Origin of the sequence: Thiocystis minor (assembly GCF_016653465.1) — a bacterium.
GTDB classification, from domain to species: Bacteria; Pseudomonadota; Gammaproteobacteria; order Chromatiales; family Chromatiaceae; genus Chromatium; species Chromatium minus.
In genome coordinates, this window is sequence record NZ_NHSQ01000084.1 from 1 (window position 1) to 115343 (window position 115343).

Genomic DNA, 115343 nt, shown 5'->3' on the forward strand with positions numbered 1-115343 from the left:
AGCATGAACCTGTTCGAACAGGAGGGGTCGGCGATCAGCTTGGCCAAGAAGCGCCGCAAGGCCGCGTGGAACGATGACTATCGCGCCAAGGTGGTGTTCGGCTGAGGATTTAAGCGCGCTCGCCCTGTGATCAGGGCCTGCTCCAGCTTGGGTGCGGGGATCTGTCTGGCATCATGCTCGATGCGCCGCCCCAGGTTCTCGGTCTCCTTGAAGTAGAAGGCATCCCCTTCATGATGCAGATACCAGGCTTTGTGGGCGCCCTTGCGCAACTCTTCCAGGGCGACCAGAAATTCATCGGCCTTGCGATAAGGGGCGGTGAGGTATTCGATGATCTCGGCCTGGGTCAGACCGGTGTGGGCGCCCACGGCGCGGGACAGCGACGCGGAAAGCAGGAGTCTGGCCACCTGAGTGGCGGCATCGTGACCCAGGGTGTCGTCGATCTTCTCGGCGCGGGCTCTGCCATCGTCGGCGATGTCGTTGACCACCGCCGGGTGTAGCGCGGGGTTCACGCGCTGGATCTCGTCGCGCACCGCCGGGTCGTTGAGGTCCAGATGCTGGGTGCCGATCAGGAAGACATCATTGGTCTCGCGGTTCCACACGCTGCGCAGCAAGCGGGCCGTGAACTGCATGAGGCCGCGCGTCTGACGAAAGCCCTCGTTCTCCTTGAACAGGGCCACCAGGTTCTTGAATGACGGGTGAAAGGGATAGGTCGTCCGGACTTCCTCGGCGACCTGCTCCATGGTCCTGGCGGTGATGTAACCACCGTCCTCGGCCGCCTTGACCTGCTCGGCGAAGGCTTCCGCCACGGAGTCGATCAGCGCGTCTCCGGGTAACTCGACGAACAGGCGTTTTTTCAGGATCTCGTAGATCTCGTTGCCGGCAAGCTGGACCGGGGTGATGGTCTGCGCCTGGCGTCGGGATTCCTGCTGAAGGTTGGACATGACCCGCGCCAGATCCCTGGTCTGGGCCTCGTAGCTCCCCGACAGGTTGGCGATGACCACGCAGCAACGGGGCAGCTTCATCGCCGCCGTGAGGAGGTTGCCGATGCTGTAGGTCACCAGGTCCGCCAGCGTCCCGTTGCCGATGGGGCGGGCGTTGGCATTGAGCAGATAGGGCGGTAACTCGTCGAGCAGGATGAGCGTCGGCTCGTCGCCGATGATCTCCACCCATTTTTTCTCGTCGATGGGTTTGGGGCCGTCGATCCAGTGGGGCCGCACCAGGTCGGCCTTGCCCAACTGTTCGCCGATCTCGCCCCAGAGATAGTGCTCTGGATCGTTGTGGCCGTTGAAGGCGGCGATGCGGGCGGGGCCGAAGTCCAGACGCTCGGCCAAGTCAGCGGGCAGCACGCTGGAACGCAGGTGCGGATGTTTCGCGAGCAGACCAAGGGCCACCATCAGATGGGTTTTCCCACCGCCCATGGCCTGGGCCAGCTCAAAGGCGGCCTGGTCGGAAAACCCCGCCAGTCGTAGCAAACCCTCGCGAAACAGGGCGTCCATGCCCTGCGTGATGTAGTTGCGGGCGAAAAAGTCCCGGCCATCGCCTTCGCCGTTGATCAGGTCCGAGAGATTCTCGATCGCCTCTGTCATCCGGTAGTCGTGGACCATCGGATGAATCCTGCAAGCGTCACGAACGGTTCCGAGCACGTTAACCTCCTTGAATTCCAGTCATACCAGGTCTCAATGCGGTGAGGCCACTCCGTCGGGATCTCCGATCGTTCGGATGATACTGATTGATAATGTCTCGCAGCAGATCCTGATGATCGTTCCAGTCGATCGCTTTCATCGCGTGCGCTGGATGAACTGACGCAGTACGGCTTTGATCACGGGCAGGATGCGGAAGATGACGCTTGCGGTCTTGACGGCAGCCATTCGATTCTGACTCCCTGTTGGCAAGACGGCGTCGGTGTTGCGACTATAACGCGCACATAAGACAGGCGCGAGCGGGGAAGCTTTGCCGAGCGGACCCAGCGGCGGCTCCCCCGCACCTGTGGATCAGAAGGGTTCCGGCCTGCCTGCGGGTCGATGAGAGTGTGTTGAACTACGCCCATCAAGACCGGATTCCTCGTGCTGAGGACGGGCGATCAACTCATGGAGGTCATGAATCCACCTGGATTCGTACCGAAGCGGTGGTGAGCTTTCAGCGGTCGGCGGATGGCCGATATCCGAGCCGTGCGGAGAGCGTTCGTCCCGCCTCGATCAGATCCGCGACCCAGTCGAGTCGCCGCCGTTCGATTGGCGCCGAGACCGACAGACCCGCGCTGACGTTGCCGGTGCTGTCATGGATCAGCACGCCGATGCAGCCGACATCGATTTCGGCCTCCTCGTTGTCCAGCGCGTAACCCCGCGCCAGCGATTCCGCGCATTCCGTCAGCAGGCGGGGCAGCGTGGTGAGGGTGTTGCGGGTGTAGGCGGGCAGATTGGTGCGCTGCACATAGGCGCGCATGGCGTCCTCCCCGGCCGCGCCCAGCATGAGCTTGCCGACGGCGGTGACATGCAGCGGCGCGCGCGAGCCGACCAGTTGCTGCACATGAATCATGCGGTTGGGCGTGGCCTTCTCGATATAGACCACTGAATCGCCCTCGCGGATGGTGAGATTGATGGTCTCGCCGAGCCGGTCGCGCAGTTCCTCCATAATCGGCCGGGCGATGGCGCGCACGTCCACATTGCCGTGCAGACGCACCCCGAGTTGGAGCAGCCGCAGTCCCAGCCGGTAATGGCCGGCACCGTCGCGCTCGACGAACTGATTCTGGATCAGCGAGGCGAGGATGCGATGCGCGGTCGAGGCGTGCAGTCCGGTTTCGGCGCCCAGGATCTTGAGACTGACCGGGTCCGAGTAGCGGGCGATGGCGTCGAGCAGGGCCGCCGCCCGGTCGATGACCTGGATGCGGGATGCGGTGGGGGTGTTTTCCTGGGTCATATTGCGAGGATCGGAAATGGATTTCAGGATATGAAATCATGGTCCGGGTGATTTTGTCTTCTGATTCTTTTTGATTTGAGCCCGCTAGGATCTGGCTGTTTGAAACGGTTGCTCGCGGATCGGGGGCATCCTGACCCGTTGGTTCCGAGGTGACGAAGCGCCGGGCGAATGCCCGACCGGCTGAGGGGGTTGTCCGTGGCTTGGGGCTCCGTTGCATGGCGCAAGGGACTGCCGGCCAATCTATCTGCAATCTGGCAGCCCCTTGCCAGGATTCAGAATCCCGGCGGGATCGAAGTCGCGTTTGATCTCGGACATCAGCCGCAGCGCGACCGGATCGATTTCACGGCCGACGTAATCGCGTTTTTCCAGCCCGACACCATGTTCGCCCGAGAGGGTTCCGCCCAGACGCAGCACCAGCGAAAACATGGCATCCAGACAACCACGGGCGCGCTCGACTTCCCCGGCATCGTCCGGGTCGATCAGCAGGTTGACATGGATATTGCCATTGCCGGCATGACCGAAGTTGACGATGCGAATGCCGGTCTCGTTTGACAGTCGTTCCAGTCCCTCGATGAATTCGCCCATGCGCGAGACCGGGACGACCACGTCCTCGTTGATCTTTTTGGGGGCGATGTGACGCAGGGTCGGCGAGAGCGATTTGCGGGCCTTCCAGAGCGCGGCGACCTCGGCGGCGGAGTCGGCGCGTCGCAGTTCGAGCAATCCCGCGACCTCGGCGGCGGCGGTCACGGCGTTCAGCGCCGCGTCGATGCAGGCGCGCGGGCCGTCGACTTCGATCATCAGCAGCGCCCCCACGTCCTCGGGCAGATCGATCTCGGTGAAGCGGCGCACGGTGGCGATGGCGGCGGCATCCATGAATTCGAGCGCGCAGGGGGTGACCGGCTGGGCCATGATGGCCGAGACGGCGGCGGCGGCGGCGTGGATGTCGGTATAGGCGGCGCGCAGCGTGCGCTTCGCTTCGGGCAGCGGGGTCAGATTCAGGGTGGCCTCGGTGATCAGCGCGAGGGTGCCCTCCGAGCCGATGAGGAGCCGCGTCAGATCGTAGCCGACCACGCCCTTGGTGGTCAGAACGCCGGTGCGAAAGGGCTCGCCGCGTCCATCGACGGCCCGCAGACCCAGGGTATTGTCACGCGGGGTGCCGTATTTGACCGCGCGCGGACCAGCGGAGTTGTAGGCGAGATTGCCGCCGATGGTGCAGGTCGCCGCGCTGGTGGGGTCCGGTGGCCAGAAGAAGCCGAGCGGCTCCAGTGCCTGTTGCAGGGTTGCGTTGAGCACGCCCGGCTGCACGACCGCCAGTCGGTCGGCGGGGACGAGACGAAGGATGCGGTCCATGCGTTCGAAGGAGAGGACGATGCCGCCCCGGTCCGGCACCGTGGCGCCGGTGGTGCCGGTGCCGCGCCCGCGCGCGATCAGCGGAACGCCAACCTCGGCGCAGAGTCCGACCAGCGCCGCGATCCGGGCCTCGTCGGTCGCGAACACGACCGCCTGCGGCAGCGCGTGGCGACGGCTGTTATCGTAACCGTAGGGCCAGCAGTCGGCCGGGTCGGTGAGCAGGTAGCCAACGCCCGCAATCCGGGCAAGCGAGCGTTGGAAACTAGCGGAAAACGCGACCCCGCGTGTGATCCTGTTCAATGAGTGAGCCCTTATTGTTCATTATGTAAACCGCGTCGTGCCAATCGTCGCAGGTCATTGAGAGGCAGGAGTCGCCTGCGACAAGGCATGCCGTTCTGGACGCGGTTTACTGATACTCGAAGAGTTTGACCACACGCTTGACGCCGGGGACATAGCGCACACTCTCAGTTGCCGCATCCGCTTCCGCCGGACTGACCAGTCCCAGGAGATAGACCACGCCGTTTTCGGTGACGACCTTGATCCGGGTCGCGTTGAAATCCGGGAGATCGACCTCGGTCATCGCCAGTTTGGCGCGCGAGGTGATATAGACGTCCTCGGATTGACGCATCAGATCGGTATTGGGGCCGATGGTCAATTCATCGATGACGCGCTGAACCTTGGGGAGATGGCTCACATGATCGACCGCTTGGCGAACCACGTCCGCCGATTCCGCCTGGCCGGTCAGCAGGACCGTGCGATTGTAGCTGGTCACCGCGATTCTGGAGTGTCCCTGAATCGCGGGATCCTGGAGCAATTGATGGATGGCGGAGAGTTCGATCTGCTGATCTTCGACCACGACTTGTGCTGGACGGCGGTCATAGATGGCGGAAGCGCCGACCACGGCTCCCCCCACGACGAGGGGGGCGCAACCGGACAGCGGGAACGTCAGCGCCAGACATCCTGTGAGGAATTTCAAATATCTATGAGGAATCGGCGGTAAAAGCATGTTTAATCCACTGAATCTGATTCTGACCGCTGATGGCGACGACATCGAAGCGGCAGGGTAAGGCACTGGGATGCAACTGAAGATAGTGATTGGCGGTCGCGATCAGGCGTCGCTGCTTACGGGCGTCGACCGTTTCCGCCGGGTTGCCGAAGCGTGTCGAGCGGCGAAAGCGAACCTCCACGAACACCAGCATCGCGGCCTCGCGCAGGATGAGATCGATTTCGCCGTACCGGCAGCGGTGGTTACGCGCGATGCACCGCAGACCCTGGCGTGTTAGAAATGACTCGGCGAGACGTTCCATCTCCTCGCCGACCGATCCGGTGCTGGGCTTTGCTTCCTGACTAACCATGGTCATCTCCATCCCGGATCGTTGAAGACTATCCGTTCATTGCGCTTGCCTTATTTGGATCTCGCGCCCTGTAAATAATTCCTTGTCCCTTGCCCCTCAGCGCACCTCCGGTTTGCCCTTGTCCGCAGCGACATCGGCAAGGCCCGGGCCGGTTTCGGTAAAGCGTCCAAGCTCAAGTTGGCGCTGGATCCGTCCCAAACGATCGAGCGAGAGTCCGCCGGTCTGTCCTGGATAGTAGGCGCCAGGGTTCTTGGCAAGGTCCGCGAGGCGTGGCGCGAGTCGGTAGGCGTCGATGCCCATGGCATGCAGCCGGGCGAGCGGATCCGTGCTTTTGCTCAGGGCGCGGCGCGAGAGCGGTCCCGCGCCGCCGACATCGAGCATCCAGGGAATATCGACGAAATAGAGTCCGACCAGTCCCGCGTCGCGTTTAGGGTCGAAGTCGCCCGCATAGACATGGGAGGTGGAGATGACGACGATGGGTTTGGTCGACGCGGCTTGCAGACTCGGGTGGAGTTTGCGCGCCATGTCCGCGGTCGCGACCAGGAACACCAGATCCGCGTCGGCCCCGCCGAGTAGCTTGGCCGCCACCCGGTCGGCCCCGGTCGGCTGGTAGCTTGACTGCCGCGTCAGAGTGCCTCCCTGATGACTCCACTGGCGCCGAAAGGCGCCTGCCAGTCGCTCGCCCCAGGCGCCCGCCGGGTAAAGCAGCAGCGCGCGTCTCAGACCCATGGCGTAGGCTTTGCTGGCAGCCTCGGCGGCTTCGTTCTCGGGCGAGAGCGAGAATTGAAAGAGGTTTTCGGCGCGTTTGTCGGTTCGGGTCGCCTCGTTGAGCGCCAGGGTCGGAACGCTGAGTAGCCGTTCGGCCGCCAGGGCGTCAACGGCTTCCTTCTGTAAGGGGCCGATCACATAATCGGCGCCGTCCTGGATTGCCTTGGCATGCAGGCCCCGGGAGCGGTCGGCATTGGAGATATCCGTGAAATGCAGGGTTGGCCGTTGGCCCGCCCGATCCGCGCGGCCGGCGGCCTCAATGCCGTCCTGCACGGCCTTGGCGGCGGCGGCGAAGCGACCGCTGCGCGGGAGCAGAATGCTGACCTGATCGCCGTTCGCATAACCGCCGGCAAGTGTTCCTATGTAGGCACTGGCCAGTTCGGGGAGCGCCGGGTGCCCTGAATGCCGTTGCTGCCATTGGCGGTAACGGGCCTCCAGCGGTTGCGGATCGGCGCCGGTGTTGCGCGTCAGCAGGGCGACTTCGGCCCAACCTTTCATCGTGCCGCTTCCTGTGCTCGTGAGATCCTGCAATCCCGTGTTGCCGATCAGGCTTAATGTCGAGATCAGCGAGACCTGATTCAGCAGGCGTTCGTCCTGTTGGTCGAGCAGTCGATCAAGATCGTTGAGGGTTTGAGCGGCGGCGAGGGGCGAGTTGGCAAGGCGTTGGGCGGAGGCAAGGGTTCCCAGCCGCTTGGCCTTCAGTTCCTTGGGTAAGGTCTGGATCTGCATGCGCTCCAGCAATCCGATGGCGTCCTTGGGATGGTTCGTCAGCAGTGCCAGATCGGCCTCGGTCAGCAGCAGCAGATCCCGTTGCGAGGGTGTCATGTCAGGACGGGAAATCGCGTCGACGGTTTTTTTCGCGGGCGCGGTTTGACCCGAGGCGAGATAGGCGCGGGCCGCTTTGATCTGGAGTTGAGCGCGCGCGGGCGGTTGTGCCTTGGCCGCGAGGTCGAGATAGCGTTCGGCGGCCTCCGATGCCTTGCCCTGGGCTTCCAGGGAGGTCGCGCGATTCAGTTCCGCGGCGGGGATGGGGGCGAGTACCCTGGCTTCCTCTTGGATTGGGTTGACCGCGCAGCCGGACAGGATGGCCGCCAGCAGCAGGGGGGGCAGCCGCCATGCGCGGGCCTGGCGTCTGGTGGACAAAAGGATGCGGTCAACGCGATTCTTGAGCATGTTCAGTTCCGTTTCAGAGTCTGTCGAGGACACAAGATGCAGCAGCAACGAGGAATACTATACGTGGTCGCAACGCCGATCGGCAATCTTGCCGACATGACCGAGCGCGCGCGTAAGATCCTGTCCGAGGTCGCTTTGATCGCCGCGGAGGATACCCGCGAGACGCTGCATCTCCTCAATCATTTCGGGATTGCGGCGACGCTGGTCGCCTATCACGACCACAATGAGTCGCGGGTCGCGCCGCGCTTGCTGGCGGACCTGGAGGCGGGGCGCGACGTGGCGCTGGTCTCGGATGCGGGCACGCCCTTGATCAACGATCCAGGCTATAGCCTGGTCGCGGCGGCGCGCGAACGGGGTCTGACGGTGGTGCCCGTGCCGGGCGCCAACGCAGCGATCTGCGCGCTCTCGGCGGCCGGTTTGCCGAGCGATCGGTTCCTGTTTCTCGGGTTTCCGCCACGCACCCGCAGTCAGCGTCGGACCTGGCTTGGAGAGGTTGCCGACGAGCCTGGCACCCTGATTCTGTACGAGAGCGCGAAACGGGCGCTGGCGACGCTCGAAGACCTGGGCGCGGTGCTGGGCGAGCAGCGTCGCGTGGTGCTGGCGCGCGAACTCACCAAGCGCTTCGAGACCTTTCTGTCCGGTCAGCCTCGGGACTTGATCGCTCGGTTGGAGGCGGACCCAGAACAGCAGCTCGGCGAACTCGTCATCCTGGTCGAAGGTCGGAGCCTGAATCCGGACGAGGGCGAGCGCATCGAGCAGGAGCGGGTGCTGCGGATCCTGGGCGAAGCGCTGCCGCTGCGTCAAGCGGTCGACCTGGCGGCCCGACTGACTGGCGCTCGGAAAAATACGCTCTATCGATTGGGTCTCGATCTGGGCCTGGGGGTGGCTGGCGATTGAGGTTCGCGAATTCCAGCCACGGCATGACCGCTTTTTCGGTATACTCACCGGCTGGGAGTTGGCCAGGCAGTCGCTCGTTTCGTTCGCGACACGGGAGGAAAGTCCGGGCTCCAACGGGCAGGGTGCCAGGTAACGCCTGGGGGGCGCGAGCCCACGGAAAGTGCCGCAGAAAAGATACCGCCGATCCCGCGCCCGTCGCGGAAGGTAAGGGTGAAATGGTGCGGTAAGAGCGCACCGCGCCGGTGGCAACATCGGTGGCAGGGTAAACCCCACCCGGAGCAAGACCAAATAGGGGGACATGCGGTTTCGACCGCGACGCGCGGCCCGCGCGTGTTCCCGGGTAGGTCGCTTGAGGCGCATGGCGACATGCGTCCCAGATGAATGACTGTCCTCGACAGAACCCGGCTTATCGGCCAACTCCCTCCTCATGATCCCGCCTCCGCTCATCCGATAAGCATCCGCGACTTGCACGCTTTTATTTAAGTCGTTTCTAGATTAGTTGTCTCACCCGCCTGAAATCAAGCATCTTTTATGAGTTCGCGCCTATGCTGAACTATGGCGTGTAAGTCGCTGACTGCCAACACTAATAAGCAAGCGATTTCTTGACGATGTCTCTAGTGATCACTAAGATGACGCTTAAGTGGGTGAGAGTGGGGAATTAGGGGGCACGACGCGATCGGTGGATCGCCAGGGGGACGTTGGTGTTTCGGGGGGTGGCCATCGTCAATCTGGATGCGAAAGGTCGTCTTGCGATTCCGTCCAGGTATCGTGATCGCTTGCAGGCATCCTGCGAGTCCCATCTGGTGATGACGGTAGACCGGGATCGCTGTCTCCTGCTGTATCCAGAACCCGAATGGGAAGTGATCGAGCGTCAATTCGCCGCTCTCCCCGCCCTCGAATCCGCGGCGCGCTCTCTCTATCGGCTCTATGTCGGCAATGCACAGGAAGTGGATATCGACGCCCAGGGCCGAATCCTTGTTCCTCAATATCTGCGCGATTTCGCCGCTTTGGATAAGCGGGTGGCGTTCGTGGGTCAGGGGATTAAATTCGAGCTGTGGGATGAGGCGGCCTGGAATGCACGCAACGAGGCGGCCCTGAACGATTCGGCGATCGGCGAACTGGCCTTGTCCGCGGGCTTGGGTTCCTTGACGCTTTAAGTCGCGCAGATATACATTTTTGAACTAACAACATGTAAAACAGATGCTTAATGCATAAACCTGTCTTGCTGGAGGAAAGCGTGGCGGCACTGGCGGTGGATCCGGGCGGTCTCTATATCGACGCCACGTTCGGGCGTGGCGGGCACAGTCGCGCCATCCTGGAGCGCCTTGGCTCCGCGGGACGGCTGATTGCGCTTGACCGCGATCCGGATGCCGTCGCCGCCGCACGTTCCCTGGCTGCCGCGGATTCGCGCTTCTCCATTCTCCAGGGACGCTTTGGCGCGCTCGCCGAAGTCATGGCCCAAGCCGGTATCGGCGGTCAGGCGAAGGGGATTCTGCTCGATCTAGGCGTTTCTTCTCCCCAACTGGATACGCCGCGGCGCGGGTTCAGCTTTTCCGCGGACGGACCGCTCGATATGCGGATGGATCCGCACACCGGCGCATCGGCGGCACAGTGGCTTGCCCATGCCGATCAAGGCGAGATCGTCACTGTGCTGCGCGATCTCGGGGAAGAGCGCTTCGCCAAGCGGATTGCCCATGCCATCATCGAGACCCGTTCCAGCGGCGAACTCGTGACCACCTCCCAGCTTGCCAACCTTGTGGCCCGCGCGGTGCCGACCCGGGAGCCGGGCAAGCATCCGGCAACCCGGACCTTTCAGGCGCTGCGGATCCACGTCAATGACGAGTTGAACGAGATCCAGCGCTGTCTTGGCCAAGTCACTGATCTGCTGGCGACTGCCGGGCGACTGGTCGTCATCAGTTTTCACTCTTTGGAGGACCGAATCGTCAAGCGCTTCATCCGCCAGGAGTCACAAGGCCCCGTCTTTCCCAAGGGCGTTCCGGTCCGGGCGACCGCGACACATGGCCGTCTGCGTGCGATCGGCAAGCCGGTGCGTCCTTCGTCCGAGGAGTTGGCGGCGAATCCGCGGGCGCGCAGCGCGATCATGCGGATCGCCGAGCGGCTTGCCCCGAACGCGGTCGAGGTGCCTTCATGATCCGACGCGGCGTTTGGGTTCTTGCCGTCCTGGCGCTAGCCGTGATCCTGTCGGCGGTGGGGGTCGTGCATGCCAAATATCTGACACGGTTGCATTTCGGATATCTGCAGGATTTGCGTGCCCAGCGCGACGCGATCGATGTGGATTGGAACCGTCTGCGACTCGAGGAGGCCGCCCTTTCTACCTACGTACGGGTTGAACGCAAGGCACGTTATGAACTCGGTATGTTCGCCCCTCGGATGGGCGACGTACTCCTGATCGAGGAGACTGGTCATGGCCAGCCGTAATGATCGTGCTCGGCGGGTGACCTCCCGGCGCGCCGAGGCGCCGCGCGCGAAGCCCAATTTGAAGTTGCGTCGTCGATTGCTGGTTGGGTTGCTCTCGGGCGCCTTCGTGCTGCTGTCCGGGGCGGTCTTTTATCGTCAGGTGATTGAAACCGACTTTCTGCGCAACGAGGGCGAGCGACGCTATTTGCGTATCGGCGAGATCGCGGCGCGGCGCGGCATGGTCACCGATCGGAACGGCGAACCCCTGGCCGTGAGCACGCCGGTCGAAACGGTGTGGGCGGATCCGCGCAAACTGGTTCAAAGTCCAAATGCTCTGCCGCCGCTAGCCGCCGCGCTGGGGATCGAGCCTGCCGCGCTGCGCGAAAAAATCGAGTCCAACCGCGAGCGTGGATTCCTCTATCTGAAGCGCCGGGTGAGTTTCGAGGAAGCGCGCGAGGTCAGGCTGGCGATTGACAAACACGACATCGAAGGCGTCGATTTCGAGACCGAATACCGGCGTTTTTATCCTGGCGCGGAGGTTTTCGGCCATGTCATGGGGTTCACGGACATCGAGGACCGCGGCCAGGAAGGGGTCGAGCTCGCCTATGATCACCATCTGAAATCGGAGCCTGGCTTACGTCGCGTGATCCTGGACGGTCGTCGTCGCATCGTTCAGGAGGTCGAGCAGATCCGCCCGCCGCGTCAGGGTAAGGATCTGGTCCTGAGTCTCGACCGTCGGTTGCAATTTCTCGCCTATCGCGAACTCATGAAGGCGGTCAAGGAGCACAAGGCCAAGGGCGGCACCGTCGTGGTGCTGGACGTGAACACGGGCGAAGTCCTGGCGATGGTCAATCAGCCCGGTTACAACCCGAATGCCGACCGCGATAGCGGCAGCGATCGGCGTCGCAATCGCGCCCTGACCGATGTCATGGAGCCGGGCTCCACGCTCAAACCCTTTGTCGTCGCGGCCGCCCTGGAGCGGGGCTTGGTGACGCCAACGACGCGAATCGCAACGGGGCCGGGAACGCTCAAGGTCGGCAGCAACGTGGTGAAAGATGTCCATAACTACGGCACGCTGGATGTGACCGGAATCATTACCAAGTCGAGTAACGTCGGCTCGGTCAAGATCGCGCAGAAGATGGATTATGCCAGCCTCTGGGGGCTCTACGATCAGCTTGGATTCGGCCATGCGACCGGCGTCGGCTTTCCCGGCGAGAGCGCCGGACGTTTGCGCCATTATTCGCGCTGGCGGCCCTTCGAGCATGCCACCATGGCTTTCGGTTACAGCCTCTCCGTCACCTCGCTCCAGCTTGCCCAGGCTTACGGCGTGTTGGCGGCGGATGGGATCAAGCGTCCGGTCACCCTGATCAAGCGCGATCCCTCGTCTGCCCTCGCTTCGGCTGCTTTCGACTCCGCTCAGAAAAGACAGCTTCGCACGAGCGCGGCGACTCCCTTGGACTCGCCGCCCAACGAGATTCGGATCATGAGCGTCGATACCGCCCGTAAGGTACGGGCGATGATGGAAACCGTAGTCTCCGATCAAGGGACGGCCAAGCGGGCGCAGATTGCCGGCTATCGCGTCGGCGGCAAGACCGGTACCGCCAAGAAAGCGGGCCCCGGCGGTTATGGCGGCGGCCGCTATCAGTCGGTCTTCGCCGGCTTCGTTCCGGCCGGCAAGCCGCGTCTGGCGATGGTGGTCATGATTGACGAACCGGGCGGGAGTTCCTACTACGGCGGTCTGGTGGCGGCGCCGGTCTTCCAGAAAGTGATGGAGGGCGCGCTGCGGCTCTTCAATGTGCCGCCGGACGATCCAGTCCCCTCGATGCTGCTTGCGCATCGGGAGCCGAAGCCATGATGTGGACGCTGGCTCAAGCCGCTGCGCATGCGGGCGGATCCCTGCACGGTCAGGACCGGGCTTTCGCTGCTGTCGGCACCGACTCACGCGCGGATTGCGCCGGGCAACTCTTCATCGCCCTGCGCGGCGAGAATTTCGATGGCCATGATTATGTTGCCGCCGCCCAGGCGGCTGGCGCTGTCGCGGCCCTGGTGGATCGTCCGCTGTCGTTGGATCTGCCGCAATGGGTCGTCGACGACACCCGTCTCGGTCTCGGGCGTCTGGCGGCGGCCTGGCGCGAGCGCTTCCCCGGTCGGGTGATCGCCATTACGGGCAGTAACGGCAAGACCACCGTCAAGGAAATGCTCGCGGCCATCCTGGCGCGGGCTGGGCGGGTGCGGGCCACGCAGGGCAATCTCAACAACGACATCGGCATGCCGCTGACCCTCCTGGGGGCGCGCGACGAGGATTTCCTGGTGCTTGAAATGGGCGCCAATCACTCGGGCGAGATCGGCTACATGACCGAGATTGCCCGCCCGGATCTGGCACTCATCACCAATGCCGGACGTGCCCATCTGGAAGGGTTCGGCAGTCTCGATGGGGTGGCCCGCGCCAAGGGCGAAATCGCGCGAGGACTCTCCCCGGAGGGGCTGTTTCTGGTCGCTGGCGATTCGCCGCATCTGGGTCTGTGGCGCGAGTTGTCCGCTGGCCGACGCCTACTGACCTTCTCTCTCGACGACGGCGCGGCGGAAGGCGCTGACGTGACTGCCCGCTCCGATGACATTCGGGTCGCCTGGGACGATGACGGTTTTCGCACCGAGTTTTCGGCGCGCGTCGACGCGCGCGAGATTCCGCTCAGTCTGCGTCTGGCGGGTCGTCACAACGTCCGCAACGCCCTGGCGGCAACCGCCGCCGCCTTGGCGCTCGGCATCGACGAATGCCTCATCCGCGATGGTCTGGCGGGGCTGCAACCGGTCAAGGGCCGTTTGTGCCCGCGCCGCTGCGGTGACGTGGGCGTCATTGACGACACCTACAACGCCAACCCGGATTCCATCGCTGCGGCGATCGACGTGCTGGCCGGACTGTCCGGGCGGCGCTGGTTGGTGCTCGGCGATCTCGGCGAACTGGGTCCGGATGCGCCACGACTGCACGCGGAGGTTGGCGCGGTCGCGCGCGCGGCTGGGATCGATCGCCTGATCACGGCCGGCACGCTGAGCGAGTCGGCCAGCCGCGCCTTCGGCGAGGGCGGGCGGCATTTCGCGGATCGGCAGACGCTGGCCGACTGGCTACCCGCCGAACTGGCCGCGGGTGATCGGGTGTTGGTGAAGGGTTCGCGTCTGGCGCGGATGGAATTGATCGTGAATGCGCTGTGCGCTGAGTCGGGACTTTAGAATGCTTCTCTATCTCACTGAATGGCTTGCTGAATTTTATAGCGGCTTCAATGTCTTCCGCTATCTGACTCTGCGCGCGATCCTCGGCGTCATGACCGCTCTCGGGATCGCCCTGCTGGTTGGCCGCCCCATGATCCAGCGCTTGCGGGCCTTCAAAATCGGTCAGACGATCCGCGACGACGGCCCGCAGAGTCACCTGTCCAAGTCCGGCACGCCCACCATGGGTGGCGCGCTCATTCTGGTGGCCGTCGGCATCAGTACCCTGCTGTGGGCCGACCTGGGGAACCGCTATGTCTGGATCGTGCTGCTCACGACCCTAGCCTTCGGCGCGATCGGGCTGGTGGACGATTACAAGAAGCTGGTGATGCGTGATCCGCGCGGACTTGCCGCGCGCTGGAAGTATTTCTGGCAGACCCTCGCCGGATTCGCTGCCGCCATCGCGCTTTATGCGTCCGCCGTTTCGCCGGCCGAGACCGCGCTGCTGATCCCCTATTCCAAGAATGTCGCGATCCAGCTTGGCCCCTGGTTCATTCTGTTGACCTACTTCGTCATCGTCGGGGCCAGCAACGCGGTCAATCTGACCGATGGGCTCGACGGCCTGGCGATCATGCCGACCGTGCTGGTGGCCGGCGCCCTGGCGATCTTCGTCTATGCGGCGGGTCATGCGCAGATCGCCAATTACCTCCTGATTCCCTTTCTCCCCGAGGTTGGCGAGCTGGTTATTTTCTGCGCCGCTTTAGTGGGCGCCGGCCTGGGCTTTCTCTGGTTCAACGCCTACCCGGCCCAGGTCTTCATGGGCGACGTGGGCGCGCTCGCCCTGGGGGCGGCCCTGGGCGTGGTCGCGGTCGCGGCCCGTCAGGAACTGGTGCTCTTCATCATGGGCGGCGTCTTCGTGGTGGAGACGATCTCGGTGATGATGCAGGTGATCTCTTTCAAGCTCACCGGAAAACGGATTTTCCGGATGGCGCCGCTGCATCATCATTTTGAGCTCAAGGGCTGGCCGGAACCGCGCGTCATCGTGCGCTTCTGGATCGTGACCGTGGTGCTGGTCCTGGTCGGGCTGGCGAGCCTGAAGATCCGGTGAGCGCCATGGCCCATTCACCGCCACTCAATTCCTGTGGGCTTGCCCTTACTTCGACTCCCTTCGACGCCGCTCAGGGCGAGTCGCTCAGCACGAGGAGCAAAATCGAAGGGGCAAACTGTGCGGATGCAAAAACGCTGATCGTCGGTCTCGGTAAGACCGGCCTGTCCTGCGCGCGCTATCTGCGTGCCCAGGGCGTGTGGGTGGCCGTCACCGATTCGCGCGCCCAGCCGCCCGGCCTCGATGCCCTGCGGGAAGAACTGCCCGAGGTCGCGGTCTTTGTCGGCGGCTTCGAGCCCGAGGTCTTTGCGCTCGCGACGCAGTTGGTGGTGAGTCCGGGGGTGCCGATGGCCGAGCCCCTGATCCAGGCGGCACTGGACCGGGGCGTGCCCGTGATCGGCGATGTGGAACTCTTCGCGCGCGCGGCGCGCGCGCCGATCTGCGCCATCACCGGCTCCAACGGTAAGAGCACGGTGACGACCCTGGTTGGCCTGATGGCCCGGCAGGCGGGACGGCGGGTGGCGGTCGGCGGCAATCTCGGCGAGCCGGTCCTGGATTTGCTCGCCGACGACATTGATCTTTACGTGGTCGAATTGTCGAGTTTCCAATTGGAGACGACACCTGGATTGCGGGCCGCCGCGGCGGTGGTGCTCAATATCGCAGCCGATCATCTGGACCGCTATCCGGATCTCGCGGCCTATGCCGAAACCAAGGCGGGCATCTATCGGAATGCACGGGTGGCGGTGGTCAATCGCGACGATCCGCGGGTGGTTGCCATGCCGCGCGCGGGGGCGGTTGAGATCGGTTTTACGTTGGGCGAGCCGGACGCGGGCGATTTCGGGTTGCGGTTTTGCAATGGCGCGCTGTGGATTTGTCGTGGGGACGAGACTTTGATTCCGGCGTCCGAGGTGGCGATTCCGGGGCGGCATAATCTGGCGAATGCCTTGGCGGCGCTGGCGTTGTGCGCGGCATGCGGGCTGGGGGACGATGGGTTTCGCTGCGCTCTACCCATCCTACGGACTTTTCCCGGTCTGCCGCATCGTAGCGAATTGGTGGCCGAGCGGGATGGGGTGCGCTGGTACGACGATTCCAAGGGCACCAATCCGGGGGCGACGGTGGCGGCGCTGGAGGGGCTGGTGCCCGACGGTTCGGAGGGGCGGGCCGTGCTGATCGCCGGGGGTGACGGCAAGGGCGCCGATTTCGCGCCGCTGCTGCCTGCCGTGACGCGCGCGGCGCGCGCGGTGGTGCTGATCGGGCGCGATGCGCCCCTGATCGAACGCGAACTGGCAGGATGCGTGCCCCTGGTCCATGCCTCGGACATGCCGGATGCGGTTCGTCAGGCCGCCGGTCTGGCGCGACCGGGGGATTGCGTTCTGTTGTCTCCTGCCTGCGCCAGCTTCGATATGTTCGACAACTATGAGCATCGCGGCCGGGTCTTTGCCGAGGCCGCGCGGAGGCTTGCGTCATGACCGCGGCCGTTCGCTCGACTCATCCTGGCCAGCGTCGGCGCGAACGCGTTCCGGCGCTGGATTATCCGTTGCTGGTCTGTGCCCTGGGGCTGCTGGCGTTCGGTTTGATCATGGTCTCCTCGGCATCCATGTCGATCGCCGAAAAATGCTGCAACGATCCCTTCTATTACACTATCCGGCATGTGATCGCGCTGGGTCTTGCGCTGACCGCGGGTCTGCTCGCGTTTAACGTGTCGGTGGACCGCTGGGAGCGTTCGGGAACCTGGCTGTTCCTGCTGGGCGTTCTGGTGCTGATCCTCGTTTTGACGCCGGGGATCGGACGCACGGTCAATGGCGCGACGCGCTGGATCCCGCTTGGCCCGCTGAATCTTCAGCCCTCCGAATTCGTCAAACTGTTCGCGATCGTCTATGTCGCCGGCTATCTGGTGCGCCACGCGGATGCCGTCGCCAATCGGTTGTCTGGCTTCATCCGACCCATGATCCTGATCGGGATCGCGGCGGCGCTGATCCTGATGCAGCCGGACTTCGGGACCACGGCGGTCATGCTGGCGACCGTGATGGGTCTGCTGTTCCTGGGCGGAGTGAGTCTCCTCCCGTTCGCGTTTCTGCTTGGAGTGGTCGGGGTGGGATTGGTGGCGCTGGTCTTCCTGTCGCCCTATCGGATGCAGCGCGTCATCTCCTTCCTGGATCCCTGGCAGGATCCCTTCAACACGGGTTATCAGCTCAGTCAGGCGCTCATCGCCTTCGGGCGTGGCGAATGGCTGGGGGTCGGACTCGGCAACGGGATCCAGAAACAGTTCTTTCTGCCGGAGGCCCACACCGATTTTCTGGCCTCGGTGATCGGCGAGGAATTCGGTCTGGTCGGCATCCTGGCGCTGATCGCGGCCTTCGCCTTTCTCTGCTGGCGTGCCTTCTCGATCGGCGCCCGCGCCGAGGCGGCGGAGCAGCCGTTCGCGGCCTACGTGGCCCAGGGCATCGCGCTGTGGCTCGGTCTGCAAGCGTTCGTCAATCTCGGCGTCAACGTTGGTTTTCTGCCCACCAAGGGGCTGACTCTGCCTTTCCTGAGTTATGGGAGCAACAGTCTGATCGTTGGCTGCATGGCGGTCGCCATCTTGCTGCGCATCGATCTCACCACTCGTCAACTGGAGTCCGACGCCGGACCCAGGCGGCGGCCAACCACGACGACTTCGCGGGGCGCGAAGAGTGGCGTCGAAGGGGGATCGCCATGGGCACGTGCATAGGCGTCATGGCCGGCGGTACCGGCGGTCATGTGTTTCCGGCGCTCGCGGTCGCTGAGAGGCTGCGGGCGAGCGGGGCGGAGGTCTTCTGGATCGGCACGCGGCAGGGGATGGAGTCGCGACTGGTCCCTGAGCATGGCTTCGAGATCGAATGGATCCGCATCGAGGGCTTGCGCGGCAAGGGGCTCGCTCAACGGCTACGCGCGCCATTCAAACTGGCGGGCGCGCTCTGGCAGGCGCGCGCCATCCTGCGGCGGCGGCGGCCTTCGCTGGTGCTCGGCATGGGCGGATTCGCCTCGGGTCCGGGCGGTCTGGCGGCGCGCGCGATGGGGTTGCCGTTGGTGATCCATGAACAGAATTTTGTCCCCGGCATGACCAATCAATGGCTGGCGCGGGTCGCCACGGCGGTCTTCGAGGCCTTTCCGGGGAGTTTCCCGGACGGGCGCGGCGCGGTGGCGACGGGGAATCCGGTGCGTCAAAGCATCCTCGACCTGCCGCCGCCGCGCGAGCGATTGAGCAGTCGGTCCGGCGCACCGCGTCTGCTGGTGCTGGGCGGTTCGCTGGGGGCACAAATTCTGAACGAAATGCTACCCGCCGCGCTCGCGGCGATGCCAGCGGGCGCGCGCCCCGAGGTGCGCCATCAGGCGGGCGAGCGCACCCTGGAGACCGCCCGCAATGCCTATCGTCTGGCCGGTGTCGCGACCGAGGTCACGCCCTTCATCGGCGACATGGCGGAGGCGTATGCCTGGGCCGATCTGGTCGTGTGTCGGGCCGGCGCCTTGACGGTGTCCGAACTGGCCGCCGCCGGGGTGGCGTCGGTGCTGGTGCCCTATCCCTTCGCGGTCGATGACCATCAGGTTGGCAACGCCCGCTATCTGTCTGATGCGGGTGCCGCACGTCTGGCCATCCAGCGCGATCTGGACCAGGTCGGTTTGACGGCGCTGTTGACCGAACTGCTGGGCGATCGCGCAAGCCTGCTGGCCATGGCCGAGCGCGCGCGCGGTCTGGCGCAACCCGATGCCGCGGCGCGGATCGCGGCCTCCTGCCTGGAGCTTGCGCTGGGCGAAACCCTGGGAGTCGTGACGCAATGAACGCCCATCTTCAGCATACGGCGGCCCGCATGGGGCGGGTGCGTCGACTCCATTTCATCGGTATCGGCGGTTCCGGCATGAGCGGAATCGCGGAACTCATGGCGAATCTGGGCTACGAGGTGGCCGGATCGGACCTGCGCGAGAGCGAGACGACGCGTCGGTTGCGGGGGCTTGGCATCGAGGTCTTCATCGGCCATCGGGCGGAACAGGTCACGGACGCCGACGCCGTGGTGGTCTCCACCGCCATCGACGAAGCCAATCCCGAGATTCAAGCCGCCCGCGCCGCGCGCATTCCGATCGTGCGTCGCGCCGAGATGCTGGCCGAACTCATGCGCTTCTACTATGGCGTCGCGGTGGCCGGCACCCACGGCAAAACCACCACGACCAGTCTGGTGGCGAGCATCCTCGCCGAGGGCGGTCTCGATCCCACCTTCGTCATCGGCGGGCGGCTCACCAGTGCTGGGGCCAATGCCAAGCTGGGCACGACCAAATATCTGGTGGCCGAGGCCGACGAGAGCGATGCCTCCTTTCTCTATCTCCAGCCCATGATCTCGATCGTCACCAATATCGACGCCGACCACATGCGCACCTACGGCAACGATTTCAATCGGTTACGTAGTACCTTCATGGAGTTCCTGCATCATCTGCCGTTCTATGGATTGGCGGTGCTTTGTCTCGATGACGACGAGGTCCGCTCGCTGATTCCCATGGTGCCGCGCTCGGTGCGGACCTATGGCACCCGGCCCGAGGCTGATGTGCGGGCGACCGATCTGCATCAGGAGGGCATGTACACCTCCTTTCTAGTCCATAGTGCCGACTTTCGGCGTCCCTTGCGGGTCACCCTCAACCTACCGGGCCGGCACAATGTGCTGAACGCGCTGGCCGCGATCTGCGTGGCGCTGGAACTTGGGGTCGATGAAGAGGCGATCGGCCGGGCGCTGTCCAAATTCGAGGGGGTCGGACGGCGATTCGTGGTCAATGAAGTCACCGACGCACAGGGGCGCAACCTGTTGCTGGTGGACGATTACGGCCATCATCCGCGCGAACTGGCCGCCACTCTGGAGGCGGCGCGGGCCGGTTGGCCGGGCCGGCGTCTGGTGCTGGTTTTTCAGCCTCATCGGTACAGCCGGACCCAGGAGCAGTTCGAGGACTTCGTGGCGGTACTCTCCAGCGCCGATGCGCTGGTGTTGTGCGATGTCTATCCGGCGGGCGAGGCGCCCATCCCCGGTGCCGACGGACGCGCGCTCAGCCGTGCGATTCGGATGCGCGGCGATCTCGATCCGATCTTCGCGCAGACGGTCGACGAGGTGCCCGATCTCCTGCCGAACCTGCTCGTGGATGGCGATATCGTGCTGGTCTCGGGCGCCGGCGACATCGGCGCCCTAGCGGCGCGGCTGCCGCAACTGCTCGCGCGGGGGCTCTGAATGTCCAGCGCCGATTTGACATCCCCGCGCGGCGAGATGCGACTCAACGAGCCGCTTGCGCGACACACGAGCTGGCGGGTCGGCGGTCCGGCGCGGCGGTTCTATCGACCGGTGGACGCCGAGGATCTATCGGTCTTTCTGGGACGGCTGGATCCGGACGAGCCGCTTCTGTGGCTGGGGCTTGGCAGCAATCTGCTGATCGCCGACCAGGGCTTCGCCGGTACCGTGATCCAGACTCAGGGTTGCCTGACGGGTCTTGAACGACGTGGCGAGACTGGCATCTGGGCCGAGTCGGGTACCGCGTGCGCCAAGCTCGCGCGTTTTGCCGCTCGGCTCGATCTGGTCGGTGTCGAATTTCTGGCCGGTATTCCCGGCACCATGGGTGGCGCGCTGGCCATGAACGCGGGCGCCTGGGGCGGCGAGACCTGGCCCCATGTGCGCCGCGTGCGGACCATCGACCGGAGCGGGACGATCCGGGAGCGTGGCGCTGGAGATTTCACGCCGGGCTACCGCGAGGTCAAGGGGCCGGAGGACGAGTGGTTTCTGGATGTCGAGCTGGAGCTGACGCCGGGAGACGGCGCGGCGGGTCTGGCGCGTATGCGCGAACTGCTCGACCGGCGCGCCGCGACCCAGCCCATCGGTCTGCCGAGCTGCGGTTCGGTCTTCCGCAATCCGCCGGGCGATCACGCGGCACGTCTGATCGAATCGCTGGGGCTTAAAGGTTATCGGATGGGAGGCGCTCAGGTGTCTGAAAAACACGCCAATTTTATTATCAATACCGGCACGGCGACGGCGACGGAGATTGCCGGCCTGATCGATTACGTGAGGAACGTCGTCGAGCAGCGCACGGGGATCAGCTTGATTCCCGAGGTGCGTCGCGTCGCGGGAGGGCGCCCATGACCATCGAGACGACCCTATCCGTGACTGCGACAACCGACCGGATTCGCGCCTTCGGCAAGGTTGCGGTGCTCCTCGGCGGGCGTGCGGCGGAGCGCGAGATTTCGCTCAAGAGCGGTCGCGCGGTCCTCGCGGCGTTGCAGCGGCAGGGGGTTGACGCCCATCCGCTGGATCCGGACGCAACCGTGCTGGCGCAATTGCGCGCGGGCGGTTACGACCGCGCCTTCATCGTGCTGCACGGGCGCGGCGGCGAGGACGGTCAGATCCAGGGCGCGCTAGAAACCATGGGTCTTCCCTATACGGGCTCCGGCGTGCTCGGTTCGGCGCTGGGGATGGACAAATACCGCTGTAAGCTGGCCTGGGCGGGTTGCGGGCTGCCAACGGCGGAGTCCGTCCTGCTGCGCGGCGAGGCGGACCTGCCCGCGGCGGCGGCGCTCGGATTTCCGCTCATGATCAAACCGGTTCACGAAGGGTCGAGCATCGGCATGGCGCGCGTGAAGACGGTCGAGGCACTCGAACAGGCCTGGCGGAGCGCCTCCGAATACGATGATCTGGTACTCGCCGAGCGCTGGATCCAGGGCGCCGAATACACCTGCGCCATTCTGGGCCGGGAGGCATTGCCCCTGATCCGGCTGGAGACGCCGAATGCCTTTTACGATTTCGAGGCGAAATATCAGGCCAACAGCACCCTCTACCATTGTCCGTGCGGTCTCGACGCGACGGCGGAGTCCAGACTGCGGCAGTTGTCCCTGGATGCCTTCGAGGCTGTCGGGGCCAGCGGCTGGGGCCGGGTCGATCTGATGCTGGACGGGGCTGGCCGATCCTTTTTGCTGGAGATCAATACCGTTCCGGGCATGACCGACCATAGCCTGGTGCCCATGGCCGCGCGTGCCGCCGGGATCGATTTTGACGAGCTGGCGCTGCGCATTCTGGACACGAGTCTACGTCGTGGCTGAGTCCAAACCTGACATTGAGCAATCGTCGAGCGAGTCGCCGTCGCTGCGGTCGCGTTTGCGCACATCGATCGGTTTGGCATTGTTGCTATCCACGGTTGCGGCGGCCTGGCTATTCAGTTACTGGGAGCCGCGTCTGTGGCCGATCCGCGTGATCGAGGTGGAGGGCGAACTCCATCATCATTCGTCACGCTTGCTTGAGAAAACCATCGGCGAGCGTCTGCGTGGCGGAATTCTGACCGCCGATCTCGTCGATCTCAAGGCCGCGGCCGAGGAGCTTTCCTGGGTCGGTCGCGCGAGTCTGCAACGGATCTGGCCGGATCGGTTACAGGTGCGGGTCGAGGAACATCGACCGATCGCTCGCTGGAACGCCGACAGTCTGGTGACCGCGGAGGGCGTCGTGTTCCATCCGGGGAGCGGGACGATCCCCGCCGGTTTGCCTGTGCTCGAAGGCGACGACAAACGGGCGCCCGAGTTGGTCAAGCAGTATCTGAAGTGGCGCGACGACCTGATGCTGGTGGGGCATTTGATTCAGGTTCTTTCGGTCGATCCACGCGGCGATTGGCGTCTTGAGTTGGTTATGGGCACCGAACTGCGACTGGGCACCGGCGCCATCGAGGAACGTCTCGCGCGCTTCATCGCTAGTGCGCCGCAACTTGAGGCGGCGGGTCAGCCGTTGGAGGTGGACCTGCGTTACAGCAACGGCTTCGCCGTGAAATGGGCGCCGAGCGCGGAGTCGCCGGTCCCCGCGAACACGGGTCGCTCCAAGCGATCCGGCAATCGAGGATAACTGGATGTCGCGACGTAACGACAAAAATCTGTTGGTTGGACTGGATATCGGCACCTCGAAGATCGCCTGCCTAGTGGGCGAGCTCAAGGACGACGATCAAATCGAGATCATCGGTATCGGTATCCATCCGTCGCGGGGTTTGAAGAAGGGCGTGGTCGTGGATATCGAATCCACCGTCCAGTCGATCCAGCGGGCGGTCGAGGAAGCGGAGTTGATGGCCGGTTGCGAGATCAACTCGGTCCATGCCGGCATCGCCGGAAGTCATGTGCGCAGCCTCAATTCGCATGGGATCACCGCGATCAAGGAGATCGAGGTCTCGCAGGCCGACGTCGATCGCGTCATCGACGCGGCGCGGGCGGTGGCGATTCCGGCGGATCAGAAGATCCTGCACATCCTGCCGCAGGAATTCATCATCGACAATCAGGAGGGCATCCGCGAACCTATCGGGATGTGCGGGGTCCGTCTGGAGGCGCGGGTGCACATGGTGACGGGGGCGGTCAGCGCGGCCCAGAACATCATCAAATGCATACGACGCTGCGGGTTGGAAGTCGACGATCTGGTGCTCGCCCAGTTGAGTTCCAGTTACGCGGTGCTCAGCGAGGATGAAAAAGAGCTTGGTGTCTGCGTCGTGGACATCGGTGGCGGTACCACCGATCTGGCGGTCTTCACCGATGGCGCCATCCGGCACACGGCGGTCATTCCGATCGCGGGAGACCAGGTCACCAACGACATCGCGGTGGCGCTGCGCACGCCAACGCAACATGCCGAATTGATCAAGATCCAGCACGCCTGCGCTCTGACTCAGCTCGCCGGAAATAGCGAGACCATCGAGGTGCCGAGTATTGGCGATCGCCCGCCACGGCAACTGTCGCGGCAGACTCTGGCCGAGGTGGTTGAGCCACGCTACGAGGAACTTCTGACGCTGCTGCACAACGAATTGCGCCGCAGCGGCTTTGAGGATCTGGTCGCGGGCGGTGTGGTGTTGACTGGCGGGAGCGCGAAGATGCAGGGCCTGATCGAGTTGGCCGAGGAAGTCTTTCATATGCCAGTGCGCTTGGGCCTGCCGCAACATGTGATTGGGATGGATGAAGTCGTGAACAACCCGATCCACTCCACCGGTGTGGGGTTGTTGATGTACGCGCGACAGCATCGCTTCTCGCGGAGCGCTGAACTATCCGAAAACCTTGGCCTTAAAGGGGCTTGGTCACGTATGCGTAGTTGGTTCCAAGGCAATTTTTAACAGATGGGGGTTATATTTCTGCCCCTAATGGTCAATGGACCGCGGCCTGCGGTCTCGGGTCAGTGCACTTCGAGTGTGCGCTGGCCATGTCGGGGGGTGGTCGCGCGCCTGGCGCGCGGCTGAACGAGGTTTCAGGTATTGCTAAGCGTTCAATATAGGGGATAAATCAATGTTCGAGCTCATGGATACCCATAGTCAGAATGCCGTCATCAAAGTCATCGGTGTCGGCGGCGGTGGGAACAACGCTGTCAACCATATGGTGGCGTCGACCATCGAAGGCGTGGATTTTATCTGTGCCAATACCGATGCCCAAGCACTGAAAAACACCAATGCCAAGACCATCCTGCAACTGGGCGCTGGCATTACCAAGGGCCTCGGAGCCGGCGCGGACCCGGATGTGGGCCGGCATTCGGCAATCGAGGATCGCGATCGCATCCAGGAAGCGCTGGAAGGCGCCGATATGGTTTTCATCACCGCTGGCATGGGCGGCGGGACCGGAACGGGCGCGGCGCCGGTGGTGGCGCAAGTGGCGAAGGAACTCGGGATCCTGACCGTGGCGGTGGTGACCAAGCCGTTTCCGTTTGAGGGCGCTAAGCGGCGGCGGATTGCCGAGGAAGGGATTGCCGAACTCGCTAAATCGGTTGACTCGCTGATCACCATCCCCAACGAAAAACTGCTGGCCGTGCTTGGCAAGGACATGAGCCTGCTCGACGCCTTCAAGGCGGCGAACGATGTCCTGCTCAACGCGACTCAGGGCATCGCCGAACTCATCACTTGCCGCGGACTGATCAACGTTGACTTTGCCGACGTCAAAACGGTCATGTCCAACATGGGTGTCGCCATGATGGGGACTGGCTCCGCGCGGGGTGCGAATCGCGCGCGCGAGGCCGCCGAGGCTGCGATCAAGAGCCCCCTGCTGGAAGATATCGATCTTGCCGGGGCGAAGGGCATTCTGGTCAATATCACGGCGGGTCCGAGTCTGACCATCGGCGAGTTCGACGAGGTCGGTAACACCGTGCGCGACTTTGCCGACGACGAGGCGACGGTCGTGGTGGGCACGGTCGTCGATATGGAACTGGAGGACGAACTGCGCGTCACCGTCGTGGCGACTGGACTGGGCGAACGCCGTCTCGTCATGAATAAGCGCGCGGGTGGCGAGTCTTCCATTCGGTTGGTCACCGGAGGCGAGTTCAACGACGGTCAGCCGGACTATCGGGAAATGGAGCGTCGACCGGCGATCTATCGGAAAGCGGGTGGGGCGGCCGTGGCTGAAGCGGTCGACGAAAAGGATATGGACTATCTGGATATCCCGGCGTTTCTGCGGCGTCAGGCCGACTGATCAGGGGTTTCCCTTCGACAGAATGTCGATAAAAAACAAAGGCATTTTATCGTATCCAACATTGAACTTGAAATAAGTTCGGGAAAACCCTAAGCTAACGGTAGAGCGCTCCAGTGTGGAGCGCGTAACGCGATGGCGAGCAGGCATGAGCGGCTGAACCGACAGGAATCGTTGGTTCAAACGCTTCTGTCCATGAGTAAGAAGCCGTCAGCCGCCGTGGACCGCGATGGGAGACCCGACCGATGCTCAGGCAACGTACCTTGAAGAATGTGATCCGTGCGACTGGGATTGGTTTGCACACGGGCGAAAAAATCGAGTTGACGCTACGGCCCGCGGCACCCGACTCAGGGATCGTGTTTCGGCGGATGGATCTCGATCCGTCAGTGGAGATCAAGGCGACGCCGTTCAACGTGACCGATACGCGTCTGTCCACGACGCTGGCGAGCGGCGACGTCAAAGTCTCGACGGTCGAGCATCTGCTTTCCGCTTTTGCGGGGTTGGGGATCGATAATGCCTGCGTGGATGTTGGCGCCGCCGAGGTACCCATCATGGATGGCAGCGCCGCGCCGTTCGTTTTCCTGCTTCAGTCGGCGGGCGTTCTGGAACAGAATCGTCCCAAGCGATTCATCCGGATCAAACGCCCGGTTGAGGTTCGCGATGGCGATAAGGTCGCGTGTTTCACGCCCTACAATGGATTTAAAGTCGATTTTTCGATCGACTTCGATCACCCCGCGTTCAATGCGCGCGCGAACCGTGCCACGGTGGATTTTTCCACTTCGTCATTCGTGCGAGAGGTGAGCCGCGCACGCACATTCGGTTTTTTGCGTGAGATTGAAGCCTTGCGTCAGAACAATCTGGCCTTGGGCGGTAGCCTGGATAATGCGGTCGTCGTCGACGAATATCGCGTCCTGAATGAAGAGGGCTTGCGCTTCGAGGACGAATTCGTCAAACACAAGATCCTCGACGCCATCGGCGATCTTTATCTGCTTGGGCACACCCTGATTGGCGCCTTCAACGCGCATAAATCCGGGCATGCGTTGAACAACGCCTTGTTGCGCGCGCTGGTCGCGAATGAGGCCGCTTGGGAGGAGGTGGTCTTCGAGGACTCGGCGGAGGCGCCAATCTGCTATGCGCAGCCGGTTGCGGCTGTCTAGCCTTTCTCCGTTGGGGGGAGAAGATGGCGGCTGGCGAAGCGCTTAAGTACGTCCCTTAATTCTGGGTCACGCAGATTGTCCGCTGCTTCAAGCAGATGTTTCGCCGTGTCGACCGTCAATCTTCGCCTGGAAACCTGTGTTTGGGACGGGCAGGCGATGTCGTCGCAATTCACTCTGACTTGAATGCGGATGTCGGTGATTTGCTGCTTGCCCAGCGATGTGACGATGTCTTCAGTCAAAAAGCGCGCCCGAGTCGTCCAAGCTGGAGAATCGAAATAGAGCGTGAGCTGATGACCGGCGACGGCGGCATCCAGGCAATGCGCTCTCATCGATTCAGGCAGTAGGGAGTGCGTATGCCGAAGCAGTGCGAGTTCCCGCTGACGCTGTTCGAGAAGATTCCGGGCGGATTTGTTGACCCGCAGCAGATCGCGGATGTGAGAAAGCCTGGCGTTCATCTGAGTTCGTTCCTGTGATCTGATCTCATCTCATTCCGGATTTATGGGCTGGTCAGTGCTTCCGTCATTGACGAACGCTTTTCATAAAGACCTCAAGCAGAGATAAACGATGTACCACCACGATCGAATCAAACACGTTCGCGGACAGGCCGTTGTAGTGCTTTTGGCCGTGCTGTCCTTTACCTTCGCGGGCGCGGGGCTGGGATTCTGGATTGCGCAATACGCAACTCCCGATGTCGTGGCCGATGCCTCGTATCCAGTGCCGGATTTCACCCAAACAAGGCCGCGAACAAACACGGAAGAGGTTTCGCCGCCGGTTGCTCAAGAGGACGTGAATGCCATTGCTGCGCATCTGGGCGAGATGCAGGCGGAACTCATGAGGCTCAATGCGCTGGGAGAACGACTGGTCGGGATGTCCGGTCTCGATCCTGAAGAATTCGATTTTGACAACCCGCCCCCCCAAGGTGGTCCGGAACTGGGACCAGTCAACGATTATACGATTAAGGAGATCGCCAGCGAGCTTGGAGGGGTGGCGGAGATGATTCAGGATCGTCAACGCAAACTCGACGTGATCGGAGATGTCATCGTCAACAAGGATCTGACCGCGCGGGAAACCCCCTCGAGTTGGCCAGTGCGCTCGGGTTATATTACCTCCCGCTTCGGTTTCCGGATTCATCCAACCAAAAAAGTGCGTATCTTCCACGAAGGTGTCGATATCGCGAGTCCACGAGGTACCCCGATCCTTTCGGCGGCGGATGGTGTCGTGACCTTTAGCGGTCGTCGGAATGGCTACGGACAGGTGATCGATATCCGTCACAGGGATGGTCTCGTGACCCGTTACGCCCACAATCACAAAAACTTGGTCCAGGGAGGTCAGAGGGTCCGCCAGGGTCAGAAGATCGCGACCGTCGGATCAACCGGTGTCGCAACAGGGCCGCATCTTCATTTCGAGGTTCTAAAGGGTGGCAAGGCGGTCAACCCAATGTCTTATCTCGGCGATACGCCAGCACGCACGCTGGCAGACAAGACCGATCGGTCGGCAGGCTGATTTCTATCCGTCTAGGCAAGTCATCCGATGATCCACACCTTCGTTCATCGAATTCCGGTATTATTCGCCGATTTATCCGACAGGTCTTAAATTTACCCGATGGTTACTCGTCTGTTCAAAAAGATCTTCGGGAGCCGCAATGATCGGCTCGTCAAGACATTGATGAAATCCGTGGCGCGAATCAACGCGCTGGAACCCGAAATCGCGCAATTGTCGGATCAGGCGCTCGCTGCGAAAACCGCCGAATTTCGTCAGCGGCTCGCCGCCGGCGCCGATCTCGACAGCCTGCTTCCCGAGGCATTCGCCGTGGTCCGCGAGGCCGGCAAGCGCGTGCTCCAGATGCGTCATTTCGACGTGCAGATGGTCGGCGGCATGGTCTTGCATGACGGCAAAATCGCGGAGATGCGCACCGGCGAGGGCAAGACCCTGGTCGCCACCCTGGCCGCCTATCTCAACGCATTGCCCGCCAAGGGCGTCCATGTCGTGACCGTCAACGATTATCTGGCGCGCCGCGATGCCTCCTGGATGGGGCGCATCTATCACTTTCTGGGCCTGACCGTCGGCGTCATCAATTCCTCCGGCGGCCTGGGGCCCGATATGGCTTCGTATCGGTTCGATCCGGATTACGAGCCGAGCGCCGGTCAGGGATATCGTCATCTGCGACCCGCGACCCGTCGCGAGACCTACGCCGCCGATATCACCTACGGCACCAACAACGAATTCGGCTTCGATTATCTGCGCGACAACATGGCCTTCACCGCCGAGCAGCGGACCCAGCGCAATCCCTTTTACGCCATCGTCGACGAGGTCGATTCCATCCTGATCGACGAGGCGCGCACCCCGCTCATCATTTCCGGTCCCTCCGAGGGCAGCACCGACCTCTACAAGAAGATCGACGGACTCATCCCCCGGCTGACCCGTCAGCCTCCCATCACGAACGAGGAAGGCAAGCCCGATTTCGGCCCAGGCGATTACTCGGTCGACGAGAAGCTGCGCCAGGTCTACCTCAGCGAGGAAGGTCACGAGCATGTCGAACAGATGCTGGTCGAGATCGGCCTGCTCGACGAGGGCGACGGGCTCTATGATCCGGGCAACATCGTGCTCATGCACCATGTCTATGCCGCGCTGCGCGCCCATGTGCTCTTTCTGAAGAACGTCGAATACATCGTGCGCGACGGTCAGGTGATCATCGTCGACGAATTCACCGGCCGCACCATGCCCGGCCGGCGCTGGTCCGAGGGTCTGCATCAGGCGGTGGAGGCCAAGGAAGGGGTCGCCATCCAGTCCGAAAACCAGACCATGGCTTCGATCACCTTCCAGAATCTGTTCCGGCTCTATCCCAAGCTCTCGGGCATGACCGGCACCGCCGATACCGAAGCCTACGAATTCCAGCAGATCTATGGCCTGGAGGTCGTCGTGATCCCGACCAACCAGCCGATGATCCGCGAGGATCGTGGCGATCTGGTCTATCTGACCCAGGACGAAAAATATCAGGCGATCATCGCCGACATCCAGGATTGCGTGAGGCGCGGCCAGCCGGCGCTGGTCGGTACTGCCTCGATCGAGACCTCCGAACTCATCGACCGGCTGCTGATCGAGGAAAAGATCCCCCATGAGGTGCTGAACGCCAAGCAGCACGAACGCGAGGCCGGCATCATCGCCCAGGCCGGGCGACCGGGCGCGATCACCATCGCGACCAACATGGCGGGTCGCGGCACCGACATCGTGCTCGGCGGCAATCTGGAAGCGGAACTCGAAGAAGCCGGCCCGGACGCCGACCACGACGCCATCCGTGCCGCCTGGAAGCTGCGTCATGCCGAGGTCGTCGCCGCCGGCGGTCTGCACGTCGTCGGCACCGAACGACACGAATCGCGCCGCATCGACAACCAGTTGCGCGGACGCTCCGGGCGCCAGGGCGACCCTGGTTCCTCGCGCTTCTATCTGTCGCTCGAAGACAACCTGATGCGCATCTTCGCCTCCGAGCGGGTCGGCAAGATGATGCAGCGGCTCGGCATGCAGAAAGGCGAGGCGATCGAGCACCCCTGGGTGACCAAGGCGATCGAGAACGCCCAGCGCAAGGTGGAAGGGCGCAACTTCGATATCCGCAAACAACTGCTCGAATACGACGACGTGGCCAACGATCAGCGCAAGGTGATCTACGGTCAGCGGCGCGATCTGATGGATAGCGTCGATATCTCCGACACCGTCACCGCCATGCGCGAGGATACGCTCAAGGCACTGATCGATGGGCACATTCCGCCCGAAAGCCTGGAAGAACAATGGGATGTCGCCGGACTTGGCGAGGTGCTGATTCAGCACTTCGGTGGCGACTGGCCGCTCCAGCAGTGGCTGGATCAGGACCAGCATCTACACGAAGAGAGCCTGCGCCGGCGCATCCATGACACCCTGGTCAAGCGTTACGAGGACCGGGAAGCGCTCATCGGGTCGCCGAACATGCGTCAGATCGAAAAGGCCGTGATGCTGCAAACCCTGGACAGTCAGTGGAAGGATCATCTCGCCGCCATGGACTATCTGCGCCAGGGCATTCATCTGCGCGGCTACGCCCAGAAGAACCCCAAGCAGGAATACAAGCGCGAGGCGTTCGAGATGTTCTCGGCGATGCTCGACGGCATCAAACAGGATGTCGTGATCACACTCGCCAAGCTTCAGATTCAGGCACCCGATGGCGTGTCCGGTCCGCCGCCCGAGGCGTTTGCCCCAAGTCCGGCGCCAGCAAAGGCTTTCGAGTTCAAGCATGAGGTGTTCGAAGGATTCGGCGGCGGCGATGCCGATGACGCGGAAGCGCATCCCGGATCTGACGAACCGGAACATCAGCCCTTTGTGCGCGAGGGCCGCAAAGTGGGCCGCAACGAGCCCTGTCCCTGCGGATCGGGTAAAAAATTCAAGCAGTGCCACGGGAAAGCGAGCTAACGCGATGACGCCATCGGAGCTCTTCTTTCACCCCGTCGCCGGTCTGCGGCTGGCGGCGGGCGCGGCCGGCATCCGCTATCCAGGGCGCGATGACCTGGCGCTGTTCGCGTTGCCGCCGAGCAGTACCTGCGCGGCGGTCTTCACCCGTAACGCCTTCCGGGCGGCGCCGGTCACCCTGGCACGGCGTCATCTGGACAGCGTCGCGCCGCGTTATCTTCTCATCAACTCCGGGAATGCCAATGCCGGAACCGGACGGCGCGGACTGGAGGATGCGCGCGCCTCCTGCGCGGCACTGGCCGAGCGGACCGGCTGCCAGCCCGAGGAGGTTCTGCCTTTTTCGACCGGCGTGATCGGTGAGCACCTGCCCGTGGAACGTCTCGCGGCGGCCCTGCCCGATCTCCTGGCGCGGCTCGATCCGGCGGGCTGGCCGTCCGTCGCGCGCGCCATCATGACCACCGATACGGTGCCCAAGCTGGTGTCATGCCAGTTCGCGCTGAACGGCCAGACCGCCACCGTGACCGGGATCGCCAAGGGCGCCGGCATGATTCGCCCGGACATGGCGACCATGCTCGCCTTCATCGCCACCGATGCCGCCGTTGCGCCCGCCATGCTTCAGGTCTGTCTCCAGCAGGCCGTGGCGCCGTCGTTCAACGCCATCACCATCGATGGCGACACCTCGACCAACGATTCCTGCGTGCTGATCGCTACTGGCGGGCTGGGGAATCCGCGGATCGAGGCGGCCGACACGCCGGACTTTGCGGCGCTGCAGGCTGCCGTCAGCGCGGTCTGTCTGGACCTGGCCACGGCCATCGTCCGCGATGGCGAGGGCGCCACTAAACTGGTCACCGTCCAGGTCGAGCACGCCGCTGATACGGACGAGGCGCGTCGAGTCGCCGATACCATCGCCCATTCGCCGCTGGTCAAGACCGCGCTCTTCGCCTCCGACCCGAACTGGGGCCGGATTTTGGCCGCGGTCGGACGCGCCGGTCTCCAGGATCTGGACATCGAACGGGTGCGGATCTCTTTGGGCGAGGTACTGATCGTCGCGGACGGCGGACGCGCGCCGGATTACACCGAGGACGCGGGGGCCGCCGTCATGGCCGAACCCGAGATCCTGATCCGCGTGGCGCTGGGCCGGGGCGACGCCCAGGCACGGGTGCTGACCTGCGATTTCTCCTATGACTATGTCCGCATCAATGCCGAGTATCGGAGTTAAGCCGAATTGCGCCACCGGCGTTCTGCCCACCGTTACCCCTTCACGCACACCACCTGCTTCAAGGTATGCACCACCTCGACCAGATCCGACTGGTTGGCCATCACCCGGTCGATGTCCTTGTAGGCGCCCGGAATCTCGTCGAGCACGCCCTTATCCTTGCGGCAGATGACCCCCTCGGTCTGAGCCGCCAGATCCGCGGCGGTAAACTGCTTCTCGGCGGCGGTGCGGCTCATGCGCCGCCCGGCGCCGTGGGCGCTGGAACAGAAACTCTCCGGGTTGCCGCGCCCGCGCACGATGTAGCTGCGCGCGCCCATGCTGCCGGGGATGATGCCCCAATCGCCCTCGCGCGCCCGGATCGCCCCCTTGCGGGTGACCCAGACATCGGCGCGGTAGTGATGCTCGCGCTCCACATAGTTGTGATGACAGTTGACCACCTCCGTGGTCACCGTGAAGGCCGGCAGATGACGGGCGAGGGCGGCCAGCACTAGCGCCATCATCTGATCGCGGTTCTCGCGGGCATAAGTCTGCGCCCAGGAGACAGCGGCGACATAGTCGTCGAAGTGCTCCGTCCCCTCCGGAAAGTAAGCCAGGTCGCGGTTGGGAAGTTGGATCATCCAACGCTCCATGTCGCGCCGCGCCAGTTCGATGAAGTAATTCCCGATGGCGTTGCCGATCCCGCGGCTGCCCGAGTGCAGCATGACCCAGACCTGACCGGATTCGTCGAGACAGACCTCAATAAAGTGGTTGCCTCCGCCCAGGGTGCCCATCTGATTGACCCAGTTGGAGAAGCGCCCGAACGCCTTGAGCAGTTGCGGGTGCTTGTCGGTCATGCTCGCGAGCGGGGCGGCGAAGGGTTTGGCGGCCTCCGCCAGTGCGCGGTCGTCACGATGCTGGGCGCGCCCGACCGGCACATCCCGGCTGATCTGGTCGAAGACCTTTTTCAAGCTGCGCTCGTCGATCTGCCCGGCGGTCAGCGAGGTGCGCGCGGCGGCCATGCCGCAACCGATGTCCACCCCCACCGCGGCGGGAATGATGGCCTGGTGGGTGGCGATGACCGTGCCGATGGTGGCGCCGATGCCGGCATGCACATCGGGCATGGCGGCGACATGATGATGGATGAAGGGCAGTTTGGAGAGATCGACCAGCTGCTCGCGCGAGCGTGGATCGAGCTCGTCGGTCCAGATCTTGACCGGCCGTTCGCCCTCGGTGATCACCTGTTGAATGGGCATGATTCCTCCCGGCGCACACTGGCGCGTTGTGGCGTGACCGACAGCGGTGCGGAGCTGGAGATAGGGCGAGTTTAGCTTGACGCTGCCGCGACTGTTGTCATAATTGCCAACACGCCCGCCGAACTCATCACCTGTTTCAAGGACGTGACGCCCGAGGGCGGACTGATCGAGTTCGTGGTTTGGCGGTTACCCGCGCCGGTCCCGCCCTGCGGGCATCCCTTCAAATACCGATTGGTCTTCGTCGTGGACGGACAGCGTGCGCTTGGCTTCGACAACGAGCGCGGCAAGGGCGACCACTGGCATCGGGACGGCGTTGAGAGGCTCTATGCCTTTGTCGATGTCGATCGCTTGATCGAGGATTTTATTGCAGAGGCGGAGCGATGGCGAGCAGAACACTGACGATCACGCTAACACCCGATTGGCGCGGAGCCTTGCGTGCGGCGGGGCAGGCCGCGCAAGCGGATCGCTATCAAGGCGAGACGCTGAACTTCGAGACGCCGGCGGCCTTCTTCGGGCGGTTGACGGAACGGCGCTGGATGCTGGTGCAAACCCTGCTTGGGTCCGGCGAACTCAGTGTGCGCGAACTGGCGCGGCGGGTCGGACGCGACGTGAAACGGGTGCATGAGGACACGAGCGTCCTCGCCGAATTGGGCTTGGTCGAACGCTCGGAGCGCGGCGGGGTGTGGTGTCCGTTCGAGGACATCCATGTCGATCTGCGGTTGCGGCGAGCAGCTTAGACGATGAAACGCGGAAATCCACGACGGACAGAACCAAGTCGAGACAGGGTCCATGTGATGGTGGGCGTCATCGCGGACGATGCTGGTCGCATCCTGGTGTCCAGGCGTCCCGATCACGTCCATCAAGGCGGACTCTGGGAATTCCCGGGCGGGAAGCTGGAGTCTGGCGAGTCGCCCGAGCAGGGTCTGGCCCGTGAGTTGAGCGAAGAATTGGGCATCCAGGTGCAATCCAGCCGTCCGCTGATTCGGGTACACCATCATTATGCCGCCACTTCGACGCCGCTCCTCGTGCCGAGCGAAGCCGAAGAAAGTGCAAGCCCTGGCCCGACGCCGCTCGATTCTGGTCGCCATGTCCTGCTCGATGTGCGCCGGGTGGAGGTTTACTCAGGAATCCCCGAGGGTCGCGAGGGGCAGCCGATCGACTGGCTGGAACCGGAGGCCATGGATCCCAGCGTCTTTCCGGCGGCTGACCGACCCATCATCAATACGCTGCGACTGCCGTCCCTGTTCATGATTACCGGGGACGATCCCCGGCGGACGGAAGAATTCCTGGAACGTGTCGAACATGCACTCGATCAGGGCATCCGGCTGGTCCAACTGCGCGCTCATGACTTGGACGATCATGCCTATCATCGCCTTGCCAGCGCGGTTTATGCGGTCTGCGACACGCGCCGGGCACGTCTGCTGCTCAATCGGGAACCGCGACAGGTCGCCGATGTCCCCCGTCACGGACTGCATCTGACGGCCCGGATGCTTGTGAATCTGAGCGCGCGACCCGGTCGGCCGCATGAGCTGATCGGCGCCTCCTGCCACGATGCCGCGCAACTGGAACAGGCCGCGCGACTTGGCCTCGATTATGCCTTACTCTCTCCAGTGAAGCCGACCCTGACCCATCCGGACGCCCTTCCGCTCGGCTGGCGGGGCTTCGCCGACCGCGTGGAACCGATCCCCTTGCCAGTCTATGCGCTGGGCGGTTTGGGGCCGATAGATCTCCGGGATGCCATCGCGCACGGCGCGCAGGGGATCGCCGCGATCCGGGGGCTGTGGCCGGACGTTTGATGCCGTTTCGCATCAAGTTCGTCGTTCAACACCAGGAGTTGAGCAATGCAGATTCGCTTCGGCTACGAGTTGGTCTATGCGTGCCCGCAACGCACGCCCATGATCCTGACCCTGAACGTACACTACAGCCGGGTCTCGGATCTGCTCGTTCCCGATCATCTCGTCACCCAGCCGGCGGTGCCGATCACCGCCTATCGCGATGGCTTCGGCAACTGGTGCAGCCGTCTGGTCGCCCCGCCGGGCGAGATCCGCCTCTCCACCGACGCGGTGATCAATGACTCGGGTCAACCCGATGCGACGGATCCCGACGCCGCGCAGTTCGCGGTGGAGGCGCTGCCCAGCGAGACCCTGGTGTACCTGCAAGGAAGCCGCTACTGCGAGACCGACCGTCTCTCCGAGATTGCCTGGTCGTTGTTCGAGAAAACGCCTCCGGGCTGGCGCCGGGTGCAGGCGATCAGCGACTTTGTGCATGGTCATCTCACCTTCGGTTATCAGTACGCCCGCGCCACCAAGACCGCGCTCGAAGCCTTCAACGAGAAGCAGGGAGTCTGTCGCGACTACACGCATCTCGCCATCGCCTTCTGTCGCTGCATGAACATTCCCGCACGCTACTGTACCGGCTACCTGGGCGATATTGGCGTGCCGCCGTCCGCGGCGCCCATGGACTTCTCCGCCTGGTTCGAGGCCTATCTGGGCGGGCGCTGGCATATCTTCGATCCACGCAACCGGGTGCCCCGTATCGGACGGGTGCTGATTGCCCAGGGGCGCGATGCCGCCGACGTGCCGCTCAGCAATGTCTTCGGTCCCACGACCTTGAAGCAATTCAAGGTCTGGACCGACGAGGCGCCAGCGTCGGCCCCGAGCGCCGGGGACGGAGTGCCGCGATGAACGAGACCGGAATCCGTCAACCCGCCAGCGCATTGACTGGTCTGGCGATCTATCTTGGGTTCGTGCAGTTTTTCCTGCTGGCGACCTGGACCCTCTATGCCATTTTTCTGCCGGGATTGCTGGAGTCCGTCGGTGTCGAGAAACGCTGGGCGGGCTGGGTGCTGCTGGCCGATCAGGTGCTCTTTGCCTGTTTCGATATCGCGGCGGGTTTCGCGGCGGATCGCGCCTTCCGGCTCTATGCGCGGATCGGTTATGTCGTCATGGCGGTCAGCGCGCTCTCCTGCCTTGCCTTTCTGTTGCTGCCCTGGCTGCCGGGGCTCGGTGCCGGGCCGGGGGTCTTCCTGAGCATCACCGCGCTGTGGGTGGTGACTTCGTCCGCACTGCGCTCGCCGCTCTTCGGGCTGCTCGCCCGCCATGCCGCCAAACCGGCGGCACCGCGACTGGCCGGACTCGCCCTGGTCGGCCTGGGCCTCGCGGCGGCGGTCTCGCCCTATCTCGGCACCCTGATGACCGGCATCGATCCGCGTCTGCCCTTTGCAGTATCGAGCCTAACGCTCCTGTTGGTCGCCGCCGCCCTGGTGCTCGCCGAGCGGAGGGTGGGACCGATCCCCGCCGTCCCACGCGAGACCGTGCCGCCGACGGTTTCCGCCTGGGGATTTCTGCCTCTGCTTCTGCTGGCCGCCAGCGCCTTTCAGATCGCGGTGTTTCTCAATGCCGGTCCGCGTTTTCTCCGGGAAATCGATGCGGCGTGGCTGCCCTGGCTGTTGCCCGTGTTCTGGATCGGCTTCAGTCTCGCGGTCTTTAACGCGGGTGCGATCAGCCAGCGCTGGGGCGTGGCGCGGGTCTTCGCGATCGGCTGTCTGGTCGGCGGAGTCGGGCTGGGCGTGAGCGGTCTGCCGGGGATCGAGGTGGCCATCGCCGGTTATGCGATCGCCGGATTGGGTTGGGGCGCGGTCCTCGCGAGCGCCTTCGGTCTGGCCGCGGACTGCGGACGGCCGGGCCGGGTAGCGACCTACACCGGCATCCTCTTTGCAACGCTAGCCGCCGCGGCCTTCCTGCGCATTGGCGTCAATCTGGCAGGCTGGCCCAAGCAAGTGGAGTTTGTTCCGATCCTGACCTGGGCGCCCATCACCGGCTGGCTGCTGGTCGGCCTATTGATGTTGCGACTGGCCAAGCGAAGTCCAAAATTAAACTGACAACTGACAACTGACAACTGACAACTGACAACTGACAACTGACAACTGACAACTGACAACTGACAACTGACAACTGACAACTGACAACTGGAACGACTCTCACGAACAGCGGTAATCCATCACCACCGCCGTGACATTATCGCGCCCGCCCGCCTCGCAGGCCGCTTGGACCAGAGACTGGGCCGCTTCCCGAGGATCGGGTTGTTCAAGTATCCGTGCGATCCTGTCTTCTGTCAGTTCCTTGAGCAGCCCGTCGCTGCAAAGCAGATAGCGGTCGCCGTTCAGCAGCGCTTCGATGCGCCGGTCGACCTCCAGTTCGACATCGCCGCCGACCGCGCGGACCAGGACATTGGAGAGCGGGTGAAGATCCGCCTGCGCGCGTGTCAGCAAGCCCTGTTCGACCATTTCCTGGACCTGAGTGTGGTCGAGCGTGAGTTGGAGGAGTTCACCTTTGCGCAGCCGATAGGCACGGCTGTCGCCGGCCCAGAGGATGGCGCAGTGATCGCCGACCGCAAGCACGGCGACGATGGTGCTGCCGATGATCTCGTCGCCTTGCCTGGCCGCTTCATCGACCAGGTGGCGGTTGGCGTCCTCGATGATCTTGCAGACGGTCTCGACGGTGGTGCCAAGCAGTTGCGGATAAGCGAGCCGGCCGAGCCGCTCGACGAGCAGACGGCTTGCCAGAGCGCCGTCGCGGTGACCGCCCATGCCGTCGGCGACGGCCCACAGCCCCAGATCCGGTCGCTCCAGATAGGCATCCTGGTTGACCTTGCGGATTCTACCGGTATCGGTCGCTCCGCCCGAGGCCCAGTGGCATTTGGGTACTCGCAACTTCATGGCGCCTCCTGATCGAGAGGGTTGGACGGAACCTCGCGCTTTTGGCGTTGTTCGTCGTGCCGAGTGGGACCGACGTCGGAACGCGCAAACTCCCACCAGCCCCCATTGCTCCAGTCGCCCCCGAGCAGTGCGCCGAAGCCATCCGGTGGCGGCAAACCCTGGCAGGTCAGAAAGGACGGCGCGACTCGATCCGAGCCACTCGACCACCAGAGGCTGTAAGCGCAGAACATCTGATCGAGTGCCCGCGCAAGCAGGTTCGGGCAGGCAAGACGCACTTCCGCGGGCGAGGCTGCGGGCAGTCGCCAGGCGTTGGAGCGGGACGCGGCGACCGACGTTTGCCCGCCGCTGGCGAGGACAATGCCGTCCGGCGCGCCTAGCGCCATGGCCTCGGCATCGAAGGTTTCGACGGTGCAGTTGCCTTCGAGCCCGGTCAGCGCGAGCATCTCCGCGCGCTCGAACCAGGATGGTTCGCAGAGGAGGCCGAGAAGGTTGGTACCGGCGCTCAGCGGGCAGGCGAGGGTGAGCGGAAAATAGCGCCCGACGCGATCGACGCTCGGCATCAGCACGCCGGCCCAGGCATTCTGCCCGACGATTCCAGGGGTGAGGACGAAACGCCACAACGGACTGGTCAGGTAGATATCCAGCCAGTCATCGCCGAGTTGGGCCTGACTGTTCGCCAGGGATTCGCGCAGCCAAAGATCCCAGGGTTGGACGAATTCGGCCGGCAGACGACGGGTCAGGAAATCGCCGTGCTCCGGCAGCTTGCCGTAAAAACCTGGAGTGCCTTGAGCCTTGTCGTTCACAACCGCTCCGGACAGCGAAACGCGCGCAATTCGCCGAGTTTGAAAGGATTGCGGACGCTGACCGCGCGCAGTTCAAAACGCGCGGATAGCCCGGCCAGCGAGAAGGTGACCTGGAATTTCTCCGGTTGACTGGTCGACTTCAGCGAGGACCGATCCAGCACCCGGAACCAGGCCCATGGACCTTCCTCGGTCAGGCTGGGGCCGCTTCCGGTCTCGTCGGCGAAGACCAGACGGACCCGCGCCGGACCGTCCGGAGCTGGCCATTGCAAGCGCTGACTGCGCGGCGGACCCTGGCGGTAATCGAGGATCTGCCCGCCGAGATCCAGAATAAACTGAGTCACGCGTGCATCCATGCTTTGGGGCTGGAGCTCGAATTCGACCGCCGGTGTCTTGCCGCCACCCATGAAGAAGGCTTCGCGGATCACGGCCGCGCGCTGGAACTGCGCCAGCACCTCGTCCGGGATCCCGAGGTTGGCGTCGACCCAGCGCCATTTCGAGCGCGAGGTATTGGCGATCGGGGCCAGATTCTTCTTGAAAAAGGCATCGATCATGCCATCCGGGCCAAATAGACGACCAAAATCGAAGAGTGTCGTCTCGCGCGTGCTGCCCGGCGCGAAGGGATAGCGGTCGTTGATCGCCTCGCGGCAGAAGGGCAGAACCTCGGCGGTCCAGAGGCTGTTGAGTTGCGCGCGTAGGCCGCCGGCCGCGAGATTGGCGCTATCCTGCGCCAGGGTGCCGACCCATCCGCTGAGCGGCGCGGGAAGCTTGCTGGCGAGCGCCTTGGTTTCCTGGATCTCGGACATTTCTCCGGCGACCAGCAGATCCCGCCCCGACACCACGGCGGCGGTCACGGAGGTCAGATGGAGTTCGAGCTTGCTCAGTGACGCCAGCACCTGGTCGATGGGCGCCTGGCCTTGTTCATTGGTCCGCACCAGATCATGCAGCCAGGTAAAGCGCCGCGTGACATAGGCCTCCGGTGCCTCTTCGACGGGAGCCTCTTGGGGCGTGTCGCCAAAATAACGCTCGATACGCTGACGAAAGCCGTCCTGCCGCGTTTCCGTTTGACCGGCTGCCGCGTCATCCGGCGCCGGTTTGCGATCGAGTTCGGTTTGCCGAGCGGCATCGATCAGCAGACGGCGTAGCGGTGACTTGGCCGGATCGGCCAGCGTATTCGCCAGCAGGGCGGCCTGCTGCAGGTCGCGTGCCGCAACCAGTTCGATATCCTCAAGCAGACCCTGCCACTCGCTCACATAGTCGCGCAGATAGCGCTCGCGTACCTCTTCGAACAACTGGCGGGCTTCCGCGGATCCGGGCTGCAATCGGGCCGCCGGCCCAAGGATCCAGCTCTCCGCGGCGGCGGCCTCGATCAGACGGTTGCTCGTGCCCGCAAAGCCGCGATGATAGCCGTCGAACGTATAAAGCGCCGGGATGCCCTGGTTGAGCGGACGGCCGCTGCGACGGACGAAGACCAGCTTCGCGTATTCCCCGCCGGCGGCGCTGATGGTGAACTCAGCGCTGGCATCACCCACGCCTTCGCGCTTGAGACGTTCATAGACGCGTGCGGCCAGTGGCGCGCGATTCAGAATCTCACGGGCATCCTGAATCAAAGCGCTATCGAGTTCGAGCGGCAGCGGAACCGGGCGCCGGTCGAGCAGCGACGCTAGATGTTCGCGCAGCGCTTCCTGTTGCTCGGTCGTGGTTTCGCGCGGCAGTCGGCTTTGCCAATCGCGCTCGACCCAGAGCTGAACCGCGGCCGGATCATAGCGTTCGTCGCTCCCCAGCATCAGATAGACGCGCAGTGCGTCATAGAGATAATCCGGCTCGCCGACGGCTTGGCGGATCTGTTCCTCAAGCCGCAGGATGACGCGCGGCAGCAGTGCTTTATTGAGGATGCGGCGATAGGCGCGCGCGGCCTGGGAGCCCAGCTTTTCGCCCTGATAAAGTCCGAATCCCAGGCTGAGCGGGACAGGATCGGAGCGTTCGGCGAAGCCGCGCGGAAGCGTCCGGGCGGCATCGAGCAGCGGCAGCACGCCGAGCGGATTGCGCTCCTCGGGCGCGAGCGCATCGATGCGGGTTTCGAGGTCGGCCACGCGCTCGGCCACCGCGTCGAGATAGGCGCGGTTGCCCGAATAGCTGGTGGCCCAGGCGGCTGCTGCCAGCAGAAAGACCGCCGCCGCGCCGGCATAGGCGCCGCGTCGCCGCCAGAGGCGGCGACGTTCCAGTCGGGGGTTGAGCCCGGCAAGCCCGGCCTCGCGAAAGATCACCTCGCGCAGCAGGCGGGTGATGAAAAAACTCTTGCCCGTCCCCTTAAAGGGCAACGGACCCTGCCGGCCGAGACCGAAGTTGGCCGCGAAAGCGCTCAGAATGCGGTCGATCGGGGTTCCGGTCTGGGTTCCGCTCGTCAAATAGACGCCGCGCACCAGCGGTCGGATCTCGAAACGGGAGGGTGCGAAGGCATCGTTCAGGAAGCCTTCGAGCACCTCTCCGAGCGCCCCGAACTGGCGTGGAAAGCTGAACAGGAGCGTGCGTTTGCGCGGTTCGCGTTCCTGCTCCATCCGCGCCAGCAAGCGTTGATCGAGTCGTTCGGACAAACGCTTCATCTCGTCCGTAAAAGCCGCGATCGGGGTCGGCCCGTCCTCGCTCGGCGCGAATTCGAAGGTCATCCCCCAGACCTGCTCGCGTCCCTCCTGGCCAAGATCGGCAAAAAACTCGCTGAATCCGGCCACCAGATCCGCCTTCATGAACAGGACGTAGACGGGCACGGCGATCTGGAATGACTGGCACAGCTCCTGGACGCGCTGACGGATCGCTTGAGCATGGGCGCCGCGCTCCGACGGCGTTTGCTGCATCAGATCGGACAGGCTCACGGCCACCAGCACGCCATTGATGGGGCGGCGCGGACGATGCTTTTTCAGCAGATCGAGAAAATTCCGCCAGGCGGCCTTATCCACCTGCTCATAGCTGTCCTGAGTGGTGTAGCGCCCGGCGGTATCGATCAGCACCGCCTCGTCGGTGAACCACCAGTCGCAGTTGCGGGTACCGCCAATCCCCTGGATCGCGTTCTGACCCAGGCGTTCGGCGAGCGGGAAGCGGAGTCCCGAATGGATCAGCGCGGTCGTCTTGCCGCAACCGGGCGGCCCGATGATGAGATACCAGGGAAGCTGGTAGACCCAGCGCCCGCCCAGTTTGTTCTTGCCCTCGGATTGCTTGAGCGCGGCCAGGGCCTGATCGAAGCGTTCGCGGAGCGCGAGCAATTCTTCCTCGGAGGCCGCTTTGGCGGGATCGGGCGCTGGCTCGGGACCGGCGGCAAGCTGCTCCATCAGTTGGCGGTTGCGGATGCGCGCCCGCACCGCCGAGCCAATCTGGACCAGACCCCAGAGGCCGAACAGCGTTCCGATGACCATCCAGCGACGGAATGCGGGGGCCAGCGGTTCGACGCCGGCAATGCCGATGAGGGGGCCGACGAACCAGATTAGCAGCGCCAGCGCGACGATTCCGATCAGGGTCAGGAAGCGGCGTGAAATGAAAAATCTCAGAAAGGATTTCATCGGCCAATCCCCGCGATCGCGCCGACTTCGCCCTGACGGTGCGCCGGTGTCATCAGCATGACCTCCACCCGGCGGTTGCGGGCGTCCCTGGGGTTTTCCGGAACCAGCGGCTCGGTATCGGCGTGCCCCTCGGCCGTGAACCGTGCCGGGTTGCCCGTCACCTCAGCCAGCAGGTCGCGGACATGGAGCGCGCGTTCCTGCGAAAGGTGCCAGTTCGAGGGAAAACGCAACGTCTTGATGGGAACGCTGTCGGTGTGCCCGGTCACCAGCACCGCGCCCGGCAGTTGCGCCAGGGATTCGGCGATGCGCCGCAGCAGGGGAACGTAATCGGTTCTGATCAGACTGCTCCCGGAGGCGAACAGATCATCGCCACGGACGATGACGGTCTGCCCCTGGGGCCGGTCGAGAACCTCCAGACGGCGCGCCGCGATGTCGTCGGCGAGCAGGATGCGCAGTGTCAGTGGCGTAGTCGCCTGGGGCCGATCCGGCGGTGTCGGCGCCTCGGCCAGGGGAATGCGGGGCCGGTCGGTCACCGCGGCCAGACCCGTGTCGAGGCTGCTCAGAGAGCGATAGACGGGATCCGAGTCGCGGTTGAGCGCGAAGGTAAAATAGGTGAAGAGCCCCAGCAGAAGCAGCGCGCACACGGCTGAAAACACCCAGAGCGGGAGCCGATGGACCAGCGGATCGCGCGATTCGGCGACACCTTTCCAGTGGGGCGAGAGTTCCGGCTCCGGATCTCCGCGCTGTACGCGGATGGTCTGAAAGAGTTGTTCGCGTACCCGATCGAGCTGGCTCCGGCCGTCCTCGCGCACCCGGTAGCGCCCCTCGAAGCCCAGCGCGAGACAAAGATACATGAGTTCCAGAAGATCAAGATTGCCGCTGGGATACGCCAGCAGACGGTCCAGCGCGGTGAAGAATTTTTCCCCGCCCCAGGCCTCGTTGTGGAAGCTGATCAACAGCCCGCGATTGCTCCAGACGCTCTGACTGCCCCAGGGGGTGTCCAGCACGGATTCATCGATCAATGAACACAGGACATAACGCGCGGGCAGTACCACGGCATCCGCCAGACCTTTCGCGCGCGCGCAGGATTCGAACTCGCGCACCTGGCGGATTAGCCCATCGCGCAGACCCTCGGGATCCGGATGGGAGGGGGCGCCGCGCACTTGGGCCGCGACGGTCAGGAGTCCGGTCGCGCATCCCGCGAGGGGGTTGTTCATGCACACCGGCAGCGCGTCGAGGCGCCCGTTCGCTGGGATGCTGGACAATGCCGGAGAGACCGGAGGCGGCGGCGCTTGACCAGGACCGCGACGGCCGCCGGGGATGGGGCGGATGACCGTGGGTCCGGCGTCGCCGGGTATCAGAAAAGGATCCTCGTCGGTCATGACTTACTCGCGAATCGCCCAGAGTTCCAATTCGAGCGCGGGGAACTCTCCGCCGATGTGCAGGCCGAAACCGCCACCCGTCACCAGTTGTTTCCAATACTCGCTGTTGCGGTCCAGTTCGAAATAATCGCAACCCGCATGAAAGGGAATCTCCAGCGGGGCGGTCGGCATCGGACGCAGCGCGATTCCGGGCAGGGCCAGTTTGACCAGCTCCTGGATCTTTTCCACCGGTCCGACCTTGGTCTGCGTGGGGAGGCGATTGCGCAGCGTCTGCGAGTCCAGATTGGCCCGGGCGGCGAGCACGAATCGAGAACCGGCGAGCAGCGATCGATCATCCACCAGCGCGATGCGGAAGCCGAATTGACGCTCCTGGATCGGGATGGCGATGGCGCGCTCGACATATTCGCGATTGAGGTATTCGCGCAGTCGCCCGATCAGCGGCGTGTAACTGGCATCCAAATCCTCATGCCGATAGGGCGGAAACTCCGGGGGCCGCTTGGTCTCGCTGGCAAAGGTCGCGAGTTCGCCGGCCAAACCGAGCAGGGTGCGATAGACGGCCTCCGGATGCAGACCGCTGACCTGGGTCAAATGCAGGACAACGGGTTCGGCCCGATTCATTAATTGGAGCAGTAGAAAATCGGACCAGTCGGCCACCCCGCCATGACCGACGCCACGCACCCGCCCGGCGCGCGCTTCGGCCTGACGATGGAGCAGGCCGGCCAGTTCCTCGATAAAATCGGCCAGCCGTCGCGACACCTGGAGATCGACACACGGCGGAATATAGGATGCGTCGAGTGTCACCTGCCGATCCGCCCGGCATTCGAGCACCCGGCCGACGCCGCAACAGGCATAGCCTTCGCGGGACTGACGCTCCAGCAGGAGGCGCAGATCGAGCCGCCCGATCGCGAGCGGGGTTTCGGTGTCCGAGCCTAGCGTATTGTCGCGCACCGTCAATTCGCCGGAGCGATAGCGCAGGATGGTCTCGGTCTCGCCGGGACCGCCGCTCTCGGCGGCCCCAGGGCGGCGCAGCGGCAGGGCGAGATAGATGGTTTGGGGGGCGATGTTCTCGTCGAAATCCAGCGGCTGGGGCAGCGGGTCGCTCGCCGGGGCGTCGAAGGGCGTGCCGTCGGGTAACGTGCCCGCGACCTCGCTGAGCGCGAACTTCCCGAAGGCGAGCAGTTCCCCGTCGATGCGCAGACGCCGCAAACCCCAGGCGAAAGGGACGCCGAGACCCGATTTGGCCCCGACCAGACGCTCGATGTAACGGTCGTGCTGCTGGAAATGTTGTGGCTGAAGGAAGAGACCCTCGGACCACAGCACCTTGTTGTCCCAAGCCACGGCGCGCTCCTTATTGGTGACGGATCGAGATGGCGCGGGCGCCGACCTCGACCAGAAGTGTGTTGTCCACCGCGGGATTCAGACGCATCAGATCGCGCCAACGCGCGCGGTCAAGATCGCGGAAGGCCGCGATGACGCCGATATAGGTGGCTTCTGGATTGAGCGGGCGAGCGATCGGCAGAAACTGACCGGGGGCCAGGGTGACCTCGTCGCGGGCAATCAGATCGCCTCCCAGCACTTCTTGGTCGCGATCGTAGAGACTGAAAAAATCCGCCTTGGAAAAGACGCCGTGGCTTTTGAGTTCGTAGAGGCGCACCACCACGGCCAATGCCCTGCCGCCCGGACCTCGATTGGCATCGGCTGACGCGACGATCTGGAGACTCAGTTGCGGCGGCGGTTTCGCGTCCTTCGGCTCCGGCGCTTGAGGTTTGCTCCCGCAGCCCGGAAGGGCGGCGAGGGCGAAGACAAGAATCGACAGGACGAGAGGCGCACTCATGATCGACCCAAGTCTGTCGCTGAAACGGTTGTCCAATGCAAAATCCTCTCGTGTCCGGACCCGTGGCTGAGTATGGCCCAAAATCGTCCGCCAGTAGCGGCCAAAGCGCGCCCAGAGCGATAAACGTCGTTTCGTGGCTCTTCAACTCCCTTTTCGTCATGACAGACGTTTGGCGGGGGGCGGTTTAAGGATTCAAAAAATAAATGATTTAAACCGCGTCGACGCCGATGTTGCAAAGGGATGCCAAACTGGCTGACAACTGAAAACGATGCATGCCGTGACAGACGCGGTTTAATCCTGATGGGAGGCGCGCAGCTCGGCGAGGTGCCGGATCTGCTCCCGGTAGGCGCGCGCGAAGGCGTCGTCGAAAAGCTGCATGAAGTCCTCGGAGGCATCGGCGGCAACCTGTTCGTAGGTCTCGGTGAAGAGATCCCAGTATCTGGCCTTGCGCGCCATCGGCAGCACCTGATCGAGCCCCGAGCGACGGCTGAGACGGCGTTCGAGCTGGTCCGGCTCGAAGCGGGCAAAGAGTGCGCGCAGGGCGGCCTGCAAACCCGCCGTCATCGCCATTTCGTGCGCCTGGATATCGTCGAATGCCTCTCTCGCCGCTGTGAGCGCCGGCAGATAACCCGGACTTGGGCGAAGCAGGAGACGTTCCAGCAGATCGGTCGTATCGACGGAAAATTTGAACGGGTTGTTTTCCGCGGCACGAATCGTCGTGACGCCCAGGCGCAATTCGCTCTTGAATTGGGCGCGCGTCATCATGGTCTGAGTGAGCCCGGTGGCGAGGACGCGCAGCAATTCGCCGGCCTGACGGAGCAACCCCTCCGGGTCTTCGACATCGGCGGATTTGCCCACGCCGAGGCCGGCCAGAAAGGCATCCAATTCTCCAGTCGCCGGCGCCTGTTGGTGGAGCATGGGCTTGGGGCGCGGGGGCGCGGGCCGTCGTGGCGGAGCGGCATCGAATGGCGTGTCCTCGGGAGCGGGCGAGGGCCGCTCCTGGGCGTCGAGGACCGCTGGGCGCGGCGGCTCGGGACTCGCTGGAGCGGCTTCGGGGTGTGCCGGCTCCGCCGTGTCGCCCGGACTGCCCCAGGCATCGTTCAGCAGATCGTAATCGTCAGGCACGGGTAGGCGATCGGCCGGACGATAAAACACATGCTCGACGGGCGTCTGTCGATGCGGCACCTCCGGAGCCGACGCCTCCGGCGCGGGACCGGACAGCGCGTCATCGAGCGGCGAGGCATCGGCGAACAGGTCATCGGCCAGATGGCGTTCGACCGGTCGCCGCGGCTCTTTCGGCGCTGATCCGGCTGGGTTGTCGCCGGAGCGTCCGTCGGGAGCGAGCAGGTCCAGGATATCGGTCGTAGCGCCGACCTGGTCCAGTCCCGGCAGGTCTTCCGAGTCCAGGCTTGCGAAAGGATCGGCGTCGAGCCTCGCGGGCGGCGCGGCGCTTGAGCCGATCGTGACGATGATTTCGAAGGGGCCGATGGTTAGTCGGTCGCCGTCATACAGCGCCATGGATTGATGCGATGGCAATGGCTCGACAGCATGGTTCAGATAGGTCCCGTTGCGGCTGGTATCGGTGATCCAGACACCGCCATCGCGCGCGTCGATGCGCGCGTGCTGACCCGAGATCACCCGCTCCGGGTCTTCGAGGCACAGATCGTTGGTGGGGCTGCGTCCGATGGTGACGCCGCCCTCGGCCAGATTCCGATGAACGTCCCACTCGGGCGGCTGGGCCTGGCGGTTGACGAGATGAAGGTCGATCTCCATGCATTGGCTCCCCGAACCAAAACCGCTCTGATCGAGCGCATCATACGAGAGATCCGCGACTGGATGCGACCGTGCTTGAAGGCGGCATTATGGGAAAGTATAACCGAGCCGGCCTCCAACCCAAGAATCGCGGTTGCTCCCCAGTGACGGCGTGGCTAGGATGCAGCGGGTCAGCCCCGACCTTTCATGCCTTTATCCCGCGGACATCAGCGACTCAGTGAAGATCCCCGGCTATACGATTATTCGCGAGCTTGGCAGCGGCGGGATGGCGACGGTCTATCTGGCGCGTCAGGATCGGCTGTCGCGCGATGTTGCCTTAAAGGTGATGAAACCGCTGGCCATCGCGGGCGACGATTTCACCTCCCGCTTCATCAAGGAAGGGCAGATCATTGCCCAACTCCAGCACCCCCAGATCGTCACCATCTTCGATTTCGACTCGACCGACGGCTACCATTATTTCTCCATGGAATATCTTCCGGGGGGGACGCTGGCGGACGAGATCGGCAAAGGGCTGTCGACCGCGCGCGCGATCGCGATTACGAAAAAAATCGCCGAGGCGCTCGCGGTCGCCCATGCGCGGGGCGTCATCCATCGGGATGTCAAACCGCAGAATATCCTGTTCCGCGCCGATGGCACCCCGGTTCTGACCGATTTCGGCATCGCGAGGGCAGTGAAAAGCAACGCCGATTCGATGCAGTTGACCAGTTATGGGATGGTCATCGGCAGTCCCCGCTACATGAGTCCGGAGCAGAGTACCGGCCAACCGCTCGATGCGCGCTCGGATCTGTACAGTCTGGGCGTGGTGTTCTACGAGATGCTGACGAATCAACTGCCGTATCAGGCGGACGATGTCGTGAGTCTCGCCATGAAGCATTGCTCCGATCCGATTCCCCGCCTGCCCGATCACCTGGCAGTCTACCAGCCCATCCTCGACAAACTGATCGCTAAGAAACCGCAGGACCGCTTCGCCAGTGCCGGTCAGCTCATTCGCGCGCTGGAGGTTTCCGAGAGCGAAACCCGCGCCACTGGCGCGAATGACGAGGCCACCCGACTGGTCGTCCGGGGCGCCGAGGAGCGGACAAAGACCGCGAGCCAGGGCCGAAGTCATGCCGATCGGACGGGTTTGCGACTCCTGGGAGCTGTCCTGGTGCTGATGTCGCTCGCGGGAGTCGGCCTCTATCTCGTGCTGCGGACGCAGGACGATCTGCCCGCCGAGCCCAGCATCGCCGAGCGGCTGCCCGCGGCCCGCGCGGACCGCGCGGAGACCGCCACTCAATATGAAAAACTCGCCATCGAACATGTCCAGAAGGCGCAATACGAACAAGGCATGGAACTCGTCAGGCTGGGACTCTCGATGACGCCGGACGATACCCGGCTGGGCGCCTTGAAATCACTGATTCAGGATCGGATCGAGGTCGAGAAACAGCTCGGCGCGGCGCGGGAATTGTTGCGTGAAAACCTGCTCGACGAGAGCCTGGCGCTGGTCGAATCCGGTTTGCAGCGCGTTCCTGACCATCCTGATCTGATCGCGCTGCGCACCGAGCTTCAGGAGCGTCTCGCTCGGCGTACGCGCAGTCAGGCCGACGCCCTGCTCGCGCGCGCCCGCTCCAGCGTCGAGACCGGACAGTTCGACGACGCTCTAGCTCGGGTGCGCGAAGGACTCGGGCTGGTGCCGGACCACCCTGGACTCCTACAACTGCAAACGCTGGCGCAGCGCGCCATGGAACGGCGCGAGGCCATCCAGGAATCGATTCGTCAGGCGACCAGTCTGCTGGCATCGGAAACCCTGGCCGAGAGCATTGCGTTCATCGACCGCGCGCTGGAAGCGGCGCCCCATGAGACGCAGTTGCTGGATCTGCGCGCGACGGCGGAAAAACAGTTGCAAAGACAACGCGAGAAGACGGTGGCCGAGCTGTTCGAACAGGCGCGGGGATTGATGTCGGAGGGGGATTTTCAGCGCTCGCGCTCGCTCATCGAGGAAGGCTTGCGGATCGACCCCGACCATCTCCAATTGAAGACCCTGCGCGATGAGGTCGGCGCCGCGCAGGCGCGGCGGCTTCAGCGGCAGGCGGACGAACTCTTGGGCAAGGCGCAACGCCTGTTTGAGAAGCAAGAGTATGACGCCGCGCTCGATCTCATTGGCGAAGGCCTGAGTCTCGCGCCGGAGCATGCGGGTCTGGCTGGACTGCGCGCTCGGATCGCCGCGGTGCATCAGGCCGAGAACCGCATCGCTCAAGTCTTGCAAGACTGCGAGCGGCAATTCCCGCTCACCGAACGCTCGGCGGAGACCGGCGCGCTCGCCGCGAAGTGTTACCTTCAGATCCTGACACTCGATCCAACCAATGCGCAGGCTCTGGAGCATCTCCAGAAGATCGCGGATCTGATCGCGGAGCAAGTCGAATCCTTATTGCAGTCCCATCGGCTCGACGATGCAGAGCGCGCCCTGGAACAATTGCAATCGCTCGCTCCAGCGCACCCGACACTGACCGCACTGCGGGATGATTTGAAGAAGCGCCGAGAATTATCTCCGACGATGATCGACATCGCGGGCGGTTGTTTCGAGATGGGCAGTCCTCCCACGGAAGCGGGACGCGAGGACGACGAGCGTCAGCATCAGGTCTGCGTCAAGGCTTTTCGGCTCGGTCAATTCGAGCTCTCGGTCGCCGAATTCAAACGGTTTACCAAGGCGAGCGGCTATCAGACCGACGCGGAGCAGGACGTTGGCGGTTGGGATGGCTGCTGGGCGCTGGATCAGGAGCAGACCACGGCCTGGGGCTATCAGCCCTGGGCCAGTTGGCTGAAGCCGAACAAATATCAAACGGTGCGGGATCAGGATCCAATCAGTTGCGTCAGTTGGAACGATGCTCAAGCCTATCTGCGATGGCTGAATCAGGAGACCGGCGGCGCCTTTCGTTTGCCGACCGAGGCGGAATGGGAGTACGCGGCGCGCGCGGGTTCGACGACATCGCGTTTTTGGGGCGACGCAATCGACGCGAGCGCCTGCCGCTATGCGAATACCGCCGACGCCGGGCATGGCTGGGCGGACGGCTTTCCCTGCAACGATCAGCAGGAATGGGTCGCCCCGATCGGGAGTTTTGAACCCAATGCCTGGGGCTTGAACGATCTGCTCGGCAATCTCTGGGAGTGGACCTGCTCGGAGTATGACGCCGCCTACAACGGGACCGAACGGGTCTGTGCGCCCAGCGCCTCGGATGCCGCCCGCATTCTGCGCGGCGGCGCCTGGAACAGCGGGCCGGGTCCGGTGCGCTCCGCCTACCGCAACCGGAACTTTCCCGAGTCGCGCTATAACTTCGTTGGCTTCCGGCTTGCCCATGACGCCCCCGCCGCGCCCGAGGCGCGCTGAGGGCGTCGCTGCTCCGCTACTGGGCCTGGGTCAGTTGGCGCGAGGTATCCAGCAAGGCGCGGTATTGCTCGTTCCTTGTCAGTTCCAGCTTGCCCAGTTGCGCGGTCTTGCCCGGGTCGCTGGATTTCCCCCCGGCGGACTCGCTCTGCTTGAGCTGTTGTATCGCATGCACTTCCCGGCGCACCCGGTCGGCCTCGCTCGCGGCATCGCGACGCTGACTCTCGGCCTGGCGTTGCAGGGCGGCCTGATCCGGGCCGGGGGCGGCCGGGGCGGTTGCGGGGCGGCTCGGCTGGCTGGCCGAGGCTTTTCGTAATTGCTGACGCAGCGACGCGGCGACCTGATTCCGCAGCGCGAGCTCACGCTTGAATGCCGCCTGCTGGGCCTTGAGCGTCGATTCGAAAATGAGCCGATCAGACGTCAAACCCGCCGCCCGTCGATACCAATCCAGCGACTGCGTCTTGTCCTGCGGCACGCCCAGCCCGCGCTCATACAGCGATCCCAGATTCGTCTGCGCCGGCGCGTGGTTCTGCTCGGCCGCCTTGCGATACCAATTGGCGGCGCTTGCATAATCGGGAACGGCCAGCCCCAGACCTTTTTCGTAAATCTCGCCCACGTAGGTCTGCGCGACCGGATCTCCGCCCTGGGCCTTGGGGAGCAGGGTCTGAAGCGCACTGCTGTAATCGGAGCGATCGAACAGCACGAATTCGCCGCCGCGGATCGCGCAATCGGACTTGGTCGACTTGACCGACCGACGCGGCGCCAGATAGGTCATCCGCGTTCCAAGTTGGCGGATCTGACCGGGCAGGAGACAATCGACGAGGACGAAATCATCGATTCCCTTGCCGGGCGCGATGGGAGTGATGGCAGCTTGTCCGGTTTCCAGGTCGCCACTCCCGGGCGCGCTGGCGCACCCCAGCAGGCTCAGGAGGAGCGGGATCGTGATGACGGTCAGAACCGATCGCATTGACTTGTCTTGTGTCATGACAAACGCCCTTGAAGATTCCCAAGGTAGAGTCTAAACCACGTACTGAGCGAAGCGCGTCGTTTTTGCGTCGTGCCTGTTCGTCGGCGATCGCCAACGATTGGTGGGTCGAACGCTAAAAAGTCTCTTCGAATGACCGTGCGGAATCCCGCTCGAACAGGGGTTGACAATGTCCGCCCGCCTGTGGAATTGTCCTGAAAAGGCGACGTGCCATCCATGCCTCATCCGCTCCGGCGTCGCGCATGAAGATTTTCGAAAGCAGAGACATTTCAATTTTCGCGATCGTTTGATCCGGAAGATTTCTCTCCACGCAACGTGGGGGCATTGTGTGCCATGGTGCTGAAAAAACACATTCCAATTGGGGTCATGGCATTGGGTCTGACTTACCTGGGGGCTCACATGATTGCAGTCGCAAAGGGTGGCGAAATCGACACCCGCCTTCCCGCTCGAAGATGGCTGTTTTCCGTTTTCATCCTTGTCGCCGGTCTGTTCATGGCGTCCGCGCAGGCCGCCCCGACGTTCGATCCGAACGCGCCCGAGGTTGAATTGGCGCCCGGCGCCAGCCTGCCGATTCGCATTGCTCCGGGATCCTCGTCGCCCACGACGGGGTTCACCGAGAGCCTCGTCGGTGCGGAGTGGACCGAGGGCGGCGGAACCGTCGAGCGTTCCAAGGAACTGATCGCAACTGGCGATACCGTCGACTATCAAGTTCCCGCCGACATCCCGCATTGCACCAGGTTTTCCGACGTGCTCGCGGTGGATTGGCAGACTTGCGGCGACGGTTGCTTCGATGGGAACCCGGTCAGAACCGACATCAGTGTCACGGTGATCGACCCTCTCATGGCGAATCCGGCCAGTGGAACCCTCAGGGGCGCGCCTGGAAGTGTCCATACCTTAAGCCTCGCGCTCTCTGGCGGACGCACGCCCTATCAGGCGCCAACCAGCGCGAGCAATGCGGATGTCAGCTTCTCGAATGGAACCTTGACGTACAGGATTCCCGCGGATGCCACGGGAGACTATACCGATACCGTCACCATCAATGGCGCCAGCGCGGGCGACGAGTGCGGCGCCAATTCCGTCAGCGTGACTATCTCTATTTCTGTCCCCTCGGAAACCCTGCTCATCAGCCCGTCGTCGTCGAATCGCGGCGAGGTTCAACCCGGTGCCATGGTCGAAGCCCGGTTCGCGGTCTCCGGCGGGATCCCGGCCTATACCGCCGAGGTCGTTTCCGGTCCAGCGGGCGCCAGGTTGAGCGGCCCATCCGTGAGCGACGGAGCGCTGACCTTCAGCTACAGCGTCCCCTTGGATGCGCCGTCAGGAGCCAATACCTTTACGATCAGGGTACTCGACAGCGGGGCAGGCGCGGCCCAGCAGAGTGCCACCGCTACGGTCAGCTTCACGGTCGCCGCGGCGGCGGGGTCGACGCTGAGCGCGAATCCGACAGACATCTCGCTCAGCGCGATTTCGCTGGTCGATCTCGACAATGAGGTCGGCGAAACGTTCGAGGTGAGCGGCGGCGTGCCGCCCTACCTGCTCAGTGTCGCGGGGATCAGCGGCGGCATCGTCGGACGGGTCGAGCCATCCCAACTCGCGGCCCCCGGCCGTGTTGCCTATGCCGTGGACATCCCCGCCAACGCCCAATCCGATCTGGCGTTCGAAAATCGGATTCAGATCACCGACTCCACCGGCGCATCGGTCAGTGTGTCGGTGCAAGCGAACGTGAACGCGTCCAATACGCTGTCGAGCCAGTCTGGCCTCACTCCGAATCAACGCAATGTCGCTCAGGCGATCGAAACCGTCTGTCCGAAGCTGGCGACCCTGTCTCAGCGTTCCGCCGAGCAGGAAGACCTCTTCAACCAATGTTCCAACATGCTGGCCAATCCGCGTGCGGAAGGCATCCCGAATACCCTGGATCAGATCACCAGCGAGAAGGCCAACGCGGCGAAGAGCGCGGGCATCGAAACCGGAACCCAGCAATTGGCGAATATCGGCTCCCGTCTCGCCGCCCTGCGATCCGGATCCAAGGGGATCGATATCGGCGCACTCGCGGTGAATCTTGGTGGTGAAAGCCTGTCGGGCAATCAACTTGCCACCCTGGCCGCCATGGGACTGTCGGGAGGCGGCGCCAGCGCGGATAGCACCTTCGGCAACTGGGGTTTCTTCCTGAACGGCGCCGTCAATCTCGGCGATCGCGACACGACCGAAAATGAAACCGGTTTCGATTACAACATGATCGGCATCACGGTTGGTGCCGACTACCGCTTTAGCGATCGCTTCGTCGCGGGCGGTGCGTTCGGATACGCGAAGAACGATGTCGACTTCGATTCGAATGACGGTGGTCTGGATACCGAAACCTGGCATCTCGCGGCCTACGCCACCCATTCATTGACCGATCGTCTTTATCTCGACGCCATCGTCGAATACGGTTGGAACGACTACGAATCCAAACGCAACCTCAGCTACCAAATCACGCCAGGGCTCGACCCCGTCAGCCGCCAAGCCAGTGCCGATTATGATGGCAATCAACTCGGCGCCAGCCTGGGTGCCGGGTACGATCTGAACGAGGGGCCATTCGCCTATGGCGTCTATGGCCGGGTCGCTTACCTTCAGGTGGAGGTCGACGATTTTCTCGAACAGGGCGCGGGCGGACTCAATCTTGCCATGGACGGTTTCGATGCCACCTCGTTGACGAGCGTGCTGGGCGCGCGTCTCTCGCGGGTATTCAATACTTCCACGGCGGTCCTGGTGCCCCAGGCGCGCTTCGAATGGGAGCATGAATACGACAATGACGGGGACATCCTGACGGCTCGTTTTGCCGCCGACCCGACGGGTACCAGCTTCCGCATCCTGACCGACGAGCCTGACCGGGACTACTTCCGGCTCGGTCTCGGGCTCTCGGCGGTCTTCCCGCATGGTCTCTCGACCTTTGTGAACTATGACACTCTGCTCGACAAGCGGGACTGGAGCGATCACATGATCGATGCGGGAGTGCGTTGGGAGTTTTACTGAGGCAGCGTCTGGCGCATCCGAAGACGAGTTCTTGACCGCTCGCGGCGCTGGCTCCGATTGCCTGATGTGGGAGTCGCCCGAGCTTTCCGGAAGCCCGGGATGCGAATGGCCTTGGCGCAAGGGGCGGGTTGCAACCCCGCCCCTTGTCCGTTTATCGCGTGCAATGGCGCTAGGTGATGTGAAGCCTTGGGCTTGGGTATGAAGTTTCCCGGAAATCGCCTTAAACCGCATCGTCCTTTTTCTTGCGTTCGCCGCCGAACTCGAAGCGGGCCGCGCGCAGGAAATCCTTTTGGAGGTCGGCCCAGATCTCGACATTTTTCTGGGTCATGCGGCTCATGGCCTCGAAGGGGTTTTCGGTCCAGGATTGGGTCATCTCCTGCTGCTGTTTGGCGAAGAGATCGAGCGAGGTTTCCAGGTAGCGGGCGAACATGCCCTGGAGAGTGCCGCCATAGAAGCGGATGATTTGGGCGAGCATGGTGGCGCTGAAGAGCGGTTCGCCGCCGGTTTCTTCTTCAAGCATGATCTGGAGCAGGATGGAGCGGGTGATGTCGCTGTCGTTGGCCGTATCGACGACCTTGATGCTGGTGCAGTTCATCACGAGTGCGCGGACATCGGAAAGGGTGATGTAGCGACTGACCTCGGTGTCATAGAGACGGCGGTTCGGGTACTTCTTGATGAGACGCTCGCTGTTCATGGTCACTTAAACCGCGTTCGGCATGGTCTGCAAAATGTTGTGCATGGCTTATTGACTCGTCCGCGCCAACTTGCGTCGGCGCTAACGCGGTTTAAATTTTCATCATTTAAACCGCAATCACCAGGGGAAACTCGCGACAGCGGATTCCCCCGGACTTCGCGTCAGAGACGCTCGACCGCCAGGGCGACACCCTGTCCGCCGCCGATGCACAGCGTCGCCAAACCCTTCTTGGCATCGCGCTTCTGCATCTCATAGAGCAGGGTGACCAGAATGCGCGCGCCGGAGGCGCCGATCGGATGGCCGATGGAGATGGCGCCGCCGTTGACATTGACCTTGGACAGATCCCAGCCCATGTCCTGATTGACCGACATCGCCTGGGCGGCGAAGGCTTCGTTGGCCTCGATCAGATCCAGATCGGCGGGAGTCCAGCCCGCCTTCTCCAGACACTTGGTGGAGGCTGGAATCGGGCCGGTGCCCATGATGGCGGGATCCACGCCGGCGCTGGCGAAGGCGACCAGACGAGCCATCGGGGTCAGCCCCAGTTCCTTGGCCTTGGACTCCTTCATCACCACGACCATGGCGGCGCCGTCATTGATGCCCGAGGCATTGCCGGCGGTCACGGTGCCGGCCTTGTCGAAGGCGGGACGCAGCTTGCCCAGGGTCTCGGCGGTGGTGCCTGGACGCGGAAATTCGTCGGTGGCGCAGACCAGCGGGTCGCCCTTGCGCTGGGGGATGCTCACCGGAATGATTTCGTCGACGAAGCGCCCGGACTTGATGGCGGCCTCGGCCTTCTGCTGCGAGGCGGCGGCGAAGGCGTCCTGTGCCTCGCGGGTGAAGGCGTATTGCTTGGCGATGTTCTCGGCGGTGACGCCCATGTGGTACTGGTTGAAGGCATCCCAGAGACCGTCGACGATCATGGTGTCTTTCAACTGCCAGTCGCCCATGCGCTGACCTTCGCGCGAACGCGGCAGGACGTGCGAGGACTGGCTCATGCTCTCCTGACCGCCGGCGATCACGATGTCCGCGTCGCCACAGGCCACCGCCTGCATCGCCAGATGGACCGCCTTTAGCCCGCTGCCGCAGACCTTGTTGATGGTCATGGCCGGAACCTGCTGGGGCAGACCCGCGTTCAGGGTGGTCTGACGCGCCGGGTTCTGGCCGACGCCGGCGGTCAGCACCTGACCCAGGATGACCTCGTCGATCTGCTCCGGGGCAATCCCGGTGCGCTCCATCAGTGCCTTGAGCACGACGGCGCCAAGTTCGGTGGCGGGAAGGGCGGAAAGACCGCCGCCAAAGGTGCCGACCGCGGTCCGACCCGCGGCAACGATCACGATATTCTCGCTCATGGTGTGGATGTCCTCTTGGATTTTAGTGGCGAACGTGAACTCTAAACCGAGTCCGCGATGACATGCCTTCTGTCGGGCGAGTTGGCGAACTCGCACAAACCGACCGCCGTCGCGGAAAAATCGGTCAAGTCATTAAAATTTTTAATCATTTAAAGCGCGTCGACGCCGACGTTCGGAGGGTCTGCAAACCCCGCTGATCGCTCGAAACGCCCCCGGTCACTCCATGACGCGCTTTAATTCTACGCACCTTTGTTGCAGTGCACAAATCCGCGTGTTAAGTTTCGCCCCATACGAAACCGGGAGGACAGGAACATGTCGAACGAAACCTTTTTCAACAACGATTGGTTTGCGCTGCAGCGCAAGTATTGGGATAACTGGACAGAGATGAGCAGCAAGGCGATGGGCATGGAAGGCGCCAAGCTGACCACGCCCTGGGAAGGCGCGCTCGATCATTGGTGGCAGGCCATGTCCCCCGCCGCGCCGGATGCCTCCAAGGCATTCATGGAAAAGATGATGGAGCAGGGCAAGGCGTTCTTCCGCCTGGCGGAGACCTTCGGCGCACGCACGGGCGATGACAACGCCACCAATGGCCTGGCCTTTTGGACCAAGGCGATCGAGGATATGCAGAAGCGCTTCACCGGTTCGGTGGACGACGGCGGCAACGCGGCGCAGCGCATGATGTCGTTCTGGGAACTACCGCTCGACAACTGGCAGCGCATGATGTCCTCGATGTCGCCCATGCCCGGCGACTTTTTGCGCAACATGCCGCACGATCAATTCAAGGGCAATCTGGACCGCGTGCTCTCCGCGCCCGGGCTGGGCTATACCCGCGAGGAGCAGGGCCAGTATCAGGAATTGATGCGCCGCGCCGCGGACTATCAAACCGCGCTGCAGGAATACACCAGCTTCTACAACCGGCTCGGGATGAAGTCGGTGGAACGCATGGGCGGCTACCTTCAGGAAGTCATCGACAGCGGCAAGAGCATCGATTCGGCCCGCGCGCTCTATGACAACTGGGTGAACTGCTGCGAGACCGTCTATGCCGCCGAGGTCGCCACGCCGGAATACGCCCAGATCCACGGTCGCCTGATCAATGCGCAGATGGCCCTGAAAAAACGCATGTCGATCATGGTCGACGAACAGCTCGGCGCGATGAACATGCCAAGCCGCAGCGAAATGCGCACGGTGCAGGATCGTCTGCAGGAGAGCCGCCGCGAGAACAAGCAGTTGCGCAATCGACTGCATGCGCTGGAGAAGCAGGTCGCGGCACTGGCTGGCGAAACTCCGTCCAGTCCGCCGACCGCCTTGAAGGCCGCCGCACCCGTCGTCGCCACACCTGCCGCCAAGGCGCCAGTGCGCCGCAAGCCCGTCGCCAAGCCAGAGTAAACCGGCCGGCATCTCCATGGCGCTGCGTCACCAACGAACACCGCGAGGCAAAACATCATGATCCCGATCGACATCCGACCAGACAAACTCGCCCAGGAAATGCTCGACTACAGCCGCAAGCTGGGTCAGGGCATGGAAAACCTGCTCAACGCCGAGGCCATCGACACCGGCGTCAGCCCGAAACAACCGGTCTACAAGGAAGACAAGCTGGTGCTCTATCGTTACGACACCCCCGAGGGCGTCACCCCGAGCGCCGTGCCGCTGCTGATCGTCTATGCGCTGGTCAACCGGCCCTACATGACCGACATCCAGGAGGATCGCTCGACCATCAAGGGTCTGCTCGCCACCGGACAGGATGTCTATCTGATCGACTGGGGCTATCCGGATCAAGCCGATCGCGCCATCAATCTGGACGACTACATCAACGGCTACATCGATAGTTGCGTGGACCATCTGCGCGAACAGCTTGGCGTCGACAAGGTCAACCTGCTCGGCATCTGCCAGGGCGGCGTCTTCAGTCTCATGTATGCCTCGATGCATCCGGATAAGGTCAACAACCTGGTGACCATGGTCACGCCGGTTGACTTCAAGACTCCGGACAATCTGCTGTCCGCCTGGATCCAGAACGTCGATGTCGATCTGGCCGTCGACACCATCGGCAACATTCCCGGCGAGCTGCTGAACTGGACCTTCCTCACCCTCAAGCCCTACAGCCTGATGGGACAGAAATACATCAACATGGTCGACATGCTCGACGATCCGGCCAAGGTCAAGAATTTCCTGCGCATGGAAAAGTGGATCTTCGACAGCCCGGACCAGGCCGGCGAGACCTTCCGCCAATTCACCAAGGACTTCTACCAGCGCAACGGCTTCATCAATGGCGGCGTCATGCTGGGCGAGCGCGAGGTGGACTTGAAGAATGTCACCTGCCCGGTGTTGAACATCTACGCCCTGCAGGACCATCTGGTTCCGCCGGATGCGTCACGCCCGATGAAGGGTCTGGTGGGCAGCGAGGATTACACCGAACTCGCCTTCCCTGGCGGGCATATCGGCATCTATGTCAGCGGCAAGGCGCAGAAGGAAGTCACGCCCGCCATCGGCAAGTGGTTGAACGAACGGTCGTAAGCGGGATTTCCGGAGCGGGGGGCTTGCGGGGTGACCCGCAAGCCGTGCGGAACCAGGACGTCATTGTCATTTAAGCGAAGCCGTTCATGGTTTCGACAAGTTCACCACGAACGGCTTCGCTTAGGCGATTTCCGGGGAAGCTTTTACCGGAATCAACGCTTCAAATCAGCGCGCGACTTCAGGAACCGCCGCGCAGTGCGTAGGGGATCAGCGGGACAAGGCAAATCGCAACCATTAACCAGAAGGCTTTGCGCTCGTTTTTACGCGTCACTTCTTGAGTCATGACATTCACCTGTGTGCATGTTGTCGATTGAGAGACTGGGCAGGCTGCCCACGCAATCGAGAATAGCTATAACAAAGTAAAAGACAAGGAATACCACGTACAGGCCGTGGAGATTTCCTGGTTGGCAGCTCGGTTAAATGGATCGTGCGCGTTCGCCAGCGGACGCTTTTCCGCTCATGCTGACGACACGGCGGGGCGTATGATCGCCACTCTAACCCGCCCGCCAATCTGTCCAGGATGCGTCCGTTTTGCCCGCCATCGTCTCCGTCACCTCGCCCATCTTCCTTCTGATCGCACTTGGATTCGCGGCGGTGCGGGCGGGCTGGATCCCGCGCGAAGGCGCGCTCGCCATGGGCCGCTACGCGCTCTCCTTCGCCCTGCCTGCACTGCTCTTCAATACGCTTGCCCAGCGCCCCCTGGACCAGCTCATCGTTCCCGCGTTTCTGCTCGCCTATGTCGGCGGTTCGCTGATCGCCTACGCGATCGGGCTGACGGTAGCCGCCGTCGCGCGGCGCACGCATCCGCTGGACAATGGCTTTTTCGGCATGGGTGTCTCGATGTCGAACAGCGGCTATCTGGGCTATGCGCTGGTCTCGCAAATTTTGGGTGCCGAGGCACTGATCGCGGTCGCTATGACGATCCTGACCGAGGTTCTGCTGATTCTGCCGCTGACCCTGATCCTGGCGGAGTTGCATGACAGCCGGGGCCGCCATGGTCTGGCGCGGACTCTGGGCAAGGTGGTGCTCCAGGTCGCCCGCAATCCGATCGTGCTGGCGATCGCCGCCGGGTTGCTGTTCGCCGCACTTGGCTGGCGGCTGCCCGCCCTGCTCGGGCGCACGGTCGACATGCTGGCCGGCTCCGCAGCGGCGGTGGCGCTGTTCGCGATCGGCGGAACTCTGGCCGGACAACGGCTCCAGCATGGGCTGGGCCCGGCCCTGGCCATCGCCGCCGGCAAGCTCCTGATCCACCCCGCCGCAGTGCTTCTGATGCTGTTTCTGGTTCCGGCCTTCGATCCCACGCTCACCCAGGCAGCGCTGATCCTGTCCGGGCTGCCGATGGTCACCATCTTCCCCTTGCTCGCCCAGCGCTATGGGCTGGGCGAGCTGGGCGCCTCCGCCCTGCTGATCACGACTCTGCTGTCTTTCTTCACCCTGAACCTGGGGCTCTGGATCTTCGGTCTGTAACGGCAGCAAAAGATGGCCAAAGTGTCCTCATCACCGGCATGCGCGAGGTGCTGACCATCCTGAATGCGATGCTGCGCGATCAGGTGCATTGGGTTGAACCTCATGGCAAAACCGCTTGACCTGAAACACAGTTGCCACCCCGGGCGGCGGTTCCCGCCCACTGCGGCTAAATACCTTTCAAAATAAATACCATCCTTTAGATTGAGACGGGTACGCCTCCGCCGCCAGCGCCTTTCTCGTCTTTTTCATTCGTTCCGTTTGCGCGTGGATGCGGCGGGGCTGAAGCAGGTGCTGGTCTCGCCGGCGGTGGCCAGTGTGGCGCTGCCCAGCCTGCCCGAGAGGCAGCGGATCGCGGCTGGAAACGTTCACAGCCTGGCGATCAAGACCGACGGTCGTCTCTGGGCCTGGGGGCGAACGGGACTGGCCAGCTCGGCGACGGCACCACCACGGATCGCTGGAGCCCGGTCCGGGTTTTGGGGTTTGGTTCCATCGCGCCCCCGCCCGCCGCGCCCTCGAACCTCACCGCCAAGACCCTCGCCGCGACGCGGGTCAGGTTGACCTGGCGGGATAACAGCGCCAACGAGACGGGCTTCCGGATCGAACGCAAGACTTTGGGATCCAAGAATCTATGCAGACTGTGACACAATACGCTGGCTTTGACGTGGACGCCCAGCAACCGTTTCAACGCCAGTGCCGATACCCCTTCCTCGCTTGTGTCAGATGATAGGTCGCCTGAAACAGACCCACGCGGTCATTCCGCTCGAACTCTCGATGAATCAGGGGGAGTCGGTGGAAGAGCTGTTATCGGTGGCCATGGGTAGCTCCATGGATCAGGCGATCAAGCAACATTCTGGGCAAGTGGGCATCTCGCCTCGGCACCGGGATTCGGCCCTGGCGTCAGCACTGATACGGCCGCCAGCGGAATCGATGCGAAATCCCATGACAAAGTACATGCGTTGTGCTCATTCTCCAGCCCCCGCGGGCAAAGACTCTGCCAGTTTGGTTTCTTGATCCTGTGCAGTTCCTGTATTTCGATCATCGGTCGAAATACGCCGACTCCGCCAGAGCATCCATATTCAGGACGGCATCGACATGCGTGATTTCCTGCTTTTCATGCATAACTTGAAAAAAATATCGTATTTCGTCAGATATATTTTTGGTTTTCTGGTTTTGATCCTGATCCTGATGCTGTTGGCGCTCACGCTGGCCTGGGTGGAAGATCTGACCTTGGGAGATGCCATCTATTTCACTTTCATTACGGGGTTGACCGTGGGCTATGGAGACATTACGCCCGTGACTCGTCTCGGCAAGATTGTCAGCGTCGCGATGGCCTTCGTCGGTGTCGTCACGACCGGTATCTATGTCGCGGTCGCAAGCAAGGCGGTTCAAGCATCGATCCATGGTATACGTCTCAGTCGCGGCGAATTTCTGCCTGGACAACCCGATCGTGAATAGAGCCGCGTCGCACCGATGGAGCGGTCGTCAGCCGTCTAATGATGACGCCACTCATCTTCGCCATCCCGTTCGTTCGCGCTCCCGAAGAGCAGGGGGCAGATCAGGAGTGAATTCGCATGAGTGACATCCCAATGCGCGACTGGCTTGGCGGCTACCAGAAGGGCTGGCTGCGTCTGGATCTCATCGCCGGCCTGACCACGGCGGCGGTGGTCATCCCCAAGGCCATGGCCTATGCCACCATTGCCGGGCTGCCGGTGGAGGTGGGGCTCTACACCGCCTTCGTCCCCCTGGTGATCTATGCGCTCCTCGGCACCTCGCGCCCGCTCAGCGTCACCACCACCACGACCCTGGCGATCCTCACCGGCACCCAGCTCGCGCTGGTGGTGCCGAGCGGCGATCCGGCGGCGCTGCTGACGGCCTCGGCGACGCTCGCGGTCCTGGTCGGGGTGATGCTGATCCTGGCCGCGGTCCTGCGGCTCGGGGTCGTCGCCAGCTTCATCTCGGAGCCGGTGCTGACCGGATTCAAGGCGGGCATCGGGCTGGTCATCATCCTGGATCAGGTGCCCAAGCTGCTCGGGATCCACTTCGAGAAGAGCGGTTTTCTGCGCGACATCCTCGCCATTTTTGCGCACCTGCCCGAGACCTCGCTCGCGACCCTGGCGGTCGGCGTCGCCATGCTGGCCATCCTGCTCGGGATCGAGCGCCTGGCCCCGCGCGCCCCGGCGCCGCTGGTCGCGGTCGCGCTCGGCATCGCCGTCTCCGGGCTGCTCGCGCTGCAGGACCAGGGCGTGGCGATCGTCGGTCATATCCCTCAGGGCCTGCCGGCGCTGAGCCTGCCCAATCTGGATCTGGTGGCGCAGCTCTGGCCCGGCGCGCTCGGCATTGCGCTGATGAGCTTCACCGAGTCCATCGCCGCCGCGCGGGCCTTCGCTGGACGGGGCGAGCCGCGCCCGGTGCCCAACCAGGAGCTGGTGGCGACCGGACTCGGCAACCTCGTCGGCGGCCTGTTCGGCGCCATGCCGGGCGGCGGCGGCACCTCGCAGACGGCGGTGAACCGGAGCGCCGGCGCCCGCACCCAGGTCGCCGGTCTGGTGACGGCCGCCGCCGCCGTCGCGACCCTGCTCCTGCTCGCGCCCCTGATGGGCCTGATGCCGCAGGCGACCCTGGCGGCCGTGGTCATCGTCTATTCGATCGGACTGATTCAGCCGGCCGAGCTGCTCGCCATCCTGAAGATCCGGCGCATGGAGTTTCTTTGGGCGCTGGCCGCCTTTGCGGGCGTCGTCCTGCTCGGGACGCTCAAGGGGATCCTGGTGGCCATCATCGTCTCACTGGTGTCGCTGGCCTATCAGACCGCGCATCCGCGGCTCTATGTCCTCGGGCGCAAGCCGGGCACCGATGTCTTTCGCCCGAGAACGGACGAGCACCCGGAGGACGAGACCGTCCCCGGACTGCTGATGGTGCGGCCGGAGGGGCGCCTCTTCTTCGCCAATGCCCAGCGCATCGGCGAGCAGGTGTGGCCGCTGATCGACGCCGCCAACCCCCGTGTGCTGGTGATGGACTTCAGCGCTGTGACCGACATCGAGTACTCGGCGCTCAAGATGCTCGTCGAGGGCGAAGAGCGGCTGCGCGCGCGCGGCGCGGAGCTTTTGCTGGTGGCGCTCAACCCCGAGGTGCTCGGTATGATCCAGCGCTCGTCGCTTGGAGAGACGCTTGGGCGCGAGCGGCTGATCTTCAATCTTCCCCTGGCGGTCGAGCGGTTTCGCGCTCGGGCCGCCGTGCCTGAGGGCATGGATTCGATGGCGAGCGAGCCACAGACAACGACGTCCACCCCCACTTGAGGACGTCGCAATGACAGGTGCGCCGCTTAACCTGGAATCCTTACCGGCGTGATCCACGATGACTCAATACGCCATTCTCACGCAACCTTGAGGAGCTTTTCGATGACCACGATGCCACGCCCAATCCACCTTGTCTGCGCCCTGAGCTTGACGTTCGCGGGCGCGCTGCCCATGGCGCAGGCCGACACCACGCCGGTCTTGAGCACCGCCCTCTCGACCGCGATCACCGGTACGGTCGCCGTCGTCAATCAGGAGACACGCATAGAGATCCGCAGCGAGGTGACGTCCCGGTAGCGAGCGCTTGGCGCGCCGCGCGATGGGGCGATTCCACGTCGGCCATGCGCGGCGCGGGCGCTCGAAGGCGATGGACAAGGCGAAGTCACCGTCTCGTTGGTTTCCCGGCCCCTTGGCATTGGCCAGCGGGTGCGCGTTGTTCTTGGCCGCTGGTTCCGTGCCGTGCCAGGACATCGAGCCGCGCGCCTATTCCAACGCACCGGTCGGGGTGAACTTTCTGATCGCGGGCTATGCTTTTACCCGCGGAGGCATCGCGTTCGATTCGGCGCTGCCGGTGACGGATCCGCGGCTTGACCTGTCCAGCACGCTCCTCGGCTACGCGCGCGTACTCGATTTCTGGGGCCGGTCCGGCAAGCTCGACGTTATCCTTCCCTACAGTTGGCTGTCGGGCTCGGCGGACGATCAGAGCCTTCCGGTGGAGCGCGTCGTCGATGGATTCGCCGACCCCAGGCTGCGGCTCTCGATCAATCTCTATGGGGCACCCGCGCTCAACCTGAAAGAATTCAAAGCGTATCGGCAGGATCTGATCGTCGGTGCGAGCCTGCAGGTCTCCGCGCCCTGGGGGCAGTACGATGGCAGCCGCCTGATCAACCTCGGCACCCATCGCTGGAGTATCAAGCCGGAGATTGGCGTGTCCAAGGCCGTCGGACCCTGGACGCTCGAACTGAGCGCGGCGGCGACCCTGTTCGCGGACAATACGGATTTCTTCGGCGGCAGGCGGCGCGCGCAGGATCCAATCTATTCCGCGCAAGCGCATCTGATCCATGGCTTTCGCTCAGGTGTCTGGGCCTCGCTCGATGCGACCTATTTCACCGGCGGACAAACGACTCTGGACGGGATCGCGCGCGACGACCGTCAAAGCAACTGGCGACTGGGCGGAACCCTGGCGCTGCCCATTGACGCCCGTCACTCGCTCAAGCTATACGCAAGCAGCGGCGTGTCCGCGCGCACTGGAAACGGCTTCGATCTGGCCGGAGTCGCCTGGCAATATCGCTGGGGCGGCGGGCTCTGAGCCGCGTCGACGCGATGCGCGGGACGACACTGACCCCAACAACCTGTTTAGGAGATTCGCAGATGGCGAACCCGCTACACCCGGCCGCAATCCATCACTTGCCCCCCTTCGTCACAGCCCCAGGGGAGACCGACGTGCTGTTCATCGTGATGGCCGTTTTTGTGCTACTCGCCGTGATCGGCATCGGCATCTTCTACTTCAAGCTCCATGCACTCCCGGAGCAGATGGCGCATCGCGGCCAGAAGATCCAGTTCGAACTGGTCGCGGTGCTGGCGCTGCTGGCGCTTTTCACCCACAACCACGCCTTCTGGATCGCCGGACTGCTGCTCGCATTCGTCCCCCTGCCGGACTTCACCACGCCGCTGTCCTCCATGGCGCGCGCGCTCGAGCGCATTGCCGACGGTGCCGGGCCGGCCGCGCCGCCGCGGGCGCCAGCGCCGGGGCAGACGGTGCCGAACGTGACGGCGCCGGATGCCGACCAGCCCACCGAGTCGCGGGAGGTCTAACCCATGTTGGAACTGATGCTTTGCTCGATGCTGACCATCCTGCCGGATTTCCTCTTTCGCCGCTTCGCGCAGGGCAAGCGGCTCGGACACGAGATCACCCTCTTCACCGTCTGGTTCGAGCTGCGTTGGGGAATCACGCTTTGCCTGATCCTCACCTTGAGCCTGATCACGACCATCTTCTATTTCCACCCTTCGACCAAGGCCGCCACCTCGGTCTTCCGCACCGTCACCATCCTGCCGGAGACCAGCGGAAGGGTCGCCGAGACCTTTGTCGACATCAACCAGCGAGTGGCGGAAGGGCAGCCCCTGTTCCGGCTCGACAGCACTCAGCAGGAGGCGGCGGTGGAAACGGCTCGGCGCAAGATCGCCGAGACCGAGGCCGCCATGGTTGTGGCCAAGTCCCAACTGGCCGAGGCGGACGGGCGCATCGTCCAGTCACGCGGGGCGCTTCAGCAAGCGATCGATGAGTTCGCGGCCCGCTCGGAAGCGAACCGCAAGAGTGCCGGGACCATCGCGGAACGTGAGGTTGGACGAATGCGGGTGCAGGTTGATACCCAGCAGGGCGCGCTCGACGCGGCCCTGGCGAGCCGCGAGGCCATCGTCTCGGAGATGACATTTCAGCTCCCGGCCGAGAAGGCGAGCGCCGAGGCCGCACTCCACGAAGCCGAGGTGGACCTGAAGAAGACCCTGGTCGTGGCCGGGACCGACGGCATCGTGCAGCAGTTCGCGCTGCGAGCTGGCGATGTGGTCAACCCCATGCTCCGGCCCGCGGGCATCCTGGTGCCGGAGCGCCGGGTCACGGGTCTGATGGCCGGCTTCGGTCAGATCGAGTCGCAGGTGCTGAAGGTGGGCATGATCGGCGAGGTGACCTGCATCGCCAAACCCTGGGCCATCGTGCCGATGGTGGTGACCGAGGTCCAGCACGTCATCGCCTCCGGTCAGGTGCGCCCAACCGACACCCTGGTCGATGTCCAGCAGTTCGCGCGTCCCGGCACACTCACAGTCATCATGGAGCCGCTCTATGCTGGCCAGCTCGACGACCTGCCCCAGGGCGGCAACTGTATCGCCAACGCCTACACGAACAACCACGAGGCGCTCGCCGATCCCGACACCGGCTTCTGGCGCGCCTTCGGGCTGCACGCCATCGACACCGTCGGCCTGGTGCATGCCATGATCCTGCGCATCCAGGCGCTGCTGCTGCCGATCCAGACCCTGGTTCTGGGCGGGCATTGAACCCAGCGCCGGGGGCGCGATCGGTCGCCGCGCGCAGCGGCGAAGTTGTGACCCGAGCGTCGCGGCCGGTGCCGCTCGGCGCATGGTTTTTCCCATCAAGGACATCCGAGACACCATGAAGATCCACGCCCGCTTTGCGTTTCTGCTCGCCGTCACCCTGATCGGGGGCTGTGCCACACCCGCGCGCCAACTGATGCCGACCCCGGCGTTGTATCAGCTTCCGGGCGGACAGCCGGTGTTCGATCGATCGGCCATGACCCCGCAACGCCAGAGTCCGGACCTGGACCTGCTCTACGTCACCGACCGGGCACCGGCAACGCCCGCCGAGCTGGAGGCGCAGGGCCAGGACCAAGGCCCCTTGCTCTACGGCCAGGAACGCGCCCGGCGTATCGCCTTCGGCTCCGCCCAGGTTCGCGTGGCCCCGGGGCTGGACTGGGAGACCCTGAGGGAGCAAAGCCAACTGGCCAAACGCACGCGCGAGGTCGACCTGGAACTGGGCCAGGTGCGGGAGTTGGGTGCCTTCCCCATCGAGCCCTATCGCCTGCACCGTGGAGAGAAGGGGAAGCTGCTGCGGGATCGTGCCGAGCTGGCGAGCCACGACGAGGCCAAGGGCCGGCTCCAGGGCGAGGTCCAGCGCCGACTCGCCGCCGCGCCCAAGAAGCAAATCCTGCTCTATGTGCACGGCTTCAACGAGACCTTCGCCACCGCGGCCTATACCGCCGCGGAGCTTTGCCACTTCCTCGGTCGGGAACCGGTGTGCGCCTTCTTCACCTGGCCGGCCTCCTCCAGCGGCAACTTTTTGACCTCCTACACCAGCACCACCGAGTCCGCGGACTTCGCGGTGGAGCACCTCAAGAAGAGCCTCCGCCTGCTCGCGACGACCCCCGGAGTGGAGGGGATGCAGATCCTGGCCCACAGCCGCGGCACCGCGCTGACCCTCAGGGCGGTTCGCGAGCTAAGTCTGGAGGCGATCGCGGCCGGCAAGGAACCGGTCGACCTCTACAAGATCGAGAACCTGGTGCTGCTCTCGCCGGACATCGATCTCGACATCGCCGCCCAGCAGCTCACCGGCTTTCTCTCCGATCCCGACCTGGTCACGGTGTGGCCCGAAGGCAAGCTGCCGCGCGTCCTGAAGGGCCGGCTGACGATCTACACCGCACCCGACGACCGGGCGCTCCTGGTCTCGAAGCTCCTGTTCCGCAGCCGCAACCGGGTGGGTCAGCTGCGGCCCGAGGACATCCCCGAGAAGGGCCAGCGCTACCTGGAGGCGCTGGGACGCATGGACATGATCTCTTATCTGGGCAAGCGCACCGATTTCTTTGGGCACACCTATTTCACCTCCAACCCGCAAGTCAGCTCGGACCTGATCCAGTTGATCCGTTACGGCAGGAAGCTGGGAGAACCTGGGCGGCAGCTCGTCAGGACGGGGCCGATTACCTGGAAGTTCCCGCCAGACCCTCAGCGCCCATGAGTAAGCCAGATCCCGCCAACCCCGAGGCCGCGAGTCATCCACGGACCGGGGCTGGCGGATTCCTCGCAGGTGTCGCGCGACCCCGCTTCATTCACCTATCCACGCGACGCGCCACGAGTCCCAACCCTTTCGTTCACCCGACGCGCCCTTGCCTTGCCTGGGCTCATCCACCACCTCAAGAGATTGGAATCTTTACGCGATGAAACGCAATTCTCTATTTGCTCTGATGCTCGCGATGGCTGCAACGGCCGCCACGGCGCAAATCTCACTGGATGCCCTGAAGGAAGGCGCGTCAAAGGCCGCGAAGGTCGTCGGCGAGACGACGATGGGCGCGGTGGAGGGCGCCGGCAAGATGGCCGGCAAGGCGTCCTGGGCGGTCACGGACACCGTCGACTCCACCCAGAAAAGCCTGGGCGACGAGGCCACCCCCGAGGAGACGCGAGCCAAGCTCGATGCCATGGCCGAAACGACGCTCGCGCGCCTGTTTGCGGACGAGCCCGGCAGCCGCGCCCTGTTCGATCGCAGCGCCGGCTACGCCGTGTTCGACAAGCGCGAGGCGAGCTTCTACGTCGTCGCGGGCTACGGTCGCGGGGTCGCGGTCGATCCCGCGACCGGCTCGCGCGTCTATATGAAAATGACGACCACTGGCGCGGGCCTGAGCTTCGGTCTCGGCGGCTTCGCCTCCCAGGTCGTCATCCTCTTCCAGGACCATGCCTTGCTGGAACGGTTCCTGACCCAAGGGCTGGATGCGACGGCCGAGGTCGGCACCATGGCTGGCGAGCAGAAGGACCAACTCGCCCTGCGGTTCAACGAGGGCAAGGCGGTGTTCGTGCTGACCGGCAAGGGCTGGAAGGTCGCCGCCAAGCTGACCGGCTCGCGCTACTGGCCGGACGAGGGACTGAATCGTCAGTGATTTAAACCGCGTCCACTCCGATCATCGTCGATACTGCCAAGGTCGATTCAATCCAAAAACATCGCCTACCGCGCTGGACGCGGTTTAGAGGAGATCAACCAATGAGCAAGAAGAACAAGCGCCAGGACGCAGAAGCGGTCGAGGACGCCGGCACCTCCGTCAAGCTGAAGAATAAGACCTACGAGAAAGAGCTGCGCCGGCTGCATGTGGAGTTGGTCAAGCTCCAGGAATGGGTCCGGCATCAGGGGCTCAAGGTCTGCATCGTCTTCGAGGGACGCGACGGCGCGGGCAAGGGTGGCACCATCAAGGCGATCACCGAGCGAGTCAGTCCGCGCGTGTTCCGGGTGGTGGCGCTGCCGGCACCCACCGAGCGCGAGCAGTCCCAGATGTATCTGCAGCGTTACATGCAGCATTTTCCGGCCGCCGGCGAGGTCGTCATCTTCGACCGCAGTTGGTACAACCGCGCGGGCGTCGAGCGGGTGATGGGGTTCTGTCGCGAGGAACAGGCGGATCGCTTCCTCGAAATGGTGCCATTCGGCGAGAAGGCGATCGTGGATTCCGGGATCATCCTCATCAAGTACTGGCTGGAGGTCAGCCCCGAGGAGCAGACCCGACGCCTGGAGGCGCGCATCGAGGACGGGCGCAAGCTCTGGAAGCTCTCGCCCATGGATCTGGAGTCCTACAGCCGCTGGTACGATTATTCGAGGGCGCGCGATGCCATGTTCGCGGCCACGGATACCGACTTCGCGCCCTGGTTCATGGCGTATTCGGACGACAAGAAGCGCGCACGGCTCAACATCATCAGCCACCTTCTGGAGCAGATTCCCTACGAGGAGCTGCCCCGCGAGAAGGTGGAGCTGCCGAAGCGGCAGAAGCCCGGCGACTATCGGGAACCCGAGTATCCCTTCAAGATCGTCCCCGCGCCCTACTGAGCCGGGAGGCTAAGTGGGGTGCGCAACCTTTCGTCAAACTCGCGCCGCCGGCGCTTCGGCACGCCCTCGCCCTCGCCCTCGCCCTCGCCCTCCGAGGGGCGAGCCGGCAGCTTTGTAGTGGCTGAAGCGCAGCGCATCCAACAAGCGCTTGCGGATCACGGCCAAGTTGCTGGCGAATGCGGCGAGTCCACGATTCGAGTCCGGTCTGACGTGACGGAGCGCGCGCCTTCATCCCTCTTGCAGTTCGTATCAATTGGGCGCCGCAGTACTCGATTGCTTGAGGGCGCCAAATGCTTGCAGATGAGTCAAGTATGTCATTGTCGTTGTCGACAATCCGACAATCCGACAATCCGACAATCCGACAATCCGACAATCCGACAACGACAACGACAACGACAACGACAACGATCGCTGTTCAGCTTGCTACAGCGATGATCATGATTCGTGGGTCTGAGGCGAAGCCTCGCTAGAACAAGACGCACCCTGCGATCGAGGAGCGACCCGTTGAACGACGTTGGACCAGACAGGAACGCCAGACTCCAAAGCGATGCGGCCGAGGTCTCGCTCGCCGAGCGCCTGGCCGTCGCCGAGGGCCGCTTTCGGGAGGATCTCTATTATCGGCTGAACGTCTTTCCGGTGACCCTGCCGCCGCTGCGCGTGCGACGCGAGGATATCCCGCTGCTCGTCTGGCAGTTCGTCGAGGCACTCGGCGCGACCATGGGCAAGCCCATGGAGCACATCGCCGAGGACTCCATGGCCGCGCTCCTCGCCTACCCCTGGCCGGGCAACGTGCGCGAGCTGCGCAACCTGATCGAGCGGGCGATGATCCTCGCCCGCGGGCCGACGCTGCACATCTCGCTCGGTCCCGCGCCGAGTCCCGCCGCCCGCCTGCCCGACACCCTCCCGACGCCGCGATCCGAGGACCGCCTCGCGGCCCGCGAGCGCGACCACATCCAACAGGTGCTGGAACAGACCGGCTGGCGCATCCGCGGGGCCGGCGGGGCCGCGCAGCGGCTTGGCCTGAAACCCACCACGCTGGAGTCGCGGATGAAAAAGCTGGGAGTTCGACGCCCAGGATCCGGGCAGTCGTAAACGATCTGGTCGGTGGCCACATTGAGTCGGACGGGATGAGCATTGGGGGAAAGACCACCTGACCGAGACGGCGGCCAAACTCGCCTCCCAGCTCTTAGCGCGACCAGGAGAAAGAGATCTCCTCTGGAGGTTCGAGCACTCCGAGGAGCATTTCGGGTGCGAGCAGCCAAGTCGTCCAGAATCCCACATGGAGACAGACGATCAGCCAGTAGGTGACCTGGTAGCTGGTCTTCACTGTCTTGTGGCGCATCGTCTGTTGCGCAATATAGGCGCCGGGCCATCCGCCCAACGCTTCCAGCAGGTGCAGCGAACTTTCAGCGATCCGCCATGTGTTGCGCATCGCGCTGAGCTTGTCACGCGCATAGGCGAAGAAGGCGATCAGACTCACTAGCGGATAAGCGATTAGAGGGATCGGAGTGACTGGAAACATCATGACGGCGCCCGTAAGGCAGAAGAGCGCGAGAAACCCGACGAAGACGCTCTGCGCATTGATCGGGAGCGCCCTCAACGTTTCGTCGCGTCGTCCTCGATTTCTTGTCGTTGAACGCCTGTCGGTGTGTTCCTCGTGAGGTCGAGGTCCGGATCGGTTGCGGTGACCACCCTGTGGAGGAAGCTCAGACCGAAGCTGGTCCATGGTTTCGCGCCCAAAGGCCGGAACTCCGGCGGTGGACCGCACGGCCTTCAACGCTCGCTCGCCGCGTCCCTTAGGATCCTGGGCCGTGCTGAAGACCACGTCGGTTCCTACGCTGAACGGACGCTCGCTGGGCAATGCGCTGACATGGACGAAGACGTCCTTACCGCCGTCCTGAGGTCTGATGAAGCCGAACCCTTTCTCCGGCTCCCAGCGGATGATCTTCCCTTCGCGCAGCGCGCCCCTGTCGGTTTGAATTCCCATTCCCTGCTCTTTGATGAGATCGGTGTTCTCGATTATGCCAAAGAGTAGGGCAGTGGTGACACGATGGCTTGACCGCCACGCGGCGCGAATCACGGTGTTCCGAGTATTTTAGGCTCGGCCGAGATAAGAGACCCAAAGAAGCCGGTTACGTTCGGATTCCAAGGTTCGACCAATCTGATACTGGTCACGCAGCTGAAGCTGCGTGACCAGCGGCATGGCGAGCGAGACAAGCGATCGAGCCGGGCCTGGTATCGCAGGTCGACATTGGCCTCATCCTGCGAGAGCGCCTTTTCGCACGGCACTCACGCTCCTGATGCCGAACCCTGCTCGTTCTTCAACGCCTGGTCCGTGATCTCCCGGTAGAGATGAACCGCGCGGGCATAGAGCTTCTCGTACTCGGGCCGCTTGTCGATGTACGGTTTGATGTGCTCGGCGTCCTCCATGACCTGCTTGAGGTGCGCGATGTCGGCGTCGTCGAGCGGCTCGCCGCGGTCGACCTTGGCCTTGATGTCGAGCGCGCGCGGGAGCCGGAATTTTTCGAAGCGTTCGAGGATGGTGACGATCACGCCTTCTTCGTGTGAGAGCTTGGTCATGGTGTCCTCCGGGACAGTGTGTTGAAGAGACGTTGACGCCGTTCGTCGTGGCGCTGGCACCCGACGGCAACGTGGTGCCTGGGCAGGTCGGACAGGGAAATGGCTGTGCCGCATGCCGCGCCAGTCGCGGTTTAGACCTGAATGGGCACGGATTGTAATCCCCAGATCGCCCTCGCGTATTCCTCGATGGCGCGGTCGGAGGAGAACTTGCCGCCGCGGGCGCAGTTGAGGATCGACATCCGCGCGATGTCGGGCTTGGCGATCTCCCAAGGATTGCCGCCGCTCAGCCATTTGTCGGTACGCTCGGTCTGCCAGCCGTCACGGATCTCCTGTGCGAAGATGCCGAATTCGTAGCGGATGCCGTAGCCGATCGCCGGATACTGGAGCGTCGCCAGCGAATCCAGATAGCAGGCCGCGAGTCGGCCGAGACCGCCGTTGCCCAGCCCTGGCTCCGGCTCGCAGTCCAGGATGGCGTCCAGATCCTGGCCGAGCGCCGTCAGCGCTTCGCGGGCGGCCTGTTCCAGACCGAGATTCAGCAGGTTGTTGCCCAGGTGCGGTCCCAGCAGGAATTCCGCCGAGAGATAGCAGGCGAGCTGCCGTCCGCGCTCGACATAGGTCTCGCTGGTGCGGATCCAGCGCTGCTGCAGCCGGTCGCGGATTGCGAGCGCCAGGGCGCGGTAGTCATTCGCCGGGGTGGCGACCGCCGGCAGGCGGCCAAGCGAGTAGTGCAGATGATCGAGCATGGCCTGCTTGAGGGACGTGCTGTCCAGCCCGGTGCGGACATCGGCGACGGACAGCGAGGTGGCAGACGAGCCGGCGCGCTTGGGCGTCGAGGCTGTGGTGCGACTCATGGGCTCGGATCCCTGGTGGGTTGTGGTTGGATTTATAGATACCGTTGCGCCGCGGTCACGAGATCCTCGCGTATGGGAAGGTCGCCGGGCGTGATGCTCAGCGCCAGCATGACTGCCCGCCGACCACGCGCATTGTGCAGTTCCCAAAGCTGGACTAAGCGGGCGGACGGATCGTCGGCCGCGCGCTGGATGTTCATGGCGTCGAGCCAGAGTCCGACGGGCTCGGCCCAGATCTGGCTCGGCGCCTCGCCGAGCAGCTCGGCGACGAGCTGAAGATGGACACGCAGGACATCCTGATCCGCGCCCAAGGCATTCAACTGCGCCGTCAGCTTGTCCAGCTCGACCTGCAGCGCGGCAGGGTCCGGGTGCGCATCTTCCGCTGGCTCGAAACTCCAGCCGCCGTGCTCGAGCGCGGTCAGCTTGCGCCGCAAAAGGTCGTGCTGTCGCTTCAGATCGGCGCGCTCCACGCGCGTTTCGGCAATGCGGGTCAGCGCCAGGGTCAGCAGGTGATCGAAGGCACGACGCTTCCACTGGCGGCGGCTCTCCGCCTCGGTCGCGGAGGGGTCCAGCAACCGATGGCCGGCGAAGCTGACGGTGACCTGCGGCACATCGCGATGCACCTGGTCGCCGATGAGGTCCATGCCAAGGATGCTGCGCTCGACCCGCTCGGCCAGCAGCAGGGCCGTGACCTGCTCGGCGCCTCGCCCCTCCGCGCTGGCCAGAAAGCTCCGCAGCGCGGCATCGCGCCCGAGAGTCTCCAGCATGTCACCGGCCGAGGAGAAGACCGCTTTCAACAAGGGTTCATCGCCGTGGCGACCGGCCCCTGCCGGCAGCGGTGCGGGGATGGCATCCACCAACGCGACCACATGATCGATCGCCTGGATGACGGGCTGTCGCAGCCGCTTGCGGTATCCTGGCAGCAGGCGCAGGCGCGGATCCGTGCCGTCGACGGCACGCTCCATTGCCTGCTCGATGAGCGATTCAGGGTAACGACCGCGCGTCTCGCTGCCACCGAAAATCGATTGGAAAAGCTTCAAGGTTCACCTCCTCGGCGAGCCGCGCTCCGAATGACGTCTGTTTTTAACGCAGCGGCTGTGACGCAGTTTAGCAGGCCGTTGGACTTTCCCGCGGCCGAGCGGCTCGCCGAACGCCCAACAAGACCTCTCGTCCTGGGCACGGGTCAACCCAGAACTTCCAGCAAGCCGAGCCCAAGGGTGCCGATAGCCGACCGAGCGCACCGCCATGTCCGCGTAACGCGCAACCAGACGCAGGATGATCCAGCGATCCACGAAACCGATGTCGACCTTCAGCTTGTCTCTCGCATAGTACCCGCGGTCGCGGGCGGTTCCTTGCTTCCGTTGGAGTTGGAATAGGTCTCTTTGAGCAGGGCCGCCAATCCGTCCGAGTCGGCTGGGCCGATGACCTGGACCGTCCGGCAACGATAGTCATGAGGTACCACCCATTCAGGGACCGATTCCAACAATTGTTTTATGCGGTGGATCGGGTTCACATCGAAGGCGCCGCTGTTGAGCCAGAGGATGACGATCCGCCTGGATGAGCCTGTCGCATCCTGGCGCGAGAGTCGATCGAACGGAACCAGTTTGGGAAGGTCGCTGCTTGCAAGCTCAAAGTAGCCGATATGAGTGGAGTCGTCCGAGTATGTGCTGACCAGGCAATGTCAAGTTCGGCATTACCCGTGAGAAACTGTGTTTAGAATTGCTGACGCGACCATTCTTCATCCTTTTATCCCCTCATTCTTCAAACCTGGACCATCCCTATGTCGCACCTCACCCATCCCAACCCCTACATCTTCGATGTCGACACCGACCGCTTCCAGACCGAGATTCTCGACGCCTCCCGATCGCACCCCATCCTGGTGGATTTCTGGGCCGATTGGTGCGCGCCCTGCCGCGCGCTTTCGCCGCATCTGGAGCGAGTCGTCGAGGAACTCGGCGGTCAGGTGCGGCTGGCCAAGCTGGAGGTCGACGAGGGCGAGAACATGCGCCAGGCGGGACACTACAAGGTGCGGGGCTTTCCCACCGTGATCCTCTTTCGAGAGGGGCAGGAACTGGCCCGTTTCAGCGGGGCGCGTTCCCGCTATCAGATTCGGGAATGGCTTCTGCCGTATCTCATCTCGAACGGCGCCAAAGGGATTGACGGCGACGCAAAAATTCATAACGGACAGGCTTGACAGGGTTGGGCTCACCACCTAACCTAAACGCGAACGGTTCTTATTCGATTGGATTTGGGCCGCCCAACCCTCTCAACGCCTGCCCCGAGGACAATGACGATGCCATCCGCCGCTGCGACAGACCGACATCACCCCTCCCAACTTCCAAGCCGGCTTCCGCTTGCTTCGATACCCCGTATCGCCAGTCAGGCCCTGCTCGAAGGCGGCAACCTCGTCATGATCGAGCACGCCGGCACCAGCTATTGTCTGCGCATGACCCGCAACAACAAGCTGATTCTGACCAAGTAGCAGCAGGCTCCGCCCGCATTCCGACTGAAATACGCTGCCCCGACCTGTGTCGGGGCCACCCCGCCAGCCTTCTCGGGCTCCTGCCCGGACGCCAGCCAGGTGTTTGCCGACAACCCGTTTATCCAAAGGAGATACCGGTTATGCAACACCTCCTCGCACAACTGTCCGCCGACGATCTCGCCCGCCTCGAACCTCGCGTCTTGGAGTGCCGGCTCGGCGATCTGATCCGACGCTACGTACACCAACGCTCCGCCGACCTAGCCGACGCGGTCATCCAGCATATCGAGGCGCTCTATCTCCATCCCGACCTCTGCAAGGATCCCGACCGGCAGTGCGCGTATCGGCGTTTCGCCTGCCATTGGCGCTGCCTGGCCGCCCAGTGCGGCGCCCGGCGGGACACCGCCGTCACGGCCTGAGAGAACCGCTTCTTAGGGCCCCGAAACACACCAGCGACCCCCGTACCGCCGCGCCGTCGTTGATCCAGGGCTCGTCAGACCAAGCGTGGAAATTTCTCGGCGTTACAGCAACTTGAGCAGCGCCGCGATCACTGCGATCACTGCGATCTGGGCGACCAGGGCACCCGTCATCCATTCTGTCCATTTGGCGACAACTGTTCCGGGGTCATGGCGCGTGTCCAGCGGCGAGATCTGCGCGGAGAGTATCACTGTGCCGGCGAGGAATCCTTCGGCATCCCCTTTACTTTCGCCAATACACCCAGTACATGTTCCACGAGCATTTTCGACACGCGAGACCTCCAGCATGCACACCGAAACGCTTCATCACTGGCAACACAGCCATACCTTCGGCCAGGACGAACAGCGGGCGGGAGAACGCCGAACCCTGCTCGTCATCGCCATCACCGCCGTGATGATGGTCGTCGAGATCGCCACCGGGATCCTGTTCGGTTCCATGGCCCTGCTTGCCGATGGACTGCACATGGCCTCCCATACGGCCGCCTTGGGCATCAGCGCCTTCGCCTATGTCTATGCACGCCGGCATGCGCGGGATGCACGCTTCAGCTTCGGCACCGGCAAGATCAATGCGCTGGGCGGTTTCACGGGGGCGGTGCTGCTGGCCGTCTTTGCGCTGATCATGGCCTGGGAGAGTCTTGCGCGGATGATCGATCCGGTCGCGATCGCCTTCGATCAGGCCATCGCCGTCGCGGTTCTCGGCTTGCTCGTCAATGGGGCTTCAGTGCTGATTCTGGGCGCGGATCATGAGGGGCATCGACATGACGTCGATCACGAACACGAACACGAACACGAACACGACAGCGACAACGACAACGACAACGACAACGACAACGACAACGACAACGATCACGACAACGACCACGTCACGCATGACCATCGGCACGCTTGCTCACACGCTCATCATGGCGACCATAATCTGCGCGCTGCCTATCTGCATGTGCTGGCCGATGCGCTTACCTCGCTGCTGGCGATTTTCGCGCTGCTGGCGGGCAAGTTCCTCGGCTTGATCTGGATGGATCCCTTGATGGGCGTGGTTGGCGCGCTGCTGGTCGCCCGCTGGTCCTGGGGTTTGCTGCTCACCACCAGCGCGGTTCTGGTCGATCGGCAAGGCCCCGAAACGATCCGGCACGCGATCCTCTCCAGGATCGAGGACATCGGCGAGGATCGCGTGGCGGATCTGCATCTCTGGTCGATCGGGCCGGATCTCCATGCCGCCGTGATCGCGGTCGTGACCCATGACGATCTCTCGCCGAACGATATCAAGCGGCGACTGCCGACCGACTTGGGGCTGGCCCATGTGACGGTCGAAATTCATCGCTGTCCCACTATGGAATGACCGCATGCGCCGATGGCGCTGGTCTGGGCGCTGACCCATCAGGTGGCGAGCGCCCGAGGGGCGCGGCGTCCTTTTTTCTTGCATCCTCGCGCGCCATCATCCGGCGATGAAACTCTCGATCCACGCCCGGCTGTTCCTGACGCTTCTGCTCGCCTGCGTCGTGGTCCTGATCGGCACCCAGATGTTTGTGCAATGGTCGTTTCAACGCGGGTTGGTGGAGTTGGCGGACGCGCGCGAACAGGAACGGATCGAACACGTTAGCGAGCGGCTGATCGAGTTCTATCGCCGCAACCGCTCTTGGGCGCCGCTTCAGGAGAGCCAGCGTCTCTGGATCGCCGCCCTGATCGGCCGGCGCGATGCCCCGCTCGACCGGACAACGGAGCAGGACCGCGGCGAACGCCGCCGCCCCTGGTTGCGTCATCTGGAGGACGCGCCCGGCGTCTGGCCGCCAGGCGAGACACTGGATCGTTTTCAACGCCGCGGCCGACCCACGCCGCTGGAACTGCGGCTCATGCTGCTGGACGCCGAGGGCGCGATCCTCTACGGGCGCGAGCCGCTGCTCGCCGACACCCGACGCTACCCGCTGCTGCTCGACGGCGAGCGCATCGGCGAGTTGGCCCTGCTCCCCGGCTCCCCGGTCCCCGAGACGGCCGAATTACGCTTTCGCGCCACCCAGGGTCACCGGCTCTGGATCATCGCGCTGGCCATGCTGCTGCTGTCGGCGGTGCTGGCCTATCCGCTCTCAAGACGGCTGGCGCGACCGGTCCGCGACTTCCAGCGCGCCGCCCGCCGGCTGGCGTCCGGCGATTTCAGCGCCAGGGTTCCGGCCGATGGCAGCGACGAAATCGCTCACCTTGGTCGCGACATCAACGCACTGGCCGCGGCCCTGGAAGACCATGAACAATCGCGCCGACGCTGGGTCGCGGATATTTCCCACGAGTTGCGCACCCCGATCGCGCTCCTGCGCGCCGAACTGGAGGCACTGCAGGACGGCGTGCGGCCCCTCGGCCGCCCGGCGCTGGACACGCTCCACGGCGATGTCCTGCGTCTGGGCCGACTGGTCGACGATCTCTACGAACTTTCGACCACGGATCTGGGCGCCTTCGGCTATCGTCTGGAAGAGACCGATGTCGCCGAGGTGCTAGCCGCCGACATCGACGCCTTTCGCGGGCCTTTTCGGGACGCCGGACTCCGGCTCGATGTCCATGAGGGAGTCGCGGCGCCCGTCAGGCTCCGCGCCGATGCGCAGCGTCTGTCGCAGCTCTTCCGCAATCTGCTGCGCAACAGCCTGCAATACACGGATGCCGGCGGCGGTTTGCGCATCGACCTTGCCTGCGACGCCCAGCGGATCCTGATCGATTTTCAGGACACCGCGCCTGGAGTTCCGCCGGACGCGCTGCCCCATCTGTTCGAGCGGCTCTATCGGGTCGACGCCTCGCGCAGCCGCCACACCGGCGGCGCCGGGCTTGGGCTCGCCATCGCCCGCAATGTCGTCGAGGCGCACGGCGGCACGATTGGCGCCAGCGCCGCGCCGAGCGGCGGGCTCTGGATCCGCATTGCGTTCCCACGATGAACGCCCCTGGGAGCGCCGGCTTGCAGCCGGCCCTGGGGCAGTCGACATGTTGTCGACTGCCAATCGCCATGGCGTCGTGTGTCCGATAACCTGTCGGACGCACGGCGGTTTGGAACGGGGCATCCGCGATGATCGTTGTCGTTGTCGTTGTCGTTGTCGTTGTCGTTGTCGAATCGAATAACGACAACGACAACGACAACGACGAAAGCAAGAGTCCTGACAAGACGCATGCCCCGTCCGGCCCTGAATACTTTATGGACATCGCAGGCTATGAACAACCACACCTCGCCACTCATTCTCATCGTCGAGGACGAGGAACGTCTCGCCGCGCTGGTCGCGGATTATCTGAAGGCCGCCGGCTATCGGGCGCAGTGGCTGTCCGAGGGGTCGTCCGCCGTCGACTGGATCCGCGACCAGCGCCCGGATCTGATCCTGCTGGATCTGATGCTGCCGGGCAAGGATGGACTGACCATCTGCCGGGAGGTGCGAAGCGTCAGCCAGACGCCGATCATCATGACCACCGCGCGCGTCGAGGAAATCGATCGTCTGCTCGGACTCGAACTGGGCGCGGACGATTATGTCTGCAAACCCTATAGCCCGCGCGAGCTGGTGGCGCGGGTCAAGGCGGTGCTCAGACGCACCCAGGTGCCGGAACGGACGCCCGCCGCCGGAGCCCTGGAGCTGCTGACAGATCGTCTGCGGGTGCGTGCCGGGACGCGGGAGATCGAACTGACGGCGGTGGAATTCGCCCTGCTGGAGACGCTGCACGCGGCGCCTGGGCGGATCTTCTCGCGTGACCGGCTGATGGATCGTATCTATCGGGACCAGCGGATCGTCTCCGACCGCACCATCGACAGCCATGTCAAGAAGCTCAGGCGCAAACTCGCCGGGCTGCTGCCCGAGCGCGAGCTGATTCATTCGGTTTACGGGGTCGGTTATCGGTATGAAGACGTGGAGGGCTCATCGGACTGAACCGCGTCCGCCTCCTTCGCCGGAGAAGCTCGGGGCCAACCCTCGATCCCGACACGCGCTTGCCGGGCTTGTGGGTCTGACATAGCATGCCAACATCACCGCTTATCCGAATCCCTCTTCGTCCCTGCTCATGAACCACCCTTCGCAACTGGCCCCGGTGCTCGATGCCGCCGACATCCTGGTCTGGGAATACGATCATCTGACCGAATGCCAATCCTGGACGCCATCCCTATTGGGCCTGCTGGGCTATGAGCCAGACGCGGGGTTGGAACGGATGGATCGCTGGCTGGCGATGATCCATCCCGAGGATCGCTCCAGGTTGGAGTCGCTGGTCGCGGCGGCGCTCGCCGAGGAGCACCCGCTGTACGAGGCCGAATACCGGCTGCGCGCGGCGGATGGCCGCTGGATCTGGTTCCATGCGCGGGGGCGGGTGATCCAGCGCGACGCCGAGGGGCGTGCACTGCGCACGGCGGGGACGCTGCATGAGATCGGCGCACGCAAACACGCCGAAATCCTGGAGCGAATCCGTCATGAGTTCTCCGGATTCCTGGCCGGAAAACCGGACTGGGAGCGTCTGCTGGAATCGATCCTGGAGACCACGCTACGTCTGCCCGAACTGGATGGCGGCGCGATCTACTGGCGCGAGCCGGATGGAACCTATCGGCGCGTGACGCATCAGGGACTGTCCGTGGCCTTTCTCGACTGGGTCGACGAACAGGCCGAGACGACCTGGCGGACGCCCGGCATCCTGCAGGGCAAGCTGCGATGCAGTTGCCGGCAGACCCGCGATTACTGCACCGATCCCGCGCTGATCGAGCAGTCGCCCGTCCAACGCGAAGGCATCCTCTCGCTCCTGATCCTGCCGGTCCGGGCGGACGGCGAGCCCGCCGCCTGTCTCGTGCTCGTCAGCCGGCAGACTCCCGTCGAGCCGGCCACGCTGAACGCGCTGGAAATCCTGGAGCGCCAGTTCGCCCTGGCCGTGGAACGGATCCTGGCCCAAGAGGAGGCGCTAAATCAGCAGCTCAACCTGAAGGATCTGTTCGAGACCATCACCGACTCTCTCTTCGTGCTCGACCACGACGGCAAGATCCTGCACTACAACCGGGCGGTCGCGGAGGGTCTGGGCTACGGCGCTTCGCTCTACGGCCAGCCGGTCTGGGTCGTGCACCCGCCCGAGAGCCGGGAAGAGGCCGCGCGGTTCGTCGCCGAGATGTTGGACGGCCGGCGCGCCCACTGTCCCCTGCCGCTGCTGCGCGCCGACGGTCGCCTGATTCAGGTCGATACCCGAGTGGTCAAGGGCCGCTGGAATGGCCGGCCGGCGATCATCGGGGTGTCGCGGGACCTCACTGAGCACCAGCTCCAGCAAGACACACTGGAATACGAGCGCGCGCGCCTGCGCACCCTGATCAACGCCATCCCGGATCTGGTCTGGCTGAAGGATCCGAACGGCGTCTATCTGGCCTGCAATCCGATGTTCGAGCGTCTCTACGGCGCCCCCGAGGCGGACATCCTGGGCCGGACGGACGCCGATTTCGTCCCCGCGCCACTGGCCGAGTTCTTCCGTGCCCACGACCTAGCCGCCATCGCCGCCGGCGCGCCGAGCCGCAACGAAGAAATGCTGACCTTCGCCGCCGACGGCTACACGGGGCTCTTCGAGACCCTCAAAACCCCGATGCGCGGCCCCGAGGGAACGTTGATCGGAGTGCTCGGCATCGCCCGCGACATCACGGCGGCACGCGAGACCGCCGAGGCGCTCAGCGAACGCGATGAGATCTACCACGCCATCGTCGATCAGGCATCGGACGGCATCGTTCTGATCGACGCCGAAACCCGGCGGTTTGCCGAATTCAACGCCGCGGCGCATCAGGCGCTGGGCTACACCAGGGACGAGTTCGCCCGCCTCGCGCTCGACGACATCCAGGCCGAATTGACCCCCGAGCAGGTTGGCGAACGGATGAACGCGCTCCTCGCGCGCGGCGGCGGCACGTTCGAGATCCCGCACCGCCACAAGGACGGCTCGGTGCGTTGGTTCAGAATCTCCAATCGGCTCATGATCATCCGCGGGCGGATGTATCTCTCGGCGATCTGGACCGACATCACCGAGCCGCGGCGGATCGCCGTCGACCTGGAACGCCATCGCCAGCACCTGGAACAACTGGTGGTCGAACGCACGGCGGAACTGGAGTTCGCCCATCGGCGCCTGTTGATCAGCGACGCCCGGCTCCAGGCGCTCTTCGAGATGAGCCAGCGCGCCCACACCCTGGACGAGCGCGAGATCCTGCAATGGGGCATCGAGGCGGCGGTGCGCATCACCGACAGCCAGATCGGCTATCTGCATCTGGTCAACGAGGACCAGGAGACCATCCAATTCTATGTCTGGTCCGCCGCGACCCTGGATCACTGCACGGCGCTGCACGAGACCCACTATCCGGTCTCCGAGGCCGGCATCTGGGCCGATCCCCTGCGCGAACGCCGTCCGGTGGTGCACAACGACTATCAGGGCATGAGCGACCGCAAGGGGTATCCGCAAGGGCATGCCCATCTGATCCGCCATTTAGGTGTGCCCGTGATCGAAGGGGACAAGGTCCGGGTGCTGATCGGGGTCGGGAACAAGGCGACCGACTATGACGGCGCCGACGAACACGAGGTCCAGTTGTTCGTCAACGATCTCTGGCGCATCGTGATCCGCCGCCGCGCCGAGGCGGCCCTGGCCCTGGCCAAGGAGTCGGCGGAGCGGGCCAGCCATGCCAAGAGCCGCTTTCTGGCCAACATGAGCCACGAGATCCGCACCCCCATGAACGCCATCATCGGGCTGACCCACCTGGCTCGGCGCCACGCGAGCGAGCCCGCGCAACGGCAACAACTGGAAAAGATCTCCCAGGCCGCTCAGCATCTGCTGGGGCTCGTCAATGACATCCTGGACATTTCCAAGATCGAGGCGGGGAGGGTGCAACTCAACGAAACCGACTTCGAGCTTGAACAGGTGCTCGATCATCTGTCGGTTCTGACGGGCGCGAAAGCGGCCGCGAAAGGTCTGTCGATCCGCCAGGACATCGACCCCGCGCTCGCGCGTCGTCTCATCGGAGACCCGCAGCGGCTGGGTCAGATTCTTCTCAATTTCATGGTCAACGCGGTCAAGTTTACCGACCGGGGCGAGATCGTCCTGCGCGCCAGCGTGCTGGAGGCCACCGACCTGGACCTGCTGGTCCGTTTCGAGGTCGAGGACACCGGCATCGGCATCGCCCCAGCCGATCAGGCGCGCCTGTTCCGCGCTTTCGAGCAGGCCGATGGCTCCATCACCCGCCGCTATGGCGGCACCGGCCTGGGGCTGGCGATCAACCGCAGTCTGGCGCACCTGATGCGGGGCGAGATCGGGGTGGACAGTCTGCCGGGCGAGGGCAGTCGTTTCTGGTTCACCGCCCGTCTCGGCAAGTGTGCCGAATTCACCCGCGAGCGGAGCGCCGACCCGCCGTCGGCGCGGATCGCGCCCGAACAACGTCTGATGGCCCAATCCGCGGGCCGCCGGCTGCTCCTGGCGGAAGATAACCCGATCAATCAGGAAGTCGCCCTGGGACAGCTCCGGGCGTTGGGATTTGAGGTCGATTTGGCCGGCAACGGGGCCGAGGCGGTGGAACTGGCACGCCGCAACGCGTATGCCCTGATTCTGATGGATGTCCAGATGCCGATCATGAACGGTCTGGACGCGACCCGGGCGATCCGGCGCCTGCCGGGGCGGGCGGCCACGCCGATCCTGGCGATGACCGCTGGCGCCTTCGAGGAAGATCGGGAAGACTGTCGCAAGGCGGGCATGAACGATTATCTCGCCAAACCCGTCGATCCGGACGCACTCCAGGCCGCCCTGCTGAAATGGCTGTCCGCATCCGCCGACCGTCCCGTCCCGGACGCCGCGCCTGCCGCGTTACCCGCAACGCCCGAGCAGCTCGCGCTGCACCGCCGTCTTCAAGCGATCCAGGGACTCGACCTGGCACTCGGACTCCAGCCTGTCCAGGGCCGTCTCGGCAGTTATCTGCGCCTGCTCGAGTCCTTCGTGAATCGCCATAGCGACGACGCGCGGTCCATTCTCCAGCACCTGCGCATCGAGGATCACGTCACCGCCTGCCGCCACGCCCACTCGCTCAAAGGCGTGGCGGGAACCCTGGGCGCCCGGCGTCTGGCGACCCTGGCGGCCGAACTGGAGCAGGCCATCCGCGAACGCCACGCCGCGCACGAGATCGAGCAGCGTGCAGGGGCGCTCGACACCGAACTGCGCACCCTGGTCATCGACCTGGCCGCGGCGCTTCCCGTCAGCGCGGCCGATGCGCCGGACATGGCGGTGGACTGGCCGCGGGTGCGTGAGGCGCTCGCCCATCTCGATGCCCTGCTGGCCGAGGACAACACCCTGGCCAATGGCGTCTTCCGCGAATCCGCCGCGCTCCTGAATACCGCCCTGGGCGAGCCCGCGCGGGAGATCGGGCGCATGATCGAAGCGTTCGACTATGATGCCGCGCGGCACTGGTTACGCGCGGTCAGCGCCACCCGGTCGGAACTGGACCCTGGGAGCGCCCCTGGGAGCGCCGGCTTGTAGCCGGTCCTGGAAACCGACCTGTTGCCGTCCGGCATGAGGGCCTCCTCGTTGTCGTTGTCGTTGTCGTTGTCGTGATCGCGGTCTCGATATGGCGAATTTTCGACAACGACAACGACAACGATCACGACAACGACAACGACAACGATCACGACAACGTTGTCAATGCGTCACGCGCGAATGCTCGCGATACCATCCGGCAAACCGCTCGCCCGACATCGGCATGCCCAGAAAAAAACCCTGGGCCTGGTCGCAATGCCGCTGGCGAAAGAACTCCAGGTCGGCCTCGGTCTCGATGCCGACCGCGGTGACGTCGAGCTTCAAGGCACGCCCGAGACCGATGATGGTCTCCACAATGGCCGGCATGCGGCCCGTGGCGCCAAGACGCTGGATCAGCGCTCGATTGATCTCCAGCCGGTCCAGCGGCAGTTGCTCCAGATCGCTGAGCGACGAACAGCCCAGGCCGAAGTCATCGAGCGCCACCCGGATCCGTAAGTGTTGCAGCTCGCCAAGCACGCGCCGGGATTCCGCCTTGTCCTGCATCAGCGTCGCCTCGCTCAATTCCACCGACAGGGCGTCCGGATCGACCCCGGCCGCCGCGGAGGCGGCGGTCAGTTGGTGCAGAAATCCCTGATCCTGAAACTGCCGCGCCGACACGTTGACCGCGATCTCGATCGGCGGCAGCCCGCTTTTCCGCCAGGCGGCATGCTGGCGGTAGGCTTCCTCGAATACCCACTGGCCAAGCTCATGGATCAGACCGCTGGATTCGGCGACCGGGAGGAAACTCCGGGGCGTGAGGTCGGCCTGATCGGTGCGCGGCCAGCGCAGCAGGGCTTCGACACCGATTACGGCGCCGCTGCGGGTGTCGAGCACCGGCTGGTAGACCAGCCGGAACTCGCGCTTCGACAAACCCTCGCGCAGACGGTTTTCCAGCAACCCCTCGGCGCGCGCACGTCGATTGAGCGTCTCGGTCACGAACTGATACTGGCCGGGACTGATCTCCTTGGCGTGGTACATCGCCAGGTCCGCGCGCTGGATCAGGCAGTCGATCGTGTCGCCGTCCTGCGGGAAGAGGCTGATGCCAAGACTGGCAAGACAGTGCAACTCCAGCCCATCGATCGAGTAGGCCGGTTGCAGCTCGGCGAGGGCGCTGCGCGCCACGCGCGCCGCGTCCTCCACGTCGCCGATATTCGCCAGCACGGCGACGAACTCGTCGCCGCCCAGCCGGGCCACCAGATCCTCGGCGCGAAAGGCGTCCCGCAGCCGTTGCGCAACCGCTTGCAGAAGCTGATCGCCGACCTGATGACCATAGGCATCGTTGACCGATTTGAAGCGGTCCAGGTCGAAAAACAGCACCGCCAACTGGCGACCCGCACGGCGAGCGCTTGCCAGCATGTGATTGGCCACATGATCGAGCAGGGCGCGGCCGGGCAGTCCGGTCAGCGGATCGTGTTGCGCGACCTGGATCGCCTGATCCTCGGCCTGCTTGCGCCCGGTCACATCCTGCTGCACCAGCAGCACGCGCTCGACCGTGCCGGCGGCGTCCTGAATGGCTTTCGGACGCGCCACGAACCAGCGGTAGACCCCATCCTTGCGCCGCAGCCGATATTGGAGCTCACACGCGTTCTCGGGCATCTCGACAAAGCCCGTCAGGTTGAGCAGAACCGGTTCGCAATCCTCCGGGTGGAGCAGTCCGGCCCACTCGTCAAGCCGCGTCGGCAACTCGTCGGGGCGATAGCCGGTTTGGCGCCGCCATGCCGGCGGAAAGATGACTTCGTCCGTGTTCGGGTTCCACTCCCAAAAGGTCAGCTCGGCGATCTCGCTCATCAGACGCAGTCGCAGGGTGTCGAGCAACTCCTGTTCGGTGCGCTTGCGCTCGGTGATGTCGCTCAGGATGACTCGCCAGATGGCGTGTTCGTTCGTCGCGTTCCGGCTGAGGCTGGTTTCCAGGCGCACCCAGACCGGCTGTCCGTTCTCGTGACTCAGACGCAGCTCGCCGGCCTGTCGCTCGCCCGATGACCAGAGCCGATTGCGGCAACTGTAATAGGCGTCCCGATCGTCGGGGTGAATGCAGCGGGTCAGCGGCCGACCGATCAGGTCGGTGCGCGGAATGCCCAGCAGACTGGCCGCGGTCAGATTGGCCTCTTCGATCAGTCCCGCTTCGTTGAGCGTCAGATAGCCCACCGGGGCCAGGTCGAAGAGATCGAAATAGCGTGCGCGCGAGATTTCCAGCGCCTCCTGCGCGTGCCGCAGTTCATCGTTCTGCATTTCCAGTTCGAGCTGATGGACTTGCAGCTCGTGGAGCAGCCGCTCGTAGGTCTCGGGCATGAGCGGGTTGTCTCCCGCGGCGGTGCCCGGACCGGCTCCGGCGGGGCGTTCGCGGGAGCTGAGCTTGACCTCCGCGCGCTGGCGCAGGTCTTGTGGGGATTGCGCATGCGCGGGGCGCGGGGTAGGGGGGCGCTGGGACGGGTCGTCTGATTGAGGCATCGGTCAGCTCCGTCAGCGTGTGATTCGCTCAGTCGCCAAAAGGAGGAGCAGGACAGCGTGCCAGCAGGGCAACCAGCTCATTCTGCCCCAAGGGTTTGAGCAGATGCTCGTCAAATCCCGTCGCCCTGGTCCGTTCGACGTCCTGGGGCTGCCCATAGCCGGTGACCGCCGCCAGCCAGGCGGTGCGTCCCGGTTCGGTCGCGCGCAGTCGGCGCGCGACCTCGTAGCCGTCCATGCCGGGCAAACCGAGATCGAGCAGGATCAAATTGGGTCGCAGGCGTTCGATGGCCGCGAGCGCGGTGGGGCCATCCGGCGCAACTTCGACCTCTTGGCCGAGAAGACGCAGCAGCAGGGCACAGCTCTGGGCCACATCGGGCTGATCCTCGACGATCAGGATCCGGTGCATGGCCGTGGCGCACGTTTCGCGATCCGACGACGGCCTCGCCACCGGCAAACGCGACAGCGGCAGGCGCAGGGTAAAGGTGCTGCCCTGGCCGAGTCCGGGGCTCGTCGCCTCGACGCTCCCGCCGTGCAGCTCCACCAGCCCCTTGACCAGGGAAAGCCCCAGTCCGAGTCCGCCCCGGCTGCGTTCGCCGGTCTGCTCGGACTGCATGAAGGGGTCGAAAATCCGGGACAGCAGGGACGGCTCGATGCCGGCCCCCGTGTCGCAGACTTGGAGCACCGCGCGGCCGTCCGCCGTCTTCAGCGAGAGCGACACCACCGCTTCCGCCGCGCTGAACTGGCAGGCGTTGCGCAGCAGATTGACGACGATCTGGGTCAGGCGCACCGGCTCGCCGTTCAGGGGCAGGGGCAGGGCGGGGAGCGTCAGGGCCAGCCGCTGCCGGCGTTCTTCGAGGAGCGGACGGATCTGCTCGGCGGCATGCTCCACGATCTCGCGCAGGTCGCAGGGTTCCAGGGCGAGGCGTATCTTGCCGCGGCAGAGATGGGAGACATCGAGCAGGTCGTCCACCAGACGGGAGAGATGGCCGACCTGGCGGTTCAGAATGTCCGCGATCTGGTTGAGCCGCGTCGCATCCTGAGTTGGCGCAAGCCGCAGGATCTCGGCGACATGACGGATCGGGGCCAGCGGATTCCTAAGCTCGTGTCCGAGCATGGCGAGAAAGTGGTCCTTGCGTCGGTTTTCCTCGCGCTGGGCCGCCTCGGCAAGCCGCGCCGCCTCCGCGCGCTGGCGTTCGCTCAAGTCGCTCAGGGTGACGAGACAGGGCGTCGACACCCCGTCGCGCTCCTTCGCCAGGGCGAAATCCAGATGGGCCGGGAAGGGCATGCCGCCCGGTTTCCGCAGATGCAGATCGCAGGCTTGCCAGTTGCCCGTGGCGAAGACATTCTGGCGGCAGCGCAAAAAGTTCTCATGATCCGCGGGCAGGATGAAGCCGGTCAGCGGCCGCATGGTCAGGGCGTCGCGGGAGCGGCCCAGCAGGGTGGCCGCGGCGAGATTCGCCTCGCGGATCAGACCCTGTTCGGTGATGGTGAGATACCCCACCGGCGCCAGGTCATAGAGGTCGAAATAGCGCGTCCGAGACAGCTCCAGCGCCTCCTGGGTGCGACGCAACTCCTCGTTTTGCATTTCCAGTTCGATCTGGTGCACATTCAGATCCTGGAGCAGACGCTGGACGTCATCGGATCCGAGCGATGCCAGATCGTCCAGGCTTATGCTTTTCCGCCGTTCTCCCTTGCGCCGCTTCGGGACTGGCCCGTGTGCGGTCGATGGCTCTCGCGTGTGCGGTGCGTTGTCGATGGCGCTCATCGGATCCCTGGCCTCTTGTCGGTCGTTGTTATGATTCATCGCGTCCCCCGGCGGCTGTGGCGCCGCGGATTCCTATGCATCGCCCGTGCCGGCGGGCGACTCCCGTTCGGTGATGTCCTCGATCGCGAGCAGGATGGCGCCGGGCTGACCGCCCGCGGCGGCGAGACGGCGGGCGTTGAGTCGCAGGACGCGCACGCCGATTCGCGCAAACTCGCGGGTCAGCCGATAGTCCTCGCAACTGCTCCCCCGCGACTGAATGTCGCCGAGGAGGGTCGTCAATGCCGGGATGTCCCATTGCCCGTTGTCCAGCGCGCTCAGGGGTTGACCCAGAGTCTCCGCCTCGGCGATCCGAAAGCGCCGATAGAAGGCCGGGTTGGCCGAGATCACGCGTAACTCGGCATCCAGCACGAGCAACGCTTCGCGCACCGTCTCCACGATGCCCGCGGCCAGGGCGCGCGCCTCTTCGAGCGCCTGCTCGATCCGCTTGCGCGCGGAGATGTCCATGAAGGTCATCACCGCCCCCTCGATGACGTTGTCGAGGGTGACATAGGGTCCGATGCGCATCAGATACCAGTCGCCCTGCAGGGTCTGGACTTCTTGTTCGTAGGGTGTCAGGCGCTTGAGCACCGCCCGCGCGTCCTCGACCAAACCATGATAGTTCAGCAGGTTGGAGACGATGTCGCCGACCGGCCGGCCGATGTCGCTCTGAATCAGCTTGATCAGCCGGGTGGCGCTCGGGGTGAAGCGGGTGATGCGCAACTGGTGGTCGACGAACAGGGTGGCGATTCCGGTTCCGGCCAGCAGGTTGTTCATGTCATTATTGACGCGCGACAGATCGGCGACCTTGTCCTGCAGCTCGGCGTTGACGGTGGCCAGTTCCTCGTTGACCGATTGCAGCTCTTCCTTGGAGGTCTCCAGCTCTTCGTTGGTGGATTGCAGCTCCTCGTTGACCGACTGCATCTCCTCGTTGGTCGATTTCAGCTCCTCGTTGGCGCTCTGCATCTCTTCCAGGGTGCTCTGGAGATATTCCTCCTTGGCCCGCAGCTCCGACTCCAGTTCCGCGATGCTCCGCGCGCCGCTGCCCTGTTTCCCGCCGCCGGCGTCTTCCGCGGCGCGCGTCTCGACCGCCGGCGTGGGCACGGCCTCCAGCACCACCAGGTAAAGATCCGGCAGGACGCCGCCATCGAGCGCCTGGACCGGATGCACGGTCAGATTGACGCCGGTGAAGTCGCCGTTGGTCTTGACCCGCAGCGCCGGCAGATGGACCGACTCCTTGCGCGCCACCGCCCGCTGCAGCGACCGCGTCAGCTCGCGGCGCAACCCCTCGCGCGCCATCTCGAGGATGTTCATGGCGGCATCCCCGGCGGCGGGTTCCAGATACTGCCCGCTGCGGCCATGAATATAGAGAATCTCGCCGCGTCCGTTGGTCAGAATGCCGACCGGATTGAAATGATTCAGCAAGGCCCCTTCGGTCAGCGCGCGCGACTCGCTGACGGCCTGGCCCCGCCCCAACGGCGCGGGCACCCGCGGTCGCGCGCCGTTGGGCGGGGGCGAGGTGAAGTTGCTCGGCGCCAGCGAGGGAGCGCTCGGCGACGACTCCTGACGGACATAGAATTTCCACTTCCGGTTGAGCGGCGCGAAAGACGCGAGCGCCTCGCCCGTCGTCTCCGAGCTGCCCAGAAACAGCACGCCGCCCGGATTCAGGGCATAGTGGAAGAGCGACATCAGCCGTTTCTGCAGGTCACTGTTCAGATAGATCAGGAGATTGCGGCAACTGATCAGGTCCAGCCGCGAAAAGGGCGGATCCTTGATCAGGTTCTGCTCGGAGAACACCAGGAGATCGCGCACGACCTTCTGGATACGATAGACGCCATCCTCGGCATCCTGGGAGAAGAAGCGCGCCAGCCGCTCGGCGGAGACATCGACCGCGATGCTGGCGGGGTAGGCGCCAATGCGCGCGCGTTCGATCGAGCGGGCGTCGAGATCGGTGGCGAACATCTGCACCCGATAGGTCTTTTTCAGGGTTTCCAGATGCTCCTGGAGCAGGATGGCGATGGAATAGGCTTCCTCGCCGGTGGAGCAGCCGCACACCCAGATCCGCACCGGCGCGCCCGCCGGCTTGTTGGCGAACAGCCCCGGAATCACCTCGCGCTCCAGCACGGCGAAGGCCTCGGGATCGCGGAAAAAACAACTGACGCCGACCAGCAGGTCCTGAAACAGCGCGTCGATCTCCGCCGGATCCTTCTGGAGATAGCGCAGATAGTCGTCCAGTTGATCGATCCGGTGCAGCGCCATGCGCCGCTCGATCCGCCGTTCCAGGGTGCTGTGCTTGTACTGCGAAAAATCGTGGCTGGTGCGGTCGCGCAGGAGGATGCAGATCTTGTTCAACGCATCCACGGCCCGCGGGCGCGGCGAGACCGGCGCGCGCGCTTTTCTGCCAAAGGCATGCGCCGCGAAGTCCATGAGCTGCGCCGGCATCTCGGCCGGCGCCAGCTCGAAATCCACCAGTCCGGTGGCCAGGGCGCTGCGCGGCATGCCGTCATAGGTCGCGCTCTTGGGCGTCTGGACCATGACCATGCCGCCCTCGCCCTTGATCGCCCGCGCGCCCAGCGTCCCGTCGCTGCCGGTGCCGGAGAGGATGACGCAGATCGACCGCTCGTGCTGGTCCTGGGCCAGCGAACGGAAGAAAAAGTCGATGGGCAGACGCAACCCGCGCGGCGCCTTGGGCTCCAGCAGGTGCAGCTTGCCGTTCAGCAGGGCCATGTCCAGGTTGGGCGGGATGATGTAGGCGCAATCCGGACGAACCGTCACGCCGTCCACGACTTCCTGGACCTCCATGCTCGTGTAGCGTTTGACCAGTTCGGTCAGGATGCTCTTGTGATCGGGCGCGAGATGCTGCACCAGCACGAAGGCCATGCCGGTCTGGAGATCGGCGGGGATGGCGGAGAAAAACGCCTCGAAGGCCGCCAGACCGCCCGCCGAGGCGCCGATGCCGACGATCGGGAAAGGCGGTTCGGGCGCTGGCGCTGGCTCTGACGCGGTATCGGTGTTCGGCGGATCCGTCGGCTCCGCGACGAGCGGCGAGTTTGGCGCATCGGTTGCTGTAGCGTCTTCCCTTGCTGAATCCTTGTTCGCATTGTTGGTTTTATCCCTATCCATGGCGTGCCTATCAAAAACGTAGAGGGAAATGGGATGCCGCGTTCATTCGAGACTCATCCGACGACCGGCACGGGCAAAACGAACAGCCACTTAAACATGGCCTATATAACCATTCCTTGTCGCGAAAGCGATCCGTACAACTACCTCATTTTCACGAGACGTCGGCGCGGCCTGCCGACGCAATCGCCGTGGGAGCGCCGCCCTGGAGCGACGAGGCCGCTGCGACCAGCCTCGTTCGCGGCGGGGCGCCGCTCCCACGTCTGAGCACGGATTCAGGCTATCATAAGCCCTACTCGGTTCGGAACCTGACCACAGGTTCCAAATCCGTCGACACCGTCACAGACAGGCCGGCTGTTTAGTTAACCCCCCTTCAGGACCATCGCCCTTGCAGCACCCCTTTTCCTCGATCTCCGCCGCCGGTCCGCGACCCGACTCGGACACGGACACCAAACTCCTGATCGGTCTGCTGCTCGTCATCCTCTGCGCCGGCACGGCGCGGCTGTTCGGGCTCGATCATCTGCTGGTCTGGCATGACGAGGTCTTTACCCTGCTGCGCGTGTTCGGCTACCGCCATGACGAGGTCCAGGCCGCGATCTTCAGCGGACAACTCCTGACCCCGGACGATCTGTTGCGCGTCCAGCGCCCGGACCCCGCGCATACCTGGGCCGACGCCTTTCGCGCCTTCGCCGGGCATCCGGAGCACGCGCCCCTCTATTATGTATTGGCACGGCTGGCGACCGCGCTGCCGCTCGATCCGGTGAACGCCGCGCGCGGCGTCTCGGCCTTCTTCGGCATCCTGCTGATCCCGTCCGTCTACTGGCTGACACGCGAACTCTTCGGTCGCGGACTCGCCCCCTGGATCGCCGCCGCCCTGGTCGCCTGTTCGCCGCTTCAGTTTCTCTACGCTCAGGAGGCGCGTCAATATGCGCTCTGGCTGCTGCTGACGGCGTCATCGAGCGCCGCGCTGGCGCGCGCGATGCGCCGCGACCGGCGCACGGACTGGTGGCTCTACGGTCTGTTCATGACGCTCGGCGTTTATGCCCATCTGCTGTTCGTGCTGATGATCCCAGCGCACGCGCTCTACGGACTGACGGTCTCTCGGGCCGGCGACACTCAGGCGGGACGACTGGCCCGGCTGGCCCGCCGCTGGGGTATCGCGGTTGGCGTCAGTCTGATGCTGTTCACGCCCTGGCTGTGGGTGATCGCCACCCAGCCCGGCCGGGTCGATCATTTCACGCACTGGATGCAACGCCCGGTCGAGATCGGCGACCTGCTCGCGGCCTGGGCGCTGCATCCGACCCGAACCTTTGTCGACCTGACCCCAAGCCCCGTGCTCTGGTGGAGCCTGCTGATCGTCCCGCTCGTCTGGGCGCTGGCGCGTTTCGTCCGCCGTGCCCCGCGGGCGGCGGTCTGGCTGCTCGTCGCCATGGCGCTGGCCTACAGCGGCGTCATGCTGGGTCCGGATCTGCTGCTTGGCGGCAGCCGTTCGCTGCACGCGCGCTATGCACTGCCGACGCTGCTGGCCATTCAGATCATGGTCGCCTGGGTCATCGGCGCGGCCATCGCCGCGCCGCCCGGCTCCTGGTCGCGCCGTTCCGGGCTCATAGCCCTGGCCCTGCTGGTCGGGCTCGGCGGCTGGTCGCTGTTCGCCATCCAGCGCGCCGAGACCTGGTCGACCAAGAACTTCAGCGCGAGCAATGCCGATATCGCCCGCGTCGCCAATGCCTCGTCCTCGACCCTGATCGTGGCGAGCGACAGCGGGGTGGGACTGGGCGAGTTGATCTCGCTCGCCTATCATCTTGATCCGAGAGTTCGTCTCTGGGGGCCGCCCTGGAACCAGCCAATCACGGTTCCAGCCGGTTTTGAGACCCTGATCGCTCTGACCCCGTCGGATCAATTGCGGGACGCCATCGGTCCTGAACGGCTTTTGACGCCCCTGGCCGGCACCTGGCAATGGTTCGCGGTCGAACCGCGCCGAACGAACTCCGACAAACCGACCGCGCCGCCTTACGCGAACGAAGGAAGGGTTCATTAATCAGCTCAACAAGCCCATTAGCGAATACCTTTGGCGCCATTGTCGTTGTCGCTATCGTTGTCGTTGTCGTTGTCGTCATCGATTTGATCATAGCAACCACAATTCTCCCGCACTTCATGGTTGCGCTGTCCGAGCTTTGTCAGCATCGAAACGATCCGAATCAACATCGTCTTGGCATGCGTATTTTCAGCCGCACTCAGCACTCCGCAGGCTTCCAGGCAGTCCTGGATCGATCCGCATTCCAACGCCGAACCGCGAGCGATTTCGAAAAAGCGGCGTCGATCGGCGTTGGTTCCCTTGCCGTTGCCTTCGGCAAGGTTCAAAGGGATCGACTGCGAGGCCCGCAGCAGTTGGTCTCGCGCGTGGCGATCGATGCCTTTCAAACGCTTTGCGGTTTCGTACGCCCAAGCCACGTAGCGGATCGAGACCCGGTAGACGTCGAGTTGTTCATGGGCAAATTGCATTGATTCCTCGATAGCGACAACGACAACGATAGCGATAGCGACAACGATAGCGACAACGACAACGACAACGATTGTATTCGTTGGCTTTGTTTAACGTATTTTTACTCGTTACTCAGCGAACTAGCGCATGAATCGCTCTATCAATCTCGTCATCCCGCTCCTGATCGCCTTGCTGACGGCCACCGCCTGGTGGCTGTTGAACCAGCCCTCGGAAGAGCCGCCTTGGCCGAACCGGATTCAGGGCTTTTCCTTCGCGCCGATGCGCGCCGACGATGACCCGAGCCTGAAAAAATTTCCCTCGCCGGAAGAGATCGACGCGGATCTGGCGCTGCTGGAAGGACGCGCCCATGCGGTGCGGACCTACACCGTCGAGGATACGCTGGCCGACATTCCGCGCTTGGCCGCCGGGCATGGACTGAATGTGACGCTCGGGGCCTGGATCGGCAACGAAGCCGCCGCTAACGAGACCGAGATCAAACGCCTGGCCGAGGTGCTGAACGATGGCCATCGCAACCTCGTGCGGGTCATCGTCGGCAACGAGTCCATTCTGCGCCGGGATCTCCCGGTGTCCGAACTGATCGGTTATCTGGACCAGGTGCGCAAGCTCACCTGGCTGCCGGTCAGCACCGCCGAACCCTGGCATGTCTGGCTCAAGTATCCCAAGCTGGTCGAGCATGTCGACTTCATCACGGTGCATCTGCTCCCTTACTGGGAGGGGTTGCCGGTGGATCAGGCCGTGGACTATGCCGTCAGTCGCTATAACGAACTGAAGGAAGCCTATCCGAATAAGCCCATCGTCATCGGCGAGGTCGGCTGGCCCAGCAATGGCCGGCGTAACCGGGGCGCGGAGCCGTCGCCGACCAATCAGACGCGTTTTTTGCGCCGCTTCCTGGCCCGCGCCGAGGCCGAAAACTATATCTATTACGTGATGGAGGCGTTCGATCAACCTTGGAAGGCTAAGACCGAAGGGGCCACGGGCAACTATTGGGGCGTCTACAACGCCAACCGTCAGGCCAAGTTCGAGTTCAGTCAGCCGGTGGTGCGCATCCCGCAATGGCGCGAGCTGGCCGGTCTCTCGGTCGTGATGGGCGTGCTCCTGTTGGTCTTCCTCTATCGCGACAGCGCCACGCTGGCCAAGCGCGGCAAGGGGTTTCTAGCGCTCGTCACCTACGCCATCTCCACCGCCGCCGTCTGGATCGTCTACGACTACACCCGCCAGTACATGACGCCGGCGACGGCCATCGTTGGGGTACTGCTGCTGATCGGCGGGATCGGCGTCATCGTGCTGCTGATGGCCGAGGCGCACGAATGGGCCGAATCCATCTGGCTGAACAAATGGCGCCGTCCCTTCCCGCTGCGCACGGTGCCGGATGAGCAGTTGCCCTTCGTCTCGGTGCATGTGCCCGCCTATAACGAGCCGCCGGAACTGCTGTGCGCGACCCTGGACGCGCTCGCCGCGCTCGATTACCCGCGTTTCGAGGTGCTGGTGATCGACAACAACACCAAGGATCCCAAGGTCTGGGAGCCGGTCCAGGCGCATTGCGAGACGCTTGGCGAACGCTTCCGCTTTTTCCATGTCGACCCGCTCGCCGGCTACAAGGCCGGGGCGCTCAACTTCGCGCTGCGCCAGACCGACCCCGCCGCCGAGGTGATCGCGGTCATCGACGCCGATTATCTCGTGGTCCCGACCTGGCTGCGTCATCTGGTGCCGGGCTTCGCCGATCCGGAGGTCGCCATCGTGCAGGCCCCGCAGGACTATCGCGACGCCGACCAGAACGCCTTCAAGGCGATGTGCATGGCTGAATATCGCGGTTTCTTCCATCTCGGGATGGTCACGCGCAACGAACGCAACGCCATCATCCAGCACGGCACCATGACCATGATCCGACGCACAACCTTGGATGAAGTCAATGGTTGGGCCGAGTGGTGCATCACCGAGGACGCCGAGCTGGGTCTGCGGCTGTTCGAGGCCGGACACAAGGCGCTCTATATCCCCTGCACCTACGGTCGCGGGCTGATGCCGGACACCTTCGCCGACTTCCAGAAGCAGCGCTATCGCTGGGCCTATGGCGCGGTGCGTATCCTGCTGCGCCATCGGCGCGAGCTGCTCGGACTGCGCCGAACCGCGCTCACCGCCGGTCAACGCTATCACTTCGTCGCCGGCTGGCTGCCCTGGTTCGCGGACGGTTTCAATCTGCTGTTCAACTTCGCCGCGCTCGCCTGGTCGGTGGCCATGGTGATGTTCCCGGACACCATCACGCCGCCCTACCTGACCGTCGCGCTGGTTCCGCTGGTGCTGTTCGTGTTCAAGATGTCGAAGAGCCTCGTGCTCTATCGGCGCCGGGTCACGGCCACGCTGCGCCAGAGCCTCGCCGCCGGATTGGCGGGTCTGGCGCTGTCGCACACCATCTCGCGCGCCATGTTCGGCGGACTCGTCACCGGCAAGCTGGGATTCTTCCGCACGCCTAAGATGGCGGAGGCGCCGGCGGTCATCCGCGCCCTGGCGGACACCCGCGAGGAGGGTCTATTCGCCTTCGCCTTTCTGCTCGCCGCCGGTCTGGTGCTGCTGCGCGAGGATGCCTATATGCTCGACGTGCGGATCTGGGTCGCGGTGCTGGTGGTGCAGTCGATTCCCTATCTGGCCTCGGTGCTGGTCTCGCTGGTGAGCGCCTGGCAGCGTCTGCCGGCGGATCTGGTCGGGGTCATGGCGGAGATGAATGGTCAGCGGTTGAGCGGAGTGGAGCCGGTCGGGCGGGAGGGTTGAAGTCGGAGACATTATTGACAATGACAATACATTTGTTAGATTGTCCACATGGATATCTACTACGAACTCCACGGTCTCTCTTTCGTGTGGGACGCGCGCAAAGCGGCGGCCAACCCCATCCGTCACGAGGGCATTATGTTCGAGCAGGCAGCGACGGTATTTTTCGATCCGTTATTCCGGCTGGTCGAGGCGGACCGCCACGGCGAGGTCCGCGACGCCATCGTCGGTTATGACGGGACGGGGCGTTTGCTGTTCGTGGTTCATATTGAACTGGCCGAAGAGGAGGCAATCCGCCTGATCTCAGCCCGGCCTGCAACCAACGACGAGAGGCGAATCCATGAGCATTCCTGATCGCATCAAGGCACGTCTGACCAAAGACCGTCCGATGACCGCTATTACGCTGCGCATCCCGCTGGATGTCGTCGAGTCGCTGAAGGAAATCGCACCGCTTAGAGGATTCTCTGGCTACCAGGCTTTACTGAAGTGGTACGTGAGCGAGGGGCTACGGCGCGACGAAGCGCAATACGCCTTTGGATCGACCGCGCGATTGATTGCGGCGCTAAAAAAGCGCGGGGTGCCCGAAGCACTGCTGGACGAGGCCGCGCGCGAAACGGGCGGGGCGATTCCAAGCGTCCAGACTCAAATGACAACTGGTACACCCGCGTGAAGGGCGCCTTGCGAACGCGCGGATCGGGGATCGGTTTCAACAAGAATCGACCACTCCGCAAATATAGGGTTTACCCCATATAGGGTTTTCCCGTAGACTAGAGCCATTCCTAGTTCAACGACCGCGATTCCGGCCTGTTTAACCCTCGGAATCGCCGGTCCCTTGAAAGAGATTGGCCTCATGACAAAGACCCTGACAACCGCCGCGCTCCTGATGACTCTGCTCCCCATGACCTTCGAGTCCCAGGCCCGCCCGAATCCCGGTCACACCCAAAAAGGCATGGCATCCTTCTATCACGACAGCCTGCATGGCCAAAAGACCGCGAGCGGCCAGCGTTACAGCAAAAACCGGCTCAGCGCCGCTCACAAAACCCTGCCGCTCGGGACCAAAATCCGCGTCACCGACACCCTGACGGGCAACAGTATCGTGGTCAAGGTCAATGACCGCGGACCTTTCGTCAAGGGTCGTATCCTCGACCTCTCGCGCGAGGCAGCCAGCGAATTGGGGATGATCAAGAGGGGAGTCACCAGCGTCAAACTCGAAGTCCTGAGCCTGCCAGCGCGCAAGGATTCTTGATTTATTCCCATCGAAACAGCCAGGCGGCCAGGCTCAGGAAGAGCACGGCCAGTCCTCCGAGCAGGGCGATCTGGGGCAGGACATCGATGACGCCAGCCCCATCGATCATCACCCGTCGGGCGCCTTCCACCAGATGCGTCAGCGGCAGCAAACGCGAAAACGCCTGCGCCGCCGCGCTCGCGCCCTCCAGCGAGAACCAGACCCCCGACAGCAGCAGCATGGGCCAGGACACCAGATTGAGTATCCCATCGGCCACCTCCTCGGTGCGCAGACGCGCCGCCACGATCAGACCCATGCTGATGAGACACAAGGCGCCGGCCAGATAGACGAGCGCCAGCGCCAGATAGGAGCCGCGCATCGGAAACTCCAGCAACAGCGCGGCGCCCAGATAGACGACCAGACTCGCCGACAGCACCACGATCAGCCGCGACACGACCTGCGCCGTCAGAAACTCCCAGGGACTGAGCGGCGTCGCCTTGAGCCGGCGCAGCACACCATTCTTGCGATAGCGCACGATCACCCAGCCGACGCCCCAGAAGCTGGAGAACATGATGTTCATCGCGAGCACGCCGGGCAGCACCCAATCCACATAACGTAGCGCCTCACCGCTCACGGTCAGGCGTTGCGGCGCCGGACCGGCCCGCGAGGGATAGGCGCCCAGCAGAAGACGCTCGGCCAGATAGCCCTTGGGCGACTCGGAGTTCAGCCAGTAGACGGGCGAGCCGCGCGGATCGAGCAGCAGGTCCAACTGATGTCGTTCGACCTTCAGGATGGCGGCGTCCGGATCGGTCAGTGGGATGAAGTCGATGGACTCAAGGTCAAGAAAGGGCGAGGACACGCTGATCAATTGACCGTCCGGCGTGACGACGCCGACCTTGAGCAGAGCCTCCGGCTCGGCCCGAAAGATAAAGGCGAAGGCCAGCACCATCATGATCGGCATCAGGATGTTCCAGCTCAGTCCGGCGCGGTCGCGATAGAACTCGCGATTGCGCGCGACCAGGATGGCAAGGATTCGGCGCCACATCATCAAGTCCTTAACGCATGCCCGGTCAGTTTCAGAAAGAGGTCTTCCAGGTTCGGAATCGCCACTCGCAGACCGGTCAGATCGGCGCCGAGACGTTCCAGTTCGGCCAGCATGGGCGGCACCTCGTCGGTCTGGATCTCGATCTCGCCGTCGCGTGCCACGGCGCCGGACGGGAGTGGAACCCCCGCCGGCCAGGCCGAATCCGGCAGGCGAATCAGGCGCGCGGGAAACTGCACCTCGATCAGCTCGCGCGGATTGCCCTCGGCAATCAGACGCCCCCGGTCGACGATGGCGACCCGGTCGCACAGCCGCTCGGCCTCTTCCATGTAATGCGTGGTCATCACTACGGTGGTTCCGCGTCGGCGAACCCGTTCGATCAGGCCCCAGAAATTGCGTCGCGCCTGGGGGTCGAGTCCGGTCGTCGGCTCATCCAGAAACACCAGCTCGGGATCGTTGACCAACGCGACCGCCAGCAGCAGACGCTGCCGCTGACCGCCCGACAGCTTGCGGGTATCGCGATCCAGGATCTCGGCCAGATTGCACAGCCGGATCAGTTCCTCGCGCTCCGCCGTGCGCCGATAGAGACTGGCGAACATGGCCAGAGACTCGCTCACGGTCTGGAAATCCTGGAGCGCGGTCGCCTGGAACTGAATGCCGATGGACTGACGGTATTCACGGTCCAGCGGCTGCCCCTTGAACAGCACGCGCCCCGAGGTCGGCGGCTGGATGCCCTCCAGCATCTCCAGGGTCGTCGTCTTCCCCGCCCCGTTCGGCCCCAGCAGACCGAAACACTGACCGGACTCGACCCGGAAGCTGATGCCATCCACGGCTCGCACACCGGGATAGAGCCGGACCAGATCATGCGCTTCGATGAGGGTTGTCATGTTGTTGATAGACAGATCCTTAGCCCCCGGTCACCGGTGGGAAAAATGCAACCTCGTCTCCGTCGCGAATGGACGTTCGAGGCTGGGCAATCTCCTGATTGACCGCGCTCATGATCCGCTCGCCCTCGCTGAGCGCCTCCGCCCAGAGCCCGCCGCGCGTGCGCAGATGCTCTAGCAGATCCGTGATCGTGCCGACCCCAGCCGGTAAATCGAGCCGTTCCTCATGGCAGCCAAGCCGTTCGCGTAGTCGGGCAAAATAGAGAATTGTGATCATCGCGTCGGGGGTCTCTCGGGTTACCAATGAAACCGCGTCTCCACCGAGATCGAAGAAATCTCCAAAATCAGACACAAAATGAAAATCACGCATTTCGCGCTGGACGCGGTTTAGTGCAGCAAATCGGCAAAGGGCATGAAATCAACCAACTCGCCCCGCCGAATCGCCCGCCCCGGCGAGATCTCGATCAACCCATCCGCCCAGGCGACCGAGGACAGCACCGCCGAGGATCGGGTCGGAAAGACCGCCAGTTCGGGTTCGCCATCGGCGCCGGTCTGAAGACGCGCGCGATGGAACTCGCTGCGTTTATCCGGTTTCGGCCAGTCGAACCCGGCGCGGATCTTGAGGACGCGCGGCGCGAGATCCCCGCCCGCCCCCTGACGCCGCAGCACCACCGGGCGGGCAAACAGACAGAAGGTGACGAACAGCGAAACCGGATTGCCGGGCGCGCCGAGCACCGGCGTGCCCTGGACCCAGCCGAACGCGACCGGCTTGCCGGGGCGGATCGCGATGTTCCAAAGATCCAGGGTGCCGATCTTCTCGACCGCGGGCTTGAGATGATCCTCCTCGCCGACCGACACCCCGCCGCTGGCGAGGATCAGGTCCGACTCGCGCGCCCCTCGCGTCAGTGCGTCGGTGGTCGCGTCCAGTGTATCCGCGACGATCCCGAGATCCACCACCTCGCAGCCCAACCCCTGTAGCAGGCCGATCAGCAGAAAACGGTTGGAGTTGTAGATCTGGCCCGGTCCCAACGGCTCGCCCGGCATGGCCAGTTCGTCACCGCTGGCCAGGACCGCGACCCGCAGACGCCGATAGACCGGCAAGCGCGCGACGCCGACCGAGGCGGCCAGCCCAAGATGCTGGGGCGCGAGCCGCGTCCCGGTGGCGATCACCTCGGCCCCGGCGCGGATGTCCTCGCCGGCGCGCCGGATGTTCGCGCCCGGCTTGCAATCTAACGGAATACGCACCCGGTCGCCGTCGCGCTCGCAGATTTCCTGCACCACCACCGTATCGGCGCCGTCCGGGACGGGCGCGCCGGTGAAGATGCGCGCGGCGGTTCCCGGCTCCAGATCGACGCCGATCGATCCGGCCGGAATCCGCTGACCGACCCGCAGCCAGCCGTCATCCGCGGCCAGGTCCGCGTGACGGATGGCGTATCCGTCCATGGCGCTGTTGTCCCAGCCGGGGACATCGATAGCGCTCGTCACCGGCGCCGCCAGCACGCGCCCGAGCGCCATGTCGGTCGGGATGGATTCGCTGTCCGCGATCGGCTGGACCCGCGACAGCAGGAAGTCGATGGCCTCCTGCTTGGTCAGCGTGGGGCGTTTTTCCGCGGCCGGAGCCGGGCAGTCGTTGTGGGTCGTCATAGAGCTTCAGCGTTCGCGCAGACGGGGAATAAGTTGGGCGAAATTACAGGGCCGAGTGCGGATATCCAGTTGGGGCAGCAGGATCCCATCCCAAGCCGTCCGGCAGGCGCCGGTCGAGCCGGGCAGACAGAAGATAAAGGTGCCGTTGGCCAATCCGGCGAAGGCGCGCGACTGGAGGGTCGAGGCGCCAATCTCGGCGAACGAGATCTGACGAAAGAGTTCGCCGAAGCCTTCGACCACCTTGTCGAGCAGGGGCGCGATGGCCTCTGGCGTGCTGTCGCGCCCAGTGACGCCGGTTCCGCCGGTGCTCAGGACGACCTGCACCTCGGGATCGGCGATCCAGCGCGAAACCGCCGCGCGCAATTGATAGACATCGTCGCGGACGATCGCTTTCGCCACGACCCGGTGACCCGCCGACTCGGCCCGTTCCTTCAGCAGCTTGCCGGAGGTGTCCTGATCCTCGCCCCGACTGTCCGAGACCGTTAGCAGCGCGATGTTGAGCGGCAGAAAGGGTTGTTCGGTAAAGTGTTCGGTCATTATTCACCTCTTATCTATTGCCCCCTGGGATGTTCCGCCTGGGAGCGCCGACTTGTAGTCGGCCCTGGGGCCGCCGACTTGTAGTCGGCGATTGGAGCCGACGATAGATTGTCGTCGCAATCCACAACGTTCGTCCGACTACAAGTCGGCGGTCCCAGGATCAATCCGCCGAATTTCGCCCCATCCCCGCCCGCACGCAGCGCAGAAGCCCGTAGTCATAACGCCCCTCGAAGGCATCGAAGACCGGCTTCAGTCCCATCATCGCACCCTCGGGCAGTTGATCGAAGGCGAACTCGATACGCCGCCGGGTCTCGGCGTCGAGCTTGACCACGTCCTGAACGGCCAACTCCCCTTCCTCGATGCAGCGTGACAGATGGGTGTAGATGGTCGTGGATTTGAGGTTTCGGTGCAGGGCGATCGCCTCCGCATCCATCCCTTTGCGAAACAACCCCAGCGTTTCCAGGAGCGTGTCGCTCAGACCTCCCGACTCCCAGATCCGTCCCGACGATGGCGCAGCGCGGGAGACGGACCGCAGCGGCAGCGGCGGCAGCCCCGACGGACGGCCATGCCGCGCCGCGTGCTCGGACAGCACCCGCAGAAACTCCTCGCCGAAGCGTTCCAGCTTGGCCTGTCCGACACCCGTGATCTGGCTGAGTTCGTCCCGCGTGCGCGGACGATAGGTCAACATCTCGCGCAACGTGGCGTCGGCGAAGATGACATAGGCGGGTACGTTTTGCGCCAGCGCCAGTTGGCGACGCTGCTCGCGCAACGCCTGCCACAGCGCCGCCGCCTCCGGATCGGTCGGGGCCGCGGACACCGGGGCACGGGACGAGGCACCGCTCTTGCGCTCGGGATCGCGACGTAGCCGGATGGCGCGCTCGCCGCGCAACAGCGGACGACTCTGTTCGGTCAGCTTGAGCGCGCCATGGCCCTCCATGTCCACCGCGATCAGACCCGCCGCCACCAGTTGTCGGTAAACCGAACGCCATTGATCGGCGCTCATCGGCTTGCCCTCGACCGCTTTGCCGATCCCGTAGGTGCTCACCCGGTCGTGTCCGAAGCGGCGGATGCGCTCCAGGCTCTTGCCGAGCAGCACATCCACCAGATAGGCACTGCCGAAGCGCTGGCCGGTGCGATAGATGCAGGACAGCGCCATCTGGGCCGCGAGCGTCCCGTCCCAGGTCTCCACCGGCTCCTGACAGGTATCGCAGTTGCCGCAGGGCTTGGGCAGGGTCTCGCCGAAATAATTGAGCATCACCTGACGCCGGCACTCGGTGGTCTCGCAATAACCGAGCATGCCGTCGAGCTTGTGCAGCTCGATGCGCTTGAAATGCTCGTCCGCGTCCGAATCCTCGATGATCCGGCGCAGCATCACCACGTCGCCGATGCCATAGGTCATCCAGGCATCCGCCGGCTGACCGTCGCGCCCGGCGCGACCGGTCTCCTGATAATAGGCTTCGAGACTTTTCGGTAGATCCAGATGGGCGACGAAACGCACGTCCGGCTTGTCGATACCCATGCCGAAGGCGATGGTCGCGACCATGACAACGCCCTCCTCGCGCAGAAAGCGGGCCTGATGCGCGCGGCGCGTGTCGGCGGGCAGACCGGCATGGTAGGGCAGCGCGGGAAAGTCGTGATCCTGAAGAAAGGTCGCGGTCTCCTCGACCCGGCGGCGCGACAGGCAGTAGACGATGCCCGCGTCTTCCGGATGCTCGCGACGCAGGAAGGCCAGCAGTTGCTGACGCGGATTGGCCTTCTCGACGATGCGGTAGCGGATGTTCGGGCGGTCGAAGCTGGAGACGAACTGACGCGCCTGACCCAGGCTCAGACGGGTGACGATCTCGTTGCGGGTCGGGGTGTCGGCGGTGGCGGTGAGCGCGATGCGCGGCACTTCTGGCCAGCGGGTGTGCAACCGGTCGAGCTGGATGTATTCGGGTCGGAAGTCGTGCCCCCATTGGGACACGCAATGCGCCTCGTCGATGGCGAAGAGCGCGACCGGGATTCGGTCGAGCAGATCCTCGAAGCGTTCGGTCAGCAGGCGTTCCGGGGCGACATAGAGCAGATCCAGCCGACCCGACAGGAGCGCCTGCTCGACCGCGCGCGCCTTATCGGGGGTGAGTGAGGAGTTCAGAAAGGCCGCCCGCACGCCAAGCTGCGTCAGTGCGTCCACCTGATCCTGCATCAGCGCGATCAGCGGCGAGACGACGATCCCGGTCCCCGGACGCAACAGTGCCGGGATCTGATAACAGAGTGACTTGCCGCCGCCGGTCGGCATCAGCACCAGCGCATCGCCCCCGCCGACCACCAAATCGATGATCTCGGCCTGAGCGCCGCGGAAGCGATCGAAACCGAAGACCCGGTTCAGGATGCTCAGCGGCGTTTCATCCATCCGGGCGTTCGTCATCGTTGCGACCCCTGTGAGCGCCGACATGCTGTCGGCACCTGATGCGTCCGACATGTTGTCGGACGAGTCGGCCGGCTCCGACACAGCCGATAACCTGTCGGCTTCCTCAGGGCCGACGACAAGGCGGCACTCCCAGGGGCGGCGCTCTCAGAACGATTCGATGCACGCCCTGGAAGGTCAAACGGCATCAATGGCCCTCGCCTCACCAGCAGGGCGCCGCGACGCTCGACATCGCACCGAAGGCGTCCCAGGGAGTCGGCATGGGCATGCCGCCCCAGGGGCCGCCCGATTTGACGCGGATCACATACTCGGCCCATTGCAGCGGACGCGGCAGATAACCGACCTGAGCGGCAATCGTATGCAGTTCGGAGACAAAAGCGATGTCGCATCCGGTCTCGGAACCCGGCGCGGCCATGCATAGATCATGACGCATGCAGGCGGCGTCGAAGGCATCGACGGGCGGCGGAAAACCGCCGTTCGGGTAGTTGATGCCGCACCAGTTGCCATAGATCGGCATGCACTTGAAGGCGGCGGCATCGGTGGCGAGGATGGCCAGCAGTGCGCCGGCCAGATAAGTCGGAATCCTTGAGCGGGTCATGGAACCTCCTCGGTCGTCTGAAAGGCAGGGTGAAACGAGCTGTCTGGATAGTATCCGATTGCACCGGATTTTCGCTCGTTTTCAAAGCTCCAGCCCTGCCTTCCCGCTCTTAAGGCCCAATCAAGGCGAGCAACAACCCAGCGGCCACTGCCGAACCAATGACCCCGGCCACGTTCGGCCCCATGGCATGCATCAACAGGAAGTTGTGCGGATCCGTTTCCTGCCCGACCTTGTTGGCGACCCGCGCGGCCATCGGGACGGCGGAGACGCCGGCGGCGCCGATCAATGGGTTGACCTTGCCACCCGTGGCGTAGCACATGATCTTGCCCATCACGACCCCGGCGGCGGTGCCGATACAGAACGCAAACGCGCCAAGCAGCAGGATGCCGAGCGTCTCCAGGTTGAGAAACTTGTCCGCCGAGAGCTTGGAGCCGACCGCCAGACCCAGCAGGATGGTGACGATGTTGATGATCTCGTTCTGGGCCGCGCGGCTCAGACGCTCGACCACGCCGGCTTCGCGCAGCAGATTGCCGAAGGTCAGCATCCCGATCAACGGGGCCGCCGAGGGCAGCAGCAGCGCGCACAGGATCAGTACCACGAAGGGAAAGAGGATGCGCTCCAGCCGCGAGACCGGACGCATCTGTTCCATCACCACGGCGCGTTCTTTTTGCGTGGTCAGCGCGCGCATGATGGGCGGCTGAATGATTGGTACCAGCGCCATGTAGGAATAGGCTGCGACCGCGATGGCCCCGAGCATGTCCGGCGCCAGCCGCGAGGCCAGGAAGATGGCGGTGGGTCCATCCGCGCCGCCGATGATGGCGATGGACGCCGCCTCCTTCATGGTGAAGTCGAACCCCGGCAGACCGTTGAGCAGCACGGCGCCGATCAGGGTTGCGAAGATACCGAATTGGGCCGCGGCACCCAGCAGCAGCGTGGAGGGTCGCGCGATCAGCGCGCTGAAATCGGTCAGCGCCCCGACCCCCATGAAGATCAGCAGCGGAAAGGCACCGCTCTCGATGCCGACATGATAGACCTGTCCGATCAGGCCATCCGGCCCGCCGATCCCGGCAACCGGAATATTGCACAGCAGCGCGCCGAACCCGATCGGCACCAGCAGCAGCGGCTCGAATTTCTTGACGAGCGCCAGATAGATCAAGAGACAGCCGACGCCCATCATCAGGGCCTGGCCCCAGTCCAGATTGGCGATCCCGGTGGAGAGCCAGAGTTGTTGAATTTCGTCCATCGCGGTCAGCCCAGGGTGAGCAGTGGGGTGCCAACGGCGACGGTGTCGCCTGACTTGACACAAATGTCGATGACGGTGCCGGCCGTGATCGCCCGGACCTCCGCCTCCATCTTCATGGCCTCAAGCACGACCACGACCTCGCCGGCCGCGACCGCCTGACCCTCGCTGACCATGACCTTGACGATGGTGCCGGCCAGCGGCGACGCGACAGGGTTGGCATCGGAGCGGGACGTTACCACGGGCGCAACCGTTTGCCCCATCGGTTGCAGCGACTCGATGGCACCCTGCGGCGAGACCTTGACGTCATAGGCGCGACCGTTGACCTCGATGCGATAGCGCTCGGAACCCGTCATCGGCGCACTCGCCGCGGCGACAGGCGCCGCGGGCTTGTCCTCGATGGTCCAGGGCGGCGGCTCGAAGGCAGCGGGGTTACCGCGATTTTCGATGAATTTCAGGCCCACCTGAGGGAACATCGCATAGATAAGCACGTCATCGACAGCGTCCCCGACCAGATCGAGCTTGCGCTCGCCTGCAATGGTCTCCAGCTCTTCGGTCAGTCGCTCCAGCTCCGGGCTCAGCTCGTCCGCCGGGCGGCAGGTGATGGGTTCCTCGCCGTCCTTCAGGATCCGCGCCTGCAGATCGGCATCGACCGGCGCCGGCGTGGCCCCATAGGCGCCTTTGAGCACGCCGGCTGTCTCGTTGGTGATGCTCTTGTAGCGCTCGCCCATCAGCACGTTGAGCACCGCCTGACTGCCGACGATCTGCGAGGTGGGCGTCACCAGCGGGAGATAGCCCAAATCTTTGCGCACCTTCGGAATCTCTTCCAGCACCTCGTCGAGACGATCGCCGGCGCCCTGCTCGCGCAACTGGTTTTCCATGTTGGTCAGCATGCCGCCCGGTACCTGGGCGACCAGAATCCGCGAGTCCACGCCCTTGAGCGCGCCCTCGAAACGGGCGTATTTTTTGCGCACCTCACGGAAATAGGCGGCGATCTCTTCGAGCAGCAGCAGGTCGAGCCCGGTGTCGCGCGGCGTGTCCTGGAAGATGGCGACTACCGATTCGGTTGGCGAATGGCCGTAGGTCATGCTCATCGAGGAGATGGAGGTATCGACCATGTCGATCCCCGCCTCGGCGGCCTTGAGGATGGACGCGGTGCTGAGTCCGGTGGTGGCGTGGCACTGCATCCCGAGCGGGATCGCGCAGGTCGCCTTCAGGCGGGTCACCAACTCCTCCGCGACATAGGGCCGGAGCAGTCCGGCCATGTCCTTGATGCAGATGGAATGGCAGCCCATGTCCTCCAGCCGCCGCCCCATGTCCACCCAGTAATCGACATCATGCACCGGGCTAACGGTGTAGGACATGGTGCCCTGGGCGTGGGCGTCGGTGGCGAGGGCCGCATGCACCGCCTGCTCCAGATTGCGCAGATCGTTCATGGCGTCGAAGATTCGGAACACGCCGATGCCGTTGACGGCGGCGCGTTCGACGAATTTCTCGACCAGATCGTCGGCATAGTGGCGATAACCGAGCAGGTTCTGTCCGCGCAGCAGCATCTGCTGGGGCGTGTTGGGCATCGCCGCCTTGAGTTGGCGCAAACGGTCCCAGGGATCTTCGCCCAGATAGCGGATGCAGGCGTCAAAGGTCGCGCCGCCCCAGGTTTCCAGGGACCAGTAGCCGACCTGATCCAGCTTCGCGGCGATGGGGAGCATGTCCTCGATGCGCATGCGGGTCGCCAGCAGTGACTGATGGGCGTCGCGCAGGACGACTTCGGTAATGCCAAGGGGAGAGTTTTGAGTCATGGTCTATTTCTGCAAATTGCTTGAGCCAGACGCGCTCGACGCCTGGGACGGGCGTAATCGATGGGGTTCGGAATGATTGGCGGGGCGGACGATTGAGCTTCAGTGTTGGCGGCGATAACGCGCGACGGCGGCGGCGATGACCGCGATCAGATCGTCGGGCGCGGAAGACGGGGACTGCGTTGGCGTGGTCGCGAGCGGCAGCGCTTCTTCTGGCGCCAGGCGCAGGATCAGCGAGGACATCAAGCGCAACACGCCAACCAGCAGCAGCAGGAAGGCATAAACAATGCCCATGCCGATAACCATCAGGCGCAGACTCTCGATTAATAACGTACTTTCATTCATGCTCTAAGACCCCATCGGGAAAGCCAATCGGCTCGGATACCGCAAACTCGCGAGCGTAACCGTGATGAAGGCAATCAGCAAGGTTTGGCGGCGTCGCTGGTGGACGTTCGCCCTGAGCGGACTGCTCGTCGCGCTGGTCGCGGGTGTCCTGTCCGGCGTCGCTACGCTCATCGTTGCCACCGAACTCCCCGACTCCAACCCCGTCGTTTCGACCCTGATGCTCGACCGCGACGGGCGTTTGCTGCGTCCCTTCACGGTCGCCGGTGGACGCTGGCGCCTGCCGGTCAGTCTGGACCAGGTCGATCCGGGCTATCTCGCCATGCTGCTGGCGGTGGAGGATCGGCGTTTTCGCACGCATGTCGGCGTCGATCCCCGTGCGCTTCTGCGCGCCGCCGGACAATTTCTGGTCAACGGACACATCGTCTCCGGCGGCTCCACCCTGACCATGCAAGTCGCCCGACTGCTGGAGGGCGAGTCGACCCGACGACTGTCCGGCAAGCTGCATCAGATCCGTCTTGCGCTGGCCCTGGAGCGCCGGCTGGACAAAGACGCCATCCTGACCGCCTATCTGACGCGCGCGCCCTATGGCAGCAATCTCGAAGGGGTGCGCGCCGCCGCGCTGGCTTGGTTCGGCAAGGAACCGCGCCGTCTGAGCGCCGCCGAATCCGCCCTGCTGGTGGCCCTGCCCCAGGCGCCGGAGTCGCGTCGCCCCGATCGCGACCCGGCCGCCCTGCGCCGGGCGCGCGACCGCATTTTGGAGCGCGTCCATCGTCTCGGCGTCATCGACGGGATCGAGCTGGCCGCCGCGCTGCGCGAACCGGTGCCGACCCGGCGGCGCCCCTTCCCGATGCTCGCCGCCCATCTCACCTGGCGTCTGCATCGGGCACACCCGGAGCCGGCCAGCCAGCGACTGACCATCGATGCCGGGCTCCAAAAACGTCTGGAACGTCTGGCCGTCGAACGGGCGCCCGCGTTGGGCGCCAAGGTCTCGCTCGCCCTCTTGGCGGTCGATCATGCGACCGGCGAGGTGCTGGCCTCGGTCGGGTCGGCGGATCTATTCGACGACGGACGGCGCGGCTATATCGACATGACCCGCGCCCCGCGCTCGCCCGGCTCCACGCTCAAACCGCTGATCTACGGTCTCGCCTTCGAGGACGGCATCGCTCATCCCGAAAGCCTGATCGAGGATCGCCCAAGCGGCTTCGCCGGCTATGTCCCGACCAACTTCGATCGCGAGTTTCAGGGCACGGTGAGCGTGCGCCGAGCGCTGCAATTCTCGCTGAACATCCCTGCGATCCAGCTTCTCGATGCCGTGGGGCCGGAGCGTCTGGCGGCGCGTCTGCGCCGCGCCGGTGCGCAGCCGCTGCTGCCGGATCGCTCGCCGCCGGGGCTCGCCATCGGACTGGGCGGGGTCGGTCTGACTCTGACCGATCTGGTGCGCCTCTATGCCGCCATCGCGCGGGGCGGAACGGCGGTCGAGCTGAAGGAGCGACTGAATGAAACTCAAACGGGAAAGGCGCTTGGGGTGCCCGTCGATGCGTCCGCGTCGACTCGCGGCCCGCCGGTGCTCGATCCGCGCGCCGCCTGGTCGGTCGCCTCCATCCTCGCCGGCGCGCCCACGCCGCTGCACACCCCGACGGGCGGCATCGCCTTCAAGACCGGCACCTCCTACGGCTACCGCGACGCCTGGGCGATCGGTTTCGACGGTCGTCATGTCATCGGCGTCTGGACCGGACGGCCGGATGGCGCGCCGGTGCCGGGTCTGGTCGGCCTGGAGGCCGCCGCGCCCATCCTGTTCGACGCCTTCACCCGTCTGGGTCCGCGCGTTCCGCTGCCGTCGGCGCCGCCCGGCATCCTGACCGCCGCCAGTTCCGCCGCGCTGCCGCCACCGCTGCAACGGGTCCGCGATCCCCGGCAAGCCAGCGCATCGGATGCGACAGACTCTGTCCTCGAAATCGCCTATCCTCCGCCGGATGCACGAATCGATCTGGGCTTGACGACCGGTCGGCACGCCGATCTGGCACTCAAGGTTCGGGGCGGCTCGCCACCCTTCACCTGGTTCGCCAATGGTGCGCCGATCGCGCGCGAGCCCTTCGACCGGATCGCCCGCTGGACCCCGGATGGCCCCGGATTCGTCATCATATCGTTGATTGATGGACGGGGCGTGGCGGCGCGCGCGACGGTCTTTCTGGAATAATGACGGCAAACTGTGACGCGCTTCACGAAACAAACATTTTCACCGTGTTCGATTCAACCGCGTTATAGAGTGACGGGGGGCATGCGAGTGACCCCAGACTTGCGGGTCGTTCACGGGGCTTGGCGCAACGCGGTTGAGAATTTCGGCTTTGATCATCGACAACGAGCGATGGCCGAAACGATGATCGACGCCCGAATTTCCTTTCCCACGAACTTAATTGTAGTGTTCGGGCGCTGGAAACCGGCCTAACAGGATGTCACCGAATAGCATGCCAACAGCCAACAGCCAACAGCCAACAGCCAACAGCCAGGGATTGTCGCTCGGGTCGCCTCAAATTCAAGCTGGATTCTGGTTGCCCAGGTCATTTTCTGCGAAGCATTGACCGATTTTCCGCTCGCCCCGCGTCCTAAGAGTCTGTTCATAAAGTTCTCATTGAATTACATATGGTTCCTGAACATGGCACCGACGGAAACCAAGTTTGTGCCTTAATCGCGTCAAGGACGTAACCGCAACCATTTAATCTCATTAGGAAAACTTTTCAAACAGACTCTAAGCCCTTTGGCTTCGCTCAGAACAGGCTTGCCGAAGGGTCGAAGAGAGACAAGGATCGCAGGATGAACAGAAAATTGTGCTCCGAAACCGGATTCAAGATGAACGCCTTCATCAACACGGGAACGCGCCATCTGCGTCGCGGGCTCCTTCGATTGACTCAAGGACACTCGTTCCGGTCGCTCTGCCTGGGAGCAGGTCTGCTGTCACTCGCCAACGCTGGATACGCCGTGGAAACGACGGCAGACGACAGTCAACTCAACGACCTGCTCGCGCTCCTGGAGAACGAAACCGAGCTGGCGACCAAAACAGGCATGAACGCGAACTTCATCCCCGGCATCGCGACCGTTCTGAACGGCGACGAACTGCTCGCGCGCGGCGCGCGCACCGTTTGGCAGTCGCTGTCGCTGGTGCCCGGCATCGCGCAAGGGCTCGAAATGACCGGCGAGCGCCAGATTTTGAGTCGTGGCGTCGGCTTCGGCTATGCCTCGGGCAATGTCAAGATCCTGCTCGATGGCGTGTCCATGAACTCCACGCTGCTGGCGACCGCCAATGCGGTGCTTGACATCCCGATCGAGCAGATCGAGCGGATCGAGGTCATCCGCGGCCCCGGCTCCTCGGTCTACGGCGAGTATGCCTACGCGGGCGTGGTCAACATCGTCACGCGCAAACAGGCGCGCACCCTGCATCTTCAGTCCGGCGAGGACGCGGACAGCGGCGGCGGACTGATCTGGAGCTGGCATGACAAGCAACGGGATCTGACCTTTTCGGTCAACCTGGCCGGGCTGGAGGGCGACGGCGCGGGCGTGCGGGTCGCGGAGGACGCGCTCCACGCGACTGGCGAGCGGGAACTCTCGAACGCGCCGGGGCGCTCCAACGAGGCTCATCGCTACCGGGGACTCTTCGCCGACCTGCAATGGGGCGCGACCTTCGCGTCGGTCAAGCTCTTGAACGACGACTACGGCGATCATTTCGGGATCAACCATTTTCTGCCGCCGCCGGACCAGAATCTCGCCTCCAGCAATCGTTATCTGACGGCCGAGGTCGGACACGATGTGCGTTTCTCGGAGTCGCTCGACGCGCGCCTCCGGCTGGAGGCCTTGCAACACGAGCGCGACCGCAACGACCTCTACGTCTTCCCGGCGACCTATCTCGGCGACGCGCCGATCCGCATGGATCAGGACTATCGCGAAACCCGCCTGCTGGCCGCGGCCGATCTCCATTGGCGGCCCGTCTCGGAGCATGCGCTGCTGTTCGGCCTGGAGGCCAGTCAGGTCGAGGTCGATCAGGCGAGTTGGGAGTGGAACGGTCTGCCGTTCGAGATTCCCGCGACCTGGCTGGATCTCGATCGCGAGCGGCAAATCCTCGGCGCGATCGTGCAGGATCAGTTTCGCGTCAGCGAGCGGGTCACGCTGACCGGGACGCTGCGCTATGACGAGTACAGCGATGTGGACGCCTTCCTGAGTCCACGCCTGGCTGCGGTGTGGCGAGTCGATCCCGCGAACGTGCTCAAATTCCAGTATGCGCGGGCCTTCCGTCCGCCCACCTTCTATGAACTGGAATATGCCGCCTGCCCGTCCCTGAACGCCAGCGAGATTGCGACCTACGAGCTGGGCTACATCCTGACCAAGCCCCGGTGGGAAGGGCGTCTGACCCTCTTCCACTCCGACCTGACCGACCCGATCGCCTTCGACGAGAGCGGCCAGGAAGGCTATGTCAACGGCGCGGATGCCCGACTGCGCGGGATCGAACTGGAATACGTGCATCGACTCGGCTCCAAGGTCAAGCTCGATGCCAACCTGTCCTACGTGGACGCCACACGACCCGCCACCGGCGAGGCGCTGACGGGCGGCGCCAGCCTGCTCGGCAATCTGGCGCTGCTTTGGAAACCGCGGGAACGCTGGACCGCGGCGTTGCAACTGCGCTATGTCGGGGAGCGTCAGCGACAGGATCTGCCCGGACGCAAAGCGATCGATCCCTACGCCCAATGGGATTGCACCCTGAATTACCGCACACCGCTCAAGGGACTGTTCGCCTCCCTGGGGGTCAAGAACCTGACCGACGCGGACATTCGCTATCCCGATCAGCTCACCAGTTTCGGCGGGGTCGATCTCCCCTATCCGGACGGCTACCCGCGCCCCGGCCGGCGCTGGTGGCTGTCGGTCGGTTACGACTTCTGACGACACCCGCGCCCGCCATGCCCCTCATCGCCCCCGTACTGACTCGGTTGCCGTGGCTCGTCCTCTCGCTGTGCCTGCCGCTATGGGTCGGAATGCCCGTGGCGCGCGCCGAAACCCCGGCGCTCTGGCAGGAGGACGCGCAACGCCTGCGGGTAGGACTGAAGCTCTTTCCCGCCTGTCTGGGCGCGCTGGAAGCGCTGGATGACGCGCTCGCCCAGGACGGCTCGCTGCGGGTGCTGGTCGTCTATGAAGGCTCCGAGGCGCCCGCTCGGCAGGCCGTCTCCAGCCTGGAGACCATCGACCGGATCCGCGGCCATCCGCTGCGCGCGAGCATCCTGTCCGCCAGCGCGCTCGATCAGGGGACCGGCGGGCCGGCGGCCGGGATCTTCGTCGCCAGCCTTGGATTGACGCCAAAACGCCTGCGAACCTGGTCCGAGCGTGACA

General features: G+C 64.1%; 93 protein-coding genes and 1 other RNA gene (1 of these 94 running past the window's edge). 57 read left to right on the top strand and 37 right to left on the bottom strand.

Going from position 1 to position 115343, the window contains the following annotated elements; translation table 11 throughout:
• Positions 1–77: 77 nt before the first annotated feature.
• The 6 genes from CCR95_RS11640 to CCR95_RS11665 form a co-directional block, all read right to left on the bottom strand.
• Positions 78–1604 carry a DUF499 domain-containing protein gene (locus CCR95_RS11640; protein ID WP_242523202.1) on the bottom strand — a complete coding sequence of 509 codons (1527 nt, stop codon included), beginning with the start codon at positions 1602–1604 and terminating at the stop codon, positions 78–80.
• A 532-nt stretch (positions 1605–2136) separates the two neighbouring features.
• A complete protein-coding gene (locus CCR95_RS11645) occupies positions 2137–2916 on the bottom strand; it encodes an IclR family transcriptional regulator (RefSeq protein ID WP_201094469.1) in 780 nt (259 codons plus the stop codon).
• A gap of 240 nt (positions 2917–3156) precedes the next feature.
• Positions 3157–4566: an FAD-binding oxidoreductase gene (locus CCR95_RS11650; RefSeq protein WP_201094470.1), complete on the bottom strand. Its 1410-nt coding sequence runs from the start codon at positions 4564–4566 to the stop codon at positions 3157–3159.
• Between the two features lie 106 nt (positions 4567–4672).
• Complete coding sequence (locus CCR95_RS11655) at positions 4673–5167, bottom strand: BON domain-containing protein (RefSeq protein ID WP_338115391.1); 495 nt, start codon at positions 5165–5167, stop codon at positions 4673–4675.
• A 79-nt stretch (positions 5168–5246) separates the two neighbouring features.
• Positions 5247–5621 carry a YraN family protein gene (locus tag CCR95_RS11660; protein ID WP_201094474.1) on the bottom strand — a complete coding sequence of 125 codons (375 nt, stop codon included), beginning with the start codon at positions 5619–5621 and terminating at the stop codon, positions 5247–5249.
• A gap of 96 nt (positions 5622–5717) precedes the next feature.
• Positions 5718–7562, bottom strand: coding sequence for a penicillin-binding protein activator (locus CCR95_RS11665; protein ID WP_201094477.1), 1845 nt, complete (start codon positions 7560–7562; stop codon positions 5718–5720).
• 36 nt (positions 7563–7598) lie between these two features.
• Here CCR95_RS11665 and rsmI point away from each other — a divergent pair, with 36 nt between their 5' ends.
• The 18 genes from rsmI (at position 7599) to lpxC (ending at position 26778) form a co-directional block, all read left to right on the top strand.
• Entirely contained in the window at positions 7599–8459 is an 861-nt protein-coding gene (rsmI, locus tag CCR95_RS11670; protein ID WP_201094478.1) for a 16S rRNA (cytidine(1402)-2'-O)-methyltransferase, read from the top strand.
• A 54-nt stretch (positions 8460–8513) separates the two neighbouring features.
• Positions 8514–8884: RNase P RNA component class A (gene rnpB, locus CCR95_RS11675), an RNA gene on the top strand.
• 276 nt (positions 8885–9160) lie between these two features.
• The gene (gene mraZ, locus CCR95_RS11680) at positions 9161–9616 is read left to right on the top strand and encodes a division/cell wall cluster transcriptional repressor MraZ (RefSeq protein ID WP_201094480.1); all 456 of its coding nucleotides are present in this window, start codon (positions 9161–9163) and stop codon (positions 9614–9616) included.
• A gap of 50 nt (positions 9617–9666) precedes the next feature.
• The gene (rsmH, locus tag CCR95_RS11685) at positions 9667–10611 is read left to right on the top strand and encodes a 16S rRNA (cytosine(1402)-N(4))-methyltransferase RsmH (RefSeq protein WP_201094482.1); all 945 of its coding nucleotides are present in this window, start codon (positions 9667–9669) and stop codon (positions 10609–10611) included.
• Entirely contained in the window at positions 10608–10898 is a 291-nt protein-coding gene (ftsL, locus tag CCR95_RS11690; RefSeq protein WP_201094483.1) for a cell division protein FtsL, read from the top strand. The genes rsmH and ftsL overlap by 4 nt, the downstream gene beginning before the upstream one ends.
• Entirely contained in the window at positions 10885–12732 is a 1848-nt protein-coding gene (locus CCR95_RS11695) for a peptidoglycan D,D-transpeptidase FtsI family protein (RefSeq protein WP_201094484.1), read from the top strand. The genes ftsL and CCR95_RS11695 overlap by 14 nt, the downstream gene beginning before the upstream one ends.
• Positions 12732–14102 carry a UDP-N-acetylmuramoyl-tripeptide--D-alanyl-D-alanine ligase gene (locus tag CCR95_RS11700; RefSeq protein ID WP_201094680.1) on the top strand — a complete coding sequence of 457 codons (1371 nt, stop codon included), beginning with the start codon at positions 12732–12734 and terminating at the stop codon, positions 14100–14102. The genes CCR95_RS11695 and CCR95_RS11700 overlap by 1 nt, the downstream gene beginning before the upstream one ends.
• Before the next feature lies 1 nt (position 14103).
• Positions 14104–15186, top strand: coding sequence for a phospho-N-acetylmuramoyl-pentapeptide-transferase (gene mraY / locus CCR95_RS11705; protein WP_201094485.1), 1083 nt, complete (start codon positions 14104–14106; stop codon positions 15184–15186).
• A gap of 5 nt (positions 15187–15191) precedes the next feature.
• The gene (gene murD, locus CCR95_RS11710; RefSeq protein WP_242523203.1) at positions 15192–16652 is read left to right on the top strand and encodes a UDP-N-acetylmuramoyl-L-alanine--D-glutamate ligase; all 1461 of its coding nucleotides are present in this window, start codon (positions 15192–15194) and stop codon (positions 16650–16652) included.
• Complete coding sequence (ftsW, locus tag CCR95_RS11715) at positions 16649–17893, top strand: putative lipid II flippase FtsW (RefSeq protein WP_201094486.1); 1245 nt, start codon at positions 16649–16651, stop codon at positions 17891–17893. The genes murD and ftsW overlap by 4 nt, the downstream gene beginning before the upstream one ends.
• On the top strand, positions 17878–18981 hold the full coding sequence (gene murG / locus CCR95_RS11720; RefSeq protein WP_201094487.1) for an undecaprenyldiphospho-muramoylpentapeptide beta-N-acetylglucosaminyltransferase: 1104 nt from the start codon (positions 17878–17880) through the stop codon (positions 18979–18981). The genes ftsW and murG overlap by 16 nt, the downstream gene beginning before the upstream one ends.
• Positions 18978–20405, top strand: coding sequence for a UDP-N-acetylmuramate--L-alanine ligase (gene murC / locus CCR95_RS11725; RefSeq protein ID WP_201094489.1), 1428 nt, complete (start codon positions 18978–18980; stop codon positions 20403–20405). The genes murG and murC overlap by 4 nt, the downstream gene beginning before the upstream one ends.
• A complete protein-coding gene (gene murB / locus CCR95_RS11730) occupies positions 20406–21305 on the top strand; it encodes a UDP-N-acetylmuramate dehydrogenase (RefSeq protein WP_201094491.1) in 900 nt (299 codons plus the stop codon).
• The gene (locus CCR95_RS11735) at positions 21302–22258 is read left to right on the top strand and encodes a D-alanine--D-alanine ligase (protein WP_201094493.1); all 957 of its coding nucleotides are present in this window, start codon (positions 21302–21304) and stop codon (positions 22256–22258) included. Before murB ends, CCR95_RS11735 begins: the two co-directional genes overlap by 4 nt.
• The gene (locus CCR95_RS11740; protein WP_201094496.1) at positions 22251–23045 is read left to right on the top strand and encodes a cell division protein FtsQ/DivIB; all 795 of its coding nucleotides are present in this window, start codon (positions 22251–22253) and stop codon (positions 23043–23045) included. Before CCR95_RS11735 ends, CCR95_RS11740 begins: the two co-directional genes overlap by 8 nt.
• Before the next feature lie 4 nt (positions 23046–23049).
• Complete coding sequence (ftsA, locus tag CCR95_RS11745) at positions 23050–24285, top strand: cell division protein FtsA (protein ID WP_201094498.1); 1236 nt, start codon at positions 23050–23052, stop codon at positions 24283–24285.
• A 169-nt stretch (positions 24286–24454) separates the two neighbouring features.
• Entirely contained in the window at positions 24455–25624 is a 1170-nt protein-coding gene (gene ftsZ / locus CCR95_RS11750; protein WP_201094500.1) for a cell division protein FtsZ, read from the top strand.
• A gap of 242 nt (positions 25625–25866) precedes the next feature.
• The gene (lpxC, locus tag CCR95_RS11755; RefSeq protein WP_201094501.1) at positions 25867–26778 is read left to right on the top strand and encodes a UDP-3-O-acyl-N-acetylglucosamine deacetylase; all 912 of its coding nucleotides are present in this window, start codon (positions 25867–25869) and stop codon (positions 26776–26778) included.
• Here the strand turns inward: lpxC and CCR95_RS11760 are convergent.
• On the bottom strand, positions 26775–27233 hold the full coding sequence (locus CCR95_RS11760) for a DciA family protein (RefSeq protein ID WP_201094502.1): 459 nt from the start codon (positions 27231–27233) through the stop codon (positions 26775–26777). The genes lpxC and CCR95_RS11760 overlap by 4 nt on opposite strands.
• A 109-nt stretch (positions 27234–27342) precedes the next feature.
• Between CCR95_RS11760 and CCR95_RS11765 the strand changes: the two genes are divergently transcribed.
• From CCR95_RS11765 to argJ, 3 genes are all read left to right on the top strand, one after another.
• Entirely contained in the window at positions 27343–28281 is a 939-nt protein-coding gene (locus tag CCR95_RS11765; protein ID WP_201094503.1) for a M23 family metallopeptidase, read from the top strand.
• A gap of 99 nt (positions 28282–28380) precedes the next feature.
• The gene (gene secA, locus CCR95_RS11770) at positions 28381–31212 is read left to right on the top strand and encodes a preprotein translocase subunit SecA (protein WP_201094506.1); all 2832 of its coding nucleotides are present in this window, start codon (positions 28381–28383) and stop codon (positions 31210–31212) included.
• 4 nt (positions 31213–31216) lie between these two features.
• Entirely contained in the window at positions 31217–32428 is a 1212-nt protein-coding gene (gene argJ, locus CCR95_RS11775) for a bifunctional glutamate N-acetyltransferase/amino-acid acetyltransferase ArgJ (RefSeq protein ID WP_201094507.1), read from the top strand.
• Positions 32429–32460: 32 nt separating this feature from the next.
• On the opposite strand, the gene CCR95_RS11780 is transcribed toward argJ, so the two are convergent.
• The gene (locus tag CCR95_RS11780; protein ID WP_201094508.1) at positions 32461–33657 is read right to left on the bottom strand and encodes an RtcB family protein; all 1197 of its coding nucleotides are present in this window, start codon (positions 33655–33657) and stop codon (positions 32461–32463) included.
• Between the two features lie 144 nt (positions 33658–33801).
• On the opposite strand from CCR95_RS11780, the gene CCR95_RS11785 reads away from it, so the two are divergent.
• The 5 genes from CCR95_RS11785 to CCR95_RS11805 are packed head-to-tail and all read left to right on the top strand — an operon-like array spanning position 33802 to position 37537.
• Positions 33802–34056: a toxin-antitoxin system TumE family protein gene (locus CCR95_RS11785; protein WP_338115392.1), complete on the top strand. Its 255-nt coding sequence runs from the start codon at positions 33802–33804 to the stop codon at positions 34054–34056.
• Entirely contained in the window at positions 34038–34394 is a 357-nt protein-coding gene (locus CCR95_RS11790) for an HVO_A0114 family putative DNA-binding protein (RefSeq protein WP_201094509.1), read from the top strand. The genes CCR95_RS11785 and CCR95_RS11790 overlap by 19 nt, the downstream gene beginning before the upstream one ends.
• A 57-nt stretch (positions 34395–34451) precedes the next feature.
• Positions 34452–35453 (top strand): Nudix family hydrolase, encoded by a 1002-nt coding sequence (locus CCR95_RS11795; RefSeq protein WP_201094510.1) that lies wholly within the window; start codon positions 34452–34454, stop codon positions 35451–35453.
• A 45-nt stretch (positions 35454–35498) separates the two neighbouring features.
• Entirely contained in the window at positions 35499–36341 is an 843-nt protein-coding gene (locus CCR95_RS11800) for a transglutaminase-like domain-containing protein (protein ID WP_201094511.1), read from the top strand.
• Positions 36338–37537: an MFS transporter gene (locus tag CCR95_RS11805; RefSeq protein WP_201094513.1), complete on the top strand. Its 1200-nt coding sequence runs from the start codon at positions 36338–36340 to the stop codon at positions 37535–37537. The genes CCR95_RS11800 and CCR95_RS11805 overlap by 4 nt, the downstream gene beginning before the upstream one ends.
• 99 nt (positions 37538–37636) lie before the next feature.
• Here CCR95_RS11805 and CCR95_RS11810 read toward each other — a convergent pair whose 3' ends face one another.
• The 7 genes from CCR95_RS11810 to tagH form a co-directional block, all read right to left on the bottom strand.
• Positions 37637–38374, bottom strand: a complete 738-nt coding sequence (locus CCR95_RS11810) for a PP2C family protein-serine/threonine phosphatase (RefSeq protein WP_201094515.1) — start codon at positions 38372–38374, stop codon at positions 37637–37639.
• Complete coding sequence (gene tagF, locus CCR95_RS11815) at positions 38371–39177, bottom strand: type VI secretion system-associated protein TagF (protein ID WP_201094520.1); 807 nt, start codon at positions 39175–39177, stop codon at positions 38371–38373. Before tagF ends, CCR95_RS11810 begins: the two co-directional genes overlap by 4 nt.
• Positions 39174–42725 (bottom strand): type VI secretion system membrane subunit TssM, encoded by a 3552-nt coding sequence (gene tssM, locus CCR95_RS11820; RefSeq protein ID WP_201094522.1) that lies wholly within the window; start codon positions 42723–42725, stop codon positions 39174–39176. The genes tagF and tssM overlap by 4 nt, the downstream gene beginning before the upstream one ends.
• Positions 42722–44107: a type IVB secretion system protein IcmH/DotU gene (gene icmH, locus CCR95_RS11825; RefSeq protein WP_201094524.1), complete on the bottom strand. Its 1386-nt coding sequence runs from the start codon at positions 44105–44107 to the stop codon at positions 42722–42724. The genes tssM and icmH overlap by 4 nt, the downstream gene beginning before the upstream one ends.
• A 3-nt stretch (positions 44108–44110) precedes the next feature.
• Positions 44111–45445, bottom strand: a complete 1335-nt coding sequence (gene tssK / locus CCR95_RS11830) for a type VI secretion system baseplate subunit TssK (protein ID WP_201094525.1) — start codon at positions 45443–45445, stop codon at positions 44111–44113.
• Between the two features lie 10 nt (positions 45446–45455).
• Entirely contained in the window at positions 45456–45941 is a 486-nt protein-coding gene (gene tssJ / locus CCR95_RS11835) for a type VI secretion system lipoprotein TssJ (RefSeq protein WP_201094528.1), read from the bottom strand.
• Positions 45942–46232: 291 nt separating this feature from the next.
• A complete protein-coding gene (gene tagH, locus CCR95_RS11840; RefSeq protein WP_201094534.1) occupies positions 46233–47714 on the bottom strand; it encodes a type VI secretion system-associated FHA domain protein TagH in 1482 nt (493 codons plus the stop codon).
• Between the two features lie 160 nt (positions 47715–47874).
• On the opposite strand from tagH, the gene CCR95_RS11845 reads away from it, so the two are divergent.
• Positions 47875–51078 (top strand): SUMF1/EgtB/PvdO family nonheme iron enzyme, encoded by a 3204-nt coding sequence (locus CCR95_RS11845; protein WP_201094541.1) that lies wholly within the window; start codon positions 47875–47877, stop codon positions 51076–51078.
• Between the two features lie 16 nt (positions 51079–51094).
• On the opposite strand, the gene CCR95_RS11850 is transcribed toward CCR95_RS11845, so the two are convergent.
• On the bottom strand, positions 51095–52042 hold the full coding sequence (locus CCR95_RS11850) for a tetratricopeptide repeat protein (RefSeq protein WP_242523204.1): 948 nt from the start codon (positions 52040–52042) through the stop codon (positions 51095–51097).
• A gap of 417 nt (positions 52043–52459) precedes the next feature.
• Here CCR95_RS11850 and CCR95_RS11855 point away from each other — a divergent pair, with 417 nt between their 5' ends.
• Positions 52460–55069 (top strand): autotransporter family protein, encoded by a 2610-nt coding sequence (locus CCR95_RS11855; protein WP_201094547.1) that lies wholly within the window; start codon positions 52460–52462, stop codon positions 55067–55069.
• A 220-nt stretch (positions 55070–55289) separates the two neighbouring features.
• Here the strand turns inward: CCR95_RS11855 and phaR are convergent, their stop codons facing one another.
• A complete protein-coding gene (phaR, locus tag CCR95_RS11860; RefSeq protein ID WP_201094552.1) occupies positions 55290–55763 on the bottom strand; it encodes a polyhydroxyalkanoate synthesis repressor PhaR in 474 nt (157 codons plus the stop codon).
• 161 nt (positions 55764–55924) lie between these two features.
• The gene (locus tag CCR95_RS11865) at positions 55925–57109 is read right to left on the bottom strand and encodes an acetyl-CoA C-acetyltransferase (protein WP_201094553.1); all 1185 of its coding nucleotides are present in this window, start codon (positions 57107–57109) and stop codon (positions 55925–55927) included.
• 312 nt (positions 57110–57421) lie between these two features.
• Here CCR95_RS11865 and phaE point away from each other — a divergent pair, with 312 nt between their 5' ends.
• From phaE to CCR95_RS11935, 14 genes are all read left to right on the top strand, one after another.
• Positions 57422–58495 carry a class III poly(R)-hydroxyalkanoic acid synthase subunit PhaE gene (phaE, locus tag CCR95_RS11870; protein WP_201094554.1) on the top strand — a complete coding sequence of 358 codons (1074 nt, stop codon included), beginning with the start codon at positions 57422–57424 and terminating at the stop codon, positions 58493–58495.
• Positions 58496–58552: 57 nt separating this feature from the next.
• Entirely contained in the window at positions 58553–59620 is a 1068-nt protein-coding gene (locus CCR95_RS11875; protein WP_014779715.1) for a class III poly(R)-hydroxyalkanoic acid synthase subunit PhaC, read from the top strand.
• A gap of 531 nt (positions 59621–60151) precedes the next feature.
• The gene (locus tag CCR95_RS11880; RefSeq protein WP_201094555.1) at positions 60152–61087 is read left to right on the top strand and encodes an AEC family transporter; all 936 of its coding nucleotides are present in this window, start codon (positions 60152–60154) and stop codon (positions 61085–61087) included.
• A 315-nt stretch (positions 61088–61402) separates the two neighbouring features.
• On the top strand, positions 61403–61645 hold the full coding sequence (locus CCR95_RS26350; protein ID WP_420825656.1) for an RCC1-like domain-containing protein: 243 nt from the start codon (positions 61403–61405) through the stop codon (positions 61643–61645).
• 534 nt (positions 61646–62179) lie between these two features.
• Entirely contained in the window at positions 62180–62542 is a 363-nt protein-coding gene (locus tag CCR95_RS11890; RefSeq protein ID WP_201094558.1) for a potassium channel family protein, read from the top strand.
• 116 nt (positions 62543–62658) lie between these two features.
• Positions 62659–64380 carry a SulP family inorganic anion transporter gene (locus CCR95_RS11895; RefSeq protein ID WP_201094559.1) on the top strand — a complete coding sequence of 574 codons (1722 nt, stop codon included), beginning with the start codon at positions 62659–62661 and terminating at the stop codon, positions 64378–64380.
• 102 nt (positions 64381–64482) lie between these two features.
• A complete protein-coding gene (locus CCR95_RS11900) occupies positions 64483–64674 on the top strand; it encodes a hypothetical protein (protein ID WP_201094560.1) in 192 nt (63 codons plus the stop codon).
• 142 nt (positions 64675–64816) lie between these two features.
• Positions 64817–65686, top strand: coding sequence for a transporter (locus CCR95_RS11905; protein ID WP_201094561.1), 870 nt, complete (start codon positions 64817–64819; stop codon positions 65684–65686).
• A gap of 62 nt (positions 65687–65748) precedes the next feature.
• Positions 65749–66192, top strand: a complete 444-nt coding sequence (locus CCR95_RS11910; protein WP_201094562.1) for a hypothetical protein — start codon at positions 65749–65751, stop codon at positions 66190–66192.
• Positions 66193–66195: 3 nt separating this feature from the next.
• Complete coding sequence (locus CCR95_RS11915; protein ID WP_201094563.1) at positions 66196–67425, top strand: HlyD family secretion protein; 1230 nt, start codon at positions 66196–66198, stop codon at positions 67423–67425.
• Positions 67426–67540: 115 nt separating this feature from the next.
• Positions 67541–68896 (top strand): alpha/beta hydrolase, encoded by a 1356-nt coding sequence (locus CCR95_RS11920; protein WP_201094564.1) that lies wholly within the window; start codon positions 67541–67543, stop codon positions 68894–68896.
• 199 nt (positions 68897–69095) lie between these two features.
• Positions 69096–69809: a lipid-binding SYLF domain-containing protein gene (locus tag CCR95_RS11925; RefSeq protein ID WP_201094565.1), complete on the top strand. Its 714-nt coding sequence runs from the start codon at positions 69096–69098 to the stop codon at positions 69807–69809.
• A 101-nt stretch (positions 69810–69910) separates the two neighbouring features.
• Positions 69911–70741 (top strand): polyphosphate kinase 2, encoded by an 831-nt coding sequence (ppk2, locus tag CCR95_RS11930; RefSeq protein WP_201094567.1) that lies wholly within the window; start codon positions 69911–69913, stop codon positions 70739–70741.
• 504 nt (positions 70742–71245) lie between these two features.
• Positions 71246–71833 carry an AAA-type ATPase lid domain-containing protein gene (locus CCR95_RS11935; protein ID WP_201094568.1) on the top strand — a complete coding sequence of 196 codons (588 nt, stop codon included), beginning with the start codon at positions 71246–71248 and terminating at the stop codon, positions 71831–71833.
• A gap of 94 nt (positions 71834–71927) precedes the next feature.
• On the opposite strand, the gene CCR95_RS25845 is transcribed toward CCR95_RS11935, so the two are convergent.
• The 4 genes from CCR95_RS25845 to CCR95_RS11955 form a co-directional block, all read right to left on the bottom strand.
• Positions 71928–72821 carry a DUF1294 domain-containing protein gene (locus CCR95_RS25845; protein ID WP_338115393.1) on the bottom strand — a complete coding sequence of 298 codons (894 nt, stop codon included), beginning with the start codon at positions 72819–72821 and terminating at the stop codon, positions 71928–71930.
• 209 nt (positions 72822–73030) lie between these two features.
• A complete protein-coding gene (locus CCR95_RS11945; protein ID WP_201094569.1) occupies positions 73031–73321 on the bottom strand; it encodes a hypothetical protein in 291 nt (96 codons plus the stop codon).
• 131 nt (positions 73322–73452) lie between these two features.
• Entirely contained in the window at positions 73453–74172 is a 720-nt protein-coding gene (locus tag CCR95_RS11950; RefSeq protein ID WP_201094573.1) for a glycogen/starch/alpha-glucan phosphorylase, read from the bottom strand.
• Positions 74173–74204: 32 nt separating this feature from the next.
• Positions 74205–75209, bottom strand: a complete 1005-nt coding sequence (locus tag CCR95_RS11955) for a hypothetical protein (protein WP_201094575.1) — start codon at positions 75207–75209, stop codon at positions 74205–74207.
• A 740-nt stretch (positions 75210–75949) separates the two neighbouring features.
• On the opposite strand from CCR95_RS11955, the gene CCR95_RS11960 reads away from it, so the two are divergent.
• The 3 genes from CCR95_RS11960 to CCR95_RS11970 all read left to right on the top strand — a co-directional run bounded on the left by CCR95_RS11960 (position 75950) and on the right by CCR95_RS11970 (position 77067).
• The gene (locus CCR95_RS11960; RefSeq protein WP_201094576.1) at positions 75950–76363 is read left to right on the top strand and encodes a thioredoxin family protein; all 414 of its coding nucleotides are present in this window, start codon (positions 75950–75952) and stop codon (positions 76361–76363) included.
• A 99-nt stretch (positions 76364–76462) separates the two neighbouring features.
• Positions 76463–76651, top strand: a complete 189-nt coding sequence (gene hemP / locus CCR95_RS11965) for a hemin uptake protein HemP (RefSeq protein WP_201094578.1) — start codon at positions 76463–76465, stop codon at positions 76649–76651.
• 140 nt (positions 76652–76791) lie between these two features.
• Positions 76792–77067, top strand: a complete 276-nt coding sequence (locus CCR95_RS11970; RefSeq protein ID WP_201094580.1) for an ATP dependent RNA helicase — start codon at positions 76792–76794, stop codon at positions 77065–77067.
• A 102-nt stretch (positions 77068–77169) separates the two neighbouring features.
• Here CCR95_RS11970 and CCR95_RS11975 read toward each other — a convergent pair whose 3' ends face one another.
• Positions 77170–77412, bottom strand: a complete 243-nt coding sequence (locus CCR95_RS11975) for a hypothetical protein (RefSeq protein WP_201094582.1) — start codon at positions 77410–77412, stop codon at positions 77170–77172.
• Between CCR95_RS11975 and dmeF the strand changes: the two genes are divergently transcribed.
• The 4 genes from dmeF to CCR95_RS11995 all read left to right on the top strand — a co-directional run bounded on the left by dmeF (position 77411) and on the right by CCR95_RS11995 (position 85590).
• Positions 77411–78460 (top strand): CDF family Co(II)/Ni(II) efflux transporter DmeF, encoded by a 1050-nt coding sequence (dmeF, locus tag CCR95_RS11980; protein ID WP_201094588.1) that lies wholly within the window; start codon positions 77411–77413, stop codon positions 78458–78460. The two genes, CCR95_RS11975 and dmeF, sit on opposite strands and share 2 nt — an antisense overlap.
• Before the next feature lie 106 nt (positions 78461–78566).
• A complete protein-coding gene (locus tag CCR95_RS11985) occupies positions 78567–80033 on the top strand; it encodes an ATP-binding protein (protein ID WP_201094591.1) in 1467 nt (488 codons plus the stop codon).
• 270 nt (positions 80034–80303) lie between these two features.
• Positions 80304–81005: a response regulator gene (locus CCR95_RS11990; protein WP_201094595.1), complete on the top strand. Its 702-nt coding sequence runs from the start codon at positions 80304–80306 to the stop codon at positions 81003–81005.
• Positions 81006–81135: 130 nt separating this feature from the next.
• A complete protein-coding gene (locus CCR95_RS11995) occupies positions 81136–85590 on the top strand; it encodes a PAS domain S-box protein (protein WP_201094596.1) in 4455 nt (1484 codons plus the stop codon).
• 159 nt (positions 85591–85749) lie between these two features.
• Here the strand turns inward: CCR95_RS11995 and CCR95_RS12000 are convergent, their stop codons facing one another.
• From CCR95_RS12000 to CCR95_RS12010, 3 genes are read right to left on the bottom strand one after another with little or no spacing between them, the layout of a single operon-like run.
• Complete coding sequence (locus CCR95_RS12000; protein ID WP_201094597.1) at positions 85750–88074, bottom strand: putative bifunctional diguanylate cyclase/phosphodiesterase; 2325 nt, start codon at positions 88072–88074, stop codon at positions 85750–85752.
• 28 nt (positions 88075–88102) lie between these two features.
• A complete protein-coding gene (locus tag CCR95_RS12005) occupies positions 88103–89878 on the bottom strand; it encodes a hybrid sensor histidine kinase/response regulator (protein ID WP_242523205.1) in 1776 nt (591 codons plus the stop codon).
• Between the two features lie 33 nt (positions 89879–89911).
• On the bottom strand, positions 89912–92998 hold the full coding sequence (locus CCR95_RS12010) for a chemotaxis protein CheB (RefSeq protein WP_201094599.1): 3087 nt from the start codon (positions 92996–92998) through the stop codon (positions 89912–89914).
• 385 nt (positions 92999–93383) lie between these two features.
• On the opposite strand from CCR95_RS12010, the gene CCR95_RS12015 reads away from it, so the two are divergent.
• Entirely contained in the window at positions 93384–95033 is a 1650-nt protein-coding gene (locus CCR95_RS12015) for a glycosyltransferase family 39 protein (protein WP_201094600.1), read from the top strand.
• A 17-nt stretch (positions 95034–95050) separates the two neighbouring features.
• Here CCR95_RS12015 and CCR95_RS12020 read toward each other — a convergent pair whose 3' ends face one another.
• Positions 95051–95497: a four helix bundle protein gene (locus CCR95_RS12020; protein WP_201094602.1), complete on the bottom strand. Its 447-nt coding sequence runs from the start codon at positions 95495–95497 to the stop codon at positions 95051–95053.
• Positions 95498–95624: 127 nt separating this feature from the next.
• On the opposite strand from CCR95_RS12020, the gene CCR95_RS12025 reads away from it, so the two are divergent.
• From CCR95_RS12025 to CCR95_RS12040, 4 genes are all read left to right on the top strand, one after another.
• A complete protein-coding gene (locus CCR95_RS12025; RefSeq protein ID WP_201094605.1) occupies positions 95625–98261 on the top strand; it encodes a glycosyltransferase in 2637 nt (878 codons plus the stop codon).
• Positions 98262–98309: 48 nt separating this feature from the next.
• Positions 98310–98612: a BrnT family toxin gene (locus CCR95_RS12030; RefSeq protein WP_201094606.1), complete on the top strand. Its 303-nt coding sequence runs from the start codon at positions 98310–98312 to the stop codon at positions 98610–98612.
• The gene (locus tag CCR95_RS12035; protein WP_201094608.1) at positions 98599–98928 is read left to right on the top strand and encodes a hypothetical protein; all 330 of its coding nucleotides are present in this window, start codon (positions 98599–98601) and stop codon (positions 98926–98928) included. The genes CCR95_RS12030 and CCR95_RS12035 overlap by 14 nt, the downstream gene beginning before the upstream one ends.
• A 180-nt stretch (positions 98929–99108) precedes the next feature.
• Entirely contained in the window at positions 99109–99504 is a 396-nt protein-coding gene (locus tag CCR95_RS12040; RefSeq protein ID WP_201094610.1) for a septal ring lytic transglycosylase RlpA family protein, read from the top strand.
• A gap of 1 nt (position 99505) precedes the next feature.
• Here CCR95_RS12040 and CCR95_RS12045 read toward each other — a convergent pair whose 3' ends face one another.
• The 10 genes from CCR95_RS12045 to CCR95_RS12090 form a co-directional block, all read right to left on the bottom strand.
• On the bottom strand, positions 99506–100528 hold the full coding sequence (locus CCR95_RS12045) for an ABC transporter permease (RefSeq protein WP_201094688.1): 1023 nt from the start codon (positions 100526–100528) through the stop codon (positions 99506–99508).
• A gap of 2 nt (positions 100529–100530) precedes the next feature.
• A complete protein-coding gene (locus tag CCR95_RS12050) occupies positions 100531–101412 on the bottom strand; it encodes an ABC transporter ATP-binding protein (RefSeq protein ID WP_201094611.1) in 882 nt (293 codons plus the stop codon).
• A 19-nt stretch (positions 101413–101431) separates the two neighbouring features.
• Positions 101432–101686 (bottom strand): molybdopterin converting factor subunit 1, encoded by a 255-nt coding sequence (gene moaD, locus CCR95_RS12055; RefSeq protein ID WP_201094613.1) that lies wholly within the window; start codon positions 101684–101686, stop codon positions 101432–101434.
• A 110-nt stretch (positions 101687–101796) separates the two neighbouring features.
• The gene (locus CCR95_RS12060) at positions 101797–103053 is read right to left on the bottom strand and encodes a molybdopterin molybdotransferase MoeA (RefSeq protein ID WP_201094615.1); all 1257 of its coding nucleotides are present in this window, start codon (positions 103051–103053) and stop codon (positions 101797–101799) included.
• Between the two features lie 6 nt (positions 103054–103059).
• On the bottom strand, positions 103060–103590 hold the full coding sequence (moaB, locus tag CCR95_RS12065) for a molybdenum cofactor biosynthesis protein B (protein WP_201094617.1): 531 nt from the start codon (positions 103588–103590) through the stop codon (positions 103060–103062).
• 160 nt (positions 103591–103750) lie between these two features.
• Positions 103751–105979, bottom strand: a complete 2229-nt coding sequence (gene recQ / locus CCR95_RS12070; RefSeq protein ID WP_201094689.1) for a DNA helicase RecQ — start codon at positions 105977–105979, stop codon at positions 103751–103753.
• A gap of 217 nt (positions 105980–106196) precedes the next feature.
• On the bottom strand, positions 106197–106592 hold the full coding sequence (locus CCR95_RS12075) for a phospholipase A2 family protein (protein ID WP_201094619.1): 396 nt from the start codon (positions 106590–106592) through the stop codon (positions 106197–106199).
• 109 nt (positions 106593–106701) lie between these two features.
• Positions 106702–107835, bottom strand: a complete 1134-nt coding sequence (locus CCR95_RS12080; RefSeq protein WP_201094621.1) for a sodium ion-translocating decarboxylase subunit beta — start codon at positions 107833–107835, stop codon at positions 106702–106704.
• Between the two features lie 5 nt (positions 107836–107840).
• On the bottom strand, positions 107841–109631 hold the full coding sequence (gene oadA / locus CCR95_RS12085) for a sodium-extruding oxaloacetate decarboxylase subunit alpha (protein WP_201094623.1): 1791 nt from the start codon (positions 109629–109631) through the stop codon (positions 107841–107843).
• Between the two features lie 99 nt (positions 109632–109730).
• Positions 109731–109973: an OadG family protein gene (locus CCR95_RS12090; protein WP_201094624.1), complete on the bottom strand. Its 243-nt coding sequence runs from the start codon at positions 109971–109973 to the stop codon at positions 109731–109733.
• 64 nt (positions 109974–110037) lie between these two features.
• Here CCR95_RS12090 and pbpC point away from each other — a divergent pair, with 64 nt between their 5' ends.
• The 3 genes from pbpC to CCR95_RS12105 all read left to right on the top strand — a co-directional run.
• Positions 110038–112170 carry a penicillin-binding protein 1C gene (gene pbpC, locus CCR95_RS12095; protein ID WP_201094691.1) on the top strand — a complete coding sequence of 711 codons (2133 nt, stop codon included), beginning with the start codon at positions 110038–110040 and terminating at the stop codon, positions 112168–112170.
• A gap of 614 nt (positions 112171–112784) precedes the next feature.
• The gene (locus CCR95_RS12100) at positions 112785–114899 is read left to right on the top strand and encodes a TonB-dependent receptor plug domain-containing protein (protein ID WP_276570257.1); all 2115 of its coding nucleotides are present in this window, start codon (positions 112785–112787) and stop codon (positions 114897–114899) included.
• 17 nt (positions 114900–114916) lie between these two features.
• On the top strand, positions 114917–115343 hold the 5' portion of the coding sequence (locus tag CCR95_RS12105) for a hypothetical protein (protein ID WP_201094625.1). The gene runs 164 nt beyond the window's last position; the window shows 427 of its 591 coding nt (coding positions 1–427); its start codon is at positions 114917–114919; the stop codon falls past the right edge of the window.

What these genes read in the sequence shown, in the direction of transcription:
- CCR95_RS12035 (WP_201094608.1), top strand. Translation starts at nt 98,599, where the DNA reads ATGAGCATTCCTGATCGCATCAAGGCACGTCTGACCAAAGACCGTCCG.
- CCR95_RS11780 (WP_201094508.1), bottom strand. Translation starts at nt 33,657, where the DNA reads ATGCCCATTCAACAGGTGATCACCGAGGGCGAACGGCCGGTCAAGATC.
- argJ (WP_201094507.1), top strand. Translation starts at nt 31,217, where the DNA reads ATGACGCCATCGGAGCTCTTCTTTCACCCCGTCGCCGGTCTGCGGCTG.
- CCR95_RS11915 (WP_201094563.1), top strand. Translation starts at nt 66,196, where the DNA reads ATGTTGGAACTGATGCTTTGCTCGATGCTGACCATCCTGCCGGATTTC.
- mraY (WP_201094485.1), top strand. Translation starts at nt 14,104, where the DNA reads ATGCTTCTCTATCTCACTGAATGGCTTGCTGAATTTTATAGCGGCTTC.
- CCR95_RS11975 (WP_201094582.1), bottom strand. Translation starts at nt 77,412, where the DNA reads ATGCTGGAGGTCTCGCGTGTCGAAAATGCTCGTGGAACATGTACTGGG.
- CCR95_RS12045 (WP_201094688.1), bottom strand. Translation starts at nt 100,528, where the DNA reads ATGTGGCGCCGAATCCTTGCCATCCTGGTCGCGCGCAATCGCGAGTTC.
- CCR95_RS11895 (WP_201094559.1), top strand. Translation starts at nt 62,659, where the DNA reads ATGAGTGACATCCCAATGCGCGACTGGCTTGGCGGCTACCAGAAGGGC.
- CCR95_RS11645 (WP_201094469.1), bottom strand. Translation starts at nt 2,916, where the DNA reads ATGACCCAGGAAAACACCCCCACCGCATCCCGCATCCAGGTCATCGAC.
- CCR95_RS11760 (WP_201094502.1), bottom strand. Translation starts at nt 27,233, where the DNA reads ATGAACGCCAGGCTTTCTCACATCCGCGATCTGCTGCGGGTCAACAAA.
- CCR95_RS11925 (WP_201094565.1), top strand. Translation starts at nt 69,096, where the DNA reads ATGAAACGCAATTCTCTATTTGCTCTGATGCTCGCGATGGCTGCAACG.
- CCR95_RS12080 (WP_201094621.1), bottom strand. Translation starts at nt 107,835, where the DNA reads ATGGACGAAATTCAACAACTCTGGCTCTCCACCGGGATCGCCAATCTG.
- CCR95_RS11810 (WP_201094515.1), bottom strand. Translation starts at nt 38,374, where the DNA reads ATGAAGTTGCGAGTACCCAAATGCCACTGGGCCTCGGGCGGAGCGACC.
- CCR95_RS11695 (WP_201094484.1), top strand. Translation starts at nt 10,885, where the DNA reads ATGGCCAGCCGTAATGATCGTGCTCGGCGGGTGACCTCCCGGCGCGCC.
- CCR95_RS11805 (WP_201094513.1), top strand. Translation starts at nt 36,338, where the DNA reads ATGAACGAGACCGGAATCCGTCAACCCGCCAGCGCATTGACTGGTCTG.
- CCR95_RS11920 (WP_201094564.1), top strand. Translation starts at nt 67,541, where the DNA reads ATGAAGATCCACGCCCGCTTTGCGTTTCTGCTCGCCGTCACCCTGATC.
- ftsA (WP_201094498.1), top strand. Translation starts at nt 23,050, where the DNA reads ATGTCGCGACGTAACGACAAAAATCTGTTGGTTGGACTGGATATCGGC.
- recQ (WP_201094689.1), bottom strand. Translation starts at nt 105,979, where the DNA reads ATGGATGAAACGCCGCTGAGCATCCTGAACCGGGTCTTCGGTTTCGAT.
- ppk2 (WP_201094567.1), top strand. Translation starts at nt 69,911, where the DNA reads ATGAGCAAGAAGAACAAGCGCCAGGACGCAGAAGCGGTCGAGGACGCC.
- CCR95_RS11950 (WP_201094573.1), bottom strand. Translation starts at nt 74,172, where the DNA reads ATGAGTCGCACCACAGCCTCGACGCCCAAGCGCGCCGGCTCGTCTGCC.
- CCR95_RS11665 (WP_201094477.1), bottom strand. Translation starts at nt 7,562, where the DNA reads ATGCTCAAGAATCGCGTTGACCGCATCCTTTTGTCCACCAGACGCCAG.
- murD (WP_242523203.1), top strand. Translation starts at nt 15,192, where the DNA reads ATGGCCCATTCACCGCCACTCAATTCCTGTGGGCTTGCCCTTACTTCG.
- CCR95_RS11700 (WP_201094680.1), top strand. Translation starts at nt 12,732, where the DNA reads ATGTGGACGCTGGCTCAAGCCGCTGCGCATGCGGGCGGATCCCTGCAC.
- CCR95_RS11960 (WP_201094576.1), top strand. Translation starts at nt 75,950, where the DNA reads ATGTCGCACCTCACCCATCCCAACCCCTACATCTTCGATGTCGACACC.
- CCR95_RS11985 (WP_201094591.1), top strand. Translation starts at nt 78,567, where the DNA reads ATGAAACTCTCGATCCACGCCCGGCTGTTCCTGACGCTTCTGCTCGCC.
- ftsL (WP_201094483.1), top strand. Translation starts at nt 10,608, where the DNA reads ATGATCCGACGCGGCGTTTGGGTTCTTGCCGTCCTGGCGCTAGCCGTG.
- lpxC (WP_201094501.1), top strand. Translation starts at nt 25,867, where the DNA reads ATGCTCAGGCAACGTACCTTGAAGAATGTGATCCGTGCGACTGGGATT.
- tssJ (WP_201094528.1), bottom strand. Translation starts at nt 45,941, where the DNA reads ATGAGTGCGCCTCTCGTCCTGTCGATTCTTGTCTTCGCCCTCGCCGCC.
- phaR (WP_201094552.1), bottom strand. Translation starts at nt 55,763, where the DNA reads ATGAACAGCGAGCGTCTCATCAAGAAGTACCCGAACCGCCGTCTCTAT.
- CCR95_RS12050 (WP_201094611.1), bottom strand. Translation starts at nt 101,412, where the DNA reads ATGACAACCCTCATCGAAGCGCATGATCTGGTCCGGCTCTATCCCGGT.
- CCR95_RS11765 (WP_201094503.1), top strand. Translation starts at nt 27,343, where the DNA reads ATGTACCACCACGATCGAATCAAACACGTTCGCGGACAGGCCGTTGTA.
- moaD (WP_201094613.1), bottom strand. Translation starts at nt 101,686, where the DNA reads ATGATCACAATTCTCTATTTTGCCCGACTACGCGAACGGCTTGGCTGC.
- phaE (WP_201094554.1), top strand. Translation starts at nt 57,422, where the DNA reads ATGTCGAACGAAACCTTTTTCAACAACGATTGGTTTGCGCTGCAGCGC.
- CCR95_RS12075 (WP_201094619.1), bottom strand. Translation starts at nt 106,592, where the DNA reads ATGACCCGCTCAAGGATTCCGACTTATCTGGCCGGCGCACTGCTGGCC.
- CCR95_RS11845 (WP_201094541.1), top strand. Translation starts at nt 47,875, where the DNA reads ATGCAGCGGGTCAGCCCCGACCTTTCATGCCTTTATCCCGCGGACATC.
- ftsZ (WP_201094500.1), top strand. Translation starts at nt 24,455, where the DNA reads ATGTTCGAGCTCATGGATACCCATAGTCAGAATGCCGTCATCAAAGTC.
- CCR95_RS11875 (WP_014779715.1), top strand. Translation starts at nt 58,553, where the DNA reads ATGATCCCGATCGACATCCGACCAGACAAACTCGCCCAGGAAATGCTC.
- icmH (WP_201094524.1), bottom strand. Translation starts at nt 44,107, where the DNA reads ATGACCGACGAGGATCCTTTTCTGATACCCGGCGACGCCGGACCCACG.
- pbpC (WP_201094691.1), top strand. Translation starts at nt 110,038, where the DNA reads ATGAAGGCAATCAGCAAGGTTTGGCGGCGTCGCTGGTGGACGTTCGCC.
- CCR95_RS12005 (WP_242523205.1), bottom strand. Translation starts at nt 89,878, where the DNA reads ATGAATCATAACAACGACCGACAAGAGGCCAGGGATCCGATGAGCGCC.
- CCR95_RS11800 (WP_201094511.1), top strand. Translation starts at nt 35,499, where the DNA reads ATGCAGATTCGCTTCGGCTACGAGTTGGTCTATGCGTGCCCGCAACGC.
- CCR95_RS11970 (WP_201094580.1), top strand. Translation starts at nt 76,792, where the DNA reads ATGCAACACCTCCTCGCACAACTGTCCGCCGACGATCTCGCCCGCCTC.
- CCR95_RS12060 (WP_201094615.1), bottom strand. Translation starts at nt 103,053, where the DNA reads ATGACGACCCACAACGACTGCCCGGCTCCGGCCGCGGAAAAACGCCCC.
- tssM (WP_201094522.1), bottom strand. Translation starts at nt 42,725, where the DNA reads ATGAAATCCTTTCTGAGATTTTTCATTTCACGCCGCTTCCTGACCCTG.
- CCR95_RS12040 (WP_201094610.1), top strand. Translation starts at nt 99,109, where the DNA reads ATGACAAAGACCCTGACAACCGCCGCGCTCCTGATGACTCTGCTCCCC.
- CCR95_RS12100 (WP_276570257.1), top strand. Translation starts at nt 112,785, where the DNA reads ATGAACAGAAAATTGTGCTCCGAAACCGGATTCAAGATGAACGCCTTC.
- rsmH (WP_201094482.1), top strand. Translation starts at nt 9,667, where the DNA reads ATGCATAAACCTGTCTTGCTGGAGGAAAGCGTGGCGGCACTGGCGGTG.
- CCR95_RS11865 (WP_201094553.1), bottom strand. Translation starts at nt 57,109, where the DNA reads ATGAGCGAGAATATCGTGATCGTTGCCGCGGGTCGGACCGCGGTCGGC.
- CCR95_RS11890 (WP_201094558.1), top strand. Translation starts at nt 62,180, where the DNA reads ATGCGTGATTTCCTGCTTTTCATGCATAACTTGAAAAAAATATCGTAT.
- secA (WP_201094506.1), top strand. Translation starts at nt 28,381, where the DNA reads ATGGTTACTCGTCTGTTCAAAAAGATCTTCGGGAGCCGCAATGATCGG.
- tagH (WP_201094534.1), bottom strand. Translation starts at nt 47,714, where the DNA reads ATGGAGATCGACCTTCATCTCGTCAACCGCCAGGCCCAGCCGCCCGAG.
- ftsW (WP_201094486.1), top strand. Translation starts at nt 16,649, where the DNA reads ATGACCGCGGCCGTTCGCTCGACTCATCCTGGCCAGCGTCGGCGCGAA.
- CCR95_RS11995 (WP_201094596.1), top strand. Translation starts at nt 81,136, where the DNA reads ATGAACCACCCTTCGCAACTGGCCCCGGTGCTCGATGCCGCCGACATC.
- CCR95_RS11855 (WP_201094547.1), top strand. Translation starts at nt 52,460, where the DNA reads ATGATTGCAGTCGCAAAGGGTGGCGAAATCGACACCCGCCTTCCCGCT.
- moaB (WP_201094617.1), bottom strand. Translation starts at nt 103,590, where the DNA reads ATGACCGAACACTTTACCGAACAACCCTTTCTGCCGCTCAACATCGCG.
- CCR95_RS11945 (WP_201094569.1), bottom strand. Translation starts at nt 73,321, where the DNA reads ATGACCAAGCTCTCACACGAAGAAGGCGTGATCGTCACCATCCTCGAA.
- CCR95_RS11850 (WP_242523204.1), bottom strand. Translation starts at nt 52,042, where the DNA reads ATGCGATCGGTTCTGACCGTCATCACGATCCCGCTCCTCCTGAGCCTG.
- hemP (WP_201094578.1), top strand. Translation starts at nt 76,463, where the DNA reads ATGCCATCCGCCGCTGCGACAGACCGACATCACCCCTCCCAACTTCCA.
- CCR95_RS11910 (WP_201094562.1), top strand. Translation starts at nt 65,749, where the DNA reads ATGGCGAACCCGCTACACCCGGCCGCAATCCATCACTTGCCCCCCTTC.
- rsmI (WP_201094478.1), top strand. Translation starts at nt 7,599, where the DNA reads ATGCAGCAGCAACGAGGAATACTATACGTGGTCGCAACGCCGATCGGC.
- CCR95_RS12090 (WP_201094624.1), bottom strand. Translation starts at nt 109,973, where the DNA reads ATGAATGAAAGTACGTTATTAATCGAGAGTCTGCGCCTGATGGTTATC.
- CCR95_RS11900 (WP_201094560.1), top strand. Translation starts at nt 64,483, where the DNA reads ATGACCACGATGCCACGCCCAATCCACCTTGTCTGCGCCCTGAGCTTG.
- CCR95_RS11795 (WP_201094510.1), top strand. Translation starts at nt 34,452, where the DNA reads ATGGTGGGCGTCATCGCGGACGATGCTGGTCGCATCCTGGTGTCCAGG.
- CCR95_RS12025 (WP_201094605.1), top strand. Translation starts at nt 95,625, where the DNA reads ATGAATCGCTCTATCAATCTCGTCATCCCGCTCCTGATCGCCTTGCTG.
- CCR95_RS11735 (WP_201094493.1), top strand. Translation starts at nt 21,302, where the DNA reads ATGACCATCGAGACGACCCTATCCGTGACTGCGACAACCGACCGGATT.
- murC (WP_201094489.1), top strand. Translation starts at nt 18,978, where the DNA reads ATGAACGCCCATCTTCAGCATACGGCGGCCCGCATGGGGCGGGTGCGT.
- murB (WP_201094491.1), top strand. Translation starts at nt 20,406, where the DNA reads ATGTCCAGCGCCGATTTGACATCCCCGCGCGGCGAGATGCGACTCAAC.
- dmeF (WP_201094588.1), top strand. Translation starts at nt 77,411, where the DNA reads ATGCACACCGAAACGCTTCATCACTGGCAACACAGCCATACCTTCGGC.
- CCR95_RS12020 (WP_201094602.1), bottom strand. Translation starts at nt 95,497, where the DNA reads ATGCAATTTGCCCATGAACAACTCGACGTCTACCGGGTCTCGATCCGC.
- murG (WP_201094487.1), top strand. Translation starts at nt 17,878, where the DNA reads ATGGGCACGTGCATAGGCGTCATGGCCGGCGGTACCGGCGGTCATGTG.
- CCR95_RS11660 (WP_201094474.1), bottom strand. Translation starts at nt 5,621, where the DNA reads ATGGTTAGTCAGGAAGCAAAGCCCAGCACCGGATCGGTCGGCGAGGAG.
- CCR95_RS11990 (WP_201094595.1), top strand. Translation starts at nt 80,304, where the DNA reads ATGAACAACCACACCTCGCCACTCATTCTCATCGTCGAGGACGAGGAA.
- CCR95_RS11790 (WP_201094509.1), top strand. Translation starts at nt 34,038, where the DNA reads ATGGCGAGCAGAACACTGACGATCACGCTAACACCCGATTGGCGCGGA.
- CCR95_RS12010 (WP_201094599.1), bottom strand. Translation starts at nt 92,998, where the DNA reads ATGGATAGGGATAAAACCAACAATGCGAACAAGGATTCAGCAAGGGAA.
- CCR95_RS12030 (WP_201094606.1), top strand. Translation starts at nt 98,310, where the DNA reads ATGGATATCTACTACGAACTCCACGGTCTCTCTTTCGTGTGGGACGCG.
- CCR95_RS11640 (WP_242523202.1), bottom strand. Translation starts at nt 1,604, where the DNA reads ATGGTCCACGACTACCGGATGACAGAGGCGATCGAGAATCTCTCGGAC.
- CCR95_RS12000 (WP_201094597.1), bottom strand. Translation starts at nt 88,074, where the DNA reads ATGCCTCAATCAGACGACCCGTCCCAGCGCCCCCCTACCCCGCGCCCC.
- oadA (WP_201094623.1), bottom strand. Translation starts at nt 109,631, where the DNA reads ATGACTCAAAACTCTCCCCTTGGCATTACCGAAGTCGTCCTGCGCGAC.